A 115,343-nucleotide genomic window follows, 5' to 3' on the forward strand; every position below is an offset into this window, starting at 1 on the left:
GACTTTTATAGAGAAGAGCGACTTTTATAGAGAAGAGCGACTTTTATAGAGAAGAGCGACACGATAGCTAGGTAGCTATCGTGTCGCTCTTCTTTGATTTTTCTAGATGCATCGTTGCTACAGATCAGTTCTTAACATCATTCATCGTTGTATATCGGATTCAAACATAGACTAAAGGTGAGCAGATTACTCTGCCCACCTTCATAGAAATACGATTAGATTATTCCGAACCAAGGAATACGTAACGAGCTACAACGATGATCGCTAGAATCCACATCAGCCAGTGAACTTTCACTTTGTAGCCTGTGAAAGTGTTCGCGAAGAAGCCCAGGATTACGTAGGACAGAATACCTGCGGAGATACCATTGGCAATCCCGTTTGTGAATGGCATGAAGATAATAGTCAGGAATGCCGGGAAGGCTTGCATGAAGTCGTCCCATACGATGTTACGAACCTGACTCATCATCAGTACACCCACAATGACCAGCGCTGGAGCTGTCGCTGCCGAAGGCACCATCAGTGCGAGCGGAGCGATGAACAGTGCGAGCAGGAACAGTACGCCAGTTGTTACCGCAGTCAGACCTGTACGGCCACCTGCTGCAACACCGGATGTGCTTTCTACATAAGAAGTGATCGTACTTGTACCAAGAACGGCACCTGCACTTACACCAACAGCGTCAACGAGCATCGCTTTGCTGACTTTTTTCTCACCTTCTTTACGGTTCTTGAACAGACCTGCACGTTCAGCAGTACCGACCAGTGTACCGAAGGTGTCGAACAGCTCGACAAAGGTAAAGATAAATACAATCTCAAACAAGCCGAGGCCAATAGCGCCTTTGATATCGAGTTGACCGACTGCCAGGTTATCGAACGATGGCAGCCATTGTGCATGAGATAGACTGCTTACATCGGTCAATCCCATTGGAATTCCGATCAGTGTCAATAACACGATCCCGATCAACAGTGCGCCGCGGATACGCATGACCATCAGTACGCCAATCAGGAACAGACCGATCAGAGACAGCAGCGTATCTTTGTTATGAACGAAGTCGCTCAGAGCAAGTTGGAAGTTACCACCACTTACCGTTACCGGGCCAGCCAGCTGACTTACATCCGTTACGCCTGTTACTGTTGCGGATACGGAGATGACGTTACCGAGCTTCAAGCCGATGATGGTGACGAACAGACCGATACCGACGGTGATCGCCATTTTCAGTGAATGAGGAACGGCTACTAGCAGCAGCTGACGAACCTTCGTAATCGTTAAAATAATGAAAATAATACCGGATAGGAATACCGCACCCAGTGCAGCCTGCCAGGTGATCATACCATTGGAGCTAAGTACGACTGTCATAAAGTAAGCATTCAAGCCCATACCTGGTGCAAGTGCAACCGGAATATTTGCAAATAGTCCCATCAAAATCGTAACCAGACCTGCACCTACCGCTGTGGCAAAAAATACGCCCTGTGCAGGAATACCCGCGCCGTCTGGCCCTAAGAACAGATTGTTAACGAACAAAATGTACGCCATCGTGATGAATGTTGTCAGACCTGCGATCATCTCTGTTTTTACATTCGTGCCGTGTTCCCGTAGCTTAAAGAAACGCTCCATAATGAATACATGTCCCCCCGTTTTTTGAATATGGATAAGAAAACGACAAAGACCCCGATGCGTACGATTACTCATCGGGGTCTCTAGGTCAGATTGCACCTGCACTTCTGTTCCCGATCATGTATGTAGTAAACAAACGTTCCACTACTATTAATCTAGCCCAGAAGCAACAGGTTATATATCTGAATTCCGTAGAGAGATCATTCCGGTGATCACGTAGAGACTCCTGTGCCCATTCACAGGATTATACGAAAACATTATAACTGTCGATATTGTGAAGCTTATCCGTGTTCATGTTGTTTTTGCCATATCGTTATGACTTACCTGTTACATTCTAGGATACTGTTTAGTTGTTGTCAATCGAAAAATACGAATGTTTATGTTATCGCTTCCTTTTATTGTTCGGTAATACTTTTGTAATTCCCCCTCATTTTGGATGTGCGTAGGAGTAAGCGCTATCGAATTGCTATTTTACCAGTATATAACGGGAACAAAATAGACAAACTGACTTAATTTCATGGGAGCTATCTTACTTTTTGTCTAATGCATAGGTAGAATGCTGCAAGTATGATGTTAGTCAACAGAACATGATGTATACACATGACGTGAAAATAAAGAACTCCAGATCACAAAATCAAAGCATTTAAGGCGTTATATTCACACCGTAAGAATTTTTATTAACACCGATTATGAAAAAACTATTTACATGTTCAATTATATATCATCAATATTCCCAATCTTTATTGTATGGCTTGGATGTAGTTCGTAATGAGCTTGGGTGTAGGTCGTAATGACAGATTGTATTTTGATGTAGGAGGCGATGATCGATGTCTACAATGCCTGTACCGTCAGTCGGAACGGGAATGCCAGAAATTCAGTTAAGTAATGTAGAGATGCGTTATCGGACGGGCAATACTGAGGTGCTGGCATTGCATCAGGTCAGTATGGATATTGCTAAAGGCGAATTCGTCTCACTGCTTGGGCCATCGGGCTGTGGTAAAACAACCTTACTGCGCTTGATGGCGGATCTGTTGGAACCGACGACAGGCTCGGTGACGGTGGCAGGCGAGAGTGCACGCGAGGCAAGGCTTGCTCGTAAGTATGGCATTGTATTCCAAAGTCCGGTGCTATATGACTGGCGCAAGGTCAGACATAATGTTGCGCTCCCACTTGAAATGATGAAGGTGCCGAAAAAGGAACGCGATGCTCGTGCAATGGAGTTATTGGAGCTAGTCGGACTGCAAAGCTTTGCAGATAAATATCCGTGGCAGCTCAGCGGTGGAATGCAGCAGCGTGCAGCGATTGCGCGCGCACTGGCGATGGAGCCGGAAATTCTGCTGATGGATGAGCCCTTTTCCGCATTGGATGAATTTTCACGGGAGCGATTAAATGAAGAGCTACTGTCGATCTGGAGCAAGGTGCAAAATACGATTGTATTTGTCACGCACAGTATTCCAGAATCGATCTTCATGTCCGATCGGGTATTCGTGCTTTCTCCTCATCCAGGACGTTTATCGGCAGTGGTAGATATTCCTCTACCCCGTCCACGCACACCGGAGATGCGAAATAGCCCGGAGTTTTTCGAGTTAATCGCCAAGATTCGAGATAGCTTTGAAGGGGTGTGAGTGAGGCGATGAGATCAGGAGCGTTGTTCATGCGAAATCGATTCGTGCCTGTGCTGGTATGGATTGTAGCGATTTTGGTGGTATGGGAGGCAGGTTCGTGGGCGTTACTGAATCTCGCTCAAGTCCCATTGGCACAATCCAAGCTTCCTTATGTCCATGCGATTTTGACAACGAGTGTGCAGTATAGTGGCACCTTACTCAAAGAGGGCAGTGCGACCTTTGGCAATGCAGCAATTGGCTTTGTGATCGGAGCGGCGGCTGGTGTACTGCTCGCGATCTTGATGAGTGTGTCGCGTTGGATTGAACGACTGACCTTTCCGTATGCGGTCGCTTCGCAAATGATCCCTATTCTGGGACTGGCACCGATCATCTACGGCATTGTACGGGATGAATACATATCACGGATTATCATTTCCGGGTATATCACCTTTTTCCCGGTTGCACTGAATATGCTGCGTGGTCTGCGCAGTGTCGAGCCCTCTGCACTGGAATTAATGTATTCGTATGCTGCCAAACCGTGGTCGATATACTGGAAACTTCGATTCCCAGCGGCTCTGCCAAGCTTGTTCAGTGGATTAAAAATCGCTGCTCCCCTCGCCGTGACTGGAGCTATTCTGGTGGAGCTGATGGGTGCGCAGCATGGTATCGGCGTGATCATGCTGCGTAATCTGTATTATGGCCCTTCTCATGTGTATATGTTCTGGTCGACTGTCGTTGTAGGTGCACTGCTGGGCATTCTAAGCTACTGGGTGATCAGTCTGATCGAACGCATCATTGCACCTTGGCAGCCGGAATTCCGAACACGAGGAGGTGAACAGTAATGGAAAATGGATACACTCGCACGCCATCTGCTACAGAATCGATTCATCCTTCCCCCTCCGCTCATTCGCCTGCCTCAACTTCACATGCTGCATCTCGATCATCCGATCATTCCACTTCACAGGTAGCTCGCTCGGATCGCCGCTCGTCTCCCTGGCAGATACTTATAAATAGCTCGACCATCTGGTTGCCTTTGCTCGCTGGTGTATTGTTCTTACTATTATGGCAGCTGGAAGTGTTCCACCGCATACTCGATCTGAAAAAGTACCAGCTTCCTCTCCCCTCTGCTATTGCTAATGCGATGATGGAAAATTGGAGCATGCTCCTTTCCTATACTGGATATACGCTGACCGAAGCGGTACTCGGCATGCTATGCGGCTCAGCACTCGGCTTTATTATCGCGCTAATCGCTACAGCATGGCCGCGCTGGGGTGGAACAAGTCTAATCGTGGTTGCAGCGATGAATGCCGTGCCGATCGTCGCACTGGCTCCGGTGATGAATCTATGGTTTGGTGATGGCATCGGCTCCAGAGTGGCGATTGTGACGGTCACTACTATGGCGGCGATGGCGATCAATGCTTATAAAGGAATGACCTCGGTCAATCCGCTCGCACTTGATCTGATGCATTCCTATGCTGCTGGACGAGTAGGGATCTTTCGTTATTTGCGGATTCAAAATAGCTTGCCGCATGTATTCACCGCGCTCAAAATCAATGCTACCGCGAGTATGATCGGTGCAATCGTCGGTGAATTCTTTTTCTCCTCGCAGGGGCTTGGTTATCTACTCTCCAACTCGATCAAGGTTGCCAAAATGCCGCTTGGCTGGTCATGTATCGTACTGGCTGCTATCGCTGGCGTGATCTTCTATCTCATCGTAGAACGACTGGAAAAAGGGCTCATTCGCTGGCATGCATCACAGCGTGTTGAGACGAAATAACGCTCAACATGCTGGTTCACAGGCATCCAGCAATACGCTTATATAGCAAGATGTATAAAGCAACATGGCTCTGTGCCATGAAAGGGTACGCATCTGGAGAATAGGTAGCACATACGATAGACAGAGCAATACCTATTGTAATCGAATATACAGGGGGCATGAATGAATGAAGATGACGGGTTGGAATACACGGGTGAGTATGCTGCTGATGGTTATGTTATCGCTATGTCTGATCGTGGCAGGCTGTGGAGGAAGCAGTGGCAGCAGTAATGAAAGCACAAGTGCCGCTGGACAAACAGGCAGCACCGAAGCGTCGACAGAGCCAGTCACCGTCAAGCTTCAGCTCAAATGGGTTCCGCAGGCGCAATTCGCTGGCTATTATGTCGCACTGGACAAAGGCTACTACAAGGATGAGGGCCTGGATGTACAGATTCTGCCCGGCGGCCCGGATATTGTACCTGAACAACAGGTCGCTGGCGGCTCAGCCGATATCGGTGTCGATTGGGTTGCGAGTCTGCTGACCAGTCAGGAGCAGGAAATGCCGCTCGTGCAGATCGCCCAAATTTTCCAAAAAAGCGGATTGGTGCTGATCTCTAAAAAGTCTGCCAACATCCAATCTCCTGCTGATCTCAAGGGCAAAAAGGTGGGCAACTGGATGGGCGGCAATGAGTTCGAGGTGCTGGCCTTGTTCGATAAATACAAGCTCGATCCGAATAAAGACCTCAGCTTCACAAAGCAGGGCTTTACGATGGATCAATTCCTAAATGGCGAGCTTGATGCCGCTTCCGCCATGACGTATAACGAATACCAGGTCGCCATCGAATCCGGTGTGAAGGCGGATGATATGAATGTGATCGATATGAATAAGGAAGGCGTTGCGATGCTGGAGGACAATTTGTTCGCCAATAGCGAATGGCTGTCAAACAACAAAGAAACTGCCGCCAAGTTCGTACGTGCTTCACTCAAAGGCTGGCAGGATGCTATCAATGATCCAGAGGGTGCGGTCGATATCGTGATGAAGCAGGCTGAATCGGGCAGTACAACGAAGGAGCATCAACTCAAAATGATGCAGGAGGTTGCGAAGCTGATTCTACCGGATGGCTTTGATAAAACAAAAATGGGTTATACGGATGGCACCATGTTCAAGCAGACCGCAGATATCGCGCTCAAATTCGGCGTAATCAAGCAGGCTGCGGATACAGAGAAGGCTTATACCAATGAGATTATGGATATGGCTACACAATCGAAATAATTTCTTTTAGCTATTCTATTAGTTTAGCCATTCTATTGGCGCCATCCATTTCACTACTTATCTCACTACACTACATTTCGGCGGGTAGCTCTGCTCCATAGACGGCTACCCTCGAATGCTCAGGAGGAACACAGGATGATCAAGTCAGCCATTAACAGTGAAGCCGCTCTGCAAAAGGATCGTCAATATCTATGGCACAATATTACGCCCTATAACGAAGCCGCTCCGCCGATGATTGCGGAATCGGGACAGGGTGCCTGGATTACCGATATTCATGGAAAACGCTATATGGATGGTATGTCTGGACTATGGTGTGTGAATGTTGGTTATGGACGCAAGGAGCTTGCCGAAGCCGCATACGAGCAAATGATGCAGCTTCCTTATTTTCCGCTCACCCAAAGTCATATGCCTGCGATTCGACTCGCTGAAAAACTGAATGAATGGCTGGGCGATGAGTATGTTATCTTCTTCTCCAATAGTGGCTCGGAAGCGAATGAGGCTGCTTTTAAAATGGTACGCCAATACCATCAGCAGACCGGGCAGCATTATCGCCATAAATTCATTTCCCGCTATCGGGGTTATCATGGCAGTTCACTTGGCGCCTTATCGGCAACCGGACAGGCACAGCGTAAATACAAATACGAACCGCTCACCTCGGGCTTTCTACATGTAGCCCCACCCGATAGCTACCGCCGTCCAGCCGGGCAATCGGTAGAGGAATTCAATCTGCAATGTGCACAGGTCATTGAGGATACGATTATCTGGGAAGGAGCGGAGACAGTAGGCGCGGTGATTATGGAGCCCGTTATTACCGGGGGTGGCATTATTGTACCGGAGCCGATCTATCTGGAGCGTGTGCAGGAGATTTGTAAACGGCATGGTGTGCTGCTTATTATCGATGAGGTGATCTGCGGGTTCGGACGTTCCGGGCAAAAATTCGGCCATCATAACTTTGGCATCAAGCCGGATATCGTTACGATGGCCAAGGGATTGACGAGTGGGTACTTGCCCTTGTCTGCTACGGCAGTACGCAAGGACATTTATGAAGCGTTTAAAGATCCGGAGGATGAGTATTCGCATTTTCGTCATGTGAATACATTTGGCGGTAATCCAGCGGCATGTGCGCTCGCCCTGCGTAATCTGCAAATTATCGAGGAAGAGCAGCTGATCGATCGTGCGCGTGTACTCGGTCAACGGCTACGCGATGCACTTCAGACGTTAGTTGATCATCCATTGGTCGGCGACATTCGCAGCTTCGGTCTGCTGGCAGGGGTAGAACTGGTAGCGGATAAAGCGACAAAGCAGCCTGCTTCGCTCGATATTGTGAAAAGTATTATCGCAGGCTGTAAGCAGCATGGGCTGATTATTGGTAAAAACGGTGATACGGTGGCAGGCTTCAACAATGTGCTGACATTTGCTCCACCGCTGGTGTGTACGGATGAGGATATGGAGTTTTTGATCACTACATTTTTGAAGGTAATGGGGGAACACTGATCGATGTTGGGAGACACCACTTCGGGAAGGAATAAGGGGATGGACTTCCGTATCGCACAGGAATCTACGAAATGGGAGTGAAATGTAGATTCCTGTGCTCAAAAGTAGTAAGATATTTTGCTTCGCAAAAATCACTTTTCATTGAACCACGTGTTAGGAAATCACTAACACTGTAAGTACGTCCTTCCCCTTATTTCCTTCCCTTCGTTCTGTGCTTATCGCAACATCGATCAGTGCTTGTAGTAGGGAGAGATTGAATTATTGCTACACTACTGCATGGTTATATTACTTATTTAACAGCAATGATCTTTACAATCGGTACGGAGCTTGATTGTATTGCACTTCTTATAGAGAAGACTGCATATGAGGTAGGCTTAGCTTTTCGGGATAGAGCAATTGATAGGCGCGTAGGGCGACCTGGATGGAGATGCGGTTTTCGGGTGACATGAAGTCTTCGCCTAGCAGCTCGGTGATTTTGTCGAGTCGGTAGTATAGGGATTGGCGGACGATGAATAGCTTCTGGGCGGCGATTTGTTTGGAGCCGTCGTGGTCGAGATAGACGCGTAAGGTGAGTAGTAGCTCGCTGCCTTTGGATTCGTCGTGATCGATCAGTGGGCCGAGATAGTTGCGGACAAAGGTTTGCAGGCGTTGCCCATCATTTAAGCTGAGCAATAATTGATATACACCTAGCTCCTCGTAAAAGAGCACTCGACTGCCTGAGCATGAATAGACTGATAGCGCCTGCACCGCTTCCTGATAGCTGGTGGAGGCGTTTTTCAATTGTTTGTTTGCTTTGCTTACGCCTATGATCAGTTGCAGGTCTTTGAGCTTATCGTCGGAGCGAATATGGCGCAGTGCATGGATCGCCTGCTCCAGACGTGGCTTGGCTGGCATGCGTGGCTGCTTGTCGAGAGCAATCACGGCAAGGCGGTTATTTTTGAGTGTGATCAGCGGATGGAATAGATATTGCTCGAAGATGGAACGCAGCACAATCGACAGGTGAAAGGTGATCGATTCCCATTCATATTCCGAGCTACTCCAGCGCACATCCTGCGGATTCTCGATCTCGATCAAGCATACGCGATAAGGCAGATCATTCATCGCACCAAAATCAGGGCCGATCAAGCTTTTCAGTCGATGCTCCTCCTTCAGACGTCCGTTGATCAATTCCTCCACCCATAGATTTTCCGAAAAGAGACGACGCTCCTCCATGTATCGTGTACGCAGTAGCTCCTGAGCAATCGACAGCGCCGCCGAATCCAGCAGCAGACAATCGTATTCCTGCGGACGATGCGGACAGATCATCATGATATAGGCCCATGTCTGATCGAGTGCTCCGACTGGCTTTAATACTAGCGTCTCATTACCGAGCTCGCGAAAATAAGGTGCGGCGTCTGGCTCCATCCCTTCCTTTCCTGCTTCAAATGCAGTAAATTGCTCCAGCCAAGCGCGCTGCTTATCCGGTGCAATCGGTGGGTAAAAGGTCGGCTTGCCGCCCATTTGCACATACATAAGCTGATTGCCTGTGCTACGGTGTAGCAGCTGTAATACTTTACTCGTGCCCTGCGAGCTAAGGGTTAACCGATTAAACTCGCGCGAAATCCCCTCCAAATCCTGTAGCAGTCGATGATGTCGATTAATCAGTAAAGAATGTAGATCCAGCGTAATATCCACAAAGCGGACCGTCTTGGTGAATACGATTAATGGAAATTGATGCTGATCTGCCAGCTCCATCATTTCCTTTGGAATCTGATCAAAGTATTGTCCCAGCTCAATACATAGGCAAGCTGCACGCTTCTGCACCAGATCACGCATAAAGGATAATGCTGACTCCAGATCGGTATGAAAACCCAGACCGGTCGTCAAAATCATCTCTTCTCCATGAATTAGACTCTCGATATTGGCGCTCTCCAGCACATGCACCCACCGGATCGTACGATGTAGTCCAGCGCTTCCTCCAACTACCTGAGCTTCCCCAAACAGCGGACGTGTCAGTGCATCATGGATCGTAAACATACGTTGTCCATTCATTTGTTCTCCCCCCACCTGCTTGAATGGTAATCTACCGTCTTCCTGCCATCGATGCCGTAAAAATTAAACTTTTGAAATTAGACAGTCTGTCTAATGTAATAAAACCTCCAATTTACTATAGTTTGTATAACTAATGTTAGTATATATAACTTATAAATAATGAATTCAGTTCGATAATGAACTATTATATTTCATTTTGTTAACTTTAGTTACACATTTTCTTGATTTGATGTGAATTATTTTATGTAAATGTCTATTTTTAAGGATTGTGGAATAGAATAGCTACGTATAGTTCACATAATATCGAATAAAGCTGTCCTGTATTGTTATCCCATTCCCTGTATGCCCATATTCCTTTCCATATCGGATATTCCAAAAGGAGGCTGACCTATGAAGCATTCTGCAATCACCGCATTTTCGCCGGATATGTTCATGCACAATTTTGCCGAAGCAGAGCCAGGACTAACATCTAAAGGAGCCATCGAGGAATCGAATCGCTGTCTTTACTGTTATGATGCGCCCTGTATCAAGGCATGTCCGACTAGCATCAACATCCCCTCCTTTATCAAACGAATTGCGACCGATAATCTACGCGGTGCGGCAACGACGATTATGGATTCCAATCCAGTCGGTGCTAGCTGTGCCCGTGTCTGTCCGACAGAGGAATTATGTGAAGGTGCCTGCGTGCTAAATGATGCATCGGCTCCGATTCAGATCGGGATGCTTCAGCGCTATGCTACCGATTGGGCGATTGCTAACGATGCCGAGCTGTTCAAGCGTGGCACGGATAATGGATACAAGGTTGCTGTCATTGGTGGTGGGCCTGCTGGTCTATCCGCTGCTCGTGAGCTGGCACGTCAGGGCATGAGTGTGGTGATCTATGAGGCACGTGAGCAAGCAGGAGGTCTGGATACATACGGTATTGTGTCCTTCCGTCTTCCACAATCGATCTCACTCTGGGAAGTGGAGCAGGTGCAGAAGCTCGGAGTAGAGATCAAAACAGGCGTGCGCGTAGGCACCGATATTGCCGCGGCTGAGCTGCTGGAGCAATACGATGCCGTCGTGCTAGCCGCTGGAATGGGCTATGTACCGCCAATCGGTATCGAGGGTGAGCAGCTTACAGGTGTATATGATGCGATTAAGCTGGTCGAGCAAACGAAAACAGGATTGCCATCGGTGAATATGATCGGACAACATGTCGCTGTGATCGGTGCAGGGAATACGGCTATTGATGCCGCTACCTGCTCCGTACGACTTGGTGCTGCCAATGTAAAAATGATCTATCGCCGTACACGAGAGGAAATGACGGCGTACGACTTTGAATACGAGTTTGCCAAGCAGGAAGGTGTAGAGTTCCGCTGGCTCACCTTGCCTAAACGCATCGTGGGCGATGATAGCGGTAGGGTCACTCATCTGGAATGTGTGCAGATGACTCTCACTGGCGAAACAGGCAAGGATGGTCGACTCATTCCTATGCCAGTCGAAGGCTCGGAATTCCTGTTGCCTGTTGATGCTGTCGTACTGGCGATTGGTCAGGAGCGCCAGCTCAGCTTGATTGAGCATTTTGGACTCAGCCACACATGGGGTGTCGTTGAGGTGGACGATCATACGTATCGTACCTCTCATCCTAAGGTGTATGCGGCAGGCGATATTATTTTCGGTGCCGGTCGCGGTGAGGCGATGGTCGTATCTGCGGCTCAGCAGGGTAAGCTGGCCGCTCATGCGATTATTCGTGAGCTACTGCCTCAGACCTCACCAGCGATAAGCTCCGCAGTATAATATTTTTCAATATACAGCCTGTGTAACGTTCGAAGGCACTCTAATCTAGTCCAAATATACTTTAATCTATGGAAGAAAAAGGCGTACTTCTGACTGAACTATCGGTTCATCGCAGTACGCTCTACAATAAGCACAAGCGAGTTCACATATGACTGGAGGTCATCAACTATGGCAGATCTGAGCACTAATCTTGCAGGCATTCGCTCGCCCAACCCGTTCTGGCTGGCTTCCGCGCCACCGACCAACACTGGCTATCAGGTGCAGCGTGCCTTTGAAGCAGGCTGGGGTGGTGCCGTCTGGAAAACGCTGGGCGATCCGATCATTAATACATCGTCCCGTTTTGCAGCGGTTAGCTTTAATGGACAGCGCGTAGCCGGCTTCAACAATATCGAGCTGATTACCGACCGTCCACTGGATGTGAATCTCAAGGAAATCTATGAAACGAAGAAGCGTTTCCCCAACCATGCGATCATCGCTTCACTGATGGTGGAGCCAAAGCAGGAAAAGTGGCATGAGATCGTCAAGCGTGTCGAGGATGTCGGGGTAGATGGATTGGAGCTGAACTTCGGCTGTCCACACGGGATGGCAGAGCGCGGGATGGGTGCAGCCTCCGGGCAGCAGCCTGATCTGGTCGAGGCGCAGACACACTGGGCAAAGGAAGTAGCGACCACTCCTGTTATCGTCAAGCTTACGCCAAATATTACGGACATTACCGTGGTTGCGCGCCATGCCGTGCGTGGCGGTGCGGATGCGATTAGTATGATTAATACGATCAATAGCCTGGCCGGGGTGGATATCCATACATGGAATACGATTCCTCATGTAGGTGGACAGGGCGCACACGGTGGCTATTGCGGCCCAGCGGTCAAGCCCATTGCCCTCAATATGGTCGCAGAGTGTGCACGTCATGCGGATATCGGTGTACCGATCTCAGGAATTGGCGGCATCTCGACCTGGCAGGATGTAGTGGAATTCATGCTGATGGGCGCTACGGGCGTACAGGTATGTACTGCGGTTATGCACCACGGCTTCCGTATCGTTGAGGATATGATCGATGGATTAAGCAATTATTTGGATGAAAAAGGATTGGCTTCGGTGGAGGAGTTAATCGGACGCTCGGTACAAAAGTATTCGAACTGGGGCGATCTGAACCTGAACTATCAGGTGGTAGCGCGTATTAACGAAGATAACTGTATCAACTGCAATAAGTGCCATATCGCCTGTGAGGACGCATCCCATCAATGTATTGATATGCTGACCAATGCAGACGGCAAAAGTGTGCTCCAGGTACGTGAGGAGGATTGCGTAGGCTGTAATCTGTGCTCGATCGTCTGTCCGGTAGATGGCGCGATTGATATGGTTGCGATTGAGAACGACCTGCCACCGATGACATGGAATGAGCGTCAGCGCACGATTGCCTCACTCAATGACGCGTACAATGTGGAGGTGATGTAATGAAGAAAATCATCAAAAACGGTACGATCGTGACCGCATCGGAAACGTATAAAGCGGATATGCTGATCGAAAATGGCATCATTGCGAGCATCGCTGTACAACTCGATGCACCGGATGCCGAGATGATCGATGCTACTGGCTGCTATGTATTCCCAGGTGGTATTGATCCGCATACCCATCTGGACATGCCGTTTGGCGGCACGGTGACACGGGATGACTTTGAATCCGGTACGATGGCCGCGGCATTTGGCGGAACGACGACGATTATTGATTTTTGCCTGACCAATAAAGGCGCTTCTTTACAAAGTGCAGTCGATACCTGGCACGCCAAATCGCATGATAAGGCAGTGATCGATTACAGCTTCCACCTGATGATCTCGGAAATTAACGATGAGGTGCTGGCAGAGCTTCCAGTCATTATGGAAAATGAGGGCATTACCTCGTTCAAGGTATTTATGGCGTACAAAAATACGTTTCAAGCTGATGATGGCACCCTATTCAAAACGCTACAAACCGCACGCCGCGAAGGTGCACTCGTTATGGTGCATGCCGAAAATGGCGATGTGATCGAATACTTAATCGAGCAGGCACTGGCTGCCGGACAGACCGATCCAATCTATCATGCGCTCACTCGCCCACCCGAGCTGGAGGGTGAAGCAACCGGACGCGCGATCTATCTGACCGAGCTAGCAGATTCACAGCTCTATGTGGTGCACGTCACCTGCGCGGATGCTGCTCTGAAAATTGCCGAGGGTCGTAAAAAAGGACTCCGCATCTACGGCGAAACCTGTCCGCAATATCTGGTACTGGATCAAACCGATCTGGAAAAGCCCGACTTTGAAGGTGCGAAATATGTATGGTCACCTCCATTACGTGAAAAATGGAATCAGGAGGTACTGTGGGATGGCCTATGGAGCGGAAGTCTGCAAACAATCGGCTCGGATCAATGCTCGTTTGACTTCAACGGTCAAAAGGAGCTAGGACGTGGCGATTTCTCCAAAATTCCGAATGGTGGCCCGATTATCGAGGATCGGTTCAGCATTTTATATTCGGAAGGTGTGGCAAAGGGGCGAATCTCGCTCAATCAATTTGTATCGATGATCTCGACGACGAGTGCGAAGCTGTTCGGGATGTTTCCGCAGAAGGGTACATTGTCGATCGGTAGTGATGCGGATATCGTGATTTTCGATCCAACTGTGAAGCGCACACTGTCTGCCAGCACGCATCATATGCGGGTCGATTATAGCGCCTTTGAAGGTATGGAGGTGACGGGCGAGCCGATATCGGTGCTGAGTCGCGGTGAATTTGTCATTCGGGATAAGCAGTTTGTCGGTGTGCCGGGTAGCGGACAGTATCTGCACCGTAATCGCTTTGAAGCACCGACTACACTTGATCCCAAGATTAGCGCTGAAAAAGTGTCCAGTGGAGGGATGTCCTGATGTCTGCCTTTGCTGAATTTGAACAAGAAAAGCAACAAATCGATGCTATTCTCGCCCAGGGCTATACAATCGCAGCAATTCAGGAAAATCTGGATGGTGCACTGCTGCATTTTATACAGGCTAGCTCTCATGCGGAGCGCACACAGCTACAGATTCTGACTGCGGATGCGCGCAAATATGTGACCACGCTGCTATTCGCCAGACAGACACAGCTTGCGCCGGGATAATCGATCATCACAGGCAACTCCATGAATGACGTAACAGGTGTATGCTACAGAGCAGATCGATGCTTCCCTGCATCGCACTGTCTCTGCTTTAGCATAGAATTACTCGCTTGGCCCTCATCCTCCCCCATAGGATGCGTTGTACTTTACTCCATATTTTGAAGCGATTCTGCATCAGCAGATGACTTTGAAATATGGAGCTTTTTTATGTTATTTCCTAGTAATTTCATGAAAAGGTGTAACGATTACACGAAACGAGTCGTCTATAGGTATAAGTCGCAAATTGACAATCCCGATAAAAGGAGTGTTCAACATGAAATCGACCTACAAAATCACAACACTCGGTGCAGCTATGGCGGCTGTACTCCTGCTCGGTGCATGCAGTAATGAGACTGCAACAGGTACCACTGGACAGACGAATCCCCCTGCTACCGGGCAATCGACAGCAGAGACAGGGACGGAGACTACGACGACCGATCCGACCGCATCGACTGGAACAACAGATAGCAGTGCGACAACCGAAAACGAGGCTACTGGCAGCACGACTGAAATGGGTACAGACGCAGAATCGACTTCTTCAGCTTCCGCTACACGTCCTGAAAAGGAAACATTCGAGCTCATGACAGAAGGCACGCTTGAAAAGCGTACAGCCAAGCTTCAGCAGGGTGAAGGTTATTCAATGTATGTATTTGATGCATACACGCTGGACAAGCAAAAAAGCCGCTTACAGCTAACCGCCTTCCCTCAGTACCATGTAGAGATTACAAAGCTGGATAGCAAAGCGAATATTGACGAGCTACGCAAGCAAGGTAAAGAGGCATTGAAAAAATACGGTAGTGCGAAGGAATATAGCGGCGATCAGCTATACGAGGACCCGCTGGTTGGAGCCAAGCTCTATTTGCAGGTATCCAGCGACAAAGGCACGTATGATTATGTCGTATGGGAAGCCAAGGATGGGAGTCAGTATACGTTCCTGATGATTATGCCACAGGGAGAAGCCTCGGAAACATTCCGTCTGCCTGCGGTAACCTCCCTGTCCACGATTGCAGCAGATTCCGCTTCTTGATTGGTGCAAGAATATAAGTACGCAAGCAATGCTGGATGATGATAGATGGAAAATAAGAACTTTACGAGTGGTGCTTTCCTTAGGGGAGGCACCACTCACCACTCACCACTCACCACTCACCACTCACCACTCACCACTCACCACTCACCACTCACCACTCACCACTCACCACTCACCACTCACCACTCACCACTCACCACTCACCACTCACGTTTAAGGGTAATGAATCGAGCCCTTCACTGCAACACGCAAACCTTTACGTGTCTCCAATACACGCACTGGAACGCGCATCCCCTCCTGAAAGCGACTGCGATGAATCGAATACACGATCACAGTGGCTGTCGTCTCCACAGGCAAACGAGTTCTCGATTCAATACGCAGCCGTAATTGCAGCTCTGGCTGCCCGGAGTGATAATTCCCCGTCGGGGTCACATCTAAAATATATCCCTGTGCCGCATAGCCCTCCTCCACCGTACGCTCCATATCATACTCACGATTCTCGCGCCGCTGTATACGAGGTAGCACAACAATCGCAAACAGAAATAACACCAGCAAGCCGATGCAGCTCAGGATTAGTGTTAGAGATATCGTATTCATCGCTGTGCCTCCTTCCATGATGCTTTAGACGTGATTCTCTATGATGCTTTATAAAAGTATCCTTTGCTCATCCCTAAGTTGTTTATCCCTATGTCCAAGCTTCACATGAATAGTTAATGGAGCTTATCTAGCCATCACACGGTTCATCATTTTGAATATTACCAATTTTGTTATAGTATTGAATACAAATCATAAAGGGGTGAATAGGATGATATGCAAAGCTTGTGAAGGCAGTTCATTTATTCAAGCAACCGACTACATAAACCTGCGTCCGCTCGATAAAAAGCTGGCGATCGGTTCTGAGAAAATCTACACCGTGTGCGAAGACTGCGGCGAGGTCGCATCGATCAAGATTACGAATCCTGAAAAGTTAAAATAACCTGGTGAACGAACAGATAGAGCAAGAACGAAGACCTCTTGATGAGGTCTTTTTTTATGTAGGATGGGCGTATTGGATATCACGGTCAGATATATAAACGATAGCTAAGCTAGTATGCGTTATATAAACCTATAACCTATACGCCTGTCTATAGTTAGACTCGGTATGAATCATCTTGGAGAGGTAGCAGTTAATTGAAGTTGCTCTCACTTTATATTATATCAGTCTATATCCATCCTGGTGCTGGTTCTTGTAGTCTGGTTAACCGCTTGATGAATAGGTCAATCACTCTGTACATCATAGTATTCGATCTGATTGTATGGCGGTGATATATGGCTGTAACGGACATAGACAATCTGTTCAGGAGCAAACATTGGATGATCCATCCTTGATAAATAATAAATAAGGATAGCATAGTGCTTGGAATCTATAAGATCTTTCTATGAAAACGATTGACATATATATTCCGCTTTTAAAAAATCACTTAGATCATTTAATCAATGATGATTACATTCGATAATATATGATATCTAATATTACCCTGGCTTATATCCCCTTTTCAACTTATCAAATTAATGACGATACAAAAACAAAAATGTGGTAACGATTGACACATTGCGAACCATGTATATAATAACTTATACGAGTAAGCGATTTCAGAATCGTTTTACAGAAACGTTTATGTTGAGGGGAGCATTAACGATGGGTAAAAAGCTAACGTTATTCAACAAGGTGTCGTATGGATTCAGTGATCTCGGTAACAATCTGGTCTTTGTCGCGGTGACGAACTATCTGATGTTCTATTACACCGACGTTGTGGGTATGGGCTTAGGTGCGATTGGGCTGCTGTTTCTGATCATTCGGATTGTGGATGCGGTATCTGGCCCTGTATTTGGTGTGCTGGTGGATAAGACGAATACACGCTTTGGCAAGGTACGTCCGTGGTTTCTGTGGATGTCGATCCCCTATGCGATCTCAACGATACTGCTCTTCTCGATCGGCTCCTTTCATCAAAATCTCCAAATCCCGCTCGCTTATATCACATACGGCATCTTCTCACTCTGTTATGTTGGATTAGGCACCGCGATTAATGCGATCTTACCCAGCCTGAGTGCCGATCTGGGTGATCGTGCACAGGCGAATATGTTCCGCAATATTCTCGGACAAACGGGCGGTTTGCTATCCGGTCTGATCATTTTACCGTTAGTTACGCTGCTTGGTGGTGGAATTAATCAGCCTGGCTTTCTGAAGGCGATGAGCATCTTTGCCATTTTGCTGGCGATCTGCGAGCTGGTGACCTTTTTCGGTGTGCGTGAGCATGTGCAAGCACAGACTGAGACACCGCCTACACTCAAGCAAAGTCTGAGTGCGTTACTGCCGAATCTGCCGTGGTGGACGATTGCACTGACCAATCTGGTCATTTTCCTCGGGGTCGTTGTCAAAATCTCGTCGATGGTGTACTTCTTTAAATATATTTTGAATAATGCAAATGATAGCTCGGTGGCGAATAGTGTGAATGCCGTCTCCATGATCATCGGTGCACTATGTATTCCACTACTCATTCGTCGATTCAAAATGCGGACAATCGTTATTGCAGGGCTCGGGATTGCGATTGCCGGGCAAGCCATTCTGTATATTGCTGCGACGGCTGTATCGATTCCAATCGCGATGATTGGTATTTTCGTAAGCTCCTTTGGACTGGGCAGTGCACAGAGTCTGATGTTCGTAATGACAGCAGAAACGGTCGATTATGGCGAATGGCGCTTTGGCGTACGCGCACAGGGCTTCCTCATTTCCATGTCTACAGTGGGTGTGAATATCGGGGCAGGATTAGCAGGTGCGCTTACTTCGTTCGTGCTAGCTGCATATAGCTTCGTACCGAATGTACAGCAAAGCGCGCAGGGAATCGCGGGCATTAATATGCTATTCGTTGTGATTCCAGCGATTATATTCGCGATCTGTATCGGGTTGATCAGCTTCTATCGCCTGGATGCCGTTTCCAAGCAAATGCATCAGGAGCTTGGAGAAAAGCGGCTGTTGCTCAATAAAAATTCGATATGATCTGAGAATGGAAGTTGGAGGCATAAGTTGAGGATGTAAGCTGCGTTCTAGCAAAACAGCACAGGGAATGGTGTAACGTATGGTTGATAGTTGTGTGACTCTGAAAAGGCGTGCTATTGAATCGCTATGGAATCTAAAGCTAATCAAATGCGCAAGTCGTCTTATTAATATCAACACTACGCCAAGTCATTCATTATTCTGTTGGGAGGAACACCATATTAGATCGCTTATTATGGTATAACGCTACTCTATTACAACTTCTATTTCCTATTTCTAATTCTTATATTTAATCGTAACGTTCCATTCTATACGCACGTTTTATCTATAGGCATTCCAATCCATCCACTCATCACTCATTCAGGAGGTCATAACTCATGATGCAACCGATCACCACAACTATTAACGGTAAAACGCTACGCGGCACCGCTCATATTCCAGATGGGCAGGGACAAAGATTCCCAACGGTGCTCATGTTCCACGGCTTTGGCAGTATGCGTAATGAGTATTTCTATGCCTTCGTGCATATGGCCCGGCAGCTGGAGGAAGCTGGCATCGCCTCCCTCCGCTTCGACTTTTCGGGTCATGGTGAAAGTGACGGGGAATTTTTCGATTTCACCTTTTCAAATGAAGTACAGGAAGGAATCGAGCTGGTGCACTATGCGCGTACGCTTGATTTTGTAGACGAGCAGCATATTTCTCTGCTCGGGATGAGTCTTGGTTCAGTTGCAGCCAGTATGGTGGCTGGCGCGATTCCTGACCAGATCGACTCGTTATGTCTCTGGTCGCCAGCAGCGGTATTCACAGATGAGATTCTAGTGCGCGGTACACTGCAAGGTCGCAGTATCGACATTGTGCAGGAGCAGGGCTACTTCGACTTTAATAGCCTCAAGCTTGGCCCTACCTTCTTCGAGGATGTGAAGCATATTCAGGTATATGAAGCGGTACGTCCGTATAAAGGCAAAGTGAAAATTCTGCACGGCATCGACGACTGGATCGCACCTGTTGAATATGCGCGCCGTTATGTGGGCACATATGAGCAGCCTGTCGAGCTGGTCGAAGTCGAGGGTGTAGATCATAGCTGGGGCGATGTGCCAAGCCGCGCACTGCTATATAAGCAAACGCTTGATTTTTTTACCAGTAAACCGTAATATTCGATTGAACTAAGTGAAAGGAGGGTCACCTATGGCAGCTACATTGGACGAAGTCGCACAGCGAGCCGGTGTATCCAAAACGACCGTTTCCCGTGTGATCAACAATCGGGGGTACATCTCTACCAAAACCCGTAATCGGGTACAGGCCGCAATCGATGAGCTAAACTACCATCCCAACTCGGTGGCACGCTCCTTACTCGGCAAAAGCACCCAGCTCATCGGTATCATTTTCCCGAATACAAGCAATGTATTCTATGCGGAGATGATCGAGCATATCGAGACCCGGCTGTTCAAGCGTGGCTATAAGACGATCCTGTGTAACAGCTTCAACGATCCTCAAAAGGAAGTCGAGTACCTGAAAATGCTTCAGGGCAACCAGGTTGACGGTATTATCACCGGATCATTGAATGAAAATATTGCGGAATACCGTAAGCTGACCCTGCCGATCGTATCGTTCGACCGTTATCTGGGTAATCGGATTCCGACCGTAAGCTCGGATAACTTTGAAGGTGGACAACTTGCGGCGGCCGCGCTGATTCGTGGTAAGGTTAAGCGCGTGCTGCTGATCTCTACCAGTCTGAGCGAGATGTCACCAACGGATGATCGGATTAATGCCTTTGCAGAGAAAATGGAGCAGCAAAAGATTACGTATAAGCAGATTAATATTCCATTTCAAACGTCACCGACGATGAAAAAAATGTTCATTCGAGATGAGATTCGGGAGTTCCAGCCGGATGGGGTCATGGCGACGGATGATGCGACAGCGATGCTCGTACGGTATCAGCTGGAGCTACTGGGCAAACGGGTGCCGCAGGATGTGCAGGTGATCGGATACGATGGAACGCGGTTTATGCAGGAGGCGTTTCCTGAGCTGAGTACGATTGTGCAGCCGATTCCAGATATTGCGGAGCTGCTGATTGAGCTATTGATTGAGCGGATTGAAGATCCGGAGAAGGAATTGGGCAAGCAGTATACGTTGCCGGTGGCGTTGTATGGTGGGGGGACGGCGGGGAGTTAATTGGATGAGGTGCGTGGTTGGATTGTTGGCGTTGGGTGGTGATTGGGCTGAATGTATTGGGGTGGGGGTTAAATGCTCCAATTAAAGGCTGAATGCAAAATAATAGTTCGGTCGGTGCTTTTGCAGCAACCACTCCGGGAAGGAATAAGGGGACGGACTCCGGTATCGCACAGGAATCTACGGAGTAGGAGTGAAATGTAGATTCCCGTGCTCAAAAGTAGTAAGATATTTTGCTTCGCAAAAATCACTTTCCATTGAACCCCGTGTTAGGAAATCACTAACACTATAAGTCGTCCTTTCCCCTTATTTCCTTCCCTTCGTTCTGGTGGGGATGCCTCATATATATCTCTGCGTTTCTGTTTCTATCTCTTTAAAATCCTATTTTAAAAAGAGCTTTAAGTACGTATGAAACGTATTAAGCAGATGGTTAGAACTAAAATACTCGAACTCAATAGAGCATCCTATCCGGTGCGATAAGGTATGTAGAATTAAGCATACCCTTGTATAGGAGGCATACGATTACAACTCTTACTCCTCGGTCTATTGCTATTGCTTTTAAATGTCCCAATTAATTCTATGGTCACTTTGCTTTTCGCAGTTCATTCACTCGCTTCTCCGCTTTATAATCCTTTTTAATATCACGTAGAACGGGATCATTCATCTCGCTCCATGTTTCTAAGATCATACGCGGTTCGGCTTCGATGCGGTTTTTGATGGCTGTGTGATCATCTTGTTGAAAGGCTTTGATGATTGCTTCTAAATCCTTGCGGTCTAGTAGCTTAACGTGATTAATTCCTGCCAATGTTTCGCATGGATCTGTAAATTCGGATGATGTGATAACCATGGACTTTTTCGCTTTATAATATCTCATGGACGAAAAAGCTTGCTGTACAGCATCTACGCCTACTGTACGACCTACAGAATAACGCTTCGCTTGAATAACATTTCGAAAGCCTTCGCGATCTGTGAATACTACATCTGCGCCAAAATCGCGACTCCCCGGTGTTTTGTATACACCTGTATAACCAAGTTCTAACAAAAGCTGATACAGATACATTTCAAATTCAGAACCATCTTCCATCTGATCGATATGGTCAATTGTGATTTTTTTGAGATCATAGTTATCTAAAACAGGTGTCTTAAACTTCTTCCATTTCTTGGCTTTATTAAATAGTAGTAAGATTGCGGTCACTGCTACAATGCCTATTAGCACGAAAATAATTTCCAATCTATTATTCCCTCCACTTTATTCATTTATTCATCAGAAGTACATATGTATATGAACTGCATTAGGATAGCAGTTCCATTGGCTATGGAATGTAAGCAAAGCTATAATTATATCGTGTTATAGTTTCCTTAAAACTACAAAACCTTCAATCCACTTCTTGCTGGATGAACAGTAAAATCATACCATGTTACTTAGCAATTTAGAACATACTGCTCTAATTAAAAATTATCCACAAGTAAGTTGATCAGAACATTAGATACGACTCCTATTATTTCTCTTGTATTGCCTGCTTTGCAGTACACATATTCAGTGTGTAATCTAAGTCTCTTTACATAGCAGTCCACCTTTCAAAAAACCACCAAAAAGGGTATCCTAGACATAGACTGAATTGAATCAGGCTCCATCATCAAGCTGTGCACTATCCGGCAGCAACGATACAAGCCATTGTGCAACAACAGAAAGGTGTGTCAACTGTGCGAATCAATAAATATATTAGCGAGTCGGGAGCGACTTCCCGCCGTGGGGCGGATAAATGGATTAACGAAGGCAAAGTAACGATCAACGGTGTTGTCGCTGAACTGGGCAGTCAGGTGCAACCAGGGGATGACGTGCGTTACAAAGGTCAAAAGATCGGTGCCGAGCAGAAAAAAGAGCATGTGTACATCGCGCTCAACAAGCCGGTCGGCATTACGAGTACGACCGAGCGACATATTAAAGGGAATATCGTCGATTTCGTTAATCATCCACTGCGCATTTTCCATATCGGTCGTCTGGACAAAGATTCGGATGGGCTGATCCTGCTCACCAATGATGGCGATATCGTCAACGAGATTTTGCGTGCGGAAAACAAACACGAAAAGGAATATATCGTTACGGTCGATCGCCCGATCACCCATGCTTTTTTGCAAAAGATGGCATCCGGAGTGGAGATTCTGGATACCGTCACGCTGCCTTGTAAAGTGACGCAGCAGTCTAAATATGTATTTAAGATTATCCTGACGCAAGGATTGAATCGTCAGATTCGCCGGATGTGTTCGGCACTGGGGTATGAAGTGCATGGGCTGCGCCGTACGCGGATTATGAATATTCAGCTCGGTAGTCTGCCGGTTGGCAAATGGCGTGATTTGACGGAGAAGGAACGGGAGCAGTTGTTTCGTGATTTGGATTATACGCCGCGTCCGTTGTGAGTGAGTTTTAGAGTAGTGATGTACGTTGGGTTTGAGGCATGATAGGAGCCGGGTTTAACGGTAGGATATGAATTAGATTTAGCGGAATGAAATGTAGTCGTGTAGATGGTAGAGACATACGAGTGGAATGGCGATATGGAGTTCATCTTAGCGCCGAATGAACTTGGGTTTAATTTTATGCTCACTTCAATTTTACACCTTGAATGACTGTTCCTATGGTGTATGTATATAGTGAATACAGTAAATAAATACAAGAAAAGCTGCTCCCTTCGTATCGGGAAGCAGCTTTTTCTTATGTTTTCAGCGATATGATGTGAATGACAGTTTACTTGTAAAATACTTTGTCCACATTGTAACGCGCATGTAGGCTGTTGATGATATATGTCTCATAAATTTCGCGCTCAGTTGCATCTTCTACAACGCAAACATCGATTCGAGTCACTTCATCACGATGATTTTTGATCGGCGAAACGGTGTCTTCAAAATGCTTTTTGATACGCGGTCTGAGTTTGCGAGCTTTACCGACGAACAGCAGTTCATCTTGCTCGTTGTAAAACATGTAGATGCCGCCTAATTCGCGAGTGATGAGGTGGAAATCGGTAAAACCGTAGATATGGCTGAGTTGTGGGTTGGTTTGTTTTGTAATGGAGACGTCCGGTTCAGGGATCGTGATTTGGATCAAGTGGTGGTCACTTCCTTTTTTGATGTAGGGGGTTATTTTAGCATAGATAAATTGTAAGAGATAGAACTAGACTTTTATTTAGAATAAATAATATTTCAATTCATGACTAACCCATTATATCAATTTAGTATTCCTATAAACATTCGATCAAAAACCAACTCACCAAAATGAAAACAAATCTTTTTTAATACTTTTAATGATATTAAAATCATTTATTCTCTTACTTTTATTATATGCATTCTCGATATATTTCGCAGGCTCATACAAAAATTTTTTTTCGTCTATTAATGATATATAGGAGCCTTCTAAATCATTTATAGTTTTACATTGTGCACATACGAATTTTGGAGTTTTACAATTAAATCTATTTTCATTAATTATATCGTACATCAATTTTGTATCTAGGTATCTAGATCTACACCCATCTGGATTATTAACATATTTACTAATCCAATTAGTATCACCATTTATTTCCTGAATAACTCCTATTATTCCATTGCTTGAAGATGTGCGATCTTCCCTTGTAGTATTTTTGAGGGAATATTCAAGTTCCCAATCCATCCATTTACTTAGTTTGATATTAGGAGATATAACAACAATAGTAACAGAGGTATTAAAAATCATTTCTTTTAAATGATTTTTAATTGTATCAGTCTTCTTGTCTGTCAAATTAGGTGAGGCACTGGTTTCTCCTGTATAAAAACGAGCATCATCTCCAAGTGCATCGATAATTCGATCTCTAGTAATTTTAGCCTCACTATATTTATAAGAAATAAATGTTTTACGAGCCATATATATGTTTCTCCTCTATCTACTATTTTTTCTTTTTTCAAGTTTATTTATAATTTCAATTATAGTTTCAATCAACTTTTCATCTGTCTGATTACTATCACCTAGTAATTGATAACTACCTTTTAATTTAGAATCATGAACGTAATCCTCAAAGTTATCTAGGACTCTATTCCATAATTTCTTAGCCGTAAAACCAGTTGCTCCGATAGGAATCGGTATAACATCTTGAGCTAAACTTATTTCGAATTCTTCATTCATGCCATTTGCTTCTACTATATCACCTGTAGATGAATCAACTTTGTTTCCAAATATAAAAATAGCAATGCCAACATTTTGAATCATATTATTTCTATGTTTTGTCCATAATTCTTTCAAAGGAATTTGACCCGTTGTATCTTGAGGAAAAGGTCTCGAAATCAACCTCTCTTCTACTTTTCGATTTCTTTTAGAATAGATTTTTTCAAGTGCTCCTGAAATAATACAACTACCTATACCAAGACCAAAACCAGTTACAATATTATTATCATTATCAATGATAGCTTTACTAAGATTACTAGCAAATCTTAAACTACGTTCTTCGCCCCAGTCTCCATAATTGGAAGCACTCCCAGAAATGAATACATCTCTTCTTTTGTATTGCTTTTCCAAATCTTTAAGAATTTTAGTGATATCTTCGTATTCGTCTACTAATAAAACCTTTATACTATATCTTTTGAGATCATTAAGTTTTAAATTTTGTTTGATTTGAGCGTACTGAAAATCTTTTAATTTTTTAAAATCTTTTCGTTGAACTTTTCTCATAAAGCAATAATGCGTTCTTTGATTAGTTTCTAATAATATTCTTATTCGACTTAATATATATTCTAGGTTAGGATCATCAAAACTAAATCCGATGAACAACATGGTTTTTGAAACCAGATCGCCTTGTAGAGCTGTTGTGAATAATTGTCTTTTACTATTATAGTTTTCATAGTCATCCTTAGTTAATACAGCTTCATGAACTAAAGAAATATCTCCGTGCATTTTATAAATCTTAGCATCGCTATTTGGCTTTGTTAGAGCTAAATTTTCAGATGTTATTTTAACATCTACTCTTTTTCCTTCTTCTCTCATCGATTCTTCGATTAAATTGTCATAGTTAGTTGTCCAATACGTATCAATAGGGAGTCTAGATAATATCTGATGATTCTCGGTAATCACTGCATCCTTCGTAAACTCATCAATTAATGTTTGATTTATTCTAGCTCTATTCTGGTTCTCATTTAAATGATATTGGGCTACTGCTATAAGATCACTTTCTTTATCAATATCCAAATTTATTTCAGAAGCAATATCTCTAAGCAAATTTTTCCAATCAACAAACCCTGCTGGCTTTGATAGCCCAGCACCCACAAAAATAGCAGCATTTGATTCTTCAATAGAAGTTTTATATATTCTAAGAAACTCACTTATATCCTGATTCATCTTTTTCTCCTTCATTATGAAATTAAGATTCAAACCATTCCCCTAGTTCGGTTCCATTAGATTGTCCATTTTGAAAGACACCCCATCTTCCATCTTCAACCTGCTCAATGTAACTGTATAAACCATAGTATTCTCGCTCATCCCATTTAAAATTACTATGTATAAGTGGAAGAATAGCTATTTTTTGCAATCCTTTTGATCCGTCTGCTATGCCTAACTCCCAAGGTATCCAAATAGATTTAATGCTATTAGGAGTAGCCAATAATACAAATTTTTTAGACTTATTAATTTTTTCTTTTAACTTTTCTGCCGTTTTTGAAGATGTTATCTCAGGCATGTCATGATCAAGCCAGTCAATATAAGTTCTCTGACCAAATTGCGCCAAAAAACCTACTGCCTTTTTAATATTTTCTTTATCATCATGACGATGAGATAAAAAAATCGGATTAGATTTACCAAATTGGTAGTTTTCTTGAAGAGACTTTTCAAGTTTTTCAGACATACTGTTTAGAGTTTCGAATGTTAAGTAAGAAATAATAAATCCCCCTTAATGACAAAAAAATGCAGTCATGTAGTTGTATACTCTTATCTTCAAAGTAATAATATTAATTATAAGGTTATTTTTGTAAAAAAAACAACAAATACTTACTTAATTATCAGTAATATAAACAAAATATAAAAAGCCTTCGAGCTAATAAAATTAGTTCGAAGGCTTAAAGTTAAATCCTACTCCCACTCAATCGTAGCCGGCGGTTTCGAAGTAATATCATAAACAACCCGATTCACATTATCCACTTCATTGACAATACGCACCGAAATCTTCTCCAGCACGTCCCACGGAATACGTGCCCAGTCCGCAGTCATACCATCAATCGAAGTTACCGCACGGATACCTACCGTATACGAATACGTACGTGCATCACCCATAACGCCAACGCTCTTCATGTTCGGCAGGGCTGTGAAGTACTGCCAAATTTCGCTTTCCAGACCTGCCTTGGCGATCTCTTCGCGCAGGATGTAGTCGGAATCACGAACGATGGTCAGCTTGTCTTCTGTCACTTCGCCAAGTACGCGAATCGCCAGACCTGGACCTGGGAACGGCTGACGCCATACGATGGCGCGTGGCAGGCCGCATTCTTCGCCGACTTTACGTACCTCGTCTTTGAACAGTGTTTTCAGTGGCTCTACGAGTTCAAATTCCATATCTTCTGGCAGGCCGCCAACGTTATGGTGGGATTTGATCGTTTGCGCCGTAGCTGTACCACTTTCCACGATATCCGTATACAGGGTACCCTGTGCCAGGAAGGCAAAGTCGCCCAGCTTTTTGGATTCTTCGTCGAATACATAGATAAACTCGTTACCGATGATTTTACGTTTTTGTTCTGGATCGTCTACGCCAGCGAGCTTGGACAGGAAGCGCTCCTGGGCATCGATTTTGACAACCTTCATATCGAACTTACCGACAAACGTCTCCATTACGCTCTCGGCTTCGCCTTTACGCAGTAGACCGTGGTCGATGAACATACAGGTGAGCTGGTCGCCGATAGCTTTGTGCAGCAGGATCGCTACAACGGAAGAATCTACGCCGCCGCTCAATGCGCACAGTACATGCTTGTCACCCACCTGTGCACGAATATCTGCGATCGTGTCGTCGATGAAGGTCTGCATGCTCCACTCACCATGACATTTACACACTTCATACAGGAAGTTGCGGATCATTTCGTTACCAAACACGGAGTGACGTACTTCCGGGTGGAATTGTACTGCGTACAGCTGACGTGCTGCATTGCTCATCGCTGCGATCGGTGCAGACTCTGTGCTTGCATCCACGACAAAGCCTTCTGGCAGACCGACAACATGGTCACCGTGGCTCATCCATACGGTGTGACTTGCTTCCATTCCTTTATTCAGCGCGCAATGCGGCATGAAATCGACATCGGATTTACCATACTCGCGTTTTGCAGAACGTTCTACTTTACCGGACAATTGTTGAGCCATGAGCTGCATACCGTAACAGATCCCGAAGATTGGCACATTCAGGTCATAGATAGCCGGGTCCACATGCGGAGCATCTTCTGCGTACACGCTCGATGGGCCACCGGAGAAAATAATTCCTTTTGGAGCCAGTTCACGAATCTTCTCGACAGGGGTGTTAAAAGGCAAAAGCTCACTGTATACGCCAAGGTCACGGATACGTCTTGCAATTAACTGATTGTATTGTCCACCAAAATCAAGGACAACGATAATTTCATTTGGACTGTTCATTATGTGCCTCCCACTTTTCAATGAGTCTAATTATACCTATCCCTAAAAGAGACCGTCAAGGCTTGTCGTACCTAGATTTCAGCATTTTTCACATGATTTCATTGTTTTTTTCATAACAGGTAAAGGAGAAGTGTAGATATTGCAGTGGCAGCTGGTAGGAAGTGTACATGTATATGGAAGGAAGAGATAGCGTGATGCTGCTTGGATATCGATGCGGAAGCACGAGAGCTTGCACTGTACTGGAGTTCCTGCTTGTCATTTGTTAGACTTTTTATTGTATAGAATACATTTTCAGGATAATGATCTAGCATTCGGTAGGACGAACACATGCGCTGAGTAGAGATGAGTACGACTGAACGCCTTATGTGCTCTATTCTATTTTGCCTTGTTCGTGCCTTGCTAGCAAGGGATTCCATGCATCGGTTTGGATGAGGCAAACGATCTTACCCTTAACATATCTTACTATCCTAAAAACTAAAGGAGCTTATTGTGAAGGTATGCTTGCTTATCCACGGGTTCACCGGGGGAGAATATGAGGTGTCTCCGTTAGCTGAATATTTAGAAGCACAGGGATATACGGTCAAAATGTTTACTTTGCACGGCCATGGCGGCAGTAAGGCGCAGCTTCGTAATGCCAGTCGTCATGATTGGATTCAGAGTGCAGAAGTAGAACTTCAGCAATTGCTGGCAGACTATCCTACGGTTCACCTGATCGGCTTTTCTACAGGGGCATTGATTGCCGCTCATCTGGTCATAAAATACCCGAAGCAGATTGGCTCGTTAACGATGCTATCTGCGCCTGTGTTCCCACTCAATCCGCAGCAGATTATGCGCACGCTATATCAGTGGCCGATGGTTAAGGCTTATATTCGTAATTTCTTCGTCGTGCCATCCAGCGCGACACGCGAATTTTACCGGATCGTTCGTGAATCGTTTGCGATCTATCCTGATATTCAGCTTCCTGTACTGATCATACAGGGCGATCGGGATCATCTGGTGAAGATGAAAAGCGTCTCGTATCTGGCAGAGCATCTAGGTACGCCGCATAAGCGAGTGGTCATTGTACCTGCTAGCGGGCATCTGGTCTGTTATGCAGCGCGTAAAATTGAGGTGTTCGAGGCGGTGCAGAGCTGGATCGATACGCATCATGTGAGGTAGCTGGAGCGAGCTGATGCTGCTGAATATTGGTGGCTATGCCTTCCGTCTGCACCTGCATCTCTGTCTGCACTTATGTCTGTGTCTATATCTATGTCTATGTCTATGTCTATAGGAGCGTACCCTATCATTCTTCTGTATTGCCACCTTGCTGTTCATGTAAAAAGGCATCTAATATACATGTACAAACTTGAATACTAATAAATGCTCTCCTTTGTACGCATAAATGTCTACTATATGGTGTATGGTCAAGGAATCCATCAGCTAAAGAAGTAGCTTGCTTCACACATATAGCGTATCCTATTCATATATGAATGGAAATTTCCGTTATTAATAGAAGAACGCGGTTGCCCCATTTTGTTCAGGCATGGGCACAGAAACGCCACTTCGTTGTAGTATACTAAGAATCATTCTAGCTTGTGGAGGCAATCTCATGGGAATCGTGCAATATTTGGAGTCTTTATTCACGCATCATGGCTACCTGGTGCTCTTTCTCGGCTTGCTGCTGGAGTTTATCGCTTTGCCTTTTCCGGGTGAGACGACGATGGCGTATGCCGGATATTTATCGTATATGCAGCATTTGCATTTTGGATTTGTTTTATTATGTGCATTTGCAGGCACGACAATCGGGATGATGATCACGTATTTTATCGGTAAAAAGGCAGGCTTGCCCTTTATGCGTAAATACGGCAAATGGATTTTACTGCCTGAGCATAAGCTCGATAAAGCGCAGAAGTGGTTTAATAAGTATGGCTACACGCTCGTTTTCGTTGGGTATTTTATTCCGGGGGTGCGCCATTTTACAGGGTACTTTTCGGGGATTATGAATTATAAATTTTGGCGATTTGCGGCGTATGCGTACAGTGGGGCTTTCCTATGGGTGCTGACGTTTACGTTGTTGGGGAAGATTTTCGGGCCGCAATGGAATCAGATCTTTCACTGGATTCACGAGTACTCGGCTGAAGCGATTGCGATTATTGTGGCGCTGATTGTAGCGGCAGTGATCGTGAAGTATCGTCGGCAGATGGGGATTTATCTGGTAGATCGATTTGGTAAGAAGAAGTCGGAGGAATAGGGCGGCTAGTTAGCGGTATAGAAAAAAGAGCAACGTTTATAACTTATAACGTTGCTCTTTTTTTCTGTTTACCTGATATTAAAACTTACACTATTAGACGATATACTCATACTACTGTTACTACTTTTAGCAGATTGTGTAGGTACACGAGAAATACCATCTACAGTGATATTACTGACGGAAGTATTAAGCGAGCCAGAAGCTTTGGTAATCACCGCATGTGTTTGCGGATCTTTTATATCAGCTATAGTAGCTAATATTTTATAATTTGTAATCTCTGCAATTCCACTACCATTTTTCTCCATAATGACTGCTAATTTCGTGGGAGTAGCATTGGAACAAGTCGAATTGGCACACTTCGCCATACCTTGTAACTTCACTCTTGCAGTACTAACATTATCATGAAAATACTTTTTCCAAAAACTAACTTGTACATCTTCGCCTGGAATAAATCCATTATTGTACTGTACAGCATCGTAACCACTTAACATGGTGTCATTACCCCAAGGATAATTCTCACCAACTTTCATATATGGTTTCCAAGCTTGAACACCATTTTGGCTTTTTGGACTATATTGTAAACCAGCATCTGCTTCTGTGTTTCCCGTAAATCCGACATAAGTATAAGTTGTACCCTTATTACTCTCTAATACTCCTACATTACCGTCAGTATGTATTCGAGCTTCTAGAAGATTACCTGTAGATACAAATGCTCTTGCTCCGATTCCACCTGAAATCGTAGAAACTGCTGCCAAATTCTGCATATAAATATTGTTAGAAGTTTGTTTAGAAATAAAATCATTAGCTATTTTAGTATCTAAATTCACAATTTTAGCGATTGGACTTGTACTAGGGGAATCTTCATAAAAATATAAATTTTTATTTTCTCCATCAATATAAAAGTAATCATAAGCTTCTTTATTTGTTACCAAGCTTTGAGAAAAAGTAGATATTTGCGGGCTTTGTTCTTTTTTTTCTTCCATGATCACGTTTTGGGCTTTAAAAATAAAACTATTCACGTCTTGAGATGAAACATTAGCTGAATTTGTTACTTTAACAAACGAAGATAATAGATTATTATCTTGTCCATATGTATTCCCTGTTACTGTAGAACTAATATCGTTCCCTTTAGCCTCTGTAAATTTAAAAGATAATGCTCCGATTAATAAGGAAACGATCATGAATAATATTATAATTTTCTTCAAGCTCTTCACCTCTATTATTATATATTTAATTTTCAAAAATCAATTAACTCCGCCCCTCCTTCAATATGTATTTTTTTTCTTAACATTATTCTTATATCAATTAATTAGAGATATGTAAATATATTTTTTTGTTTATATTTGTATTTGTGTATCTTCCTTTAACAGGATATACTCTTTATGTAATAAAAACCATATTAAATCAGGAGGAACATTTAATGAAAGTAAGTAAGTACATCATACCTTTGTGCATTTGTTTTTGTCTTAGCCTATTCTTACCTGTTCAAACAACATCAGCTCAAAATAGTACAACACATGCACTTCAGTCGATTGTCTACATACAAGCTTCACCAGGTAGTGCTTATGCTATTGATAGTAAAGGAACGACATGGACATGGGGTGGATCGGGAAGATATGCTGGAACAGGGGATACTTCTATTCATCTATCTCCCATTTCTTTTCCAGACTCTACTCCTACATTTACGAGTATTGCTCCTGGATCTGATGTCTATTCAAGCGCACTAACAGATAACGGTCTTGTATATACGTGGGGCGTGGATGATCCCAGCGGCCAAAAAACAACTTCACCTGTGCAAGTTCAAGACTTGAAAAATATGACCTCTATTGCTACAGGTGCAAAACATTTTCTTGCTTTGGACAACACAGGGCAAGTATGGGGATGGGGATCCAATGATACTGGGCAATTAGATAAAGCAAAAATAGCTACAATGCCAGTAGTGAAAACACCTATACGCTTATCCGGACTTGATCAAGTTAAAGCCATTGCATCCTACGATAATTATTCTATTGCATTGAAAAATGATGGTACCCTTTGGGGATGGGGTTCTGTTAATAGTTCGAGTACTTCACCTACTTTGCTTGTAGATGGTAAAAATATTAACTCTATACACATGAGTTATGCCAAAATTGTAGCCACAAACGCAAAAGGTCAAGTAGTGTATTGGAATTTATATAAAGGTAACTCCAAACCTAAGATCTACAGCTTAAAATCGCCTGTTATTTCAACAGATAGCTGGGCATCAAGTTATATTTATGTCATTACAAATGATCATAAAGTATGGCAAATTGATCCAACAACTGATCCCACTTCTATTCAACAAGTACCTGGGTTGAAGGATATTATTCAAGTAACATCTGGAAATAGCTTCACACTTGCATTAGATAAAACAGGATTTGTTCATAGTCTGGGTATGAATAACGCTGGACAGCTTGGAATAGGAAATCCATTTTTAAGGGGGAGTTCTACTCCTGTAATTGTTCAAAAAGCCATCGATGTACAATTGAATGGACAGCAACTTCGTATGTCTAACGTTCCAATCCTCATAAACAGCTCTGTCTATGTACCTGTTCGAGGCTTGTTCGAAAAAATGAATGCAACGGTCACATGGGATCGGAAAAACAGAAACGATGTATTAGTTACAAGCGGCTCTACCACTATTCAACTAACCAAAGGCAAAAATACTGCTATTGTTAACGGCAAGGAAGTGCCTTTATCTGCACCTCCTCAATATGCGAATGAGAGCATCTTTATTCCACTGCGCTTTATTTCAGAAACGATTGGTGCTCATGTCAATTGGAACAGTGCCGACTATACCGTGACAATTAATACGAATAATTCTTCGAAATAATAGTTTTCGCTAAAAAATGAATAATATTTAGTTACAGAATTATCAAATTTAGTCATTGAAGTCCATGATAAGATCAGCTAAATATAACGATCTATCGTATTTAGTAGCAACATATGAAATAAACAAAGCGGAGTATGTTTAACTGACTACTCCTCTTTGTTTATTTAGATGATATTTCTATAATTTATAACACTGCTCTTACACCATCCTTCGTCCATTCGAACGCATACTAAGCAACAACAGCACAACGATCACAATATCCGCTATCGCAATTGCATAAAACAGTGTTGAAGTCATGGGCTGGATCAACAGCGATAATACGATCGTGCTAACTGTCATACCAAAGTTCTCCAAGCGATAACGACCGGGACGACGAAAAACTCGATAAGCAAGGGCAATAATGGTATACAGGATGATGGCGGCAATCACATAATTCATGCTGTACCTCCTTCTTCATGCTACGTTTAATATGTATAAATGAACACTACTATCTCTAATCAGCATACCCCATTTTGCATATATGCGCAAAAAACCACCACCCAGACGCTTACCTGCGGCTCGGGTGGTGGTTTTTTGTATGCCTCTTCAACGATTGCCTATCGTTCATATCGTCGTTAATACTATGCGTCCTACGCCTGGATCGCTTCTAGCACAGCATTCACATGCCCTTTGACCTTTACATTACGCCATTCCTGCTGTAGATTGCCTTCTTCGTCAATCAGGAAGGTGGAGCGCACGATGCCCTCGTATTCCTTGCCATACATCTTTTTGAGCTGCCAGACTCCATAGGCTTCTGCTACAGCATGATCGGGATCGGCAAGCAATGGAAACGGTAGCTCGTGCTTGGCGATAAATTTGTCATGCGACTTGACGCTATCCGGGCTAATACCGAGTACGACAGCACCGTGTTGTTCGTAGCCAGCAGTACTATCGCGGAAGTCACAGGCTTCCTGCGTGCAGCTGGAGGTATTATCCTTCGGGTAGAAATACAATACAACTTTGCGTCCGCGATAGTCGCTCAAGGAGATTTCTTTACCACCGGATGCCTCCAGTGTAAAGTCCGGTGCAGGCTGTCCAATTTGCAATTCACTCATGGTTATAGCTCCTTTTCAATATATGGTTAGGTCTTGCTACGATACTCTCATGTATATAATAGTAGAAAGATACGACTGTGAAAAGAAGCGCCGTATGCATTCTATCTCTGCTCTCCCACGCTGGCTACACTCGAAAGGTATCGATAAGCAAAGGTCGAGTAAGCGTCGAGTAAGCGAGAAGTCTCATTCAGGGTGACTAGGTCGATATCTAGCCTGCCCATTACTCGACCTACCTGTATTTACTTGGATATGATCCATCTGGCAAGAGCTTACCCACTCCCTACAACTCCATTACTTCACGATTAACACCGGACAATGAGCGCGCTTCACCACCTTATGGCTCACACTGCCAAGTACAAATTCCTGCAAGGCATTCAAGCCACGGGTGCCGATCACAATGAGGTCTACATTATTAGCATCTGCATATTTTACGATTGTCGGGCCAGGCTCGCCTTTTACCGTGGTCAGCTTGGGCTGCAACTCTGCTCCAGATAGTACATCCAGCACAGGCTGTAATCTCTCCTGACGGTAAAACTCGATCTCCTCATGGTTCGGTGAATGTAGCACTTCGTCTCGTATTCGATCTGGATCGATGACCAGTAGCACTTCGACGAATGTGTCTGTACTCATATGTGCCAGCTTCACCGCTTCAGTCGCCGCTCTGACCGAGTTATCTGATCCATCAGCAGCAATAAGGATATGCTTGTACATCGTGAACACTCCTTTTTGGGCATGGTAGCCATTCGCGTTATGTCGTATTGCAGCTTACCAAGGCGAGGCGATATAACGCTCTTGATCATATATACCCATTTAGCTACAGGCTGTTACGTGCATTGGGTGAGATGATGCTAATCCGATGCTTCTATGTAAAATTGGGATCGTGTCTGTAGTATGCTAGTATAGAATGGTATCTCCCTACCTACATAGCTTGAGCTGGCTTTACGCTTGTACTCCATATCGTGTCACTCGTCTTATTTCAAAGAAATCGAATTCCAATGGAGTAAATGGGCACAGGATCACCGCTTTACTCAGTGCATCTTTTACCAACACTTCCCCATGCATCCGTTTGCCACACTCTGACAAAGGAGCTTGATCTCATGACCAAACTAGCTACTGTATTACAAAATGACCGCATACAGGTACGTCTGATCCACAGCGAAGACGCAGCGCAGATGTTGACGCTGGAAACGCGTAATCGTGAGTTTTTCCAGCAGTTTACGGGGACGCATGATGAATCATTTTATACATTGGAAGGACAGCAGCAGGTTGCACAGACTCGTATCGAGCGTGCAGAGCAGGATTATGGCTACTGGTTCGTGATTGTTCATCGTGAGACTGAGCAAATTATCGGCTATATTATGCTAACCGAAGTGGTACGGAGTAACCTCCAGAGCTGCTGGATTGGCTATTTTCTTGATGCAGCCTATAACGGACAAGGCATCATGACCGATGCGGTGAAGCTGGTAGTGCAGTATGCGTTTGAGCAGCTACATTTTCACCGACTGGAGGCAGGCGTCATGCCGCACAATATAGGCTCGATTCGTGTGCTGGAGAAGTCCGGCTTCGAACGTGAAGGGCTAGCACGGAAAAATGTGAAGATTAATGGTGTCTGGCAAGATCATGTGACGCTGGGAATCGTGAATCCGAACGATTAAGGCAAAAGGAAAAGCATCTCTTTCATACAACGACGGTGGCTGATAATTCCGCTGGATCGCTGATGAGTAGAGATGCTTTTTATCGATAAACCGAGAATCTTTTTAATATATATATCTATAATCAGGTGGTCGTCGCGTTGCTGGCTGACTTCTCAAGCTTATTGCTCGCATTCAGTGCGCTATTCCAGCCAGAATAACCGGAGTCGACCCACCATTTGTCTGTATTCGGCTGCTGAGTGATCACGTAATCCCAGCTCACATCTGCGTCAGATACCGTACCATCCTCAGCTGTTTTCTCGTATACCTGTGTTGCTGTCAGATGGATACCATCCTGACGAACCTCGATGCAGTCCTGATCGATAATGACCCTGGGCGTAAAATTGAGATACATTTTAAAAAAGCATATGATTTCGATATTTCACCTGTTGTAGTGCTATCAAACAGCCCTAGTGCCTTTTAAATAGCATAGGAATGACTATAACCGTTGTTACTGTAATGAATAGAGTAGGATAATCCAAGCAAAAAAGCCGTGTCAGAATTATTCTGGCACGACTTTTCCAATCGTTTAACTCTTTTTAAGTTTGCGAGTTTTCTCAGATATGCACTGATGTTCTGTTACGAGCCTGCCCCACGATACCGCTTCACCCCAGTATTCCATAGGAGCAGACTGGCGGTAAAGAAGACCAGCCCCATCACCGGTGTCAGCCATGCCATCGTCAGCATCTCCTGACGTTGCAGGAACAGTGCCGCTGGATAGATGCCTACAAATGCAAACGGCAATACCCATGTCAGTACAATCTGGATCACGCGGTTATAGATCGTGATCGGATAACGCCCGTAGGTCTGAATATTCACCATCAGCGGAATGATGCCGGTTGGTGAATCCGAGTAGAACGATACCGACGTTAATATAATGTAGATTCCAGCATAGATGAGCGTCGAGCCAATCACCATCAGGATCATAACAGGGATGAACCACCACTGCATATCCAGCCCCAGCTGCCCACCGCTCCAGATCATAATGATCAGTCCAATCGCCGAGCCGATCAATGAAGGCGGGTCTAGATTTTCCAAAAAAATCTGAAACAGACTATGCGCTGGACGGGTGAGAATGCGATCCATCTCGCCCTTTACAATATACCGATCTCCGAAATTCCACAGATTAATAAAGCAGCTATACAGTCCATATGGCACCATAAAGTAGCCATACACGAACACAACCTCAGCTTCGGTAAAGCCGCCCAGCGTCTCGGTATGAGCAAACACAACGAAGATAAAGATCAGATTGGTTGCCTGAAACAGCAGATCCGAGATCACTTCGACCCAGAAGTCGGCGCGATACGTCAGCCTTGTTTTCATATAATTCGTAAAATACTCCCAGATCAGCCCAACATAATATGCGATTCGCATCGACTCAACCTCCCTGCACGAACAGTCGTACCCGGGCGGCACGCCATACGATAATCATTGGCACAAGCAAAATCACAAACCAGAGCACCTGAATACCCAGCACTTCCAGAATGCCTGTCCCCTGTACACGTCCTGTAAATACCGAGCCCGGCAAGTACGTGATCGCCTGAAACGGCAAAAAGTTCATAATCGATACGAGCCAGCCCGGGAAGAAGCTAATCGGAATGAGCAGCCCGGAGAACAGATCGACCACAACACGCTTCATACGCATCAGCCCATCGTTATTTTCGATAAAAAATGCCATCAATCCAACGAGAATATTAAGCTGTGTATTAATAAGGAAACTAAAAAATAGCATCACGAGAAATCCAATCCACGATACCGGGCTTGTCGGCAACTGCACCGGAAACAGTATAATCGCAATAATCATGCCCGGAATCATAAACATGGTGAACCGGAACAGTCCCTCGCCAAAGCCCTGCATCATTTTCACGAGCAAATAATTGTACGGACGGATAAATTGAATCGCAATCGTACCATCTCGAATCTCGGTCGCAATCTCCCGATCCAGATTGTTAAAGTAAAAGGCACGCGCCATCCATGATACCGCCACATAGGTCGTCATCTGTGCCGCTGTGAAGCCAGCCAGCTGCTCCTTGCCACCATAGATTGCTTGCCAGGTAAAATAGTACACCCCAATATTGAGCGTATACACGAGAATGCCGGAATAATAATTCACCCGATACGCCAGCATCGTCAGAAAGCGAATTCGGATAAAGTCGAGATACAGACTAGACATGAAGGATGCCTCCTGCTCCCGGCTTCTCCGCTGATCCTGAGCTGTAAATCTGGCGTACAATCTCATCCGTACTCGTCTCGGAAATCTGTACATCCGTTACTTCAGCGGCACCGAGCACGCGTGAAAATAAATCCGATACCGCGGTATCTACCGGAATAAGCGCTGTAGCGACCAGTTCACTCTCCTGTGTCCATGTGACCGGCAAGCCCCCCGTCCATGCAGTTAGCTCGGCTGCGGTCACCGCCTTACCAAATTGGAATCGTACCGCACGTCCACTGCCCCAGCGCGACTTGAGTTCATCCAGTCCGCCATCGTAAATGATGCTGCCCGCATCGAGCATAATGACGCGTGAGCAGAGCGCTTCGATATCCTGTAGATCATGCGTGGTCAGCAGAATGGTTGTGCCCTGCGTGCGATTGAGTTCTTTTAGAAATTCACGAATTTCGGATTTGACCACGATATCGAGTCCAATCGTTGGCTCATCAAGGAAGACGATCGATGGATTATGCAGCAGTGCTGCTACCAGCTCACAGCGCATACGCTGTCCCAGACTGAGCTTACGCACCGGACGACTGAGCAGCTCCTGTAGCTCCAGACGCTCCACCAGCTCATCCAGTCGCTTACGAAAATCCGACTCGGATACGCCGTATACCTTGCGTAATAATTGGAAGGATTCGATCACACCGATATCCCACCAGAGCTGACTGCGTTGTCCGAAAACGACACCGATGCCGTTGACGAATTTCTCACGCTCCAGATAAGGAACGTAGCCGTTGACACGAATGTCACCGGAGGTCGGTACGAGAATACCGGTGAGCATTTTGATTGTAGTTGATTTACCGGCACCATTTTCACCGATATAGCCGCAGATCTCTCCCTGCGGAATCGTAAAGCTAATATCATTGACCGCAGCTACCTCGCGATATTCTCTAGCGAACAGGTCTTGCAGCGCGCCCTTGAGCCCACCGCGGCTTTGCTGGATGCGGAAGTTTTTGCGTAATTGATGAACCTCGATTGCCTGCATAGTGCACTCCTTTGTGACGGCGTAATCGTCGCCGTATAATCTATAAAATGGTCTGCCCACTTGAGTAGAGACTGAGCCTGCGGAAGGTCTGTCCATCCTATTCATGACAAAATCGATGTAAAATGCTGCGTACAGCAACAGGATTGTCATTTTTATTCTCTTTTTTTCGTCACCAAACCGCCGTATGATAGGGTACAGAAAAAGAGGGATTGACAGCAGCACATCCGCCTGTTCCACCGCTATGTCAGAATTGATTGTTGCCCGAAAAGAAATTATAATGTACGGGTGTTGTTAACACAATGCAAAGCTATTAACTTTTATCCGCCATGCATATCGCAGATGCATAGGCACGAAGTGTCTCTGTGCAGTTTTTGTTTGTCCGAATATGAGGTACACCCTTATACATCGCGAAACCCCATCCTTGAAAGGAAGAACGTGCATGAAATCAAAAACAAAGCGTACGCTGTTATGGAGCCTGGGCATTATCGCCGTGGCGGTCATCGGCTATGCCATTTATTACTTTACAGCAGTGTATAACCAGATTGGCGCTCTGCAAAAAACAGGCGGCGATTCTCCATTCAAAAATATACCGACCAATACCGCGGTCGCAGCTGCTCCTCCCGTATGGGAAGGAACCGAGCCCGTTAATATTTTGCTCATGGGTGTCGACTCCCGTCAATCGAACGACGGCGAAGTGCCTCGTTCGGACACGATGCTTGTTGCCTCGCTTGATCCGGTGAAAAAGACGATCCATCTGTTCTCGATCTTGCGTGATACGTACGTCGACATTCCGGGACATGATCAGAACCGCATCAACTCGGCGATCACACATGGCCCAACAACCGCCATGCAGACGGTAAGCGATGTGCTCGGTATTCCGGTGCAATATTATGTATACACCGACTTCCAGGGCTTCATTAAACTCGTCGATGCCGTGGGCGGCATTGACTTTAATGTAGAAAAGGATATGCATTACGTCAGCGCAGCAGATAAGCATGAGTACGACATCGATCTGAAAGCCGGCATGCAGCATCTGGACGGTAAAACAGCATTGCAATACGTTCGTTTCCGCCATGATGCCATGTCCGACTTCTCCCGTACCGAACGTCAGCGTGCCTTCCTGACAGCAGTCGGTGATAAATTAAAATCGACCACCTCGATTATGAATCTGCCGGACATTTTAAAACAGGTGAACCCATATATCGATACGAACCTGAGTGTCGACGATCTGTGGAAGCTCGCCAGCGTTGCCTACGATAGCAAAATGAGCGGCAGCGACCAGCTCCCACCGAATAACCTGCTCGTCGAAAAACATGTGGGCGGTGCCCAGGTAATCGGCATCAGCAGCGAAAGTAAGCTGAAACAATTCGTACAGGACGCTCTGAGCAAAACAACGACCGACCCTGTTCCAGTATCATCAGATGGCAAATCAGGTACTTCCACTGATCCCGAAGCAAGCAGCTCCACCGAAGGCTCTAGCTCGTCCAGTACACCATCATCCAGTACGACAGGCAATAGCTCTTCTAGCCCAGAATCAAGCTCGACATCATCCAGTAAATAAAGCATTCATTGCTGATCAACACTCCATTTATTTCCAGTAAATAAACAATCCAAAGGAAGCTTCGTTCACCGAAGCTTCCTTTTTGCTGTCCAATCACATGTCTAACCCGTTTCAATGAGCGATTTGTACCCATTTGTTCATACCATCGTCATTTGCCAATAAGGATGGTCATGTTAAAATAGATACGGTCTTTCAACAACGTAACGCTCGGATTTAGGATTTTAGATTTTAGATTTTAGATTTTAGATTTTAGATTTTGGATGTAAGATTTGGAATGTAGGATTTAGGATCTAAGAATTAAGATTTTGAATTAAAGATTGTACATCCACTACTTGAGAGTTAGAAGCACATCTAAATCTTAATTTCACTTCTTAATTTTCTACTTTGCTTTTCATGCCTCAAAATCCTGGATGTTGGATTTTAAATACAGGTGCGAGATGCAGGGAACGAAGGGAAGGAAATAAGGGGAAAGGACGACTTACAGTGTTAGTGCTTTTCTAACACGTGGTTCAATGAGAGAGTGATTTTTGCAAAGCAAAATATCTTACCCTTTCCGAGGGGCGGGAATCTTCATGTACTCCTCATCCAAAAGATTCCCGCGGCTCCACTGAGTCCGTCCCCTTATTCCTTCCCGGAGTGATCCACCTCAAAACCTCATAAAACCCCAACACCATCCCAATACAAAGGAGATTATACCCATGAACCGAAAACGTTCGGAACAATTATATGAACAGGCACTCCAGCATATCGTGGGCGGTGTGAATAGCCCATCCCGCTCCTTCAAAGCCGTTGGCGGTGGTGCGCCCGTATTCATGTCCTCTGCTCGCGGCGCTCATTTCTTCGATGTAGACGGTAACAAATACATCGATTATCTGGCAGCCTTCGGCCCGATCATCACCGGACATGCGCATCCGCATATTACCGCAGCCATCACACGCGCAGCGGAAAACGGCATTTTGTACGGTACACCAACCGAGCTAGAAATCCATATGGCGCAAATGCTTAAAGAGAGCATTCCATCGCTCGATAAGGTTCGTTTCGTCAACTCCGGTACCGAAGCGGTCATGTCGACTATCCGTGTCGCACGCGCGTATACAGGACGTACAAAAATTATCAAATTCGCTGGCTGCTACCACGGTCACTCCGATCTGGTGCTCGTTGCCGCTGGCTCCGGCCCATCCACACTTGGTACACCGGATAGTGCAGGCGTTCCAGCCAGTATCGCGAATGAAGTGATCACCGTGCCTTTTAACAATCTGGACGGATTAAAAGAAGCGCTGGAGCACTGGGGCGAAGAAGTTGCCGCTGTGATGGTTGAGCCGATCGTCGGTAACTTCGGTATGGTGATGCCGGAGAAGGGCTTCCTGGAAGGGCTATGCCGCATGGCGCATGAGCACGGTGCACTCGTTATTTACGATGAGGTCATCACCGCGTATCGCTTCCATTATGGCTCTGCTCAAACGTATGCTGGACTCGATAACCACGACGAGATCACGCCCGATCTGACGGCACTGGGCAAAATTATCGGTGGCGGTCTGCCGATCGGTGCCTATGGCGGTCGCAAGCATATTATGGATCAGGTCGCTCCGCTTGGCCCTGCCTATCAAGCAGGCACGATGGCAGGCAACCCGGCATCGATCGCATCGGGTATCGCCTGTCTGGAAGTGCTGCAAGGTCAGGGTGTATACGAAGAAATGGAGCGTCTGGCGATTCGCCTGACCGATGGCATCCAGTCTTCGGCAGAGCGCTATGGCGTACCGCTGACCATTAACCGTATTCGCGGCGCGTTCTCCACGCATTTCTGCGATCATCCGGTTACGAATTATGATGAAGCACAGGATACAGATGGCGAGCAATTCGCAGCCTTCTTCCGTCATATGCTGGATCGCGGCATCTGTCTGGCAGCATCCAAGTATGAAGCATGGTTCCTGACGACTGCCCATACCGATGGCGATATTGATCTGACGCTGGAAGCGGCGGATGAAGCGATGAAGCTGGTATCGCAGGGGAAATAAGATTGCTTTTCTTTTAAATAAGAAATAGAAGTTTACAGAATAAGAAATAGAGTTCGCAGAGTAAATAGGCTCACAGTGCTTTACAACAAAACATCCCCACCGTATCGTCGGAATACGGTGGGGATGTTTGTATATTTAGATGTTTATTTATAAGATACTTTTATTTTTTCAGCAGATTAATATGATCCAGATCGGTCGGGCTATTGTAGATGAACTCCAGCTTATAGTCTCCACGGTTGTACGTCAGCTTCGTTTGCTTCTGACCGCCTGTCGTCATTGTCGACGTCGAGCTTGGTGCATACCATGTTTTCTTGAGCACGCTCATCGTAATGCTGCCAATTGTCTGCTTACGCTCAACCTGTGTACCCAGATAGCGAATTTCCTTCAGCACATTCGCGCTGTTATAGGACATGGCATAACCTGGTGTACCCATCTCTGCATGATAAATGTCATAACCGGATGCTGTCGTACGAGAGGTTGTCGGCTTGCCATACGTAGCAACAACCGTACCACGCGTCGTTTTGCCAACGATGAATTTGTCTACTGGATTGCCATTTGCAGAGGGGAGCATGCCCTTCAATGCTGGCTTATAAAATGTGTTCAGCAGCGCGGCTCCTGTCATTTGCTGGCTCGCCGTGCTGCTTGTGCTTGCGGCATAGGCAGACGGTGACGTCAGGCTGGTGCTGACAGCGAATGAACCAGCGGTAGCGACTCCAGTTAGTGCGAGTGCGATTCCTGTTTTGTACATCATACTTGTGAATTTCATCTGGTATTCCTCCTTGATGGGCAAAGCCTAGAGTGTTCCCTTTTGATGTATCGTCTATATGATCTAAAAAGCATTACTGCTTTTTGATACCTTGAAATAGCAGGCGAATCATCTTCGCCGTCGCTTCATCGTCTAGCGGCGGCTGATTAGACAGCATCCGATAGCTGGACGGTGAATGCAGCAGCTCAATCGTCAGCATCGCATCGATCGTATCATCCAGTTCGCCACGCTCCAGCGCACGATTCCAGATGATCATACATTTGTCGTACAGCATCGCGCGCAGCCGTTCCTGAAAAGGTAACAGCATCTCCTGCCGACTCTGACTTTCCGCCATAATCTGTGCCAGTACACGTCCCTCTGGGCTGGAATAGAAGCGATGCAGCTTACAGAACCAATCGATGTAATCATCCACAATATTGCCAGTGTTCATAATCGTGCCCTCGATCTGCACGTGATAGACAAAAGCCTCCATCGACAGCTGTACCTTGTCGCTCCACCAGCGATAGATCGTTGCCTTGCTCACACCAGCATGCTCAGCGACCTTGTCGATTGTCATTTTACGAAGACCGTGCTCCAATAATAGCTCCATTGTAGCCTTAAAAATGGCAGTTCTGGCTTTTTGACTGGGTGGTCTGCCAGGCTTACGCTTTGTTCCCTCCATAGCGAGTCTCCTTCACAATTATGAAACGAATAGTTCCGTAATTAAAATACACGTTTCAGCGATTAATGTCAAATTTGATCATGTTCAATTATACATATGATTCAGAAAGCATTCTATTCATTACCCTGATTTACCGGATCTGCCGCATCACGTAGGCGGTTAGAATCGGGACGATCTGCTGTGCTGTTCATAGGTGACGCAAGTGGCATCGCAATCAGTCGTCTCACCTGTGCCGCAACGATCTGTAAGGTAGGGGCAATACGCCCCTCCTGCACATTGGACACATTGATCCGCAGCCCATTCCAGTGATACGGACTATCTTTCATAAAATAACGATCCAGCGAATCCGCTACAATATTCAGCTCCTGTAATCGGCGCAGCAATGCCGACATCGGGAAATTATCCGGTAATGGTAGCACGGCGTGCACAGCATCGATATGATACACACGCGCAAATAATGGATCGCTCGCCGCTAGCTCGCAGATGGCTGCATGTAGCCGCTTCGTCCGTCTGCGATACGCCTCCACCATCAGTCTGCGGTAACGCGCATACATGCCATTTTTAATATACATCTGTAGCGCAGCCTGGGATAGCACCGAGCTATCGATATCGAGTAGCTTTTTGTAGCGTGAGAAGGTCGCGGTCAGGCAATCCGGCAGCACGGCAACACCAATGCGTAGACCGGGAAAGAGCATTTTGGAATAGCTTTTCAAATAAATCACATGATCAGAGCGATCGTACGCATATAGCGGATCGATGCCTGTATGCTGCTCCAGATCGGCTAGATAATCATCCTCCACTAGATACACATCGTATCGCTCTGCCAGTACGACCAGCTTCTTCTTATCGACCGCTGCTAACGAATGTCCAAGCGGATTATGAAAGCGCGGCATCAGGTAAAAAAACTTGATCTCTCCCGTCTGAAACCACTGCTCGATCTTCTCCATATTCAATCCGCAGGAGGTACGCTCGACCTCCACCACGGGTACGTCTAACGATTCCAGTAGTTCAATGAGTAAATGATAGCCGGGCTGCTCAATCATAATGCGCTGCTGTCCACCGGGAAACGGCATCATCGTCAGAATCGATAGCGCCTGCTGAACGCCAGAGGTGATGTACAGATTCGATGGACGCGCAAAGACCTGCACGCGTTCTAGCTGCTCGCGCACCTCATGCAATAAAGCAGGTAGCCCCTGCGCAGTTCCATACGTGAATAGCTGATCTCTATACAGCTTCATCGCCTGATTCAGACAGCCCTGAAAATCATCGAACGGAAACAGCTCTGCCGCCGGTGCCGCTGAAGCGATATCGATCTGCTCCCCTTCTGCAATCGCAGGCGCAGTCTGATGCTGAGCGGCAACATAGTACCCACTACGATCAACCACATACACAAAATGCTCGCGAATCAGCTGCTCATAGGCGCGAATCACAGTCGCGGCACTGCACGAATGCTGCTCTGCCATTTTCCGAATCGAAGGCAAGCGTGCCCCTGCTGGACGAATACCGGACGCGATCTGGCGCTGCAACAATGCGGCTAGCTGTTCATGTTTACTCATAGTTGGTTCCTCCCTTGAAGTCGGCTTTTGATGAAGTAAGCTTTTTGAAGTTGGATTGCTATTCACTATGTTTGGTTCCATACCGTACAATCTGACATCACATCGAACAAACTAACCAACGCCGAATCGGTTCTATTTACGCTTATTATAATTCTTTTACATGCTCATCTGCTCACTACAGTTCACATTCTGTACCGGTACAGTTTCAAAATAAAGCGGTTGTTGCCTCCTTGTTACAGCGACTATATTGAGAAGGAATCAACACCCGGCAAGCAAACACATTGTGCACATGTGCTATGTTTCCGTTATCCAATTTATGATCTATACAACACGGAGCAGCGTACGAAAACCGATACGCTTCCGTAATAATGGAGGGATATCACATCATGACAACCGAAGCTTCAACCCGGCGCTCCGCACCCAAGCAGACGCTTCATTCATCCGAATCATCAGCCAGCCGTTCTCGCGGATGGGCTTACGCTGCGGCGCTCGCCTATGCGCTCATTATTGGCTTTTCTTTTTTATTCGTTAAAATTACTGTTGCCGTTGCCCTGCCACTCGATGTGCTCGCTCATCGCTTCCTACTATCCGTACTCGTAATGGCAATTCCAGTAAGCCTGGGCTGGATTCGCGTGTCGATTCGGCTTGCTGATCTGAAGCGCATTTTACCGCTGGCCTTATTATCACCTGTACTATTTTTTAGCTTCCAAATCTTCGGCTTACTGCATGCATCATCCGCAGAGGCGGGCATCATTCAAGCGACGGTGCCGATCTTCACGATGCTGCTTGCTGCCTATTTTCTCAAAGAACGTACACGGCTTATGCAAAAGCTCTCGCTGCTTCTCTCCGTGTCTGGCGTCGTGCTTATCTTCGCACTGCAAGGTGGTGCAGGCTGGTCAGCCGATCATCTCGGCGGTATGCTGCTGTTAATGGGCTCAGCATTATCGTTTGCAGGCTATGGCGTGCTGGCACGTCCACTCACACGCATGTACAATCCGCTGGAGCTAACGTGGGTAACGATGATCGTCGCTGCCGTGCTCTTCAATATCGCCGCTGGTGTCATGCATCTGGTGCAGGGTGATATGAGCGGCTACATTAAACCGCTGGCACAACCGGATTACTGGATGTCACTGCTCTATCTGGGCGTATTGTCCTCACTGGGCACGACACTACTGTCCAGCTATGCGCTGTCCATTCTCAAAGCAACACAGATGAGCGTATTTAGCAATTTTGCTACGATCACTTCGATGATTGCTGGAGCGGTCATTCTGCATGAACAGCTTCGGTACTATCATGTAATCGGAGCGCTTCTAATCATCGTTGGTGTGCTCGGCACGAACTGGAATCGTCAGCGCCGTCAGACAAAGCCCACTAGCTAACGATGTATAGACTTCCTTTCTCCCTGCTTCCGAATCGGGTATAGTAGAGATAGAATTATATTGTATACCTAAACAAATCTGCATATTCCCGATTTGGAAAGGAAGAAGATAGATGAAGCCATTTCATGCACGCGTTTCAGCCCAAGCCTTATGGACGCGGCTGCTCATCGTTCCGCTATTACTTTGCAGTGTTCTGCTGCCAGCAGGTAACTACGCTAATGCAGCTACGATAGCTGCTGGAACATCAGATGTAATGGAACACGCTACCGCTTCACATCCGACCGCACAGCAGCTAGATTTGAGTACCGTAACCAATGGATCGTCAAGCCATTCAGCCACACAGGCGACCGATGCGCCGATTATTAATTCCAGACCGATCACAACGGAGCAGCAACAGCTTTCTTTTCCCCAGGACTTCTGGATTGAGCAGGATATCGTAGCGCTGCCTCAGGATCGTGTTCTATTCGTAGATCGCTTAACCGGTGATATCTATCTAAACGATCTGCAAACAGGCAGCAATCTGTGGTCGCATCAATATGAGCATATTTACAGCTATCGAGCGCTGCCTTCAAGCGGCAAGCTGGTGCTAATCATTCAAAATAAGCAGCACTTGCAAAAGCTTGTGCTTGGCTCTAAAGGCGAAACGCTATCCACCTTCAACTATCCGGCTTCGCTGCTAGGCTCCTTATCCGACCATCAGCTCTCGTCGTATCAGATCAGCTGGTCGGCTCCCTTACAGCAAGGGGAAAAGGAACGGATCGCCATCCAGCAACAGGATGAGGTACGCATCTATGAATCTCCCTGGAAAAAGCCACTTCGTACCTACAAGCTCAAAGCGTTGCAAAACCATACCTTGAAGGACATCCATAGCACGCATATGGAATATCAATCCGACCGACTGGTCATTCAATATGCAGCAGGTAGCTTGATGCAGACCGAACAGATTTTTGAAATGCTGAATACGAGCAGTACATCGTACCATGGCAAAGTCGTCGAGATACCGTGGAATCTACAAAGCGACTTTCAACTGGAAAATGGACAGGCTGTCATTTACAGCTACAGCACGAAACATCCACCACTTGGTCCGAATGGAGCGACTTCTTATCCGATTTATCGACGTTATGATGTAGCATCCGGGAAGCTATTGGTCGAGAAAACGTATGTCTTTAAGGCTCAGGAGCCACTCTGGACAACCGAATACAGCAATGGTCAGCTGCTGCTATCAGATCGTGATGAAGACCGTATGTCTTTGTATGACAAGCAGGGCAAGGAGCTGTGGCAGCTACCACAACTATCCGATGACATCAGACTGCGACTGATCAAATATGAGAACAAGCTGCTGTATCTACTGATCGAAACGAAGGATCGTCAATTCAAGCTGGTCAAGCAGCCTTTAATCTAGCATGTACGGTTATCGATAAGCTGATCGTGGATATCCTGTCATCTTCACTTCTCTTCACTGATGGGTCTTCATTCATTAATGGAAGAGTGCAAAAAGAGAAGTCTGAAAACGAACAGAAGAAGCGATACTCACGCTTGATCCGCTTTAATGTACATGCGATTACCTCTTGGATTAGTAGCAATCATTCATCATTGTATGAAGTAGCAGCGAATGGGACGTACCGGTGATACGGTCGCTCATTCGCTGCTTTTGTATGCCATGAAGGCAGAATCGTATCATGTAGCTGATCGGCTTGACGTCTACTCTAGTTACTGTCGCTTGCTATCTGAATGTGCCAGAGCTGCGATTTCTCTAGCATCCAGTGCGCGGCTATAAACACGAAAATCATCCAGCAGCCCATGATACGGCGGATCATCGTAGCGCGTTTTGCCCATATAATTTTTCGTCGTATGTCCAAATGTGGCAGGGTCAACGGTAATCTGTTCATTCCGTCCTACCTCTACCCCATTCACGTATAAAATGGCGGTAGAGCCAGACAGCGTGACGGCGACATGATTCCATACGCCTGTCTGCATCACAGGTGCCTGAATCGTCTGCTCTCCATTGGAACCGTTATTCGTAATGCCAAATTGCATATGCCCCTCTACCTGTGGTGCCAGATACAGATACAGGAACTGATTCGGACCGATATCGAACAGTGAGCTGTAATCCTGTAATGATTCTGCTTTTGTCCATAACGAGAGCGTCAGATCATGACTGCCACCGAGCACATCATCCGGTAGCTGTACATAGGCTCCCTGTCCATTTAGCGATACGGCGTTACCCTGTATGCCCTTTGCCCATGCGGCTCCATTTTGTAAAGAAGCCGGCTTCTTGCTACCATACGTATTCGCTGTCACCGTTCCGCTACCTTCATCAAATGGATAGTACGCAAGTAGCTTCGGTAGTGCGGGCGGAGCGTACACTTGTACTGTTACGGTGTCGCTGCTGCTCAGACTGCCATCGGTTGCAGTTAAGCGGAATGTATACGCACCATAGGTGCTTGTCGTAACCGTAGTACGCGCTGCATCGGCATTATAAAATGTAGCCTTTGCATCCTTCGGTGCAGCTACAACGCTCCAGTGTGCACGCGGTACGCCAGCTGGCAGTCCGTCATCTGTCACGGTTCCTGTTAACGCGATCGGCTCTCTTGCTACCCCACTTTGATCCGCTCCGGCATCGACCTGTGGAGCTACATTACTGCCTGATGTCGTTGCCGCTAGCTCAATCGTATAATTCGCCTGCGCAGGTGCATATACGTTCAAGGTTACGCGATCTGCAAAGGCATTTAGCGTTCCAGCCGCCTGACCGTTCACCTTGATACTATAAGCAGAACGCTGAAGCCCGCTTAACTCGATCGATGTTGGATGAACCTGAGACGGGAATGTATTGGTCATTTGAAGTCGCAGACTGCGCTTGTCCTTACTGATCTCGGCTGCTCGGTATTGATCTCGTACCAGCTCCATATTGAAGCCCAGCGGTAAAATATGCAGCTTCTTATACACTCCGTCCGTTGGAGTGATCTGATATGTTATTCCGGTATCCTTCACCTCTGCGCCATAACCGATGAGACCGAAGATGGGGTCATCTGCCACATCTGCGCTAAGTATACGCAGCGCACCGAACAGTCCCAGATCCGCTTCACCGGTCATGCTGCGCCAGCCGTTCATCAGTGGCACATCGCGTCCACCGCCTGTACCGTTGGTGCCTTGATTCCCCTTTTCCGCTTGATACGTCCACGAGGCAGCGCCAATATTAGCAGCATCTGTACTCATCTGTCCGCTATTGATCGCGCCCACATTGGCAAGCTTGGAGGCATACGCCAGACGCAGCTGCTCAGCGGCAAGTGTCGGCTGATCAGCGACCAGATGCTGACGAATCCAATCATCCATCGTATAGCCTGCCAGTGAGGTGGTGTACTGGAAGTTAAACCAGTTATCGCCCGTATTCGTCACCGGATCAGCGTAATAGTACCAGACTGGCATTTGCCCACGGCTGGCTCTTGTTTTCGAATTGATCTCGCTCATCATATCCAGTGCCTTATCGGTATTCTTACCGGCTTCCCATTGGGAACGAGCGAGTGTGTAGACCTCTTCTTCGCCTGTATTATCATAGGAATATTCAGAGCCATACGGATATTTATTACTGCTAAAATTCGCGAATTTGCGCTCCATCTTATCTCGGATATTATCCGCTTCCTTCACATAACCCTCGCGATCCAGTGCAGCGATTAGCTCTGGCGTGGTCTGCCCACCCATCAAGCCTGTAGCCAGGCTGTAATTCACTGGGCCATCATAAAGGGTCTTCATAATATGATAGGCACGCAGCAAATACGTGTCTGGATCGTGCTTGTACGCGATCAAGCCCGGATAATCACGAGCAATCTGATACATATCAAAGTACGTATTGTACACATGCGGATACGCATAGCCGCGATCGGTCAGTGTCGCTCCCTCGTCAGCCGTCAGGAAGTTGCGCACTAAATAATCGTCATGATGATCCTTCATCAGCTTGTTCCAGACTACAGTCTCCAGATAATCATCCAGCGACTGCACCTGACGCGCGACCGGCTGTAATCGATTTTGCTCGGCAAGGAACAGACCATGCGTCAATCCCCAATCATCGCCCCAACCCCAGCCCCACGGCTCCGGTGTGTCAAACACATTGCCGTTAAAGGCATTACGCTTCTGCTTCGTATGCATCATCCAGTCATCATACACTTTGTCCCGCAGATCGCCCGGTGCATTCCACTGCATATGATCAACCATAAAGCTGGCATGTGCGGATAGCGCCTTATCTACAGGATCAATGCCGTAAAATTGCATCACCGTTCGCTTGCCATTACCGTACTGGATCGTGACATTTTGTGGGCCTAGCTGATCCAAACGCCAGCGGTACAGATGATGATCCCCCGTCTTCGTTCGATCCAATGCAATAGTACGCCCCTTGCCATCCTTCACGCTCCGAATCGGTTGACGGGTACGCAGGTCGAATTGAATCGGCTGATTGGTTGGCACGATCATTCCTGGTACGACGGTCATATCGATCAATCCATGCTCGTACAGCGTCTGCTTCATCTGCTGCTCGTCCTTCACCGCTGCAAATGTAAATCCATATCGACTGCTTGCCTGCGGATTCAGCACCAGACTCGTATTAGGCAAATACCCCCGATTCGTAAAACGAATAACCGCCGAATGCGGGTAAAAAACATTCAGCCCTTTGATCCATTTGCCTTCATTTGCCGGATTCCATGCCCACTTGCTGCCCGGATGCTCCTCAATGCGCCAGCGATCCTGATACTCCAGCCCTGCCCCTGTATCTGCATCCGGCATAAAGAGCAGATATGGCCCTAATCCACTCGGACGACTCGCCGTCAGATACGAGCTATCGTTAGCGATAAAGGCATGGGTGACAACCCGTGTCTCATAAATCTCGTCTCCATAATTCCACTGCTCGTTAAATGGCATCGGTAGCCCATAATCGCCAATCTCCAGCTTCTTACCGCTCGTATTCTCAATGCCAATCGTCCAGCCCAGCGAGCCATCCGACTTAATCGCATACGTCTCCGTCAGGCGAAAATCACGAATGCCCTCAGCATGACGGGAATGCTCATACGTAACCTGTACCTGCTGTCCGCTCTGCTGAATGTGGCGCACATCATCCGATTGATTGGTCGAAGCCTTGCGCCATTCTCCCCCGTCTAGACGATAGGTGAATAACAGTTCACCCATCCACTGATGATCATATGTATCCTGTTCAGAAGTTACCGTTTTATTCATCACATATTCGGTCGGGAATAGATCATTGGTCAGCTTGAGCGACGATATCTCTCCATATTGCCCGATCTTCACCTGCACCTGACTTCCTGATAACGAGATGTCTGTTGAATCTGTTCCTTCATCTGCGGCATAGGTAAAGGTAGGTAGCTGCACGAATAACAGCAGCAGGGCACAGCATAGAGCCCATCCCATCTTCCCAATTGTTCGCCATTGTACATCATCATTCATCATGTTGCGCCTCCTCAGCTCATATCGTTTTTGTCATATGGATGGTCTCTTATCTACGGTACATAGCAGTACAGTTCTAGCATACGAATCGACAAAAACAGCCCCTTGATTACAAAACGTGTCGTATTAAAAATAGCTTGTTAGACGAACAATAGTCTCAGTATCTTTGTTGTTGATACATTCGTTATCTAACGTTTTGCTGCTCTGCATGCTGCGACATGCCCTATCATGACGCGTTATCGACTCGCTGCTGGCCTGATTTCAGACCGCATTTAGCAATCGAATACTTGTCATTAACAAGCAATTTGCTTATTCGCATTGGTTATAGCATCCATATCACAAAATGACAAGTCCTTATTTTAGGAATCAAAAAGAGACTCCTCTCCTGTCTCGTTCTTGCGTTATTGTGAGGCAATGTTGTAAAAGGTGGACTCTGTAGTACACAGCTTCTGCCATTCCGACTGCATGTCTGCTACACATTGGTAGATGACATCATCCAGACCACTGGATACCAGGTAACGGTTACGCTGAGTTCACTCCATGACCAGATGGCACGGTAAAAAGCCGCTTCGTCCATTAGGATTCAAGCGGCTTGCACCATGTACAGCATCTTAACTGATTTGCGTAAAACCTAGTGAGCGGTGAGCAGATTCCACTCTAGTAAGGAGGATGGGAACGGACTCCCCTCTCGCATAGGAATCCATGAAGTAGTAGAACATGCAGGTTCCCGTGCTACTCATAACATACGTATTAACGTAAATTGGTATGCGTTCATATTCTTTTATACTGATCGGTGCAATATAACTTGTGGTGCAGACTACCCATGCGTGCTTAATGCGTTTCGATTCCTGCTTCATCGGGAACATTAGTCGTAGCCAGCTCATCGCGCCCGGACGTATGATCCGAGACGGATTCGATGTGGGATGAAGCTTCGATATCGCCTTTCGTTTTGCTCGTCATTTGTCCGTATATATCCTGTTTGGTACGCAAAAGCTGCGCGAGAAACGCGAGTGTTAGTCCCTGTCCCCAGCCCTGAATACGTTTCTCAGGAACCTGACGGTAGCCATCGATATCGTTCATTACCGCGGTTCCTGCGGATACACCGGTGACTGTGCCATCCTCCTTAATGCGTGCAAGAATGCCGTCGATCGCCTTTTGCGAATACTTGTTATATAGTCGTCCTCTCATAAGCAGTGCCGTCGCAATACCTGCGGAGCCAGACGTTTCCAGATAGGATGTCTCATCATCCAGTACTGTATGCCATAGCCCTTCCGGTGCTTGCAGACGTACGAGCGCACTCAGCTGATCTCGTAACGAGCCATCGATCATCATATAGGATGGATGCTGAACCGGGACATATTGCAGTGCCTTGGACATCGTTAATGCTGCCCAGGAATTGCCACGCGCCCAGTAGATCGAGGACATATGATTCCCCTGCACGTTATCCCAGCCATGATAATACAGATTCGTATCCGCATCCTGTAGCAGCTCCTCATGCCCATGATACTGCCGTAGTCCATCCTCAAAATAACGCTCATTTCCGAGCAGATGCCCGATACGCAGCAGATAATAGCCTGCCATAAACATCGTATCCACCCACGCCTGCTCCGGGAAAATATCTGTCTCCGAGTTGACGGTATGCTGGAACACGCCTTCCGCAAAGCGCTCTGCCTTCGTATCCAGAAACTCTGCCATTTCCTTCGCGATCTGCAAATATTGCTCTTCTCCTGTCGCTTCGTACAGGGTGAGCAGTCCGTGACCAATCGATACACCATTTACCGACAATGGCGGCAAGCCATCTGCAATATTCTCGTCTACCCATTCACGCAGCTTGTCTAAATATTCACGCTTGCCTGTCGCTTCATACGCTTCACATACGCCGTAAAAAGCTACGCCACCGGGCCAATCCCAGTTGAAGTCCATATTAAAGGTGCGTTCTACAACGCGGTCGATGATTTGCTTGATGTGTTGCTCGTCGAAATGCAATGCTGGCATGGTGAAGCCTCCTTGTTTTTAGGGTTTGTGTAAAACGTAGCTGGGGTGAGCAGGGGCCACTCCGGGAAGGAATAAGGGGACGGGCTCTGGTATCGCACAGGAATCTATGGAGTAGGAGTGGATTGTAGATTCCCGTGCTCAAAAGTCGCCCTTTCCCCTTATTTCCTTCCCTCCGTTCCGTGCTGCTCATAACATACGTCTTCACGCAAATTTTCAGTGGCATTTTTGAAAGAATTTTAAGGGCTTTTTGTAGGACTTTTTTAAATATTTAGGTTGTTTTGAAAGTCTTGTTGAAATGGGCTTTATCTACCCATCTTCTGCTATAAATGTACTTATACAGCGTTAAATTGATGTGATGTATTAGGGTATAGATTGATCTTCTAAGTTTTGTAGAGTGCATGAGTAACATTGTATAGGTGCAAGAATCACGGAACGCAGGAAAGGAAATAAGGGGAGTGGACGGACTTATAGTGTTAGCGATCTTCTAACACGTGGTTTAATAAAGAATGATTTTTGCTAAGCAAAATATCTCACCTCTTCCGCGCGGGAATCTACATCTCTTCCTAATCCATAGATTCCTGTGCGAGACGGGGAGTCCGTCCCCTTATTCCTTGCCGGAGTGGTTGATGCCCTACAACAACAGTTTGCTCAATCGCTCATTAATCACCCTTTAATCCCACTACTGCTAATCCCTTCAACGATATGCTTCTGGAACAGGAAGAATACAAGAATAACCGGTAGCAGACTTACCATGGACATGGCGAACATGCCGCCCCAGTTGGATGCGGATTCGCTGTCTAGGAACATTTTGAGGCCCATCGACACGGTGTATTTGTCCGGTGAATTAAGGTACAGTACTGGGCCGAGCAGGTCTTCCCATCTCCAGTAGAAGGAGAAGATCGCTGCGGTAGCAAGTGATGCTTTGATCAGTGGCATGATGATTTGTAGAAATAATCGGAACTTGCCACAGCCGTCGATGGTGGCGGCTTCGTCGAGTTCTTTTGGGATGGTGCGGATGAATTGTACCATCAGGAAAATGAAAAACGGTGCGCCGAAAAATTGCGGTACGACGATTGGCCAAATCGTATTGAGCCAGCCGAGCTTGGTAAAAATGATATATTGCGGCACCAGCACCACATCGTGTGGTAGCATCAGCGTAACCATCATCACGCCGAACCAGAAGGTGCGTCCGACGAATTGAAGGCGAGCGAAGCCAAAGGCGATCAATGCGGATGAAAGGACGACACCGAGCGTGGATAGCACGACGATGACGAGTGAGTTCCAGATATAATGTCCAAATGAATAGCCGCCAATGCCCTTCCAGCCTGTTACATAGTTCGTCCAGATCCATTCTGCCGGTAGCAATGTAGTCGCTGTTGTGAAGATGGTGCGGCTTTCCTTGAATGAACTAAAAAACATCCAGATGATCGGGTACAGCATCAACAGGGCGAGCGCGCCGACAAGGATGTGGTAGAGCGGCCATTTAACACGACGCCACAAGGTGCCGCGCTGCATGCCTGTACCTGCAATCGTGCTATATTGCTGTGCTTTTGGTCCATCCATCGCTTAACGGCCTCCTTCCGACTCGTAAAATACCCAGAGCTTTGAGGTTTTGAACAAAATGAAGGTGATCACACCGATGAAGATCAGCATAATCCATGCCATCGCAGACGCATAACCCATGTTGTTAAACATGAACGCCTGACGGAACAGATAGAGCGAGTACAGCATCGTGCCATCCAGTGGGCCACCCTCGCCTTTGGAAATAATATACGCAGGCACGAACGTCATAAATGCACTGATCGTCTGCATGATCAGATTGAACAAAATGATCGGGCTGAGCAGTGGCAGTGTGATGCTGAAAAATTTGCGAACTGGCTTTGCACCGTCCACACTTGCCGCCTCGTACATTTCCCCGGAAATATTTTTAAGACCTGCGAGGAAGATGAGCATGGACGAGCCGAACTGCCATACCGACAGCGTAATCAGCATACCGAGCGCTGCATTCGGATTGCCAAACCATTGCACAGGTGCAGCACCAAGCGCCATCAGCATGCCGTTCACGATCCCCTGCTCGCTGAAAATATTACGCCACATAATCGATACCGCGACGCTACCGCCGATGATCGATGGCAGGTAGTAGATCGTACGATAGGTACCGATCATGCGTGAGCCTGTATTCAAAATCATCGCGACAAACAGGGCAAAGGTCAGTCGCAGCGGCACGCCGATAAACACGTAATAGAGCGTGACCTTGACCGAATTCCAATACTTCGGATCATTCGTAAACATCTTCTCAAAGTTAGACAATCCGACCCAGCGTGGTGGGCTAAACAGGTTGTAGCTCGTAAAGGATAAATACAGCGATATGAACATCGGAATCAGCGTGAACGCCAGAAATCCGATAATGAACGGACTAATAAACGTATAGCCGGTCAGATTGGCTTTGAGCGAATGGTTTCGCATACGTCCATGCACCTCCCGTAATAGATAGCGTTGGTTTAAAATAACGCAGCCTGCTCCAACATCCGAGACTATGCGGCGGCTGGCATGAAAGGCTGCGTTGATGACGTGTTAAGATGGTTGTTGATACTTGTTGATACTTGTTGATGGTTGAACTGATCGGTTGGAGCAGACCCAACTTTGAGAAACACTAAGCGAACGGACTTGATGCAGTGACGCAAAATCACTTGTATCGCTCCCCGTGTTAGAGTATCCCTAATATTTGAAATCATCCTTTTCCGTTCGCTTTTTCCTTCGCCGGGTTCCTCTGCTCACGATAAGGCTTACCGATCAAACAGCCATCCTGCTCACAGTGATTATGGCTGGTTATTCGCTAGAATCGAGTTCGCATCTGCACGGAATTTGGCAGCAGCATCAGCGGCTGTCATTTGACCGAAATTGATTTGCTCCACATAGTCGGACAGGCTGGCGATTACCTCAGCAGAGCCGACTGGCGGTGGTGGACTCATTGGCGAAGCGATCGGCTCCATTTTGCTAACAAAATCGAATACCTGCTTCTCGGCATCGGTCAGCTCTGGCGTGATTGCTTCTTTGATCTTGGAAGAGATTGGTACACCGCGCTCGCCCTTGATCAGCTTGTTGGCTTCTTCGTTGTTAATCCAGAAGTCGATGAATTTGGCTGCTTCGTCCTTGGATTGTGAATTTTTCGAGATTGCCCAGTACATACTTGGCTGCATGTAAATGCCCTTTTCCATATCCGGTCCGAGCATTGGAGCCAGTGCCATCGGGCGATCTGATACCTTTTGCAGCGCGACAAACTGGTTCGACCACTGCCATGTACCAATCGCTGTCCCTTTGACCACCGCAGATTCCTCCAGAATGCCTTTGTTCTGGCTCAATGTTTCCTGCGAAGGGGTAGCGCCTTCCTTCATCAGCTTGGCTAGACGACCGAAGAAGTCAGCGAACAGTGCATCATCCTCATAGCCAAGCCCAGTGCCCTGCGCATTGTAGAGCGAGGCGCCTTTCGTTCTCAGGTAGTAGTTGAAAAATACATCCGCCGTCATCGACTCGTCAAAGTAGATGCCTTTATCCTTCGCTTGCAGAGCAAGCTTCTCATAATCATCCCATGTCCAATCGGCTGGCAGCTCGTTAATGCCCGCCTTTTTCAGCAGCTCTGGATTGTACTGGTAACCTAACACGTTCACACCTGCCGGAATCCCGTACTGTGTGCCGCCGATCATGCCTGTGCTAATGACGCTCTCGCTCACATCGTCCAGCTTGATGCCGTTACCAATGTATGGCTTCAGATCTTCAAGCTGACCATTTTTCGCATACTGGCTAATGTAGGAGATGTCCATCTGGATAATGTCGGGTAATTGATTCGCTGCGGCTTGCGGAGCAAGCTTTTTCCAGTAATCATCAAAGGAAGCATATTCGACATCAATGTTCACGCCCGGGTTCTGCTTTTTGTACAGATCGATAACCTGCTGCGTATAGCTATGACGCGTGTCCGAACCCCACCAGGCGATCCGAATCGTCTTGCCTCCCTGATCGCCACCGCTTGCGCCTGTACTGCTACCGGAATTACCACACGCTGTAATCATCAGCAAAATGGCTACCAGTACGGCGATCGCTGCTGTCTTTTTCATCTTCATGCTTGTTATCCCCTCTCGTTATGAACCGTCTGATCTAGCGATGAGTCTGACGCAGAAGTCGTTACTATGTGTTTTTGTTAACGCTTACATTATGATCGTGTTTTTATTTTCGCAGATGCGCAGGGTCAAATGAATACACAAATCCGAGGTTTTGGTGTAAAAAACAGAGGCTTGGGGTAGCAGAATATGTACGAGAAATCCCTTAAACCATAATAAATTGTACTTTACTCCCACCTAACTGTTCAGAAAAAAGCACATTTCAATCCTTCATCGTATGTTGACTTTTTCATAATGAGATTGTAATTTGATTCATGTAATTACAATAAAAGGAGGGATATCTGTTTTACTATGCCGTTTAGCTTCAGTAGCCCTTAGACAGCAAAAAAGCTCGAAACTACTCTATAACTACTTAACCTAACAGTTGATTAACAACATGATGGAGGTCAAAAAATGAAGCTTTTCAAACATTTATCTTCTCTTGCGATTGCAGCAACCCTTCTGCTCCCCATTTCCAATATTGCCAGTGCTTCTCGTGACTTTCCTGAGATTTATGTCAATCATGAGAAATTAGATATTTATGCTGCTGTTGCGACAATAGGTGTTACGTATGTCCCTTTTCGTCCGATCTTTGAAAAGCTACAGATGACTGTAAACTGGGACAATGCTAAAAAATCAGTGACTGCTACGAATGGAACGACAACGATTGTACTAACAAACAACTCTTACATAGCCTACGTAAACGATAAAGAAGTGCAATTGCTTAATCCGCCATCTTATAATCCTCAGGACGGCATCTTCTACGTCAATTTACGTTTTGTCGCTGAATCCACAGGGGCTACCGTCAACTGGTCCAAAGATGATCAAACAGACAGCGCCACGATCAATATTACCGACCCCAATCTGTCCAAGCTCCCATCCGATACGAGCAGCCAATAATCCATTGCAGCTACGTTCGATTTTGGTCTCTATCTGTTCATTTTCGAGTCACAGTGTATACTATAAGCGTATAACCATGAGATTGAACAATGGAGGCTACTACATGAAACTCAGTAAATCCATATATATTCTGGCAGTTCTAATACTGTGTATGCTCCTACGTGCCCCTCAGGCACACGCATCCCTGGAACAGCCAGAAGTGTATGTAAATAACGAAAACGTAGACATGCACGCCGTTGTCTCGGCAGCAGGCATCACCTACGTTCCCTTTCGTACCGTATTCGAAAAACTACATATGAACGTCGATTGGGACAACACCAAAAAATCCGTGACCGCCACCAATGACCATACCACCATCACACTAACCGCCTACTCCGACAAAGCCTATGTCAACGGACAAGAATTCGACCTGCTCGAACCCCCAATCTACAACCAGGACGACCAGCTCTTCTACGTCAACCTCCGCTTCGTAGCCGAAGCCTCCGGCGCCCAGGTCACCTGGATCACAAAAGACGATAACGCTCGCATCTATATTAAAATTCCAAATTAAGAACCATCAAACCAATACGATCGTTCCTCACAACAAACGCTTATCTCCAAATGAACTTGATTGGAGATAAGCGTTTTCTACTGCTTCCTCCTCACAGGAGTAAATGCCGACACCACTCCCAATGATCCAGTGATCGCATCAAGCCTATTTTGCTTGTTATAATTTGTGTTTTCAATGCTCTTAAAACTCATACCATTCTAAGTGCCTTTCTTGCTCCCAATGCCCAATGCTTTTACTGCTTTTACTGCTTTTACTGCTTTTACTGCTTTTACTGCTTTTAAAAATGATGCAGGCAGCACGGAACGCAGGCAAGGAAATAAGGGAAAAGGACTCCTTTGGAGGGGCGGGAATCTTCATTCTCACCCCATTCCAAAAGATTCCCGCGGCTCCACCCGAGTCCGTTCCCTTATTCCTTGCCGGAGTGCTTGATGCCCCATCCCAACAAACTCCCTAAACATTCCACGCAATTCAAAAATTTAGAGATTTAAAGATTTAGAGACTCAGAGATTTAAAAATTTAAGAGCTCAAACCACTTCACTCCCCCCAGGCATCTTACTCCCCACACCTACGATATTCCGTCGGCGTCATCCCCGTCACCTTCTTAAACACCTGACTAAAATACTGCGAATTCCCCCCAAACCCAAACAGCTCCGCCAGTTCAAACACCTTCACATCGCCACTGCGCCGAATATGCTCCATCGCCCGCTCGATCCGATACCGATTCACATAATGTGAAAAATTATCTCCAGTCACCTTTTTGAAAATTTTACCGAGATAGTCCGGGTTCATATACAGCATCTGATTGGCTACACCGTTCAGCGATAGCTCGGCATTCACATAATTCTCCTCGATAATCCGTAGCATTTTATTCACAACCGATGACTGGCGGTTCATATTACTGCGGTAGTATCCACCTGTCAGCTCCACAGCAGCCTGGCGGATAAAGTCATGTAGCCCGGTCAGTGTATCCAGTCGGGACAGCTCCGCCAGCCGTGCAGTTGGTGTGCTTCGTTCATCCTCCGGGTACAGACGCAGCATTACCGCATACAGCTGTAGCACATACGAGCGTGTCACCGCGATATCGTGACGTAGCTCCCCCAGTGTAGCAAATAGTCCAGCGATCTCTGCCTCCACCTCCTGCACCTGCCCTGACCGGATCATCATCGTGAATTGCTCTTCATCCAGCTCAAAGCCGCTATGCTCCCGTCCATCGCTTAGCGCCACATCCTGCCGTGTGATTAGACTGCCACCACCCACATAGAAGCGCTGGGTCATATACTGGCGCGCATTACGATACAGCCTCCGCAGCTCCTCCATTCGTCCAGCCTCGCTAACGGCTGCCGTGAGCTCTAATTTATAAAAGCCTGCGAATATATCCTTGACTTGATTTAGCCCCTCCATCAGCCCGGTCACCTCACCGGGATCATCCATAAGCAGCAATAGCTCATCGTGAAGCTGAATCGTCGTTCCCATGAGCACGCCCTCCAGCACATCCTCAGCGATATTTTTGAGGGCAAATAAGTGCTCGTATTCGTCCGAATTCTCCGCACGTAACAGCACCAGCCGCACGCTGCGATTACTGAGCTGCATATGGAATAAGCGCTCATAATAGGCAAGATCGCGACTACCGTACATTTTATTAGAGATAAATTCCTTCAAAAACTGTTCCTTTACCTGAGGTAGCATCCGGCTAAACTGCTCGCGCATCCGACTGACGAATAGCTCGCGCTCCTGCTCAGCCGCACGCTCCGACAGCAACTCCGCAATCGCCGCTTCGATCTGCTGCTCATTGCAAGGCTTGACCAGATAATGCTTTACGCCATATTGCATCGCTCGTCTGGCATAATCAAAGTCCTTATAGCCCGACAGCATAATAAAGCGTACATCTGGAAATTGCTCATACGTCTTCGCCACCAGCCCAATCCCATCCAGACCAGGCATGGAAATATCGCTAATGACGATGTCCGGCCGCTTCTCGGCAATCCGCTCATACGCTTCCAGCCCGTTACGTGCCGTACCGACCAGCTCTGTTCCACTCGCCTGCCAATCGACCACACTGGAGATACCCTCCAGAATCATGCGCTCATCATCCACCAACAGCACTTTGTACATCGTATAGCTCCCCTTTGTTATATGGAATACGAATATGGAACGCCGTGCACACATCAGGCTCACTCTGAATCTGTAGCCCATAGTCCGAGCCAAAGGTCAGGCGAATCCGCTCCATAATATTCGTTAGCCCGATGCCCTTCCCACGCGTCTGTATCTGCCCCTGATGCAGACGCTCCAGAAATTCTGCCGTCATACCTGGCCCATCATCCTCTACCACGATATGCACCTCATCCTGCTCCCTCCATGCCCTGATGCGAATATGGCATGCCTCGATCTTAGGCTCCAGCGCATAATGGATCGCATTCTCAACGAGCGGCTGTAGCGTCAGCTTAGGGATCAGCGTATCCCCCAGCTCCGGTGGCACCTCAATCGTAAAATTCAGCCGTTCCTCAAATCGCATCCGCTGAATCGTGACATAGCTGCGCACGATGTCCAGCTCATCCTCCAGCCGAATGACCTTGTCCGTCATATTGACCGAGCTACGTAGCAGAAAGCCCAGCGCCTCGACCATCCGCGAAATTTCCGGTTGCTTGTTCATTTTCGCCATCCAGTTAATCGACTCCAGCGTGTTATATAGAAAATGAGGATCGATCTGTGCTTGCAGTGCCTTCAGCTCGGTTTCACGGATAACGAGCTGCTTGGCATAATTTTCATCGATCAGCTCCCGAATACGGCGCAGCATTCGATTAAAGGTACGATGCAGCAGCCCTACTTCATTTTGCGCCCTTGTCGTCGCTGGATCAGCAGGTAGCTCGCCCAGCTGATCCAGATTGCCCGTTTCCACGGTACGCATCTTTTGCAGCAGTCGTTCCATCGGATGGGTGATGCTGCGAGATAGCTTCGTACCGAGCAGCAATGCCAGCAGGAAAATACCGATAAATACAAACGTCACTAATTGCTTGATCCAGATCACACGCTGAAACATCGAATCAAATGGCGTCATATGCAGATACGTCCAGCCTGTATATGGGGACTGAATGCGTGCGGAGAAGTAGCTTTCCGAGTTCCCTGCGATCACACCGTACGGCTTGCTGCCACCTAATCCCTCGTCGATTATCGTACGACCGAGCGGAAGCTGCTCAGGATAGAGAATTTTCCCACCATCCGAGATGATTAGCTGACTGCCTGAGCTACTTTCCACCTGCTCCTGTACGATGCGATCGATCCGTACTCGAATCATAATCGTGCCCAGATCATGCAGCGTGAAGGTCGAACCACTGAACTGCTTGAACTGGCGCACAGCGATCAGCTCGCCCTTATCTCCAGCATACCAGGCATTTGAGCCACTATGCTGCTGCGCTAGCCGAATCAGCTCAGGGCGCATGCCTGCTGGTACACCTTCTCGATTGCCAGCAAACATCAGCTCACCTTCACGATCCACTGCTAGCATCGAATATACGAACTTCTCCGAGCCAGCGAAGGCGACCAGTCGATTGGTGATCTTTTTGCGAATGACGTTCTTTTCGTAAATGGACGTCTCCTGCTGAAGCTGGAATAAATAACGCTGGAGCTGCTCATCGGTCACAACGCGAAAGGATAAGTTCTCCATATCCTTGAGCTGATTTTCGATCTCAAATGAAGACATATTGAGCAGCTCCGATGTTTTCTCGTACATCTGATTGTCGTATGTGTTATACACCATATTCAGTACAAGCAAATAGGAGGCAAAGCTGCCCAGCATGAGAGCCGAGATGAGCAGCAGCATCTGACGATGAATGCCCAGATTAATGTAAGCGCTTTTAAAACGAGCCAGCATATGATCGTCCCCCCTAACCGGATTGGGATTGGTGGTGTGTTCACCGGATTACGTGACTGTAGTGATTGGTACATTAGTGATTAGTATGTTAGTGACTGATATATTAGCGATTGGTACGTTAATGATCGATGCGTTTATGAATGCGACTTTCCTGATGACGTATCTATATAACCCTGATGGAGCTGTAATCACAACATATTGCGATGGTGCGGAGAAGGATGAGAGGCATGAATGGATTGTAATTTAATGTATATTATAGCGAGGATTATTGAAAAATACAGCGATTTTAATGGAAAAGGCTGTTGCTCTGTAGCGAAGAAAGCGTGTATCGCAATGCCAAACAGCCGAAATACAGAGCGAACTCTACTGCATCTCGGCTATTTGAATGAGGCACCCATTTATCCATTTTAATTCAGTGATGAAAGCATTAACGAATGTGCAATATAAGCGGTGATAGTACTCCTACTATTGCTCATATTACAGCTCGCACACTGCTATCAGCTCGCTACATTCGCTCCATCTCCACTGATCGAATACACTGACTTACTATGCTTACTATTACTGGCGCAAGATTGCTATTACTGACGTACAAATACCGCTTTCCAGCGCTTCACATATTGCACATCATAACCAAGACCGTCTGCGAGTACAGCCAGCGGCACATAGGTTTTGCCTTTTTGGACAAAGGCAGGGGCATCGGTCGGAACATTTTGTCCATTTACCCGAATCGCGTTACCGTTAAGTGGAATGATGACCTTGCTGCTTCCCGTTACCGTCGCTTGCTTCGTCTGCTCCGACCATGCGACACGCGCGCCCAGTGCAGTAGTTACATCGCGCAAAGCCACATAGGTACGACCGTTACGCACAAGCGGTGGTGTAGAGCTATTCAGTAGTCGTCCATTCGTATACACGATGGTGCGATCGGTCGCATTAACCGAGGTAGGGGGCGTACGGTAGCCATTTTCACCCCAGATTGCACGGCTAAAAGCAACTGCAATCGACTGGTAGCCGCTCGCATTCGGATGAATATCGCCCTCGGCAATATGTGTCATGCTCAGCTCGTTACCTTTGAATGCTTCTGCGATATGGGCTACACGTACATCCTTCCCCTGTGCCTTATAGCTGGATGCCGTCTGACTGACAATCTCACTGAATTGAGCAGCCAGAGCATTCAGATTGCTATACACGCCTGCACCGGATACGGCAGGTACAGGTTGATACTGGTCAGCGATCACAATCGTTGCCGATGGATTCAGCGCGATCAACTGATCAACGATCGCCTTGAGGTTCGTTTCGTAGCCGCTAATAACTGGCTCCAGATTCAGACCGGACAGATCCTGTGGCAATGCGGTCAGTGAGCCAAGTGCATTGAGAAAATCATTACCACCGATCGTAATCGTGATCAGGTTGGCGCTGCGAATCTGCTTCGCTACACTCGCACCATCGAGCGTACGAGCAGCACCCGGCAGACTGCTCTGAATATCGCTGGTACTGACCTTCTTACCTGCGGTGATTGCGTTCAGATAGTTATGCAGGCCACTGCTCGTCAAGCCGAGAATTCCTTCATTATCGACTGTCGCTCGCCCGCGGAATAGCTCCTGCTCCTTCAAACGAACGGTAAAGCCATCATAGCTGGACGCCTTGCGATCTGGCTCGTAGCCTACAGTCAGCGAATCGCCTAAGAAGACGATATTAGGATATGCTTGATTGCCACCTTTAGCGATGGTAGAGCTTGGTATAGACGAAGTGCTGGCAGCAGTGACCGTTGCTGCTCCGTTTATAGCATCTGCTCCATGTGCGATGGAGATTGGAAGGGCGCTACTGCCCACCAGCAATGCAGTCACAGCACCGGAAAGGAGCATGTGACGCCACATCTTTCTTTTATTCTTCATTACTGTTACAGGTGAGATGTGATCGTTTGCGGTTCGTTGCTGACGTGATATTGGCGGTGACTGGATAGCATCGTGACGGTGGGGCTCAAGCTTGATTTTATTCATAAGTCGCTCCTTTTTCGCTGTTCGTCTAGTCTATTGATACGGGTCAACATCTATACAAAAAACTAAAAAAACGGCTGCGGTAGCCAGATTGCGGACTACGGCAGCCGTATGGCTTTGATGTGGATATTACTCGGAATTCAGGATAGACAAACAGATTCAATTTCGCTTCAATTATCCTTCATTTGCTCCTGATCCTTTGGCGTCTTCGTGATTCGTCTGCTCCGGGTGCTGCGCTCGCTTCAAATAATCATCATAACGATCATCCAGCTCACGAGCGATTTTGCGGTATTGCAGCGTCTCTTCGACGATCGGGTCATGCTCCATCTGGATGCGCACCTCATACTTCGGTGGAATCATTCGACGCTCACGACGATCGCGTTCCTCCTCCACCATCTCCCCGTCGGTCAGACGCTCACTCAGTTCACGTTCTAGTTCGTCGGATGATGACATATACGCTCACTCCCCTGCATCGTAAGGTTTGGTAGTCTTTGCTATTAGCGTTCACATGTGTAAACGCCATCTCAGTTATGCCAGCACTGCGTATGATGCTACACCTTCGCATAACGATGTCACGCATGGAGCTGTATCATCGTACGACCATGCAGTGTATCGCCTGCTACTGAATCTTAGATGACTGTTAGATGACTGGCTGACTACTGTTTATTTACCCGTTTGCCCCTGTATAAAATCAGTTCTTACTTCGGCAATGCCGTCAATCCAGACGCGTGCAGCTCTTGCAGCAGCTCTTCATGGATATGTCCATTCGTTGCCGCGATATTGCGTACAGTAATGTCATAATCGGAACCGGAGATATCACCGATACGACCACCGGATTCGGTAACGAGCAATGCACCTGCTGCCAGATCCCATGCGTTCAAGCCCACTTCCCAGTACGCATCAAGGCGACCTGCTGCCACATAAGCAAGATGCAGTGCTGCTGAGCCGCCGTTACGAATACTGCGTACCTTGGGCAGCAGATCGACCAGCGACTTGGTATTGCGCTCTACGCTGTTGTTGGCAGGGAAACCTGTTGCTACCAGGCATTCGGATAGCTTCATATGATCTGCAACCTTCATCAGATTACCGTGTACATAGGCACCTTTACCCTTTTCTGCTACGAATAGCTCATCATGGGTTGGATCGTAAACGACACCGACGATGACCTCACCCTTGTGAGCAACCGCAATCGAGACACAGTAAAATGGGAATCCATGCACAAAGTTCGTCGTCCCATCAATCGGGTCTACAATCCATACATATTCCTCATCCTTCACCGCTTCGACTGCACGAATCGAGGCTTCTGCACCGACACCAGCGCTTTCTTCACCAAGAAAGGCATCGCCCGGGCAATACGTCTGCACCAGCTTGCGAATCATCTGCTCTGCGCCTTTATCCACCTCAGTTACGAGATCCTGTGAAGAGGTCTTCGTATCGAGCTGACGATAGCTGCCTAGCTTACTCTTGATCCATTCGCCTGTTTTGGATGCTGCATTAATCGCTACAGCGACACGACTTTTACTGCTGACAACATAGGGCTGCTTTTGGTTATCTTCCATGTTCAATCCCCCTGGGTATATTAGACCGACAGCTTCTGCTGCGATCTGGTTTTCAAGCTTGCATATGAATACTCATTAAGTATGGACACAGACCGCTGAGCGTATCCATTTGGAACGACTCGCCTTGCCTGCATCAGTTTAGACATATCGTCTGTCTTTAAGGTAACACTTCAATACTGGCTTTGTCGATGATGCGTACCCCATCCCCTTCAAGGGCGCGCAAATCGTTCATTAATTGCAGCAATGCCAGATCCTTATGCTTCGCCTCCAGCATCACATCGAGATGACTGGACGTGCGGGCTGCCTGACGTAAAAAGTCGAGTAACGGCCCAGCCTCCACCCCATCTGCATGACTGCGGCGATCGGTCGCGCTGCGCGGGCTAGACGCATGAATCTTCGGTCGCAAATGACTGCCCTCCGGTACGTCTGTACGCGCCAGCGGTGATTCCCACGTACGCGCAATATCCGGCCAGTACAGCGATGCTAGCTCACCCTCGCAGTTCACCATATGATGGTGAATATCGAGCACCATCGGCAGTCCGGCACGCTGGGCAATATCCAGCGTCTCCGGTGTCGTAAACGTCTTGTCGTCATTTTCAAGCGTAATACGGCAGCGGATATCATCATCCAGTGTGGCAAATTGCTCTACAAATCGATCACCTGAGGTTGGTTTATCGCCATAGGCACCGCCGACATGGATGTTATTTTTCGATCTCGCGTCCAGGCCCATCGCATCCAGCATACGTACATGATGACGTAGATCGCGTACAGCGGCTTCCAGCACCTCAGGCTTGGGCGTGTTAATCACGGTAAAATGATCCGGGTGAAAGGATACCCGCAGATTGTGCTTGCGTACATATTCGCCGATCTCGGCAAACTCCGGTTGCAGCACAGCTACCGGGTCCCAGTCCTGTAGCTCAGCATGGGTAGCCAGCGGAATGAGCTTGGAGCTCATGCGGTACATATGGATATCCTCTGCCACATTATGCTTGAGCACGCGCAGTGTTGTTTGCAAATTAGCGCGCCCGATCGCTTCCAGTCTACGCAGCGCAGCATCCCGATCAGGCAACTTGCGAAAATTGGTCATCGTCATCGTCTTAGAGGGAGAAGCATCCTTGAGCTGTAATGAGATGGCGACGTAACCAAAGCGGACGATCATACGTCCAGCTGCTCCTGCTCACCAAAAAACATTTCGTGTGCCAGCTCGGTTTGCACGCGTGATTCCTCCGGTGTTAGCTTACGAATCAGCTCCATCTCAACTTCGGTCACCTCTTGACCTTGAAAGTTGATCTCAGCGATGCAGCCAGTGATTTTTACGATGGCGATGGCTGTATTTTCTGGAGTGTAGGCGATGACCTTTTGTCCGGTGGGAAATACGCGGAAGCCTTGTTTGACCATTTTGCCTTTGCCATATTCGAGCATGTCCAGTAGCTCTTGCTCGCTTTTGAATTTGCAGACGGAATTGAATTCAGTTTGAAAGCCCATATTGTTGCCTCCTTGATATGTGATTAGAGTGGCATCGTGTTCGTTATTGTGCGTGAGTTGTCTTATTAAACCATAAACCGTTTGGTGGGTGGGTATAACAGGTGGGCTGGTTGGTTTTACTGGTTTGTAGGGTGAGATGATGGGTTGTGGTTGATATGGAGCGTTGTTGAACAGGGAACATTGCGCGTTGTTGAGTAGGGACTACTGCGCATTGTTGAGCAAAGACCACTGCGGGAAGGAATAAGGGGACGGGCTCAGTGGAGCCGCGGGAATCTACGGATTAGGAAGGAATGTAGATTCCCGCCCCTCCAAAATCGCCCTTTCCCCTTATTTCCTTCCCTCCGTTCTGTGCTGGATCAGCATGTGAGTTTTCTAGACTTTAAAGTCTTACATTTAAAAGTTGCACAGTCGCTTGGTCGTGCATTTTTATTTATAAGCTCATCTATCCAGCAGCACCTAACACCTAACACCTAACACCTAACACCTAACACCTAACACCTAACACCTAACACCTAACACCTAACACCTAACACCTAACACCTAACACCTAACACCTAACACCTAAGCAATTGTGATGTGAATCAGTTAGAAGTAGGAAGAAATAATAACTCATTGACCTATTTTGCCTTTATACAGCTATACAGCAATTATAAGGCTTCATTAAATATATTGAATGTCCAAGTTAGCTACAAATAGCTTAACTATGGGAAACAGGAAGCCCATCTGCAATCATCGGAATATTTCAAGTCAATACATCAATTACAATAGATTCACTGCAAGCAGAGTACATCAATGAAGTAAGCATTTGTCACCATATTAGCGCTGATCCTTCACTAGCAATCGCAAATTCAAAAGCGAATTAAATATAGCCCCGATCACATTAGCGTGACGGGGCTATATGGCGAGCGCCGTCTGTCAGACAAGGGCTTAGTCGCGCTTGAATTGCAGGGTGTGACGCTTGTTGTAGCGATCTAGACCGAGCTGGATGAGCTGGTCGAGTAGTTCTGGGTAGGATTTGCCGGTTTCGCGCCACAGGAGTGGGTACATGCTGTATGCGGTGAAGCCTGGCATGGTGTTGACTTCGTTGATCATGATTGCGCGGTCGCTACGGCGGACGAAGAAGTCGGCGCGGCATAGACCGTTACCATCGATCGCTTTGAAGGCACGCAGAGCGAGCTCGCGCAGGTTTTCTGCAAGCTCGCTATCGATCTCGGCTGGGATGATCATGCGGGAATTACCGTCGATGTATTTGGCATCGTAATCGTAGTAGTCGCTGGAGGATACGATCTCGCCAGGTACGGAAGCAAGCGGCAGCTCGTTACCGAGTACGCCGACTTCTACCTCGTGTGCATCTACAGCTTCCTCGACTACGACTTTCAGGTCAAAGCGCAGGGCATATTGGATCGCGCGTTCCAGCTCGGCGCGGTCTTTTGCTTTGCTGATGCCTACACTGGAGCCGAGATTGGCTGGTTTTACGAAGCATGGGAAACCGAGATTGTGCTCAATCGCGCCGAGAATATCGTGCGCATTCGCTTCATATTCCGCAGCGATGAACGTTTCGTATTTACATTGTGGCAAGCCTGCCTGAGCAAATAGACTTTTCATAATCGCTTTGTCCATACCTGCGGAGGATGCGAGTACACCCGCGCCCACGTAAGGCATATCCATCATTTCAAACAAGCCCTGAATTGTACCGTCTTCTCCATATGTACCATGCAGTAATGGGAACAATACGTCGATCAGGCTTTCCTGACCACTCAGCTTGCGCCACAGTACGCTCATCGCCTCAGCTGTAGCGGATTCGCCGCCGTTCAATTGCAAGGCTTCCAGGCTTGCTGGTGCGGCAGTATGCGTCTCTCCCATATTCCAGCGTCCCTGCTTATCGATATATACCGGTACTGCGTTATATTTGCCATAATCGAGTGCATTCATTACCGAAAATGCTGTTTGTAATGATACCTCGTGCTCACCGGATTTGCCGCCGTAGATCAGTCCTACGGTCAATTTTGCTGCTGTCATGTCGGAACCCCCGTTAATTGTTGTTCATATTTGGAATTATCATCTGAAAGTAAGGTCAAAAGGTACAGTCTTCGTTGCTGTCCGCGCTTGATATGCCGTTTACTGACTATAAAAATAGATCGGTGTGGCAAGCGAACAGGCAGGCTGTGTGATGGCCTTTATTCAGTATAAATGTTCAGGGGGACGGCTGCAAAAAAAGTTTGGTTATTTATATAAATCAGTCGCTTCAACGAAACGGTCATGATCTACTCCATCTCTGGCTTCATTTTCGTATCATTTTACTTGTAGGCAGCTTCTTTTATCTACATCAGAGTACTAAATGACTTCTAAGCCAATAAGAAAATAGCGCAAGCACATTAGCACACTTCATATGAATTACATTATTGAACTGCCCAAGCAACGATATTAATCGAGTGTCTTATAAGAAGATTGTTTATACAGTCAATAGCAAAAAGACGATACACTAGGTATCGCCTTTTTCACGTCAACCTATCATTTCAACGCATCATTTCCTAATTTAATCAGCATCTGCTATAGGAATACCAGCGCCGTTTATCTATATGGATGACACGCTGATCCAGTTATTACTGAATCTTCGCTGTGCTCGGCAGCACCATAATGCCATTGACAGCTTCCAGCAAAATGATACCAAACACAGCTGCTGCTGTATTATTGTAGTTCCCATAAAAGTCCACCAGATTATCATTATAGAACTGAATTACCATCGCTTCGAAAATAGGGAACACGACCTGAGAGGATTGAATCGGCATGTATGGGCGCACTTCCACACCTGTGAACAGCGGGTTACCCTTGAACGCTGTCTCAAACAGACTAGCCAGTCCCTGTGCATCCTTCGCCATCGCAGGCTGATACGGCTTGCGACTTCCGTCAACAACCTGAACCTTCACTGTCAGACCACCAAGTGGATATTGTGGAACGAGAATGGCTGCCAGTGCAGCGCCTTTATTTGCATCCTCTACTACAATCTCAACCTCGTATGGGTTTTGTGAAGTGTCCAGCGGCTCGACAGTTACCGAAGGGTCTTGCCCGATTGCACTATGAATCTGATTCCAAACAGCGTACCACGGTGGGGATAAGTGTACCATTGCCATGTCTCATTACCTCCTAATTTGTGGTGAATATGTAAGAACACTTCCGAGTATACGGAGTTAACGGAACATCTACAATCAAGAGAAGTTTAATGTTTGTTAAAGATTAGCTAAAGAAATCATTACAATTCACTCTATCTTTCTACGTTCGCTCCACATGGTCTATTTGACGTACTCCTTGATCTCATAATCGAGTCTTCCAAACTAGAATAATCCGTCAAAAGTCACCTCATCTCGTTTATTCGTACTTTTATTTTCGTCCTTTATTCATTATGATATTACTGTATGATTTAATCATAATTTACTTTTTTTAGAAAATAATAAGGAGCGTGTATGCATGCCCTGTGAGCGTGTCCTGATTGTGGAAGATGACGAAGACATTCGGAATATTTTGTTGTTTTATCTTCAGCGGGAACACTACGAGGTACAAACGGCTCAAAATGGCTACGAAGCTCTCGATATCGCACAGCAGTTCCAGCCCCAGCTTATTTTGCTTGATATTATGCTACCCGGTCTGGATGGTTATGAGGTATGTCGGGAGCTACGCAAGACGTGCACCGTTCCGATCTTATTTGTCAGTGGCAAGGATGAGGAAGCGGACAAAATTGTAGGGCTTAGTATGGGCGCTGACGATTATATCATCAAACCATTCAGCCCTCGCGAGCTGGTTGCACGCGTCAAAGCCCATCTACGGCGCTGCTCCACCTTTTCCATGCCACCTGAAAGCTCGGCTTCTGCCTCAGAGATCCTGCATTATGGCGAGCTGGAGATCAATCTCGCGAGTCATGTGGTGAAGCTTGGCAATCGTATCATTACATTGTCGACCAAGGAATTCAAAATCTTGTGCTGCCTGATGCGTCAGCCTCATCGAATCTATTCAGTGCAGCAGCTTTTTGATCAGGTATGGGGTACAGACAGCCTTGGCGATACACGTACCGTTATGGTACATCTGAGCAATCTACGCAAAAAGCTGGAGCATGATGTGCATAATCCGCAATATATCATTAATGTACGCGGTGCAGGCTACATGTTCGCGCCTGCCGACTGTTAGACGATTGAGACGAATCGATCAGATACACGCCCTCTCAAGCAGCAACATACCTCGTTTCTACATCGTAATCTTGCTCACGGCTGAGCATGCTTACGAACAACTACTTCCGTACAGAGAAGCTATAATCTGTACGGCGTTCTCTCCATACTGCAATCGCAACCACTACATTAATCATTTGAGCTAGTCTCCCATAGACCCCATGCCATTTGATCCCTATCTACTATCTATGTACTCCACTTCCGCCATCTGCCTTTTCTCGCATCTATTTTCATGCACCTGTTATACTTACATACGAGAAGCACTGTAAGTAAGAACTAGTATTGTCTGTTTATGGTATCTATGTCAGGACTCAAGCGCACATCATCGATCCTTCATTACCATCAAAAACCTCTTTACGCGCCCCGATGTAAACGGTATACTAAACATAGTGACTGTTTTTGAAATCAAGTTTCATTCTGTGAAACACTCATTCTGTATATACACGATTGTTTCTGTCAGATTGAATCTTTTTCACCACTTCCATCTTTTGCTGTAATTTGTAAGCCGTATTTCATTCAAGGAGGTTCATCTATGTCCGTTAAAGATTCATTTTCCGTTGGCCGTGAACTGAAAGTGAAAGACAAGAGTTACCGCTATTTCAGCCTTGAAGCGCTGAAAGAAAAAGGCTTTACCAGCATTGACAAGCTGCCATTCTCGATTCGCGTGCTGCTTGAAGCAGCCGTTCGTCAATTCGACGGTCGTGCGATCACTGAGGAGCATGTAAAGCAACTCGCGGGATGGGCTGAAGGCCGCGAAGAGAAAGAAATTCCATTTATCCCTGCACGTATCGTATTGCAGGATTTTACTGGCGTACCGGTCGTAGTAGACCTTGCCGCTATGCGCGATTACGTGAAAAGCCAGGGCGGCGATCCAAAGCAGATCAACCCGCTCGTACCGGTTGACCTCGTTATCGACCACTCTGTTATGGTAGATGCATTCGGTACTCCTGATGCACTTGAATATAATGTGAACGTTGAATTTGAGCGTAATGAAGAGCGTTACCGTTTCCTGCGCTGGGCGCAAACGGCATTCGATAACTTCCGCGCTGTGCCACCTTCGACTGGTATCGTGCACCAGGTTAACTTGGAGTACCTCGCTTCTGTAGCGGCTACCAAAACCGTTGATGGCGAAACACAGGTCTTCCCTGATTCCCTCGTAGGTACAGACTCCCACACTACTATGATCAATGGTCTTGGCGTAGTTGGCTGGGGTGTTGGTGGTATTGAGGCAGAAGCAGGTATGCTGGGACAACCGCTGTACTTCGTTATGCCTGAAGTTATCGGCTTTAAGCTGACAGGTAGCCTGAGCGAAGGCGCAACCGCAACTGACCTTGCACTGACCGTTACCGAAATGCTGCGTAAAAAAGGCGTAGTTGGTAAATTCGTAGAGTTCTATGGTCCGGGCCTTGCGAATATCAGTCTGGCTGACCGTGCAACGGTAGCGAATATGGCTCCTGAGTACGGTGCAACGATTGGTTTCTTCCCAGTTGATGAAGAAACACTGTTCTACATGCGCAACACAGGTCGTTCCGACGAGCAGGTTGAACTCGTTGAAGCGTACTACAAAGCGCAAAACATGTTCCGTACCTCCGAAACACCTGATCCGACCTTCACAGATGTGATCGAGCTAGATCTAGCTTCGGTTGTACCAAGTCTTGCAGGTCCGAAGCGTCCACAGGATCGCATCGAGCTGACAAACATGAAAACAAGCTACAACTCTGCAATCCGTACACCAGTTGAATCCGGTGGCTACGGTCTGTCCGATGCGAAGATCGCTGAGAAGATTCCAGTTCAGCATCCAAACGGCAAAAAGAGCGAAATGAGCGCAGGCGCTGTCGTTATCGCCGCAATCACAAGCTGCACGAACACCTCGAACCCGAGCGTTATGCTGGGTGCAGGTCTGCTCGCGAAAAAAGCCGTTGAGCGCGGACTTACCGTTCCAGGCTATGTGAAAACAAGTCTGACGCCAGGTTCCCTCGTTGTTACTGAGTATCTGCAAAAAGCAGGCGTGGATACCTACCTGGAGCAGCTCGGCTTCTACCTCGCAGGCTACGGCTGCGCAACATGTATCGGTAACTCCGGTCCATTGCCAGACGAAGTGAGTCAGGCGATTGCAGACAACGACATGACCGTTGCTTCTGTACTGTCTGGTAACCGTAACTTTGAAGGTCGCGTACACGCTCAGGTGAAAATGAACTACCTGGCTTCTCCGCCACTCGTTGTTGCCTACGCACTGGCAGGAACGGTAGACATCGATCTGACGAACGACCCAATCGGTCACGACCAGCAGGGCGAGCCCGTTTACCTGAAAGATATCTGGCCAACTGCGAAAGAAATCCGCGATGCGATCGCACTGTCGATCAATCCGGAAATGTTCCGCAGCCGCTATGAAAATGTATTTACAGCAAACAAGCGTTGGAACGAAATCCCTGTACCACAGGGCGAGCTGTACGAGTGGGATGAGAAATCCACATACATTCAGAACCCACCGTTCTTCCAGAACCTGGGCGACAACCTGAATGATATCGAGGATATCCGTCATGCACGCGTACTCGCACTGATGGGCGATTCCGTAACAACTGACCATATCTCGCCAGCAGGTAACATTTCCCCCTCTTCACCAGCGGGTCAATACCTGAAAGAGCGCAATGTTGAGCGCAAAGACTTCAACTCCTACGGCTCCCGTCGTGGTAACCATGAAGTTATGATGCGCGGTACATTTGCCAACATCCGTATCCGTAACCAGGTAGCTCCGGGCACCGAGGGCGGCGTAACGAAATACCTACCAACCGACGAAGTGATGTCCATCTACGATGCATCCATGCGCTACCAGGCAGAAGGCCAGAATCTGGTCGTTATCGCTGGTAAAGAGTACGGTACAGGTAGCTCCCGTGACTGGGCAGCAAAAGGTACGTTCCTGCTCGGCGTGAAAGCCGTTATCGCAGAAAGCTTTGAGCGTATCCACCGTAGTAACCTGGTCGGTATGGGCGTACTGCCACTGCAATTCCAGCAAGGCTATAGCTGGAAACAGCTGGGTCTGAACGGTACAGAAGTATTCGATATCGTAGGTCTGAGCAATGATGTAACACCAGGTCAAACCCTGAACGTTACAGCGAAGCGCGAAGACGGTACAACATTCGAATTCCCTGCAACCGTTCGTCTGGACAGCGCAGTAGACGTAGATTACTACCATAACGGTGGTATCCTGCAAACCGTTCTGCGTCAGATGATTCAGAACACGAACAAGGGTGAAACGGTTTAATTCGTTTTCGCTAATGATGTAATAGCCTTATACGCCTATACAACGCAATCGTATTGCTAGTAGAACGGCATGATGATCGAGAAAACAGCCTGCTGCTCCTGATGGAGTTAGCAGGCTGTTTTTGTTTATATATGGATCGATCGTGTGCCTGACTTATTGAATACACACGAGTTAAATACATATGAGCTTTGCTTATTTCATTTCGCGGTGACGGCGACGATAGCGTGATATCCAGAGCGAAGCCCACATGACCACTACAGCAGATACAAGGATACCCGCATATAATCGGTATCCATTGAACCATATATTACTCCCAGCGGATAATGGAATACTTGCTACCGTACTCAACCGTATAAGCTCCGCTGCACCGTCCGGGCTACTTAGCTTATAATTGCCTGAGCATGCACTGGTTGCAAGTGCGCCGCCCTCGTTATTATAGGCATACACAATATAACTGCTTCCCTTCTCAAATGTATAGCCGCAAGCTGCTGATTCTCCGCTCGTCTCTACTGACATACGTTGATGTACACCTTCCGACCATCCTTGCTGCACATCCAGCGTCACCTGCTTTGCATTCCATTCGGACGATATCATCGCTGGACGAATCGCGATGACTTTACCAGAAAATACAGCTTCTGCACGCTCTAGCTTATCTGAGAAGGAAGACTCCACTGCACAGCTACACGCATATGCTGATTTGGCTGTAAGTCCTGATATCGTGAATAGAAGTCCCGTACACGTTAAGAATACAAGTAGGGTATGAGCGATACGTTTCATAATAACCTCCTTGGATGGTACATCTGTACATTCTGTGAGTTTGTATCGCCTAAGTAGTTCGACTCTCTAGTTATATATGTATGTATATATTGAACACATGTAATAAGGATAATGTTGCTTTAAAACCTTTTTATTCCATTTCCAATTTAGAATCTCAGTTCTCAGTTCTCAGTTCTCAGTTCTCAGTTCTCAGTTCTCAGTTCTCAGTTCTCAGTTCTCAGTTCTCAGTTCTCAGTTCTCAGTTCTCAGTTCTCAGTTCTCAGTTCTCAGTTCTCAAGTATGCGATTGAATCGATCTGTATTTCAAAGAGATATTTTATACTCTAGATTTATTTGCTATACATTCATTCAAGAGACACGTTTACTCTAGTTAGTGATCCTAATAGCGATAATCGATTTACTTACAAATATGCTGCTCCATCTCAAACAGCACAATAAAAAAGCAGCCCCAGCGATACCGGATGTACTATCTCCGTATCACTGGGACTGCTTTTATCATGTGGATCACGTGCTTTATACGATTTTGCTTACGATACGATATGCTTTTCTGTTAGAACGAGACGATTCGCTCATCATCCTGTACACAATCTTGTACAGGAACTGGATTCGCATTCGCACCTTTTGACAGTTGGGCTTCTCATTATGTTTCTAAGTCTAATGCCACATCTACCGCAACTTAATCCCCATATCATGCGCCACCTCAATCAAAATCGGTGCATACTCATGCAGCTTGTCCATCGACAAACGGCTTACAGGCCCAGACAACGATAGCGATGCACGTAGCTGACCTGCACTATCAAAGATTGGCACAGCTACCGCCGCCGCACCCGGCTCGCGTTCCTCATAGCTCGTCGAATATCCACTCTGATGCACCTCATCTAATTGCTGACGGTACATATCTGGATCGACATTGGGCGGCCATTCGGACATACCGAGAATATGCTCGCGCTCCTGCTCGCTGGAGAAGGCGACCAGCACCTTACTAGATGCACCTACCGTTAATGGTAGACGGGCGCCGACTGGAGCAACACGGCGAATCGCCTGATTGCTCTGCACAGCTTGAATACGCAGACGCTCCGCACCATCGCGGATGTACAAACTGATCGTTTCGCCAAGACGGTCGCGCAATTGCTCCATATCTGGCAGTAGCATCGTTGCTGGATCATCACTCTGAGATAGATGGGTGGACAGCTCCCAAATTTTGATACCGAGGCGGTATTTATCGGTTGCGCTATTCCGCACAACGAAGCCCTTTTCCTCTAATGTGGCGAGCAGGCGATGCACGGTGCTTTTGTGCAGTCCAATCTCCGATGCAATCTCGGTGAGTCCCAGATCGCCAGACCGGGTAAAACAAAGTAGTATATCAAGCGCACGCTCAACGGCGCGCACCGTTAACTTGCGATCTTCCATTATCATTCGCCTCCACTGGCTGCTTCTATAGGCACAGCCGTTCTATGCTGCGATTGCTTGTAAATCTAGTTTCACGGAATGAAACCTGGTTACATAAATTATATCGAAGCTATGTGTAAACGTAAAGCAAAATAGACCGATAATGTATGTAAGGTTTGCGCTTGACGCTGGATACCGACTCAGGTCAGTGATACAATGATTTATTATGAAAACGGCTTGTTCCCTTGCTGAATATTGCCGTGTACTCCATGTATTTACCAAATTTTTTCATTTTCAGGAGGGGCCTTATTCCTATGTCTACCACTGCTGAACGTAACAACAGGACCCCGTCTTCTCAGCCGGACGAAACGCCCATTATGCTGACGCGGCAATTGCGCTTCAAGCATATTATTGTAGCTTTTTTATTGTCTATCGTATTTTTCTTTTTATTCTGTTTTGTAGCGTTGCACGCGTATATCGCGTGGGTGCTGTCCTATCCGACAGTCGCTAATGTGTACTCTAATCCAATGCAAGCGAAAAACATGCCGTACGAGGATATTTCCTTTCCCGCTCGGGACGGTAGTCGGATGATGCAGGGCTGGTATATTCCGGCGGAAACGAAGTCGAATAAAACGATTATTTTCAGCCACGGCTATGGTGCCAATCGGGAGGAAACGTGGATTCCGATGTACGATCTGGCTCATTTTGCACACAGACTTAATTTCAACGTGATTATGTTCGATTATGGCTTTGCCTCTAAAACGAATAAAGAAGTCGCTACCGGCGGTAAAAAGGAAGCCCAGCAGCTACTCGGAGCGATCGATCTCGCCAAACAGCGCGGTGCCAAGGAGCTGGTCGTCTGGGGCTTCTCGATGGGTGCAGGTACAGCGTTACAGGCTGGGCTGCTCACCGATCAGGTGGATGCGATGATTCTGGACAGTACATTCTTGCTGGAGCCGGATACGCTATACTACAACATCCGTCAGCAGCTCGATCTGCCACAGCATCCAACGATTGATATTATGGAAATGCTACTTCCGATCGTAAATGGAACGAGCTTGAATCAGATTCCTTATCCACAGGTAAAGAAAAAGGATTATCCGTTCCCGATCTTCTTTATCCATGGTACGCAAGACAGCAAGGCACCTTACCAGATCGCCGAGCTGCTCGCTGCCAACCAGACGAATCCGAATTCAGAGCTATGGGTTATTCCAGGCGCACATCATGAGCTGGAATTCCGCGAGCATCCGCGTGAATATCTGCGTAACGTATCCAACTTCCTTAGCAAGATTAATCTGGCTGCTTCGGAAGATGTGAAAAATGAACCGATGCTTGGTGATACAAACGGGGATACCGATGCAGGCTCGACTACCAACTCCACGCCAATCCCTGCGTCCGAGGCTGGAAAGCAGGACAACGGCGCCAGCATCGATAAGAATGGGGCGAAAAATCCAGATCCTGATCTGGATACGAATAATAGCAGTAGTCAGGGTACGCATAGTAGTACAAGTAGCGATAAAGGTAGTTCTGGTAGTTCTGGTAGTTCTAATGCTTCTAAGACTTCCACTACCTCTACGAATAGCACTGAGCCAAGCAGCACAGATACTTGACAGAAATAACTACATTAACCGACTGGTAAGATCATTTTCCAAGTTAGCTATACTCATGCAATATCATAAGATCGCCCCTTTCCTTGAGCACTTGTTGCTGTAACGGGAAGGGGCGATTTTTTCATTTATAATATATAGCTGTAGCCGATCTACAATTGTTTGACACTGCATCGTTTATTTACACTTTCTAGTCTTTCTCCTGCTTAGATAAGATGAGGGGCGTTGTATGTAATATATTGCTCATATGCAGGCTAAGGCTATATTTGTATGAATACGTTTTGGCTGTATTCATCTGCACGCTTAGCTGTGTTAGCGTTTTGCTTATCCTTTGGCTTTATATGTAGACTCGACCAGCTATAAGATATCCATAGCTGTCCTATCCGCTTTTCATACAGCTTCCGTATGATCTGGTCATTCCTGTTCTCCTCCATTTCCAGTACAAGCAAAAAACGCCTCCTTCCACGATGGAAAGAGACGTTTTTTGCTCGTTAGAAATATTTCGTTTAGGTCGATACCATTTGAACATAGATACGATGCAGCCAAGCCCATCGCTGTAATACAGTCATGTACGACATGACAGATGTACCTACGCGATATCATGTATGTTTTTGTACGATGTACAAGTGCGTTATATTTAGAATGTAATCGAGTTCGAATTTGTTGTAGGTGCGCCTATTCGTCCAATACTGTTCATTCATCCAACGGATCGAAGACTCGTGTCGTTCCCTCGTTAGCTGAATGATAGCCCTTTCAGGAAGAACGCTTCAATTCCATATGCACAGGGCTCATCTGCTCCGGTGCTTCGGCACAATGCTGACAGTGACCATGTAGTACGTACTTCACATGCTCCAATACATTCTCAATCTCATGTCCACACTTGCTGCATACGACAAAATTTTTGCTCTTGTATGTGTTGTTCATGTTGTCCTCACCTTTGTCTACAGAAGTTGTTCTAGACAGATATTCGGGCGGAGTAGCCTGCGCTACCAACCTGTCCCATCTAGTATTAACCCTGCGAACGACAAGCTAATCACGGAAACCTGTACAGAGCATGTAATATTTTGGAGCTACACTAAGGAAGCAAGTCGGCTATCTTGCAACGAATGTTAACGAAGCACCCGATCAATGATACGCTCTAGCAGCCCCCACGGAAGGATGCGTTTTGCCCATACGAGTATGCCTGTCCCTTGCCCTACGGCATAGCGAAGACGAGGACGACGCTTGTTCACCAGTCGCCCGATCAGCTGTGCCACCTGCTGTGGATCAGGCGCATGCTGTGAGCTATGGCGCGAGTAGGCTAGCACGGCTTCCAGATGGTCTTTATACGGCGAATCCTCGGCTGTATGAATCGCGGATAAGCCCTTATTCCAGATCGCTGTTCGATAAGCACCCGGCTCCACCAGTACGATATGCACACCATAGCGCGCCATCTCCTGCCGCAGGCTTTCGCTAAATCCCTCAACGGCGAATTTTGAGGTCGTATAGGGTGCATAGCCTGGAAAGGCAGCGATGCCGCTAATGCTGCTCATATTAATGATCATACCGCTACGCTGCTGGCGCATGATCGGCAGCACCGCACGCGTGACCGCAATCACGCCAAACACATTCGTCTCCAGCTGAGAACGCCATGCTTCCATCGGCACATGCTCAACAAAGCCACCTGCCGCATAGCCTGCATTATTAATCAGCACATCCAGCCGTCCATACTGCTGGACGATGCCAGCAATCGCCTGTGCAATCGAGTGATCCTCGTTCACATCCAAGCGTACATAAGCGATCTGCGCTTGTAACCCTTCCTGTATCGCCTGCTGCTCCAATTGCTCGCGGCGAGATAGATCACGCATCGTTGCGATCACATGCCAGCCCTGTCTGGCGAGCACGAGCGCAATGAGTAGCCCGAATCCGCTGGAGCTACCGGTAATGAGTGCCACGCGCTTATCCGAATGACCCTGCCCAGCAGTAGCTTGCTGTGGTGAGGAAGAATGCAGCGTTCTATTTGCTTTTGCCATGCGAGCGTCTCCTTTCCGTGCTATCTTTACTAATTTCATATGTAGAGGGATATGTGATCTACTATAATACCGCACATATCCTGTAAAAGACGACAATCGATATTAGCAGTATTACAGCTTTAGCTTTTGAATAAGCGGTACACCGATACGGTACAATAGCTGCTCCAGCAGCCACCAGCCGCTGCGAATGGCGAGTGAGCTACTGCGATCATACACAGCAGAGACTTCTAGTACACCGTAGGCACCGCGATTACGCTTGAATTGACCGACACCGGAGCTTTCGTGTAGTAGCTGTCCACGCTTTTCAGACAGATCAATCAGCAAGATCGATAGCATACGATACAGCCCCGTTTCTGCCGGAAGTGTTGTATCATAGCCGAATAGCGGCGTAGTCATCACGGCATCACGTCCAAAAAAGCCAAGCACTGCGTCTAAACGTCCATCTTTGCGCAAGCCGTAGATATGCAGCAGCCGCTCACGGAGCGCCAGGCGGAAGAATGGCTCGGTAAACTGCGGATTGTACGCCGAATATTTATCGATATACAGCATCCGATATAGCTCGGCAATACGAGGAATATCCTGCTCCTTGATCGCACCCGGCTCCACCACTTCATATTGTCTCGAATCGATCAGGCGACGATCGCGCTTAATCACCCAGCGCGTACGTGAGCTCACACCGGTCTGATGATCAAATAAATAAATTTGCCGACTCGGAATGAGCCGACAATGGAGCTGCTTCAGGGTCGATTGTACGATCGGAGTCGTCACCTCGTTCAGCGAACGCCAGATCACCACATGCTTCGGATAACGAAGCTGTACCGCCTGCTGCACTGCCTCTACCTGCTCTGCTGTTAGCTGTGGATACAGATTGGTGGAGACGAGCCAGTTATTGATTTGTACCACCCGGTTAAAATGAATCCGCCGCAAGCACCAGCCGATACCGCGTAACAGCAGGGCTAATGCCTTTTCCAAGCGCGGACGCTGGAGCATCGCCAGCTCTTCCTCCGCATACGATACATAATGGGTGTAAGGTGAGCACACATACGAATTCGTATACTCCGCTTCGTTAACCGTGATCGGCAACGGAATGCCGTCTACAGTAAGCACCAGCAGCTCCGTTTGCACATTGGCTACATAAGTATATACACCCTCCTGTAGCATCGGGAGCAGATATCGTCTGGCATAGCTGCCGTACGCATCCTCCGGCCATACGAGCTGGTGTATATTTTCGGAGCTATACCAGACCACGGTCGCCATCTGGCTTCCATCTCCTTTCTACGCGTCTAAGCTTCACCGGCCCTGGCTCGAACGCATACTCGCCAAATCGAATCGCTGGCAACGCTCCATGAAGCCCCGCACACAGCTGCTTGAGGCGTTCGCGAATCTGCGCTTCCACTGCCGCACGGGATTCCTCTCCGCTCAGGCGATACAGAATTTCTAGCCGATCGCTATCATGCTGGATCACCTGATAATGCTCAATCTCCGGTGAAGCGGAGATTACTGCACGGGTAACCAGATCAGGGAACAACGGCACGAGCGGACGATCCAGCTCCTGCTGTTCATGCTCCTCCTGCCAGTCCTGCTCATCTTCATCCAGCTGACGAATATATAAAATATCGTCGCAGCGCCCTTCAATGCGCTCCACAGCGGTAAACGATGAACCACAAGCACATGGCTGCTCTGCCAGCGTCAAAATATCATTGAGTCGATAGCGTATGATTGGCTGCGCCCGGCGTGAAAAATCCGTAATAATCGGTACAAACCGCCGCTTATCCTCATCGATATATTCCCGATCAATATGCACGATATCCTCATTCAGATGCAGTGTCCCATGCTCACAGGTCGCTCCAAGAAAGCCCTCTGTGCACTGATACACCTGATGCACGCGCTGCTGAAAGGCATCCTCAATACGCTGGCGATCCAGCGGATCGAGCACCTCAGCAACCGAGATGATGCGCCACGGCTTCACCGTTAATTTGCCTGCATGGGCAGCATCCGCAAGTAAGCGTAACAAGGAGGCTGGCGCTACCCAGATATCTGGACACTCCTGCTCCAATACCATAAGATGCTGCTCCATCGGTACCATCAGATCAAAATAACGAAATTCCAGCTTTCCCTTACGCACCGATTCGTACAAATTGCTATTCGCACGCAGAAAAAAGGCAATCCGGTGTGACTCACGCAAGCCGCCTGGTAGCAGCTTCGCCAGTACCGTCCCTGTCCACGCATCCTGCTCCTGCGGACTGACCAGAAATAGTCCACGATTACCCGACGTACCCGAGGACAGCCCAATCGTCACCCCATGTAGCTGTGGCTCAAAGTCCCTCGTCCGTTCCGCCTCTAGCGCAATATCCTGCGCCTGTGTACGAGATAGTCCCACCGTATTCAATTCATCAAATTGCTCCATCATCACGCCTTTATCAATCATCGGAAATTGGCGCCAATCCGCGTCTGCTCGCCCTTCCCACCACTGACGATAAAAGGCAGCGTGACGACGCACCCATTTTACATGGCGTAGCACCTGACGCTCCTGCCAGCGCTCCAATGCTGCTCGATTCGACCAGCGCTGTGCTCGTCCTCGTGTTCGTAAATAGTGATACAAAATGCGCAATGTATTGGTCATCCGTGCCATTCTCCTCCCCATGCGTCCAGTGCCTCCCGGCAATGACTCGGTACAATTCGTAGCTGCGGATGAAGCAGATGCCAGGCGCGTAACCGCTGCATATTGGTCGCATATTGCTGCCTGTTCGACATGATCAGATTCGCTGCTGGATGCGGGTTACGATCCTCCATAAACGCCCGGCTTGACCAGACCGTATCTGCACACAATAAATACTCCTGCTCCCCCGCCACCACCAGTAGCCCAATCATCCCTTCCGCATGCCCTGACAGCTCCAACGCCAGCACACTTCCATCTCCGAACAGATCGTAGCAAGCAGCCTGGTGCTCTTGGTGCTCTTGGTGCTCTTGGTGCTCTTGGTGCTCTTGGTGCTCTTGGTGCTCTTGGTGCTCTTGGTGCTCTTGAAGACCATAACCACGTGAATCATTCATCAGTGCTTGTTTACTTGAAGCATCATGCTCATGCTTCTTCAGGTGCTCTTGATTCTCTTGGCGACTACGATCATCCGAATCACCCACTTGCGCTGACCCACTAGAAGCATCACCATCAGGCTCACGATTCTCCTGCCGCTCCGCCACCGCTCGACTCCAGCTCCCCGGCTCATATCTCACATTCCAATCCTGCCGGGTAAAAGGCAACGACCGCTTTTCAAAATCTTCAGGCAACAGTCCGCGCAAAAAGCCTGCCTTCACCGCACGAATCGATCTCAGCCCTCGCACCGCATCATACGCTTCCTGCAAATAAATAAACTGCGCCTGCGGAAAATCCCGTACAGCCGCAATATGATCTCCATGAAAATGAGACAAAATCACATACCGAATCTCGTCCGCGCGTACTCCAGCTTGTTCGAGCTGCTGCACAGCATGATCCTGCTCGGTATACACCACAGGTGTCGTATAGCGATACAGCGACTCGGGTAGCGAAGCCGTTTCCGCAAAAAAGCGACGACTATACCCTGTATCAAACAAAATCGGTCCAAGCTGCGGATGGCGAATACAGGCAAAGCCCGCCGGAAATGCGACCGGTCGCAAGTTCCCACCCCGAATCGTCAAAAATTCAGGATGTGTACAATATCCTGCTGCGCCGATCCATAGCGATACCGGCATACGACTTTGCATCCTATTCTCCCCCTATCGATTATGTATGTCATCGTTCGTCTATCTGTTGTTTTGTTCTGCTTTCCACCACTCGGCAAACTGGCGCAACCCTTGCTTCACCGTGACCGTTGGCGTATAGCCCAGCTCATGCTGTGCTTTGCTAATATCCAGCGTGTGAGGAACCGCGATCGAGCTAACTGTATAACGGGTTAGCGTAGGCTCCCCTTGTAGCGGTAATAAGCGGTAAGCAGCCTCCAGCATCGCTGCCACCCCATAAGCAGCGCGATAAGGAATCTGTCTAGTTCGCAGCGGTAGATCCAATAGCTCGAACAACTCACGCACCAGTTCGCGAAACGGTAATGCCTCTCCATTGGAAATGTTATACGTTTGCCCCAGCGTAGATGCAGGAGAATCGCAGCATAACAGCATCGCCTGTAGCAGATTGTCCACACAGGTCAGATCAATCTCCGCCTCACCGCCGTTTAACAGTGGTACACCGGATTGTTCACTCGCGCGTAGCAATCGCGGCAATAGCGCCTGCTCCTCTGGCCCAAAGATCGCACGCGGACGTAGCATAATGACAGGTAATTGCGCCTCCTGCCAGCGCTGTTCCAGCCATTGCTCTGCGATCCGTTTGGTTGCCGCATAGTGATTAGCAGCACGCGCAGGCAATGGATCGCTTTCCTTGATCCGATAACGCGGCTTATAGTCAAAATAAACGCTTGGAGTCGATACATGGACAAGGCGCTCTACATCCTCACGCTTACAGCCCTCCGCTACATACTTCGTGCCCTCTACATTGCTATCGTAGAAGTCACGATACCGTCCCCAGGGTGAAGACAATGCACCACAATGAAATACAAACTCCTGACCACAGCAAGCACCCAGTATAAGCTCCCGATCACGCAGATCAGCCGCGACAAATCGTATCCCGTCTGCCATCAGTTGTCGTCCAGCCTGTTCATTTCGTCCGGTTGCGGTGACGTCCCAGCCCAGACGATGCAGATGCCGTGCCAGATGCCCACCAAGAAAGCCTGTCGCTCCAGTCACAAGTGCCTTTTTCATATCTAACTCCTTTCCGATCCTGCATCGATCCCATTCCATTCGATATCGTGCGTTAACGCCTCGACGATCGATATCCGTTCACGGCGACTGATTCGCCATGCCGCCCACAGTAGGCGTAGCTGTCCATACGCAGGCATACGATCATGATGGCGATATATCGCATCCTCTGCACTACGAAGTGCCTCTCGCCATTGCCTCCACTGCTGTCTGCTCCAGCGTCTGCCCAGTCCGCTCACCAGCATGGGCAGTGTGAGCATAACGCGTCTACCCGGCTGCGGTTGAATGATCGTACCGTTTGCCACCAGTTCAGCAGGATATAAAAGTGCCTGCTCCAATCCATCCTCCGGACGGAATAAATGTACACCGCTGGTCGCGCGCGGATTGCATTCTAGCGGATAGAGCTCGCCTGTGTGCTGCTGTTCGATCAGATCAAAGCTAAGCTGTCCGCTAAAACGATGGAGTCGCCGTGACGCATCAGAACTACGCATATCAGCTTCATCCTCCTGCTGCGCATTGTCCAGCTCATTCCAATGGCTCATTAGCGTCTGCACCCATTCCAGCGTATCTGGACGCTCCAACGCTTCAAAATGCACACTCGCTCCAGCACGACTATTGCGATACCGACATCGATATGTCGCATGTGCCACCACAGTACCCTCATGCACAATGCTGTACGTGCATAGCTGCTCACCTGCGATAAACTGCTGAGCAATCCACGGTTGCTGCCTGGACAGCGTAGCAGGTGGAGGGGCATGATAAGAGTTCCATCTGCCTGAATTCGATGCATTCAAGCTGGGCGAAGCAGTAGAAGAAGTATGGATTCGCTTTACTTCTGGGTTTATTTTTGGGTTTATTTTTGGGTTTATTTTTGGGTTTATTTCTCGCTTTGTTCCTGATTTTCTCCCTGCTTCTACTTCTACTTCTGTTCCCGTTTCAGTCTCTGTTTCCGAGCCTGGCTCTGTTTTCAATCCAAATCTGTGTTGTGCTTCTGATTCTAATTCCAGTTCGGACGAACTCCCCATTTCACACTCTCGCTGAGCGTCTTTTGTAAGCTCTGCTTTCCCCGTCCCTCCAGTATATCCTTCCGGTGGTAACCACACCTGCGAGGCAAATCGCGAATACGCCGGTTTCAACACAATCGGTCTTCCGTCCTGCCAGGCTTGCAGCTGCGTCTGCCGCCATTGCTGTTCATTCTCCAGCAATACCGTATCCGGCACTAGCAGTCCGGCTGCACGTACCCGCTCAATAAAGGCTCCTTTGTGGTGCAGACGATGTAGCTGAGCCAGCGTTGGCGAGATGACCCGTACATGCTTCGATAAGCTCTCCAGCCCACCAGCAATATGAAAAATCTCCTCACAGGTCGGTAGCAGTAGATCAATCTGCTCGTGAGACACAATTCGCTCCAATTCTGTTAGAAAAGCACCCGGCTGCTGCCTTGGCGCAGGCACGCTATAGCAGCGTCGCACCGTATTGGAATACCGACAGAGCGGCTGCGGGAAGCTCTCCGCCACATACACCTTATGCCCGGCAGCATGCAGCAGTCGGCACCATTCCAGCGCTACAGGTGCACGACCGCCGGTGATCAGAATACGCAGCGCTCGCTGATCAGTAATCAAGCACCATGCCTCCCAGTGTCAGCCCTGCCGCTGTACCGATCAGTAGTAGCCGATCGCCACGCTGAATCCGTTTTTGCACAATCGCTTCATGTAAGCCCATCGGGATCGATGCTGCAATCGTATTGCCATGATTAGGCGTAATATTCATAAACTGCTGTTCGCCAATACCTAGCTTTCTCCGCAATACACGCATCGCCATCGCGCTCCCCTGATGCGGAATAACGAGCTGGAAATCCTTCATCGACGTATTCGCTCCGCTTAATAGCTCATCCATAAAATCAGGTAGCAACCGCGATGCCATTTTGAAAATACCTGTACCATCCATCTGGAACGTAAACGAACGCTCCGAGGGCTGTGATCGTTCTGGTGGGAAGCGTGTTCCGCCACCTGGAATTTCGGAATATCTGGCTCCACGACTGTATGTGTGAAGGGAAGTATGTATAATAGCTGATGCTTCATCCGGTTCAGCAGGCCCAATCACAACAGCCGCTGCTCCATCTCCAAATAAGATTGCACTCTCTTTGTGACTCCAATCCAGTCCAGCAGAAGCAACTTCTGTAGCGACCAGCAAAATATACCGATAGCGTCCAGCCGTGATCATATACGACATCGTGTCCAGTCCCACTAAAAAGCTCAGACAGGTCGCATCCATATCAAATACAGGCACGCCCGAATCCTGTGCACCAAGCGCCTGCTGAATAAAGGAAGCGGTGCTTGGTAGTGGCTGCTCCTTCGTTCCGCTTGTACATACAAGGCAGTCGATATCGGTAAATTCAAGCCCTGCCGCTTCTAATGCCATACGTGCCGCCGCAGCGCCCATCGACGATGCCGTCTCGCCTTCGCTCACATAATAACGCGTACCTACGCCACCTGCTTTGGCAGCCCAGCCCGGCTTTACACCCAGACGACGATCAACCTCTTCATCGGTTACCGCCATCGACGGCATGTATTTGCCCGTTCCTAAAATTTTCACCTTACGATATTGCATAGCTATCCCTCTAATCTGTAATGTACTGGTGTTCGATTCCGTGCTGGCGCCCCCTTTTGCATCCTATGCTCCAGCACGGCAGTGCTTTATTTTCCGAATACATTCTGCTCTACAGGTCGATTAATCATCATAACGACTACGTAATTCCTGCATCGTTTGCTGGATATCCTGCTCATCGATCACGCCATGGATCGAATGAAGCGGTGCAGGCTTGCCGCCATTCAGCAGCTTTTGCAGCTCCAGCATATAATCAGCCACCGATGGCACGCCAACCAGCTCATTTAGACCGCCCATCGTACCTGGACGCACAATCGGATAATTTTTATCCGCATCCTGTGGCCCGGTTGCCAGATCATAAAATCGCTTAATCTGTGCCGCCAGCTCTTCTCCATTGCCTTCAACAATCACAAACGCGGTGATCATATACGCCTTCGCCTGACGGCGCTGCGCAATCCCACAAAATTTACGACCATCGATACTAATATCATAATCGCCCGGACAAAAGGCTCCATCCACCTCACCTGTATGCACCTGCACACTCCACGGATGCACCGCCCGGCTGATCCATTCCGCCATAAAACGAAAATCGTCATGGATATTAATCCGTTGCTTCGGATTCGGTAGCATGATCGATAGATTTAAAACCCCCGGCTTTAGCGGTACAGCCGCTCCACCGGATGCACGCACTGCCACCGAGGTTCCCTCCTGACGAAACTGCTCCATCGCCTCGACCGCGCCGCTCAAACGTCGATCCCGCAATCCGATCGTCATCGCATCCTCATGTGTCCACATATGAATCACAGGCCGATGACCCTGCCCAACACGGCGGCACATCAGCTCTTCCCATGCCATCGGCTCCAAAATCGATACATCCCGACCGAACGTTGGTGTAAAATACCAGACCGCTTCCTCCAAAACCTCGGGAATAAACGACATGCCTTCCGCTTGTGGATACCCTTGATCTGCTTGCTCCATCGTCATCTTACCGCCTCCTGCCTTTTGCTCCTGCTTCGTCTGTATGGTGTTATTTACCACATGCATATTCATCCTGTATCATGCTGATGCTTACATTTCATTTACGTATCTGCATAAAAGAGAGGTATATCAAAATGATCATTTCTCAAATCATGTTATTATCCTTATTCAGTCTGTTTATTATACCAGTTTTTATGCGAATTTTTTGACAGGATATGCGGATGTCACTAGATCCAGCATACAGGAACTCTATAGCCAATATGAATTCAGCTAACATGGCGTGAACAGCCGATGAGCGTACATATTTTCGCATATACTTTTATGTAGTGATCTGGTACATTTTATATCATGAATATAGCATTATGAGCTTTACACCTAGTGAAACCGAATATAATGAATGGTTTTCTAACATGTTTAACAATAAAAAATACGCCTAATTAGATTGATCTTAGATTTCCTTAGTTTAATGTAAAATATACTTCCAATTAAGCTCCCATCAAATCATCGTACATTAATGTAATGGATACTACTCCGTCTAATTCCTCATATAGCATAAACAAACTGCTAGCATCATAAGCCATCTAGCACTACGCACCATTTAGCAAGATTAACTATCGAAATAGCAATACATTATGGGTCGATCCTTGCTTTCATGAATAGCCAAATCGTATATACCTTATAGATGCACTTTCAGGTACATGCAATCTCAAGCCTTGCAGTTTAAGCATTGTCTATCCATCGTTATGAACCGTCAAAGGAGTCGTTCTTGTATGAAGTCATTTCCTGTTGCCAATGAACAGATCGATTATCCAGCAGTCACCGAAGCGGCGCTCCAGCATGAAGCACAGGAGCAGCTCTGGCAGCCTCTGCGTCAGGCGATTCATGAACGAATCCTTCCCGGTGCAGTCGCTGTGATCAGCTATCGCGGACAGCTCTATCGTTATGCTGGTGGCTGGGCAACCGATACGCCAGCGCTTCGTCTTCCAGCTACGTTCGATACGATCTACGACTGCGCCTCATTAACCAAGGTCACGGTAACCTTACCACTCATTCTTATTCTTGCTCAGCAGGGTAGACTTTCCCTTGATGATCCAGCTTCCAACTATGTACCCGAGCTCCAGCATGGAGTACATGCGACGATCACGATTCGTCAGTTACTTGCCCATACCTCTGGCTTGCCTGCGATCGTCGATTGCTACAGTCATAGCTGGACAATGGAGGAAGCGATACAGCATATTGGCCAGCTGGAGCTACAGTCTGTGCCCGGCTCAGCGCGTGCTTATAGCGACACCGGCTTTATCCTGCTCGGCTGGCTATTTCAGCAGATTAGCGGAATGAGCCTGGATGAAGGCGTACAGAAGCTACTCTGGCAACCGCTGCATATGAATAACAGTATGTTCTGTCCACCTTCCTCACTTGTAGCGAATATAGCATCCACCGAGTACGATGCTGCACATGCCGATTGGCTACGCGGGATCGTGCATGATGAAAATGCACGTCAATTAGGTGGAATCGTTGGACATGCTGGTTTATTTGCCACAGCGAATGATCTGTTGCGCTATGGTCAAAGCTGGCTGACAGGCGTGAATGGCGATGACTGTGCATGGCTTGCTCCAGTACAACAGAGTATCAGGCTGCTCCGCTCTGCTATTCAGCGCCAAACGCCTGCATTGCCTCAGACTCACCGCGGTTTAGGCTGGGTGCTGGAGGGAGATGAAGCGGATGTATCCGGTGGCTTGTTATCCTCGACTGCCTTCGGTCATACCGGCTTTACGGGTACAAGTCTATACATTGATCCCGAGCTAGAGCTGGTGATGGTGCTGTTAACGAATCGCGTGCACTATGGCAGACAGCATTCAATTCAGCAGGTACGACGAGACTTTCATCGTACGATTGCCGCTTCTATTCGAGCGCATATGAAGTAGAGCCTGAATCACCGATCACCTGATCATTAGAGCCTGTACATTCAATTGCAGGTATTTCATCATAAAGGAGCCATGACTATGAACGGCGGATTGGTCCGTTTACGGGAAATTATTCAGACGATTACGCCGTCTGAGCGCAAGGTAGCCAGCTATATTTTGGAGCAGCCCCAGCGACTTGTCGGTATGTCGGTGGCACAGCTTGCCGAGCAAAGCGGTGGCAGTCAGGCAGCCGTCATTCGACTGTGCAAATCCGCTGGCTTCAAGGGCTATCAGGAGCTAATGCTCAAGGTGGCAGGTGATCTACAGGAGGAGCGCCAGCCTCAGGGAGGCTATCAGGAAATTCGACCGAATGATTCGATTGATCAGCTCATCGATAATATTTCAGCCAACAATATCCAATCGATCCGAGATACGATCAAGATTCTGGACTCCGAACAAGTGAAGCAGGCGATTGATGCCCTGATGGAGGCAAAACGTATTTTCTTCTTCGGCATCGGTGTCTCTAATCTGATCGCTACCGATGCGCAGCATAAGTTTTTGCGAATTAATCGTCCCTGCTTCGCCTTTACCGATGCAGACCTACAGCTTATCTCCTCCGTGATGCTCACACCGCAGGATGTTGTCGTGGGCATTTCGTATTCGGGACAGACCCCGGTTACGGCTGAATGTATGCGTCTGGCACGCGAAGCTGGAGCGTGTACAATCTCACTTACTCGGTATGGTAACACTCCGATCAGCATGCTAGCCGATATCGCGCTGCACACCTCATCGACGGAAAGTAACCTGCGCAGTGGTGCTACTTCCTCACGAATCGCACAGCTCAATGTGATTGATATCCTGTATCTGGGTATAGCGAGTCAGGATTATGAGCGTTCCCTGCAAGCACTGGATCGAACGCATAATGTGATCCGCCGTAGCAGAAGATAGCATCCCGTCGTTACCAGTTCTCCAGATAGCTCTCTTGCTGTGTATAAACCAAACAGAGCATACAAGCCGTCCGTATCCCATGCAGACCGCCTGTATGCTCTGTTTTATTTTATCTACTAGCTATGGGAGCGATGCTGATGCCCACGATACCCCTTATTCATACACGCCAAAGCGCTGAATAATCTCCTTAATCTTCGCCCGCACGATCAGATCGGAATTGTTGCGATTGTGCATAATCAGGCAAACCTGTCTAATAAAGTCTGTTTTCTGTTCTTCTGTCATCTTCTCCAGACTTTGATCGAGTAGTTCGCGAAATTCCATTGGCTTCCCCTCCGTATTTAAAGTTTTGTCTTCATCTCTGTCTACATTTGAAAACAAAATCAGCTTGATGATATCCAGCATGTTCAGCTTATTTAAAAATGCTGCTTGGTGAACAGTCTAATACAAGAAGGTGTATAGAAGCAACCGTATTCATCACATCAAGCTAGATTGTTTAAGCGATCGGGCTTATCTGTACGGGCACTATACAGGCAGGCACTATCCCTACTACTAACGAATTGTAATCGGCAAAAAGACGGCATCTCATATGAGATGCCGTCTTTTATCACGTTAATGATACCGTTCCGATTGTATCACTTCTGTTGCTAACTAATCATCTCGATTCCACACACAAAAACGACATAATTATGATGCTAACGCTGCCCAACCTGATGTTATGTATATAGGCTACAGGCAGTCATCCCTTCCGTTCATCCTTATCGTGCTCCAGTATATTATGATGGAGTCATTATAATATACTGTTATAACCAGCAACAGGAAACAGTATCAATTATTAAAATCAGGATAGACGCCGTTCCAGCAAATAATATGAATGATACCTACAAAAGGCTGCATATTGTTATGCGCATTTCCGCCACCTGCCGCACTTATAGCTAATGGACTAAACTGCACATTAGGCGTTGGAGTATACGCAGAAACGGAAACGGTTCTCGGACTGTTCGCCCACATTTTGGCATTAGGGTCCGCTCCATCCGCCACGTTTAACGATTGCGGGATATGTTGATGTGCAGGTATTTGAGACGTAGTCAGTGTCTCTGTTGCGGTACCGCCTGTACTTGCAAAATTATGGGCTGTCAGCCCTGCACCCTGTCCTCTATGAAGAGGTGCCTTGCCCGTCAGATCAGGCAACTTAAATGTTGATGGAGCTGTGCCTCCAAATTCGTTACCGATAACAGCATACAGTGCTTGATACTCGTTAACATTAAGCAACTGACCATTACACAATAACCAATCTTGCGGGGCGTACGTACCTGCAAATAAACGAATCTCACCAATATAAGGATCCATCGCTCCTACCTTCCTTTCATCCTGTAAAATATGTTCAAACGGTCACGGTCTTGAAGGATAGATCCCCGTAGTGGCAATACAATAACTGACTGTAAGATAAGGCTGCATATTGTTGTGCGCTGCACTGGCCCCTGTATTGCTAATGGCTGTCGTAGCCATCACCGCATTAGGAGGTGCAGTCGAATACGAATTGATCGCTCCTGTTGTTGCCATCACATTATTGGTAGCAATTTTCGCCGTTCCGGCAGCACTACTCGCACTTAATGTATGATTGTGCGCTGGCATTTCATTGGTGGTCAGCACATGAACGGCTTCTCCAGCCGATTGTCCCATATTGATTCCTCCGCCTGGCTGAACCGGAACACGTCCACGCAAATCGGGGACAGCAAAAGTAGTCCTTCCATCGCCACCGTACATATTTGTGATTAAAGAAAACAAAGCTTGATTCTCTCGAATTTGAAGAATTTGTCCATTACAAGCAATCCAACCTCTGGGAATGACACCAAAAGCAAATATCCGAATTTCACCTACAAATGGTTCTGCCATACAAGTCAACTCCGATCTAATAAATTATGAAGGCGAAGGATATATACCTTGCAATGCAATCATGTAAGTAATTGTCAAATACGGCATCATATTATTATGCGTACCGTTTCCGCCATTTGAAGATATACTTTGACTATTCATGCTTGCCGTTGTCGTCGTACTAGAGGCAGTTCCATACATATTGATCGTTGATGTTGCAGGTAATGTCGCATTCGTTGGAGTCGGTGTTGTCGCTGAGGTTTGACCACTCACTATACTTACATTGTGAGTATGAACTGGCAATTGGGCAGTTGTTAATTGGACATTCTCGCTTCCTCCGGTACTAGCAAGACCAAAGTTCGGGCCCGACGGTGTTAACGTACCATTATGAATCGCTAGTCTCCCTCGCAAATCCGGTAAAGCAAACGTATTGACGCCGTCTCCACCATATTGATTACCAATGAGTGCATATAAAACTTCATTCTGCGAAATCTGCAATACTGTCCCATCACAAAAAGCCCAGCCTTGAGGAACTTTCGTCCCTGCCACGCCTGTAAACATACGAATCTCACCAACGTATTGATCGCTCATCGTACAAACTCCCCTCTGTTCAGCTTATTCCACTTCAACTATGTGTAGCCCATCCGTTGCCTAACTGAATATATGAGCTTGGATACGCGCTTTATCGATGTTCGCAGCAACGTATTCAGCCTGCCTCTCCCCCTTTCCAGGCATCTGCTTATGGTCTTTGCCACTGCATCGTCACATAAGGTGGTGACGCTACCTGCTCGGTAAAACCTAGCTTGTGATACAGCTGTCTTGCCGGATTTTGCTCCGCCACCTGTAACGTAATCCGTAAGGCGTTCTGCTGTAATTGTTCCAATATAGACGTGCCATTCCCCTGATTTCGGAAGTGCGGTAATAACGCAATAAAAATAAGTCGAATGTGTTCTCCTTGGTGATCGGTAATGATGTATCCTGCCTGCCTGTCATTAATCTCAACAATCTGATGACGGGCCGTGGGGTATTGACTTTGATATGACATTTGCTGCGCGCGAAACTGCATATGGATTAGCATATTCAGCTGTTCTTCTGGCATACCCATCGGAATAAACTCTTCCATCCGTGTACTCTTGAACACCTCAAACAAAAAAACGTGATCCTGCTCTGTTACTTCTGTGAATACGAGCATAGGGTACCCCATTTCCCGTGATCCGATTTATGTATAGTACATGTATCGTTCCGTCTGTTCGAAATGGGATGCCATCTTCTACTTGGGACAGCACCCCACTTGTTGGCATAACCGCCAACACTCATTCAAACAGACTTACGGAACGTATACATGACCCTATCGATCATTAGTTACTCATCCATTTCTCCAACCCATCAGACGATACTTGATATTTATGAGAAAGGGAGGCTTCTTCAATATCGCCAAATGCCCAGTGTGCAGCAGCTACATCTTTCCATGTTGGTGTCGTTACACCTGTGAGTGGTCCGCGTTTGAGCAGACGATTCATCATCGTCACAAGCTCTGCACGAGTAACCCCTTCATTTGGACGGAATGTGCCATCAGCGTAGCCTTTCACGACACCCGTCTGTACGAGAATCGCAATATTCGATGCTGCCCAGTGACCTTTAACATCGCTAAAAGATGTAGTGGTCGAACCCGTTGAAGTCAGCTTCTGCCAGCGTACTGCCAGTGTGGCAAACTCCGCACGAGTCAATGGACGATTCGGTGCAAAACGATCTCCCGACACACCAAGCATAATTTGCTGTGCTTGCAGCTGGCGAATCGCATCAGCTGCCCAGTGTGTAGCTGGCACATCACTATAACGTGCCGCTATGGAAGTGACGGCTGTACTGCCGTTTGCTTGCATGACACGCCACAGCATCGCAGCCAGCTCTGCACGAGTTGTCGTTTGCGCAGGACGGAAAGTGTGATCTGGATATCCGTTAATGTAAGCGGTATGCTCACCTGTTGCTCCTGGCTGTACCGGTGTGGATGGCTGTGTCGGTGTCGACGGATTGCCTGGTGTTGGCGTTGGAGTCGGCGTTGGTGTTGTACTGCCACCGCCACCTCCGCCTCCACCACCACTGGAAGAACGTTTCGGTTCGATATGCAAAATAGTAAATGTACTGAACTTGCTAATGTCGATCGTAACACCTTCCACCTGACCGTTTGCTGTCATCTGTACGGTACCGTGTTGGAAGGCGATCTCCCCGTCACTATGCTGAATGTACACATACAATCCAGCCGCATAAGCTGCCTGCTGGGCTGGTGTTCCTGCTGGCAGATTCAGCTTCGATGCCGGGAATAGCAGCGTTGTATTATAGGAGTTATAGTTCGTTTCAATCGTCATCGGTGTGCCAACCTGCGTGACAGTGCCTGTAGATACCGCCTGCTTCACCATCGGATCATTTAGCGCCTGATTGGTCACCTGCGATAATTCACCTGCATCGCGAATCGGTACAAAGCGGAAGAACAGACTTTGTCCAGCCGCTTGTAGCTGGGACAATGTGTTTTTACTCAAAATGACCTGTGCAAATTCAGTATCCAGATTCAGATCAACTTTATTCGCAAGCGCATCATAGGAAGCGGCTGGTACATCAACCGTTACTTCGCTTGCCGGATCATTCGGCACATCGGTAACGACAACGCGCACTTTGTCTTCGTTGTTCGTCATCGCTGCTTGCAGTGCCGAATCCAATTGGGAAGCGCCAGCTACGACCTTATCGATCTTGTTTCCATCCGATAGCACTTTGCGCGTAATTGGCGTTTGCTCTACATCTGTACCGTTATCGCCGATACGAATCGGTACATTACGTGTGACTTCGGAGCTAACGATACTTATGCCCTGCGGCTTCACAATAACGAGGAACGTACGACTGAGCTGCGCGCCATTATGCTGGATCGTAGCCATCAAAATCACTGTAGCTTCTTCACTCGCAGGACGTATGACCGTACCGTTGCTACCAACGACCTGCGACTGATTGGAACTCCATGTAACAGCCAGTCCATCTTGCGTAGTCGGCAGGATCAGATCACGAGTCACAAATTCCCAAGAATCATTACCTGTGTAGCCGATTGCGAGATTGTTGAGTGCGTTCTTCACCTCAGCAAGCGCATCAGCACGGATCACGTTGACCGTATAGCTAGCAGAGGTCTGTCCATCCTGCGCGGTTACTTTCAGAGTGATCGTGTTTGTACCTACCTGTAGATTTGTGTTGTACATATTGGTGCTGCTATCGTAAGTTGCTCCTGTTACAGTTAATGTCGATAACGAATTGTACACATTGGCCTGTACAGAATATTGCTCCACATTGTTAGCAACGTTGACCGTATATTGTGTAATTGCCGGATTAAAAGTAGGTGTTACAGCGATTGGCGTACCTATTAATGATTGGAGACGTGCATCTTTATTAGGCTCACGCATCACCTGAATCGTATACGTTTTACGTGTTTGCCCATCGGCTGCCAGCACTTCGATAGTGATCGTATTGGTGCCGGTTTGCAGTTCGATCGATGCAGAAGCCTGTCCACTTTGAACGGTATTACCATTAATGCGAATCGTCGCATTGCTATCTTCCGCAGTCGGTGTGAACGTAATGCGATACACATCATTTTGTACAGAAGCCATGTAACTTGTCTGTGCTGGAGTAAAGATCGGGATCAATACGCCTTCCGACAATTGTACAGATGACAGATTAGCATTACTGGATAAGAAGTTCACATTAACAGTCTGGCTTAGCGTAATGTTCTCATTCAACACATTCGCTGTGTAGATCACATTTTCAGTCTTCGTATTCGTCACGACAAAGCTGGCTGCTCCATCCACATTCGTTGTCGTTTGTGCAGGCGTGATCAGCGAGCTGCCACTTCCTTGCTGTAGCTTCACATCATGACCTGCAATCACATTACCATTGGTGTCTTTGACGATGACGGTAATCGTTGCTGAATCTGAACCATTCGCCGCTACGCTAGCTTTAGATGCGCTGATCTGAGATGTTGCTGCGCTCGCAGCGCCCGGTGTAAATGTAACCGGCACCGGATGTAGCGTTAAGGTAACCGTACCTGCGATAGCGGTATACGTTACGTTTTCTGCCTTTGTACTCTTCACCGTAAAGGTAGCTACACCGCTGGCATCACTTGTTCCCTGTGTAGCTGTGATCGTCGAGCTGCCACTTCCTTGAGACAAAGTTACAGCTTTACCGCTAACGGCGTTGTTCTGACTATCGCGTAGCATTACCGTTACAGTGGCCGTGTCGGTATTATCTGCGGCTACCGTAGTCTTCGATACCGTTACATTCGATAGCGCTCCGTTTACTGCGCCTGGAGTAAAAGTGACTGTTTTCGTTGTATTGAGTGTTACATTATCCGTGGCATCTTTTGCCGTATACGTGACCGTCTCGGCTTTCATATTTGTTACGATAAATACAGCCTGACCGTCAGCATTCGTCGTCACATCGGTAGATGGTGAGATCGTCGAGCTGCCGCTTCCTTGCGAGAGGGTTACACTTTTACCACTGATCGGATTATTATTAGCATCCATCAGCGTGACTGTGACGGTACTGGCATCTGTTCCATCTGCTGATACGCTCGCTTTGGATACTTGAACGGTGGAAGCAAGCGCGCTAATTGCTCCAGCCTGGAACGTTATACTAGCTGTGTTGGCGATCGTCACGCCGCCTGCTGTCGCCGTATAGGTGACCGTCTCTGCTTTAGAACTTTTCACAGTAAATGTAGCCACACCACTGGCATTCGTTAAAGCTTGTATGGACGTGATTGTCGAGCTTCCTGACTGACTGATCGTCGCGAGTGTGCCACTAATCGGATTACCGTTCGCATCTTTCAATGTCACTGTAATCGTAGCATTGTCTGAATTGTCGGCATTCACATTCACTCTGGATACAGCGATCGACGATGCTGCTGCATTTACAGCACCCGCAGTAAACGTAACGGCGCCCGTCTGCGTAACGGTAATGCTGTCATCGGTGTCGGTCGCTGTATAGGTGACCGTCTCGGTCTTCGTATTACTGACAGTAAACACAGCCTGTCCGCTTGCATTGGTCGTGACTGCACCAGCTGGAGTAATCGTTGAACTGCCGCTTCCTTGCGATAAGGTTACATTTTTACCGCTGATCGGATTGTTATTACTATCTTTCAGCGTTACGGTTACACTGCTGCTATCGGTTCCGTCTGCTACGACGCTGTTTTTGGATACACTAACCGTCGATTGAGCAGCGGTGACGGCTCCCGGTTGGAACGTTACACTCGCCGTTGGGGTGATTGTCACATTATCTGCGGTTACAGATGCTGTGTACGTGACACTTTCCGCCTTCGTGCTTTTTACAGTAAATGTAGCCACACCACTTGGATTAGTAGTACCTTGAGCTGGAGTGATGGTCGAGCTGCCACTTCCCTGTGACAACGTCACGGTTTTATTACTCACCGCATTGTTATTGATATCTTTCAAAGTAACCGTAATGGTGGCACTATCCGTGTTGTTAGCGATAACATTCGCTTTGGATGCAGTGATCGTTGACGAATTTGCATTGGTCGTTCCAGCCTGAAAATTAACGTTTGCTGTCGCCGTTATAGTCACACCACTTGCAGTTGCTGTATAGGTAACAGCCTCTGCTTTGGTGCTCTTGACCGCAAAGGTAGCAACACCGCTAGCATCTGTCGTGCCTTGTGTTGCCGTAATTGTGGAGCCGCCGCTTCCTTGATTGAGCGTTACAGCCTGTGCACTGATCGGATTATTATTGGCATCTCTAAGGGTCACGCTGATCGTAGCACTATCCGTATTGTCAGCAACTACATTTGCTTTCGAAGCTGTTACTGTCGATGTGGAAGCACTGATGGCGCCCGGCTGGAAAGTTACATTTGCCGTTGCGCTAATCGTGACGCTATCAGCCGCTACAGAGGCGGTATAGGTTACTTGCTCTGCTTTAGTATTGGTTACTGTAAACGTGGCTACGCCACTTGCATCAGTTGTTTGCGAAGATGGGGAGATGGTCGAATTGCTTGCTCCTTTTCCAAGTGTGACAACTTTTCCATCCAGAACATTATTGTTTGCATCTTTGACTGTTACCGTGATTGTAGAGCTGGATGTTCCGTCAGCCGTTACAGTCGCTGGAGATGCTGTCACCGTTGATTTGAAAGCATCAGCAGGTGCACTGCTAACAACCTCTGTCAAAAATGGAGCCTGTGAATTTATTTCAAAGCGGTTATCGGCTCCAGGCTGACTTGAACTTTCCGGGCCTGTTATAAGAAACTGTACAACATTACCTGCTTTTGATTTCACTGCTGCATCTACATCAAATGTCAAATTTTCCCTCTTTGAGAGTGCATTTGAGATCTCAGTTGCATTTTTCGTATCCAACAACTTAAAATTCGAATCGCTGCGTAGTGCATTCATGGATGTTGGCCACAAAGGACTATTTATTTCGCCAGCAACTGGATTGAAGTTCGTAGAGCCTGTATACTGCCACACTTGTAAAATCGGTGGATACGTTGCATCGGCGGTATCACTGCTGCTCGCCAGTTTCAATGACAATACCGCTTTTTGTCCACTAGCTGGAAAGCCACTCGTCGGAATGCTATATTTGGCGAAGGCGTGCATCAAGCCTGTATTAGCGTTACTTCCACCTATTAATAGCAAACCACTCGTTATATCGTTGCCATCCGAGTAATCAGCATAGCCAGATTCAAAGTCATGCGTTCCTAATTTCCCACTCAGTCCATTAAACGATTGCGTATACTGGATATTTTGCGCTGCCGCATGCGAGGTATGCGCTAACGTTGGAAAAGTATTGATAATGAGCAATACACATAGCACCCTCATTAATGATACTTTCAACCACTTTTTCATCTTTTTCTACCCCTTTTAACTTCATATTATTTGATTTTAATACAAAAAATGGATGATAAAGGCACGAAATCATACACTTTATCATGTTGAGCAATCATACATAACAATTCTTTATGGAAAAAATATCGAGCAGGAGGGAAATCGTATACGTACAAGAGAAGAGTCATACCCACATTGCAGAAGAGAAGCTTCTGTGTATGTATGATGTATAGTGTAAGGAATTAGAATACTCTAAGCAGATGACTGAGTATCAACTGTGAAAGATAAGTGGAGATGAATACCATGATAAGATCTGCAAGAAACAACAAGCAACCATGTGATTATCTAGTTCCTTGTTCGTGCAACTCTACAGGAATATATTACTACTTCATTACGTATATTTACAATAAAAATTGTAATAATCACTGAACTATTTTAGCAAATAAGTAAAATATCAAAAAACAAACCTATTTCTTCTATCTGTGCTTTATTTTAATACGATTTGATCCACGGTCTTACAATGGATAACATGAGCTACATACTATACAAACTATGAGAGTGGCTCTAAATCCAGCTCACACAATGCCATTTGTTTTATATTGCTCTATAGTAAAAAAACAGACGACTGCCATAGCGGCAATCGCCTGTTTCTGGAATTTATAACCAAATCATGAAGCGATACCTTATTCCAGCATCGCTTAGTGACGTCCCCTTATACGGATATCTGCTTGCAACGGCATTCAGTGTATCCCTGCTTGGAACTAGTGATTCCGAATCAGTGACATAAATTCTGCACGAAGTGGAGCATCATGACGGAAACCGCCACGAACAGCAGACGTGATCGTTTTGCTACCTGGCTTTTTCACACCGCGTGCACACATGCACAGGTGCTCGCCTTCGACAACAACCATCACACCAGTTGGCTTGAGCACTTCATCCAGAATATCAGCGATCTCGGTCGTGATTCGCTCCTGCACCTGCAAACGACGTGTGATCGCTTCAACGAGACGTGCGAACTTGCTCAGACCGGCAATCTTCCCGCTCGGCACATATCCGATATGCACCTTACCGAAAAATGGAGCCATATGATGCTCACACTGACTGTAATAAACGATATCCTTGACGATCACCATCTCCTGATGATTCTCGTCAAAGGTAACGCCCAGCGCCTCACGCGGGTCCACGCTGTATCCGGCAAAAATCTCCTCGTACATACGTGTTACCCGTGCAGGTGTTTCTAGCAATCCTTCGCGCTCGGTATTTTCACCGATCAGCTTCAGGATTTCTTTCACATGGTATTCAATCTGGTCGCGATTTTCTCCGACCTTCACATTTGTATAATCCTTAATGCCAGCCATGCTGACCTCCTTCTACACTCAAGGCCTTCATGTACTGACGCCTGTCATGTGATTATCTTCTGCGCTTGCCACCGCGTCCCATTGGAGGCATTTGTGGCTTGGCGCTACCCTGTTGTCCAGGCTTGCCGCCACCATTTTTCATCATCTGCTGCGCCTGTTGCATTTGCTTGGCGTTCAGATTATATCCCATCTGTTTGGCCATCTTTTGCAGCATTTGCGGATCATTTTGCATTTTCTCCAACTGTTTGCGCAAATAGTAGGCACCGATAAAGAATCCCCCGACCAGACCGACGATCAGAGTTACAATCGGTATGACCCAATTCCACCACATCATAAAGCCACCCCTGTATATTCATTGTCATTCGTTCACGAAAAAGCGCATTCACGTACCATGCGATCATTAGCGTGAACAGGAATTATCATACCATTTTCAGACATGCACAAGCAAACATTTTCCTATGAAGTAGCGCGTAAGCTTTAGTTCATCACCGCTTCAATAAATACGGTCGTTGCGCTGGCAAGATCGATCTCCTTGATCTCGATCGCATCTCCACTCCCGTTAACGATTCGCACAACCGGACGCCCTGGCAAACCACGATGCTGACGCACCACAACACCGGATTCGCGTGTGGACAGACGAACTCCTGTACCATTCGGATAAATGGACACGATGCGATTAAACTCCACCAATAGCTCCCGATCCAGTGTCGTCTCGGACAGTGCCATCATCTCCTCACATGCTTCATGAGGCAATAACCCCTTACCGCCATGCTCCCTCGTTGTGATGAGATTATCATACGTGTTGGCAATCGCCACGATCCGCGCATAGCGATGAATCTCATCACCCGGCAAACCGCGCGGTTGCCCGCTTCCATCCAGACGCTCATGATGCTGTAGCGCAATATGAGCGATCATCAGATTGAACTCACGCCGCGATTTGAGCAGCTCGAAGCCACGCCACGTATGGTGCATCCTCGAACCAGGAATCTGATCCAGCATATCCGCGCCGCCCAGCTTCCCAATATCATGCAGCAGTGCGCCCACGCCAAGCTCCCATAGCTGATCACGATTCAGTCCGATATTCATGCCAATAATAGAACTGAGCAAGCATACATTCATCGCATGCACATAGGCTGCATTGTCCGCTGTCTTGATCTCAGTTAGCTGTACCTGTACCTCGCGTGAGCCAAGCACATCCTCCAGTAGCTGATCCACACTTTTCGAAATGCGCGAAGGGCTCCATTCCTTGCCCGAACGCAGCGCATCCAGTGTATCGCTCATTTCACTAATAATCTGCTGCTTGGTCGTCTCACTTAAAATCTCGACCAGCTCCACATCGTCATATTGCTCATCCTGCACATATAACATCGTGACGCCGATCCGATTCAGCGTGTTGACCATAAATACCGTAAGCTGCACCCCAGCAGACAGCAAAATCGTCCCATTCCCCGAATAAATTGATTTCCCTAGATATTGTCCTGTTTCCACATTGTCTATGCTTACGTACCTCATCTGCATCCCCCTTTGTACGCAATGACAAGATATGTGCAGTCTGCCTGCTATTTATTCATAGTATTACGTTACTCTCACAGAATTTCAACAAAAAGTAAAAAATAACAGGAACGGAGGAGCAAAGTCATGCTGCCACCATCACGTATACATCGAAGCTTCTATATGCACTGACCGACGACTTCATTTTGCTACTGGTAGATTTAGCAGATGCAGGTGTAATAATAGATGAACCTATCTCGGAAACTGGAAAGGATATGTGATCATGGCAGCACCGAATAAGAAAACGATCCGCTTTGACTGGCCGTACCATTTTGTCGCTCTGCCGCTATTGTTAATCACGCTGGTGCTCACGATTACGTATTGGATCAACGCGCTACGCAGTGGAGAGAATACACTGCTCGCCTGGCTGTTGCTCGTGCTGCTGCTATGCCTGTGCTTTGCGATTCCGCGTATTCGAGTGTATGCGACCAAGACGCAGGATCGGATTGTACGGATGGAGGAGCAGTTTCGATATTATCGTTTAACAGGAAAAGAAATGGATTCACGTGTGACACGAGAGCAGATTATCGCGCTGCGTAATGCGAGTGATGCGGAGCTGCCAGCATTGTGCGAGCGTGCAGTGAACGAGCAATTGTCAGGGAAAGATATTCATGCGGCGATCACGAACTGGCGGACGGATGATATGCGGATTTGAGTGGTATGGATAGATGGAATAGAAAAAAGGCAACCTCTGTTGGTGGGAGGTTGCCTTTTTTGGGTTTGGGGAAGATGAGTGTGGCATGGAGAGTGACTGGAATATCAGCGTTTAGATCGTGCTGGGATTTGATTTCAATCCACACTCTCGCACGGAGAGTGACTCACGAGAAATTACAGGTCGTGCGATTGGTTCCTATTTCAATCCACACTCTCGCACGGAGAGTGACCAAGTGCACTGGTGACAGGCAACTCAGTAGTTTGCATTTCAATCCACACTCTCGCACGGAGAGTGACGCGAATGCCACTGACAACTATGTGCTGGCATATACCATTTCAATCCACACTCTCGCACGGAGAGTGACATTCCGCAAGTCTTTCCTCTCTACTTTTCCTCACAATTTCAATCCACACTCTCGCACGGAGAGTGACGATTTACTAATGGAAGATGCGCGAATCAAAGTATCATTTCAATCCACACTCTCGCACGGAGAGTGACAACTACTACTAACACAATGACACTGACTCAACTGCTATTTCAATCCACACTCTCGCACGGAGAGTGACAGGCGGTCAGACAGGCGTTTGATCGTGCCTGCTTGATTTCAATCCACACTCTCGCACGGAGAGTGACCATACTTGTCACGGCTGATGGCACTGCCAGAGGTAGAGAGATTTCAATCCACACTCTCGCACGAAGAGTGACTGTACACCCTCTCAGCCCTTATCCCACAAGGAAAAAAACGACCAAAAGTGCGAACCTCATTTTTAGCCTACTCGAAAACATGCCAAAATACAACAAAAAACCCCGCAGCCCTTACAGGGCAAGAGGTGCGAACCTCCCAGGGTTTTCATGTGAGCTTGGGGTTCGCACTTATGTACCGCCTACATTCCCAAGCTCATTGCTCCACTTCACCATTCATCAAAACAACACCGGCTCCGTTTCCAGCCCACGCCAGCCTTCCAATCCAAGCAAATACTGCTTATTATCCAAGCCACCGCCGTACCCGACTAGCTGTCCATTCATCCCGATCACCCGATGACATGGCACAATGATCGATACCGGATTGCGGTTATTCGCTCCACCGACTGCACGTACCGCCGCCGGACTGCCGATCTTCTCAGCAATATGCTTATACGATACAGCTTCACCATACGGCACGCTACATAACGCTTCCCATACGCGCAGCTGAAATTCAGTTCCACGCATATCCAGCGGCAGATCGAACTCCTGCCGTTCACCTGCAAAATATTGCTTCAGCTGCATCGTTACGTCCGCTAGACGCTCAGAGGAATGCTCCAGCACATGCACACCATACCAGCGATTCGCCCATTCCGTTAGCCGCTCTGCTGCTTCCTCATAGCTTCTGAACTTAATATGACATAGTCCGCGCTCTGACTGTACCAGCGTTAACGTTCCGAGCGGAGTATTCAGCTCGTCGTAGTAGAGCTGTTCAGGCTTCGGCGACGATGTCAGTGTGAGTGCATTCTGATGTGACTCTATAGGAGCTGCATCAGAATGCACCTGAACTACATCCTCATGCTGCTCCACGAGCATAGCTGTATCTATATGCTCCCCCTGCTCCACTCCAGTCGATGCACCGCTACGCTCCACATCGCTCACATCAGCCACCTCCATCTCACGATTCACCCTACTCGCATCCACACTATCACTGAACCTCGACTTCCTGCTCATTGCGCTGTTCCTCCTCCAGGATATGCTGTGCTGTTAGTAGTCGCTCAATCACTTCATGCTCCTGCTCGCGTGCCAGCCCTGCCTGAACAGCTTCCAGCGCTTCGGCCCCACCAATTCGGCTCAGCGCCCATGCAATCGTGCCGCGAATGACGGGACGTACATCCTTGATCAGCATCTCGCGTAGCTTAGGTACTGCACTTTTATCCTTAAAGTTCCCCAATGCGATAATCGCATTGCGCTGAATCGGGTTTTTACCGCGCCATGCAGCGGATGTACTGCCGAACTCCTGCTTGAACTCCTTATTACTCAACTCTAGAATCGGCAGCAGTAGCGGCTTTGCCTTTTCTGGATCAGGCTTGAGCTCCTCCTGATGATTCCAGCTTTTGCCCTTGTTTTTTGGGCAAACAATCTGGCATGTATCACAGCCGTATAAGCGGTTACCGATTTTTCGCATATGCTCATCCGACAGCATCCCCTTGGTCTGTGTTAGAAAAGAAACGCATATCTGTGCATTAAGCTGCCCCGGATTCACAAGTGCTCCGGTTGGACAGGCATCGATACATTTCGTACATGTGCCACAATCCTCGGTCACTGGCGTATCCGGTGCAAAAGGAATATCTGTGATCATATCCCCCAGGAATATCCACGAGCCGAGCTTAGGCGAGATGATCGCACAGTTATGCCCGTAAAAGCCAATCCCTGCACGATGCGCCACTGCACGGTCGGACAACGCCCCCGTATCGACCATACTTTCGATGCGCGCTTCGGGCACACGCTCACGAATAAAGTCCTCCAGACGCTGCATCCGATCACGCAGCACGGTATGATAATCCAGCCCCCATGCCGAGCGTGCCATAATGCCGCGATACTCGCCGGGTGCAGACTTCGGCGGATTTTCCATTTTGGAATGATACGTGACCGCGATAGCAATGATCGAGCGCGCCCCACCTAATGTGAGTGAAGGATCGATCCGTTTATCCAGATCCGGCTCCTCAAAGCCCGATTCATAGCCCTTACGCCGATTCTCCTCCAGTACCTCACGCAAATATAAAAAAGGATCGGCTGTCGTAAATCCGATATCGTCAATACCGAGCGCTGGCCCTGCCTCTTTGATCTCCTGCTTCAACCAATCCCAGCGCTGCTGCTCCGCTGTAGCGGCTGATTCTCCTTGCCGTGTCACCTTACGCCCCCCTTACTTTGTTTCGATAATAATGTGTAGCTATTTAATGATCTGTAGCTCATTCGTACTCAGTTCGCACCTACGTATCTATAGATAAGCTCGTATCGTATAACGCTATACTCGCTATATTTCCATCATGAATAATTGTCTTTCTACTATAGTATACCGTTAAAATAGAAAAACACATCCGTTTCCCCGAATACTACCGGAAAACAAAATGTGTCCCATCAACAACGTATACGCTTGGATCGTAGCGACTCCGACCATGCAGCACATCCAGAAGTTATCTGAATCAAGCTACCTGATGCCACAATGTCCGGCAGCACCGTTATCCATTACGGATAGCGGGCCGCTCGTGCAAGCGTGTATATTTAAACGATTAAAACAAGTATGGTCTCTAATCTGTTATGGTGCATTTTCTCTCTATACCTAAGCCTTCATCACCCTGTACAGATATTAGCTACCAACGATGCTCAGCTTTTCGTAAGTGCGAAGCACTTTGCTCTCATCATAACCAAGTGCTGCATAGAGCGGCATAACCGCTTCATTGTGCTCATCACCTGCGACCATGATGCCACTTACATTACGCTGTTGGAAGCGTTTCTCCATTGAAGTGATCAATGCTTTGCCGATGCCACGGCCTCTCAGATCCGGATGAACAGCAATACGGTAGTAACAACCGAAATTGCGATCAATCGTACCAATTAACAAGCCAATAATCTCTTCTCCCTGCTCCGCAACAATAATTAACTCGGAATCCCAGGACAATTGTCTGGCAAAAGGGCCCATCGTGTGTTCGTAACACTCTTCGGACAAAGCTACTTTCAGCAGCTCCTTGACAAGGTGCAAATCACTCAGCTTAAAGGAACGAATATTCATCAGCCAAACTCCCTTTTCATCAGCTTAATCAAACCATGTTTCTACCACTCATACCCCTACTACATACCGCATGAGACAAGCACAAAAAAAGAAGGACATCTGCGTATACAAGCCATAAGCCCTACATCAACAATTGTGTAAACTGCCGTCCCGCATTGCCCCATCAAAAAAGCAATAGAACAATCACATATCGCGCAATATAATCTCAGTGTTAATTAAACCATAAGTTTCTGAACATTACATCCATTTTCTGATGAAAGCGCTTTATAAATGGATGTTTCATCCAATTTTCATTAAAGTGCTTCTCAAACTTTCATATCCACGATAAAACAAACACTTTCACCTATGAATATAAAGTTAAAATTATAATTATTCCTCTAAAAATCATTATCTTAATATGAAATAATATTGGCGACAAAGACGATTATATCACTACTCCGAGCATGTCACTATACTTTTTATCATAATGAACTCAGGATTTATTTTTACATAAAATGCCATGAGTAGTCTGTTTTTAAAAGGGGATTACGATCCGTTTACAATATTAGGGACTTCATTTTACCCATTCTAACAACGTTCGTAAGTTGTTGTGCAACTATTCACACCTTGTTCACATTACGAACATACGATCCACATTACACTGGTCAATTGATGAATAAAAACTCACTCTACTCAAAAAAATTTTTACGCTCAGCCCTCATGGGATGGACTTTCTAAACACAAATGTTGATTTAGTCCAAAATATGCGGTTTAATAGATAGGGTAAGATGTTTATCTACATATGGAGTGGACACCATCAACGTTCGCTTCAAATCCAAATCTCAGGAGGTATTTTACGATGGCATTCGAATTACCAGCATTACCGTACCCTAACAACGCTCTGGAACCACACATCGACGAACAAACGATGATGATTCACCACGATCGTCACCATAACACATACGTAACCAATTTGAATAACGCTCTGGAAAGCGCTCCTGAACTGCAAGGCAAAAGCCTGGAAGAGCTGATCTCCGACCTGAACAGCGTACCTGAAAGCATCCGTACAGCTGTACGCAACAATGGTGGTGGTCACCACAACCACAGTCTGTTCTGGGAAGTTATCGGCCCTGACGCTGGTGGCGCTCCAACTGGCGAACTGGCTGCTGCAATCGACAGCGAGCTGGGCGGCTTCGACAAATTCAAAGAAGACTTCGCAAAAGCAGCAACAACACGCTTTGGTAGCGGTTGGGCATGGCTTGTTGTGGACAAAGACGGTAAACTGGCTGTAACTAGCACACCTAACCAGGACAGCCCGATCATGGACGGTCAAACTCCACTGCTCGGTCTGGACGTATGGGAGCATGCTTACTACCTGAAATATCAAAACAAACGCCCTGATTACATCGGTGCTTTCTGGAACGTTGTAAACTGGGATGCTGTAAACGCTCGTTACACTGCTGCGAAGTAAGATCGCTGATTCCCTTCTTGCTTACCGCATGCGGTAATATAGAAAACACCAGTACCTTGTAGGTACTGGTGTTTTTTGTTGATACTAGGTTTTTTGTCGCTAATGTATCGTGGATGAGCCACATGAAGCATTGAATATCAGTCCATGTTACCTGCATCACCAACAATATCGAGAGTTGATATCATGTCATCCCTCTATTTATCCTAGCGGGGCAATAGGGTGACATCCTCCGGCAGCTCCACCATGTACAGATTACCGTATCCACTACGATCACTGCTGAAAAATAGCCTGCGTCCATCGTCACTCAGACGTGGATGCGCATGAAGCTTTTGCGAATGGAAGCTACACCGTAGTTCACAGATGGTGAAAGGTCCCTCATAGTCCTTCTCATACCCATGCTGCTCCTGCTCGGAAGAACCGGATACAGTCGAATGCGCCTTTACCGTAGAACCTTCAGATGCAGCAACCGAATGACGTTCATCGGATGGAGCTACTCCATGCTCGTCCTCAGAATGAGAAGAAGGCAGATCAGATAACCCTTCACCAGCCAGCTTCCGCTGCCATACAGTCAGTACGTCCACATCTCCTTGCCCATCTGCAACGACGAGCTGTTCATTTTGATATAGATGCCATGTTGCAAACGGCATCTCCTGTTCCTCCATACCCGTATTATCATATCGAATCCGTCCGAAAAAATGACTTCCATCCTCGCGCAGCCCATGATACCCGATATACTCCCCATCCGGTAAAAAGCACTCATGCCCTACAGCTTCTCCTGCTGTTAACCGCTCCCGAATCGCCCAGACGCGCCCATCTCGCAGATCGATCCCCCATATACGCTGATCCACCAGATGCCACGGGCCTTCATGGCAAAAGGTCGCCAGCCACGGCAAACGCGGCGAAGCATTGATATGGGTAATAAAATGCTGCTCACGATACAACTCGCGTGCGTTTCCGGTTTTCAGGTCAATTTGCATGATGCAGCTGAGCGGCTTCGCCTCCATCCATTCCTGATGCCCGACATAGCCATTGCCCAGATCGGTATCGATACGATTGGACAGATCCTCACACACGCAGACCAGAATACTTTGCCCATCTGCTGTACAGGTTACATTGCTCAGCACCTGCCCCTTCGGACAGCGAAACTTGATCCGTTCGCGAAAATTCGTCAGGTGTAGCGCGCGAATCACACTGCCATCGGATACGATCGCATATTGCTCATCCGGTGTGAGCGCCACATCCAGATCATCATTGCCTGTGTAGGTCGTCAGCTGTGTCATCTCGCCCGTCTCCAGCTGAATCGAGAACAGATTCGCGCTATTATCTCGATCGGAAATGAACAACAGACGCTTGCCCCCATCATACAGGCTATTCTCTGTAAAATAAGGCAGACGACTATGCCCGCGATAATCGGTCAATTGATGAACGGTCAAACCGGTATAGCGATCCGCATACGTTTTCCATTCTGCTGCCCATATCGTTCCTTTTACCATTGCAATCGTTCTGGACATGGCTGCTTCCTCCCGAGATCAAATGAATCGGTATCGCTGCTTATGACGCTATTAGACAATTACTAGACATCTACTATGAAGCTGTACACCTGTTCCCGTTTAAGATTGCCGTGAAGACATACGATTCAAAAATGGCAGTTGGAGACTCGTCATTAGAGATTGAGCGTGTACTCATCATGATGGCAATAGCTATCGTTGAACGCGCCAATATTAACGTTTAATTCCGAAATACTGCTGTAAAATTTTCAAAAATAGATTCGGAAATGCGTACTTCTCCATATCCTCGGCATTGATCCAGCGATAATCATAAGCAAAAGCTTCACCCAGCAAAGTACCCGGCACAGCCGCATACGTCTCTGGCTGCTCAGCAACCTGCTCCAGCGGCTCCAATGTATCTGCAACCGCACTGGAGGCGAGTTGCTGACGAATACGTGTCATCGCTTCCGGTGTCGCTCCGCTCAGATGCAGATCGAGTGTGCCCTGTACAGTCGCCTCCTGCTCGTTCTCAGAGGCAACTTGAGAAGCATCCACTTTAGAGTTCGTTCTATCACCAGCTATACGCTCATCTGGCTTGCCAGCGGTAGAAATGAAAGCCGCTGATCCCGTATTGGCGAGACTCGATGGATCGCTACCGCTGCTTGCTAACGCTTCAGCCACTGCCGCCTGCTGATCCTGTCCAGCTTCCGTGCAGCGGAATACACGCATATACCACTGGATATGGCTAAACGTATGCTCGGCACTCATCCATTCTAGCTGTGGACGGACATCTACGCCTTCATTTTCCAGCACCTGACGTAGACGATCCATCGCTGCGGTCTCAGACAGATCTGCACCAGCGCCTGCTTTTTTCGCATCCGATGCCAGCACATGCGGCAGCTCCCACATCCTTGCAAGCAGTCCAGTGGCTGGACGCTGACGAATAAGCACCTTGCCTGCATGCTCTCCCTGACCCTCGATGACCGCCATCAGGCGATGCTCTGGACGAGGAGGCTTGGCTTTTGTTTTGATCGGAAGCTGCTCCTCCATGCCGCTCATACGTCCTTCGCAATGCTTCATCACCGGACAGGTGAGGCAATGCGGTGACTTTGGTGTGCAGACCAGCGCACCAAGCTCCATCAGCGCCTGATTAAAATCCGATGCGCGTCCAGTCGGAATCAGCTCACCTGCCAGCTTTTCCATTTTGACGCGGGTAGAATTTTTGGCGATATCATCGCTCAGGCAAAAGTAGCGTGACAGCACGCGCATGACGTTACCGTCTACTGCTGGAACCGGAACGTTGTAGGCGATGCTGAGTACAGCACCTGCGGTGTAGGGGCCAATACCTTTGAGTGCAGAAATTTCATCTGGTGTATCCGGTACGATGCCGTCGTGACGCTCTACAACCTGCTTGGCGGCTGCCTGAATATTGCGGGCGCGTGAGTAGTAGCCCAGCCCTTCCCAGTGCTTCAGTACGTCTTCCTCTGGCGCTTCGGCAAGCGATTCAACGGTTGGAAAGCGCTCGGTAAAGCGTAAAAAGTAAGGAATGACGGTATCGACTCTCGTTTGCTGTAGCATAATCTCAGAGATCCAGATGTGATATGGATTGCGGCTGCGTCTCCACGGCAGATCGCGCTTATGCTCGTCGTACCATGCCAGCAGCTCGCGGCTGAAATAGCGTTTGGCTTCTTGCTCGTTGGTCATGTTGTTGGACATTATACAGCTCCTTCTTCATGCACCCCATCTGTGCATGTCGTTCTTTTATGATTGGTTTGGTGTGCAATAGAGTGGCACCACTCCGGCAAGGAATAAGGGAACCGACTCGGGTGGAGCCGCGGGAATCTTTTGGATTAGGAAGGAATGAAGATTCCCGCCCCTCGGAAAGGGTAAGATATTTTGCTTTCGCAAAAATCACTCTTCATTGAACCTCGTGTTAGAAAAGCACTAACACGGTAAGCCGTCCTTTTCCCTTATTTCCTTGCCTCCGTTCCGTACGTATTGCAGCATGATTTAAAAGCAATAGAACACATCAGCAAATCGGTACATATACGCCTAAATACGGTATGAAGCAAGCAATAGGATTGCAGTGTTTAGCCTTATGTTCCGACTTGCTAATCGGGTCTTTCCGTTGTGGCAGTTAGCTGCTTTGTGTTGGTGTTGTTTTTAACTTGTATCTACTTTTCATTTGTGAGTATGCCTATCGGCGTCTTATCTGTATTTTCTTCCTACAATTTTAATGCCTACTTTCCCTTCCAACTCACAGCAGATCGCCCTTATCCAGTCGTTCGACTATGGCGAAGGCGGATGCCATGTGGGGCTGGTGGGAGATGCTGAGGTGGATGCGGTAGGCGCTGTGATCGTCTTCCAAGCCCAGG

89 protein-coding genes, 2 pseudogenes, 1 CRISPR repeat array and 1 riboswitch (1 of these 93 running past the window's edge) are annotated in these 115,343 nt (G+C 47.4%); of the genes and pseudogenes, 32 read left to right on the forward strand and 59 right to left on the reverse strand.

The window, feature by feature from the left end; all coding sequences use genetic code 11:
* Positions 1-220 precede the first annotated feature (220 nt).
* A complete protein-coding gene (locus IEX62_RS11300) occupies positions 221-1,612 on the reverse strand; it encodes an NCS2 family permease (protein ID WP_188775643.1) in 1,392 nt (463 codons plus the stop codon).
* Between the two features lie 172 nt (positions 1,613-1,784).
* Positions 1,785-1,884, reverse strand: a riboswitch (purine riboswitch).
* A gap of 564 nt (positions 1,885-2,448) precedes the next feature.
* Here IEX62_RS11300 and IEX62_RS11305 point away from each other — a divergent pair.
* The 5 genes from IEX62_RS11305 (at position 2,449) to IEX62_RS11325 (ending at position 7,739) form a co-directional block, all read left to right on the forward strand.
* On the forward strand, positions 2,449-3,237 hold the full coding sequence (locus tag IEX62_RS11305) for an ABC transporter ATP-binding protein (RefSeq protein WP_373289131.1): 789 nt from the start codon (positions 2,449-2,451) through the stop codon (positions 3,235-3,237).
* Between the two features lie 29 nt (positions 3,238-3,266).
* Positions 3,267-4,058: an ABC transporter permease gene (locus IEX62_RS11310; RefSeq protein ID WP_229685737.1), complete on the forward strand. Its 792-nt coding sequence runs from the start codon at positions 3,267-3,269 to the stop codon at positions 4,056-4,058.
* Entirely contained in the window at positions 4,058-4,993 is a 936-nt protein-coding gene (locus IEX62_RS11315; protein ID WP_188775646.1) for an ABC transporter permease, read from the forward strand. The genes IEX62_RS11310 and IEX62_RS11315 overlap by 1 nt, the downstream gene beginning before the upstream one ends.
* A gap of 166 nt (positions 4,994-5,159) precedes the next feature.
* Positions 5,160-6,245 carry an ABC transporter substrate-binding protein gene (locus tag IEX62_RS11320; protein WP_229685738.1) on the forward strand — a complete coding sequence of 362 codons (1,086 nt, stop codon included), beginning with the start codon at positions 5,160-5,162 and terminating at the stop codon, positions 6,243-6,245.
* Positions 6,246-6,380: 135 nt separating this feature from the next.
* Positions 6,381-7,739, forward strand: a complete 1,359-nt coding sequence (locus IEX62_RS11325; protein WP_188775647.1) for an aspartate aminotransferase family protein — start codon at positions 6,381-6,383, stop codon at positions 7,737-7,739.
* Positions 7,740-8,084: 345 nt separating this feature from the next.
* On the opposite strand, the gene IEX62_RS11330 is transcribed toward IEX62_RS11325, so the two are convergent.
* Positions 8,085-9,770: a PucR family transcriptional regulator gene (locus tag IEX62_RS11330; RefSeq protein ID WP_188775648.1), complete on the reverse strand. Its 1,686-nt coding sequence runs from the start codon at positions 9,768-9,770 to the stop codon at positions 8,085-8,087.
* A 390-nt stretch (positions 9,771-10,160) separates the two neighbouring features.
* Here IEX62_RS11330 and IEX62_RS11335 point away from each other — a divergent pair, with 390 nt between their 5' ends.
* From IEX62_RS11335 to IEX62_RS11355, 5 genes are all read left to right on the forward strand, one after another.
* Positions 10,161-11,549, forward strand: a complete 1,389-nt coding sequence (locus IEX62_RS11335; RefSeq protein WP_188775649.1) for an NAD(P)-dependent oxidoreductase — start codon at positions 10,161-10,163, stop codon at positions 11,547-11,549.
* Between the two features lie 168 nt (positions 11,550-11,717).
* Complete coding sequence (preA, locus tag IEX62_RS11340; protein ID WP_188775650.1) at positions 11,718-13,004, forward strand: NAD-dependent dihydropyrimidine dehydrogenase subunit PreA; 1,287 nt, start codon at positions 11,718-11,720, stop codon at positions 13,002-13,004.
* On the forward strand, positions 13,004-14,443 hold the full coding sequence (gene hydA / locus IEX62_RS11345; protein ID WP_188775651.1) for a dihydropyrimidinase: 1,440 nt from the start codon (positions 13,004-13,006) through the stop codon (positions 14,441-14,443). Before preA ends, hydA begins: the two co-directional genes overlap by 1 nt.
* Entirely contained in the window at positions 14,443-14,670 is a 228-nt protein-coding gene (locus tag IEX62_RS11350) for a hypothetical protein (RefSeq protein ID WP_188775652.1), read from the forward strand. Before hydA ends, IEX62_RS11350 begins: the two co-directional genes overlap by 1 nt.
* A 310-nt stretch (positions 14,671-14,980) precedes the next feature.
* Positions 14,981-15,733, forward strand: coding sequence for a DUF8580 domain-containing lipoprotein (locus IEX62_RS11355; protein WP_188775653.1), 753 nt, complete (start codon positions 14,981-14,983; stop codon positions 15,731-15,733).
* A 213-nt stretch (positions 15,734-15,946) separates the two neighbouring features.
* Here IEX62_RS11355 and IEX62_RS11360 read toward each other — a convergent pair whose 3' ends face one another.
* Positions 15,947-16,330 (reverse strand): hypothetical protein, encoded by a 384-nt coding sequence (locus IEX62_RS11360; RefSeq protein WP_188775654.1) that lies wholly within the window; start codon positions 16,328-16,330, stop codon positions 15,947-15,949.
* Between the two features lie 208 nt (positions 16,331-16,538).
* On the opposite strand from IEX62_RS11360, the gene IEX62_RS11365 reads away from it, so the two are divergent.
* The 4 genes from IEX62_RS11365 to IEX62_RS11380 all read left to right on the forward strand — a co-directional run bounded on the left by IEX62_RS11365 (position 16,539) and on the right by IEX62_RS11380 (position 20,939).
* A complete protein-coding gene (locus tag IEX62_RS11365; RefSeq protein ID WP_188775655.1) occupies positions 16,539-16,709 on the forward strand; it encodes a hypothetical protein in 171 nt (56 codons plus the stop codon).
* A 702-nt stretch (positions 16,710-17,411) separates the two neighbouring features.
* Entirely contained in the window at positions 17,412-18,770 is a 1,359-nt protein-coding gene (locus IEX62_RS11370; RefSeq protein WP_188775656.1) for a glycoside-pentoside-hexuronide (GPH):cation symporter, read from the forward strand.
* A 374-nt stretch (positions 18,771-19,144) separates the two neighbouring features.
* A complete protein-coding gene (locus tag IEX62_RS11375; RefSeq protein WP_188775657.1) occupies positions 19,145-19,918 on the forward strand; it encodes an alpha/beta hydrolase family protein in 774 nt (257 codons plus the stop codon).
* A gap of 34 nt (positions 19,919-19,952) precedes the next feature.
* Positions 19,953-20,939: a LacI family DNA-binding transcriptional regulator gene (locus IEX62_RS11380; protein ID WP_188775658.1), complete on the forward strand. Its 987-nt coding sequence runs from the start codon at positions 19,953-19,955 to the stop codon at positions 20,937-20,939.
* Between the two features lie 580 nt (positions 20,940-21,519).
* On the opposite strand, the gene IEX62_RS11385 is transcribed toward IEX62_RS11380, so the two are convergent.
* Positions 21,520-22,167 carry a restriction endonuclease gene (locus IEX62_RS11385; protein ID WP_188775659.1) on the reverse strand — a complete coding sequence of 216 codons (648 nt, stop codon included), beginning with the start codon at positions 22,165-22,167 and terminating at the stop codon, positions 21,520-21,522.
* Between the two features lie 473 nt (positions 22,168-22,640).
* Between IEX62_RS11385 and rluF the strand changes: the two genes are divergently transcribed.
* Positions 22,641-23,354, forward strand: a complete 714-nt coding sequence (rluF, locus tag IEX62_RS11390) for a 23S rRNA pseudouridine(2604) synthase RluF (RefSeq protein ID WP_188775660.1) — start codon at positions 22,641-22,643, stop codon at positions 23,352-23,354.
* A 325-nt stretch (positions 23,355-23,679) separates the two neighbouring features.
* On the opposite strand, the gene IEX62_RS11395 is transcribed toward rluF, so the two are convergent.
* The 5 genes from IEX62_RS11395 to guaA form a co-directional block, all read right to left on the reverse strand.
* The gene (locus tag IEX62_RS11395) at positions 23,680-24,036 is read right to left on the reverse strand and encodes a nucleotide excision repair endonuclease (protein WP_188775661.1); all 357 of its coding nucleotides are present in this window, start codon (positions 24,034-24,036) and stop codon (positions 23,680-23,682) included.
* A gap of 159 nt (positions 24,037-24,195) precedes the next feature.
* On the reverse strand, positions 24,196-24,828 hold the full coding sequence (locus tag IEX62_RS11400) for a TIR domain-containing protein (protein WP_188775662.1): 633 nt from the start codon (positions 24,826-24,828) through the stop codon (positions 24,196-24,198).
* A gap of 15 nt (positions 24,829-24,843) precedes the next feature.
* Complete coding sequence (locus tag IEX62_RS11405) at positions 24,844-26,292, reverse strand: SIR2 family protein (RefSeq protein ID WP_188775663.1); 1,449 nt, start codon at positions 26,290-26,292, stop codon at positions 24,844-24,846.
* A gap of 22 nt (positions 26,293-26,314) precedes the next feature.
* Positions 26,315-26,794: a toll/interleukin-1 receptor domain-containing protein gene (locus tag IEX62_RS11410; protein WP_188775664.1), complete on the reverse strand. Its 480-nt coding sequence runs from the start codon at positions 26,792-26,794 to the stop codon at positions 26,315-26,317.
* A 224-nt stretch (positions 26,795-27,018) separates the two neighbouring features.
* The gene (gene guaA / locus IEX62_RS11415; RefSeq protein ID WP_188775665.1) at positions 27,019-28,557 is read right to left on the reverse strand and encodes a glutamine-hydrolyzing GMP synthase; all 1,539 of its coding nucleotides are present in this window, start codon (positions 28,555-28,557) and stop codon (positions 27,019-27,021) included.
* A gap of 489 nt (positions 28,558-29,046) precedes the next feature.
* Here guaA and IEX62_RS11420 point away from each other — a divergent pair, with 489 nt between their 5' ends.
* Together IEX62_RS11420 and IEX62_RS11425 are read left to right on the forward strand one after the other, a co-directional pair.
* Entirely contained in the window at positions 29,047-29,715 is a 669-nt protein-coding gene (locus IEX62_RS11420; RefSeq protein WP_268239809.1) for an alpha/beta hydrolase, read from the forward strand.
* A gap of 430 nt (positions 29,716-30,145) precedes the next feature.
* Positions 30,146-30,787, forward strand: a complete 642-nt coding sequence (locus IEX62_RS11425; protein ID WP_188775667.1) for a DedA family protein — start codon at positions 30,146-30,148, stop codon at positions 30,785-30,787.
* Positions 30,788-30,855: 68 nt separating this feature from the next.
* On the opposite strand, the gene IEX62_RS11430 is transcribed toward IEX62_RS11425, so the two are convergent.
* Entirely contained in the window at positions 30,856-32,028 is a 1,173-nt protein-coding gene (locus IEX62_RS11430) for a YrpD family protein (RefSeq protein ID WP_188775668.1), read from the reverse strand.
* Positions 32,029-32,207: 179 nt separating this feature from the next.
* Between IEX62_RS11430 and IEX62_RS11435 the strand changes: the two genes are divergently transcribed.
* Positions 32,208-33,638: a stalk domain-containing protein gene (locus IEX62_RS11435; RefSeq protein ID WP_188775669.1), complete on the forward strand. Its 1,431-nt coding sequence runs from the start codon at positions 32,208-32,210 to the stop codon at positions 33,636-33,638.
* 198 nt (positions 33,639-33,836) lie between these two features.
* On the opposite strand, the gene IEX62_RS11440 is transcribed toward IEX62_RS11435, so the two are convergent.
* The 3 genes from IEX62_RS11440 to IEX62_RS11450 all read right to left on the reverse strand — a co-directional run bounded on the left by IEX62_RS11440 (position 33,837) and on the right by IEX62_RS11450 (position 35,443).
* Positions 33,837-34,076 (reverse strand): hypothetical protein, encoded by a 240-nt coding sequence (locus IEX62_RS11440; protein WP_188775670.1) that lies wholly within the window; start codon positions 34,074-34,076, stop codon positions 33,837-33,839.
* A gap of 191 nt (positions 34,077-34,267) precedes the next feature.
* A complete protein-coding gene (bcp, locus tag IEX62_RS11445; RefSeq protein ID WP_188775671.1) occupies positions 34,268-34,732 on the reverse strand; it encodes a thioredoxin-dependent thiol peroxidase in 465 nt (154 codons plus the stop codon).
* Positions 34,733-35,023: 291 nt separating this feature from the next.
* Positions 35,024-35,443, reverse strand: a complete 420-nt coding sequence (locus tag IEX62_RS11450; protein ID WP_188775672.1) for a universal stress protein — start codon at positions 35,441-35,443, stop codon at positions 35,024-35,026.
* Between the two features lie 386 nt (positions 35,444-35,829).
* Between IEX62_RS11450 and IEX62_RS11455 the strand changes: the two genes are divergently transcribed.
* Positions 35,830-36,387, forward strand: a complete 558-nt coding sequence (locus IEX62_RS11455) for a GNAT family N-acetyltransferase (RefSeq protein WP_188775673.1) — start codon at positions 35,830-35,832, stop codon at positions 36,385-36,387.
* A gap of 121 nt (positions 36,388-36,508) precedes the next feature.
* Here IEX62_RS11455 and IEX62_RS11460 read toward each other — a convergent pair whose 3' ends face one another.
* The 4 genes from IEX62_RS11460 to IEX62_RS11475 all read right to left on the reverse strand — a co-directional run bounded on the left by IEX62_RS11460 (position 36,509) and on the right by IEX62_RS11475 (position 39,620).
* On the reverse strand, positions 36,509-36,778 hold the full coding sequence (locus IEX62_RS11460) for a hypothetical protein (RefSeq protein WP_188775674.1): 270 nt from the start codon (positions 36,776-36,778) through the stop codon (positions 36,509-36,511).
* Between the two features lie 224 nt (positions 36,779-37,002).
* A complete protein-coding gene (locus tag IEX62_RS11465; RefSeq protein WP_188776048.1) occupies positions 37,003-37,791 on the reverse strand; it encodes an ABC transporter permease in 789 nt (262 codons plus the stop codon).
* Between the two features lie 10 nt (positions 37,792-37,801).
* Complete coding sequence (locus IEX62_RS11470) at positions 37,802-38,596, reverse strand: ABC transporter permease (RefSeq protein WP_188775675.1); 795 nt, start codon at positions 38,594-38,596, stop codon at positions 37,802-37,804.
* Complete coding sequence (locus tag IEX62_RS11475) at positions 38,589-39,620, reverse strand: ABC transporter ATP-binding protein (protein WP_188775676.1); 1,032 nt, start codon at positions 39,618-39,620, stop codon at positions 38,589-38,591. The genes IEX62_RS11470 and IEX62_RS11475 overlap by 8 nt, the downstream gene beginning before the upstream one ends.
* Before the next feature lie 439 nt (positions 39,621-40,059).
* Here IEX62_RS11475 and IEX62_RS11480 point away from each other — a divergent pair, with 439 nt between their 5' ends.
* Positions 40,060-41,181 carry an LCP family protein gene (locus IEX62_RS11480; protein WP_188775677.1) on the forward strand — a complete coding sequence of 374 codons (1,122 nt, stop codon included), beginning with the start codon at positions 40,060-40,062 and terminating at the stop codon, positions 41,179-41,181.
* Positions 41,182-41,879: 698 nt separating this feature from the next.
* Positions 41,880-43,196, forward strand: coding sequence for a glutamate-1-semialdehyde 2,1-aminomutase (locus tag IEX62_RS11485; RefSeq protein WP_188775678.1), 1,317 nt, complete (start codon positions 41,880-41,882; stop codon positions 43,194-43,196).
* Between the two features lie 160 nt (positions 43,197-43,356).
* On the opposite strand, the gene IEX62_RS11490 is transcribed toward IEX62_RS11485, so the two are convergent.
* The 3 genes from IEX62_RS11490 to IEX62_RS11500 form a co-directional block, all read right to left on the reverse strand.
* Complete coding sequence (locus IEX62_RS11490) at positions 43,357-43,962, reverse strand: YjgB family protein (protein ID WP_188775679.1); 606 nt, start codon at positions 43,960-43,962, stop codon at positions 43,357-43,359.
* A 73-nt stretch (positions 43,963-44,035) separates the two neighbouring features.
* Entirely contained in the window at positions 44,036-44,623 is a 588-nt protein-coding gene (locus IEX62_RS11495) for a TetR/AcrR family transcriptional regulator (protein ID WP_188775680.1), read from the reverse strand.
* Positions 44,624-44,736: 113 nt separating this feature from the next.
* Positions 44,737-46,179 (reverse strand): aminotransferase-like domain-containing protein, encoded by a 1,443-nt coding sequence (locus IEX62_RS11500; RefSeq protein ID WP_188775681.1) that lies wholly within the window; start codon positions 46,177-46,179, stop codon positions 44,737-44,739.
* 386 nt (positions 46,180-46,565) lie between these two features.
* Between IEX62_RS11500 and IEX62_RS11505 the strand changes: the two genes are divergently transcribed.
* Both IEX62_RS11505 and IEX62_RS11510 read left to right on the forward strand, forming a co-directional pair.
* Positions 46,566-47,558 carry a DMT family transporter gene (locus IEX62_RS11505; RefSeq protein WP_188775682.1) on the forward strand — a complete coding sequence of 331 codons (993 nt, stop codon included), beginning with the start codon at positions 46,566-46,568 and terminating at the stop codon, positions 47,556-47,558.
* A gap of 112 nt (positions 47,559-47,670) precedes the next feature.
* Positions 47,671-48,960 (forward strand): hypothetical protein, encoded by a 1,290-nt coding sequence (locus IEX62_RS11510; RefSeq protein ID WP_188775683.1) that lies wholly within the window; start codon positions 47,671-47,673, stop codon positions 48,958-48,960.
* Positions 48,961-49,268: 308 nt separating this feature from the next.
* On the opposite strand, the gene IEX62_RS11515 is transcribed toward IEX62_RS11510, so the two are convergent.
* The 5 genes from IEX62_RS11515 to IEX62_RS11535 all read right to left on the reverse strand — a co-directional run bounded on the left by IEX62_RS11515 (position 49,269) and on the right by IEX62_RS11535 (position 59,119).
* Positions 49,269-53,009 (reverse strand): DUF5695 domain-containing protein, encoded by a 3,741-nt coding sequence (locus IEX62_RS11515; protein ID WP_229685739.1) that lies wholly within the window; start codon positions 53,007-53,009, stop codon positions 49,269-49,271.
* A gap of 828 nt (positions 53,010-53,837) precedes the next feature.
* Positions 53,838-55,001, reverse strand: coding sequence for a glycoside hydrolase family 88/105 protein (locus tag IEX62_RS11520; protein WP_188775684.1), 1,164 nt, complete (start codon positions 54,999-55,001; stop codon positions 53,838-53,840).
* A gap of 663 nt (positions 55,002-55,664) precedes the next feature.
* Positions 55,665-56,516, reverse strand: coding sequence for a carbohydrate ABC transporter permease (locus tag IEX62_RS11525; RefSeq protein ID WP_188776050.1), 852 nt, complete (start codon positions 56,514-56,516; stop codon positions 55,665-55,667).
* Positions 56,517-56,567: 51 nt separating this feature from the next.
* Positions 56,568-57,467: a carbohydrate ABC transporter permease gene (locus IEX62_RS11530; protein ID WP_188775685.1), complete on the reverse strand. Its 900-nt coding sequence runs from the start codon at positions 57,465-57,467 to the stop codon at positions 56,568-56,570.
* Positions 57,468-57,820: 353 nt separating this feature from the next.
* Positions 57,821-59,119 (reverse strand): ABC transporter substrate-binding protein, encoded by a 1,299-nt coding sequence (locus IEX62_RS11535; RefSeq protein ID WP_373289123.1) that lies wholly within the window; start codon positions 59,117-59,119, stop codon positions 57,821-57,823.
* A 450-nt stretch (positions 59,120-59,569) separates the two neighbouring features.
* On the opposite strand from IEX62_RS11535, the gene IEX62_RS11540 reads away from it, so the two are divergent.
* On the forward strand, positions 59,570-60,055 hold the full coding sequence (locus tag IEX62_RS11540; protein WP_188775686.1) for a copper amine oxidase N-terminal domain-containing protein: 486 nt from the start codon (positions 59,570-59,572) through the stop codon (positions 60,053-60,055).
* A 103-nt stretch (positions 60,056-60,158) separates the two neighbouring features.
* The gene (locus IEX62_RS11545; protein WP_188775687.1) at positions 60,159-60,605 is read left to right on the forward strand and encodes a copper amine oxidase N-terminal domain-containing protein; all 447 of its coding nucleotides are present in this window, start codon (positions 60,159-60,161) and stop codon (positions 60,603-60,605) included.
* Positions 60,606-61,157: 552 nt separating this feature from the next.
* Here the strand turns inward: IEX62_RS11545 and IEX62_RS11550 are convergent.
* The 9 genes from IEX62_RS11550 to IEX62_RS11590 form a co-directional block, all read right to left on the reverse strand.
* On the reverse strand, positions 61,158-62,717 hold the full coding sequence (locus tag IEX62_RS11550) for a response regulator transcription factor (protein ID WP_188775688.1): 1,560 nt from the start codon (positions 62,715-62,717) through the stop codon (positions 61,158-61,160).
* Positions 62,692-64,473 (reverse strand): cache domain-containing sensor histidine kinase, encoded by a 1,782-nt coding sequence (locus IEX62_RS11555; RefSeq protein WP_188775689.1) that lies wholly within the window; start codon positions 64,471-64,473, stop codon positions 62,692-62,694. The genes IEX62_RS11550 and IEX62_RS11555 overlap by 26 nt, the downstream gene beginning before the upstream one ends.
* Before the next feature lie 578 nt (positions 64,474-65,051).
* Positions 65,052-66,470 (reverse strand): SGNH/GDSL hydrolase family protein, encoded by a 1,419-nt coding sequence (locus IEX62_RS11560; RefSeq protein ID WP_188775690.1) that lies wholly within the window; start codon positions 66,468-66,470, stop codon positions 65,052-65,054.
* 171 nt (positions 66,471-66,641) lie between these two features.
* A complete protein-coding gene (locus IEX62_RS11565) occupies positions 66,642-66,920 on the reverse strand; it encodes a hypothetical protein (RefSeq protein WP_188775691.1) in 279 nt (92 codons plus the stop codon).
* A gap of 245 nt (positions 66,921-67,165) precedes the next feature.
* The gene (locus tag IEX62_RS11570) at positions 67,166-68,026 is read right to left on the reverse strand and encodes an inositol monophosphatase family protein (RefSeq protein ID WP_188775692.1); all 861 of its coding nucleotides are present in this window, start codon (positions 68,024-68,026) and stop codon (positions 67,166-67,168) included.
* Between the two features lie 157 nt (positions 68,027-68,183).
* Positions 68,184-69,185, reverse strand: coding sequence for a UV DNA damage repair endonuclease UvsE (gene uvsE, locus IEX62_RS11575; protein ID WP_188775693.1), 1,002 nt, complete (start codon positions 69,183-69,185; stop codon positions 68,184-68,186).
* Positions 69,182-69,511: a hypothetical protein gene (locus tag IEX62_RS11580; RefSeq protein ID WP_188775694.1), complete on the reverse strand. Its 330-nt coding sequence runs from the start codon at positions 69,509-69,511 to the stop codon at positions 69,182-69,184. The genes uvsE and IEX62_RS11580 overlap by 4 nt, the downstream gene beginning before the upstream one ends.
* A 927-nt stretch (positions 69,512-70,438) precedes the next feature.
* Positions 70,439-71,530 carry a D-alanine--D-alanine ligase gene (locus IEX62_RS11585; RefSeq protein ID WP_188775695.1) on the reverse strand — a complete coding sequence of 364 codons (1,092 nt, stop codon included), beginning with the start codon at positions 71,528-71,530 and terminating at the stop codon, positions 70,439-70,441.
* 584 nt (positions 71,531-72,114) lie between these two features.
* Positions 72,115-72,642 (reverse strand): hypothetical protein, encoded by a 528-nt coding sequence (locus IEX62_RS11590; RefSeq protein WP_188775696.1) that lies wholly within the window; start codon positions 72,640-72,642, stop codon positions 72,115-72,117.
* 334 nt (positions 72,643-72,976) lie between these two features.
* On the opposite strand from IEX62_RS11590, the gene IEX62_RS11595 reads away from it, so the two are divergent.
* Entirely contained in the window at positions 72,977-73,690 is a 714-nt protein-coding gene (locus IEX62_RS11595; RefSeq protein ID WP_188775697.1) for a response regulator transcription factor, read from the forward strand.
* A gap of 570 nt (positions 73,691-74,260) precedes the next feature.
* On the forward strand, positions 74,261-76,990 hold the full coding sequence (gene acnA / locus IEX62_RS11600; protein WP_188775698.1) for an aconitate hydratase AcnA: 2,730 nt from the start codon (positions 74,261-74,263) through the stop codon (positions 76,988-76,990).
* Between the two features lie 192 nt (positions 76,991-77,182).
* On the opposite strand, the gene IEX62_RS11605 is transcribed toward acnA, so the two are convergent.
* Both IEX62_RS11605 and IEX62_RS11610 read right to left on the reverse strand, forming a co-directional pair.
* Entirely contained in the window at positions 77,183-77,767 is a 585-nt protein-coding gene (locus tag IEX62_RS11605; RefSeq protein ID WP_188775699.1) for a hypothetical protein, read from the reverse strand.
* 665 nt (positions 77,768-78,432) lie between these two features.
* Positions 78,433-79,176, reverse strand: a complete 744-nt coding sequence (locus tag IEX62_RS11610) for an IclR family transcriptional regulator (RefSeq protein WP_188775700.1) — start codon at positions 79,174-79,176, stop codon at positions 78,433-78,435.
* Positions 79,177-79,469: 293 nt separating this feature from the next.
* On the opposite strand from IEX62_RS11610, the pseudogene IEX62_RS11615 reads away from it, so the two are divergent.
* A pseudogene (locus IEX62_RS11615) lies at positions 79,470-80,447 on the forward strand (alpha/beta hydrolase); the annotation flags it as partial.
* A 1,068-nt stretch (positions 80,448-81,515) separates the two neighbouring features.
* On the opposite strand, the gene IEX62_RS11620 reads toward IEX62_RS11615, so the two are convergent.
* The 9 genes from IEX62_RS11620 to IEX62_RS11660 all read right to left on the reverse strand — a co-directional run bounded on the left by IEX62_RS11620 (position 81,516) and on the right by IEX62_RS11660 (position 91,195).
* Positions 81,516-81,686, reverse strand: a complete 171-nt coding sequence (locus IEX62_RS11620) for a hypothetical protein (protein WP_188775701.1) — start codon at positions 81,684-81,686, stop codon at positions 81,516-81,518.
* A gap of 185 nt (positions 81,687-81,871) precedes the next feature.
* Complete coding sequence (locus tag IEX62_RS11625; protein WP_188775702.1) at positions 81,872-82,774, reverse strand: SDR family oxidoreductase; 903 nt, start codon at positions 82,772-82,774, stop codon at positions 81,872-81,874.
* A 111-nt stretch (positions 82,775-82,885) separates the two neighbouring features.
* Positions 82,886-84,031, reverse strand: coding sequence for a GNAT family N-acetyltransferase (locus IEX62_RS11630; protein WP_188775703.1), 1,146 nt, complete (start codon positions 84,029-84,031; stop codon positions 82,886-82,888).
* Entirely contained in the window at positions 84,009-85,397 is a 1,389-nt protein-coding gene (locus IEX62_RS11635) for a F390 synthetase-related protein (protein WP_188775704.1), read from the reverse strand. The genes IEX62_RS11630 and IEX62_RS11635 overlap by 23 nt, the downstream gene beginning before the upstream one ends.
* Entirely contained in the window at positions 85,394-86,512 is a 1,119-nt protein-coding gene (locus IEX62_RS23765) for an MBL fold metallo-hydrolase (protein ID WP_229685740.1), read from the reverse strand. The genes IEX62_RS11635 and IEX62_RS23765 overlap by 4 nt, the downstream gene beginning before the upstream one ends.
* 39 nt (positions 86,513-86,551) lie before the next feature.
* Positions 86,552-87,556 (reverse strand): NAD-dependent epimerase/dehydratase family protein, encoded by a 1,005-nt coding sequence (locus IEX62_RS11645; protein ID WP_188775705.1) that lies wholly within the window; start codon positions 87,554-87,556, stop codon positions 86,552-86,554.
* 2 nt (positions 87,557-87,558) lie between these two features.
* Positions 87,559-89,172, reverse strand: a complete 1,614-nt coding sequence (locus tag IEX62_RS11650) for an ATP-grasp domain-containing protein (protein WP_188775706.1) — start codon at positions 89,170-89,172, stop codon at positions 87,559-87,561.
* Complete coding sequence (locus IEX62_RS11655; RefSeq protein WP_188775707.1) at positions 89,162-90,160, reverse strand: beta-ketoacyl-ACP synthase III; 999 nt, start codon at positions 90,158-90,160, stop codon at positions 89,162-89,164. The genes IEX62_RS11650 and IEX62_RS11655 overlap by 11 nt, the downstream gene beginning before the upstream one ends.
* A gap of 120 nt (positions 90,161-90,280) precedes the next feature.
* The gene (locus IEX62_RS11660; protein WP_229685741.1) at positions 90,281-91,195 is read right to left on the reverse strand and encodes a lipoate--protein ligase family protein; all 915 of its coding nucleotides are present in this window, start codon (positions 91,193-91,195) and stop codon (positions 90,281-90,283) included.
* 710 nt (positions 91,196-91,905) lie between these two features.
* Here IEX62_RS11660 and IEX62_RS11665 point away from each other — a divergent pair.
* Both IEX62_RS11665 and IEX62_RS11670 read left to right on the forward strand, forming a co-directional pair.
* Positions 91,906-93,060, forward strand: coding sequence for a serine hydrolase domain-containing protein (locus tag IEX62_RS11665; protein WP_188775708.1), 1,155 nt, complete (start codon positions 91,906-91,908; stop codon positions 93,058-93,060).
* A 78-nt stretch (positions 93,061-93,138) separates the two neighbouring features.
* Positions 93,139-93,987, forward strand: a complete 849-nt coding sequence (locus tag IEX62_RS11670) for a MurR/RpiR family transcriptional regulator (RefSeq protein WP_188775709.1) — start codon at positions 93,139-93,141, stop codon at positions 93,985-93,987.
* A gap of 153 nt (positions 93,988-94,140) precedes the next feature.
* Here IEX62_RS11670 and IEX62_RS11675 read toward each other — a convergent pair whose 3' ends face one another.
* The 9 genes from IEX62_RS11675 to IEX62_RS11715 form a co-directional block, all read right to left on the reverse strand.
* Positions 94,141-94,308, reverse strand: a complete 168-nt coding sequence (locus IEX62_RS11675; protein ID WP_188775710.1) for a hypothetical protein — start codon at positions 94,306-94,308, stop codon at positions 94,141-94,143.
* Positions 94,309-94,812: 504 nt separating this feature from the next.
* The gene (locus IEX62_RS11680) at positions 94,813-95,334 is read right to left on the reverse strand and encodes a phage tail protein (protein ID WP_188775711.1); all 522 of its coding nucleotides are present in this window, start codon (positions 95,332-95,334) and stop codon (positions 94,813-94,815) included.
* Positions 95,335-95,376: 42 nt separating this feature from the next.
* Positions 95,377-95,880 carry a phage tail protein gene (locus tag IEX62_RS11685; RefSeq protein ID WP_188775712.1) on the reverse strand — a complete coding sequence of 168 codons (504 nt, stop codon included), beginning with the start codon at positions 95,878-95,880 and terminating at the stop codon, positions 95,377-95,379.
* A gap of 24 nt (positions 95,881-95,904) precedes the next feature.
* Positions 95,905-96,450, reverse strand: coding sequence for a phage tail protein (locus IEX62_RS11690; protein ID WP_188775713.1), 546 nt, complete (start codon positions 96,448-96,450; stop codon positions 95,905-95,907).
* A gap of 148 nt (positions 96,451-96,598) precedes the next feature.
* Entirely contained in the window at positions 96,599-97,051 is a 453-nt protein-coding gene (locus tag IEX62_RS11695) for a GNAT family N-acetyltransferase (RefSeq protein WP_188775714.1), read from the reverse strand.
* A 166-nt stretch (positions 97,052-97,217) separates the two neighbouring features.
* The gene (locus IEX62_RS11700) at positions 97,218-102,734 is read right to left on the reverse strand and encodes an Ig-like domain-containing protein (RefSeq protein ID WP_188775715.1); all 5,517 of its coding nucleotides are present in this window, start codon (positions 102,732-102,734) and stop codon (positions 97,218-97,220) included.
* Between the two features lie 740 nt (positions 102,735-103,474).
* Positions 103,475-104,071, reverse strand: a complete 597-nt coding sequence (gene folE / locus IEX62_RS11705; protein ID WP_188775716.1) for a GTP cyclohydrolase I FolE — start codon at positions 104,069-104,071, stop codon at positions 103,475-103,477.
* A gap of 52 nt (positions 104,072-104,123) precedes the next feature.
* Positions 104,124-104,402, reverse strand: a complete 279-nt coding sequence (locus IEX62_RS11710) for a YneF family protein (protein ID WP_229685766.1) — start codon at positions 104,400-104,402, stop codon at positions 104,124-104,126.
* A gap of 146 nt (positions 104,403-104,548) precedes the next feature.
* A complete protein-coding gene (locus IEX62_RS11715; protein ID WP_188775717.1) occupies positions 104,549-105,583 on the reverse strand; it encodes an HD-GYP domain-containing protein in 1,035 nt (344 codons plus the stop codon).
* A 262-nt stretch (positions 105,584-105,845) separates the two neighbouring features.
* On the opposite strand from IEX62_RS11715, the gene IEX62_RS11720 reads away from it, so the two are divergent.
* Positions 105,846-106,277, forward strand: coding sequence for a DUF6526 family protein (locus IEX62_RS11720; RefSeq protein ID WP_188775718.1), 432 nt, complete (start codon positions 105,846-105,848; stop codon positions 106,275-106,277).
* A gap of 131 nt (positions 106,278-106,408) precedes the next feature.
* Positions 106,409-106,982: a CRISPR direct-repeat array (repeat unit 32 nt; unit sequence ATTTCAATCCACACTCTCGCACGGAGAGTGAC).
* Positions 106,983-107,198: 216 nt separating this feature from the next.
* On the opposite strand, the pseudogene queG reads toward IEX62_RS11720, so the two are convergent.
* Positions 107,199-109,152: pseudogene (gene queG / locus IEX62_RS24105) on the reverse strand (tRNA epoxyqueuosine(34) reductase QueG).
* Between the two features lie 456 nt (positions 109,153-109,608).
* Positions 109,609-110,031 (reverse strand): GNAT family N-acetyltransferase, encoded by a 423-nt coding sequence (locus IEX62_RS11735; RefSeq protein ID WP_188775720.1) that lies wholly within the window; start codon positions 110,029-110,031, stop codon positions 109,609-109,611.
* 838 nt (positions 110,032-110,869) lie between these two features.
* Here IEX62_RS11735 and IEX62_RS11740 point away from each other — a divergent pair.
* Entirely contained in the window at positions 110,870-111,481 is a 612-nt protein-coding gene (locus IEX62_RS11740) for a superoxide dismutase (protein WP_188775721.1), read from the forward strand.
* A 203-nt stretch (positions 111,482-111,684) separates the two neighbouring features.
* Here the strand turns inward: IEX62_RS11740 and IEX62_RS23770 are convergent, their stop codons facing one another.
* The 3 genes from IEX62_RS23770 to acpS form a co-directional block, all read right to left on the reverse strand.
* The gene (locus tag IEX62_RS23770) at positions 111,685-112,992 is read right to left on the reverse strand and encodes an oligogalacturonate lyase family protein (RefSeq protein WP_229685742.1); all 1,308 of its coding nucleotides are present in this window, start codon (positions 112,990-112,992) and stop codon (positions 111,685-111,687) included.
* Positions 112,993-113,202: 210 nt separating this feature from the next.
* Positions 113,203-114,672 (reverse strand): A/G-specific adenine glycosylase, encoded by a 1,470-nt coding sequence (mutY, locus tag IEX62_RS11750; protein WP_188776055.1) that lies wholly within the window; start codon positions 114,670-114,672, stop codon positions 113,203-113,205.
* A 553-nt stretch (positions 114,673-115,225) separates the two neighbouring features.
* A protein-coding gene (acpS, locus tag IEX62_RS11755; RefSeq protein WP_188775722.1) for a holo-ACP synthase crosses the window boundary here: on the reverse strand, positions 115,226-115,343 show its end. The gene runs 296 nt beyond the window's last position; 118 of the gene's 414 nt are visible here — the last part of the coding sequence; the start codon falls outside the window, past its right edge; its stop codon occupies positions 115,226-115,228.

Source organism: Paenibacillus hunanensis, assembly GCF_014645615.1.
In the GTDB taxonomy this organism is placed as follows: domain Bacteria; phylum Bacillota; class Bacilli; order Paenibacillales; family Paenibacillaceae; genus Saccharibacillus; species Saccharibacillus hunanensis.

What these genes read in the sequence shown, in the direction of transcription:
- IEX62_RS11735 (WP_188775720.1), bottom strand. Translation starts at nt 110,031, where the DNA reads ATGAATATTCGTTCCTTTAAGCTGAGTGATTTGCACCTTGTCAAGGAG.
- IEX62_RS11625 (WP_188775702.1), bottom strand. Translation starts at nt 82,774, where the DNA reads ATGGCAAAAGCAAATAGAACGCTGCATTCTTCCTCACCACAGCAAGCT.
- IEX62_RS11485 (WP_188775678.1), top strand. Translation starts at nt 41,880, where the DNA reads ATGAACCGAAAACGTTCGGAACAATTATATGAACAGGCACTCCAGCAT.
- IEX62_RS11570 (WP_188775692.1), bottom strand. Translation starts at nt 68,026, where the DNA reads ATGGAAGATAACCAAAAGCAGCCCTATGTTGTCAGCAGTAAAAGTCGT.
- IEX62_RS11555 (WP_188775689.1), bottom strand. Translation starts at nt 64,473, where the DNA reads ATGCTGGCTCGTTTTAAAAGCGCTTACATTAATCTGGGCATTCATCGT.
- IEX62_RS11520 (WP_188775684.1), bottom strand. Translation starts at nt 55,001, where the DNA reads ATGCCAGCATTGCATTTCGACGAGCAACACATCAAGCAAATCATCGAC.
- IEX62_RS11595 (WP_188775697.1), top strand. Translation starts at nt 72,977, where the DNA reads ATGCCCTGTGAGCGTGTCCTGATTGTGGAAGATGACGAAGACATTCGG.
- mutY (WP_188776055.1), bottom strand. Translation starts at nt 114,672, where the DNA reads ATGACCAACGAGCAAGAAGCCAAACGCTATTTCAGCCGCGAGCTGCTG.
- IEX62_RS11580 (WP_188775694.1), bottom strand. Translation starts at nt 69,511, where the DNA reads ATGGGCTTTCAAACTGAATTCAATTCCGTCTGCAAATTCAAAAGCGAG.
- IEX62_RS11510 (WP_188775683.1), top strand. Translation starts at nt 47,671, where the DNA reads ATGAAGCCATTTCATGCACGCGTTTCAGCCCAAGCCTTATGGACGCGG.
- IEX62_RS11440 (WP_188775670.1), bottom strand. Translation starts at nt 34,076, where the DNA reads ATGAATTATGTGATTGCCGCCATCATCCTGTATACCATTATTGCCCTT.
- acnA (WP_188775698.1), top strand. Translation starts at nt 74,261, where the DNA reads ATGTCCGTTAAAGATTCATTTTCCGTTGGCCGTGAACTGAAAGTGAAA.
- IEX62_RS11620 (WP_188775701.1), bottom strand. Translation starts at nt 81,686, where the DNA reads ATGAACAACACATACAAGAGCAAAAATTTTGTCGTATGCAGCAAGTGT.
- IEX62_RS11680 (WP_188775711.1), bottom strand. Translation starts at nt 95,334, where the DNA reads ATGGATCCTTATATTGGTGAGATTCGTTTATTTGCAGGTACGTACGCC.
- IEX62_RS11405 (WP_188775663.1), bottom strand. Translation starts at nt 26,292, where the DNA reads ATGAATCAGGATATAAGTGAGTTTCTTAGAATATATAAAACTTCTATT.
- IEX62_RS11495 (WP_188775680.1), bottom strand. Translation starts at nt 44,623, where the DNA reads ATGGAGGGAACAAAGCGTAAGCCTGGCAGACCACCCAGTCAAAAAGCC.
- IEX62_RS11540 (WP_188775686.1), top strand. Translation starts at nt 59,570, where the DNA reads ATGAAGCTTTTCAAACATTTATCTTCTCTTGCGATTGCAGCAACCCTT.
- IEX62_RS11645 (WP_188775705.1), bottom strand. Translation starts at nt 87,556, where the DNA reads ATGAAAAAGGCACTTGTGACTGGAGCGACAGGCTTTCTTGGTGGGCAT.
- IEX62_RS11515 (WP_229685739.1), bottom strand. Translation starts at nt 53,009, where the DNA reads ATGATGAATGATGATGTACAATGGCGAACAATTGGGAAGATGGGATGG.
- IEX62_RS11435 (WP_188775669.1), top strand. Translation starts at nt 32,208, where the DNA reads ATGAAAGTAAGTAAGTACATCATACCTTTGTGCATTTGTTTTTGTCTT.
- IEX62_RS11320 (WP_229685738.1), top strand. Translation starts at nt 5,160, where the DNA reads ATGAAGATGACGGGTTGGAATACACGGGTGAGTATGCTGCTGATGGTT.
- IEX62_RS11665 (WP_188775708.1), top strand. Translation starts at nt 91,906, where the DNA reads ATGAAGTCATTTCCTGTTGCCAATGAACAGATCGATTATCCAGCAGTC.
- IEX62_RS11605 (WP_188775699.1), bottom strand. Translation starts at nt 77,767, where the DNA reads ATGAAACGTATCGCTCATACCCTACTTGTATTCTTAACGTGTACGGGA.
- IEX62_RS11450 (WP_188775672.1), bottom strand. Translation starts at nt 35,443, where the DNA reads ATGTACAAGCATATCCTTATTGCTGCTGATGGATCAGATAACTCGGTC.
- IEX62_RS11720 (WP_188775718.1), top strand. Translation starts at nt 105,846, where the DNA reads ATGGCAGCACCGAATAAGAAAACGATCCGCTTTGACTGGCCGTACCAT.
- IEX62_RS11475 (WP_188775676.1), bottom strand. Translation starts at nt 39,620, where the DNA reads ATGCAGGCAATCGAGGTTCATCAATTACGCAAAAACTTCCGCATCCAG.
- IEX62_RS11690 (WP_188775713.1), bottom strand. Translation starts at nt 96,450, where the DNA reads ATGAGCGATCAATACGTTGGTGAGATTCGTATGTTTACAGGCGTGGCA.
- IEX62_RS11700 (WP_188775715.1), bottom strand. Translation starts at nt 102,734, where the DNA reads ATGAAAAAGTGGTTGAAAGTATCATTAATGAGGGTGCTATGTGTATTG.
- IEX62_RS11310 (WP_229685737.1), top strand. Translation starts at nt 3,267, where the DNA reads ATGCGAAATCGATTCGTGCCTGTGCTGGTATGGATTGTAGCGATTTTG.
- IEX62_RS11500 (WP_188775681.1), bottom strand. Translation starts at nt 46,179, where the DNA reads ATGAGTAAACATGAACAGCTAGCCGCATTGTTGCAGCGCCAGATCGCG.
- IEX62_RS11325 (WP_188775647.1), top strand. Translation starts at nt 6,381, where the DNA reads ATGATCAAGTCAGCCATTAACAGTGAAGCCGCTCTGCAAAAGGATCGT.
- IEX62_RS11460 (WP_188775674.1), bottom strand. Translation starts at nt 36,778, where the DNA reads ATGTATCTCAATTTTACGCCCAGGGTCATTATCGATCAGGACTGCATC.
- bcp (WP_188775671.1), bottom strand. Translation starts at nt 34,732, where the DNA reads ATGAGTGAATTGCAAATTGGACAGCCTGCACCGGACTTTACACTGGAG.
- IEX62_RS11305 (WP_373289131.1), top strand. Translation starts at nt 2,449, where the DNA reads ATGCCTGTACCGTCAGTCGGAACGGGAATGCCAGAAATTCAGTTAAGT.
- IEX62_RS11400 (WP_188775662.1), bottom strand. Translation starts at nt 24,828, where the DNA reads ATGGCTCGTAAAACATTTATTTCTTATAAATATAGTGAGGCTAAAATT.
- IEX62_RS23765 (WP_229685740.1), bottom strand. Translation starts at nt 86,512, where the DNA reads ATGCAAAGTCGTATGCCGGTATCGCTATGGATCGGCGCAGCAGGATAT.
- IEX62_RS11455 (WP_188775673.1), top strand. Translation starts at nt 35,830, where the DNA reads ATGACCAAACTAGCTACTGTATTACAAAATGACCGCATACAGGTACGT.
- IEX62_RS11670 (WP_188775709.1), top strand. Translation starts at nt 93,139, where the DNA reads ATGAACGGCGGATTGGTCCGTTTACGGGAAATTATTCAGACGATTACG.
- IEX62_RS11380 (WP_188775658.1), top strand. Translation starts at nt 19,953, where the DNA reads ATGGCAGCTACATTGGACGAAGTCGCACAGCGAGCCGGTGTATCCAAA.
- IEX62_RS11565 (WP_188775691.1), bottom strand. Translation starts at nt 66,920, where the DNA reads ATGTCATCATCCGACGAACTAGAACGTGAACTGAGTGAGCGTCTGACC.
- IEX62_RS11710 (WP_229685766.1), bottom strand. Translation starts at nt 104,402, where the DNA reads ATGTGGTGGAATTGGGTCATACCGATTGTAACTCTGATCGTCGGTCTG.
- IEX62_RS11365 (WP_188775655.1), top strand. Translation starts at nt 16,539, where the DNA reads ATGATATGCAAAGCTTGTGAAGGCAGTTCATTTATTCAAGCAACCGAC.
- IEX62_RS11695 (WP_188775714.1), bottom strand. Translation starts at nt 97,051, where the DNA reads ATGCTCGTATTCACAGAAGTAACAGAGCAGGATCACGTTTTTTTGTTT.
- IEX62_RS11655 (WP_188775707.1), bottom strand. Translation starts at nt 90,160, where the DNA reads ATGCAATATCGTAAGGTGAAAATTTTAGGAACGGGCAAATACATGCCG.
- IEX62_RS11740 (WP_188775721.1), top strand. Translation starts at nt 110,870, where the DNA reads ATGGCATTCGAATTACCAGCATTACCGTACCCTAACAACGCTCTGGAA.
- IEX62_RS11470 (WP_188775675.1), bottom strand. Translation starts at nt 38,596, where the DNA reads ATGTCTAGTCTGTATCTCGACTTTATCCGAATTCGCTTTCTGACGATG.
- IEX62_RS11335 (WP_188775649.1), top strand. Translation starts at nt 10,161, where the DNA reads ATGAAGCATTCTGCAATCACCGCATTTTCGCCGGATATGTTCATGCAC.
- IEX62_RS11360 (WP_188775654.1), bottom strand. Translation starts at nt 16,330, where the DNA reads ATGAATACGATATCTCTAACACTAATCCTGAGCTGCATCGGCTTGCTG.
- IEX62_RS11330 (WP_188775648.1), bottom strand. Translation starts at nt 9,770, where the DNA reads ATGAATGGACAACGTATGTTTACGATCCATGATGCACTGACACGTCCG.
- IEX62_RS11590 (WP_188775696.1), bottom strand. Translation starts at nt 72,642, where the DNA reads ATGGCAATGGTACACTTATCCCCACCGTGGTACGCTGTTTGGAATCAG.
- IEX62_RS11535 (WP_373289123.1), bottom strand. Translation starts at nt 59,119, where the DNA reads ATGAAGATGAAAAAGACAGCAGCGATCGCCGTACTGGTAGCCATTTTG.
- IEX62_RS11375 (WP_188775657.1), top strand. Translation starts at nt 19,145, where the DNA reads ATGATGCAACCGATCACCACAACTATTAACGGTAAAACGCTACGCGGC.
- IEX62_RS11675 (WP_188775710.1), bottom strand. Translation starts at nt 94,308, where the DNA reads ATGGAATTTCGCGAACTACTCGATCAAAGTCTGGAGAAGATGACAGAA.
- IEX62_RS11370 (WP_188775656.1), top strand. Translation starts at nt 17,412, where the DNA reads ATGGGTAAAAAGCTAACGTTATTCAACAAGGTGTCGTATGGATTCAGT.
- IEX62_RS11635 (WP_188775704.1), bottom strand. Translation starts at nt 85,397, where the DNA reads ATGACCAATACATTGCGCATTTTGTATCACTATTTACGAACACGAGGA.
- IEX62_RS11585 (WP_188775695.1), bottom strand. Translation starts at nt 71,530, where the DNA reads ATGACAGCAGCAAAATTGACCGTAGGACTGATCTACGGCGGCAAATCC.
- IEX62_RS11685 (WP_188775712.1), bottom strand. Translation starts at nt 95,880, where the DNA reads ATGGCAGAACCATTTGTAGGTGAAATTCGGATATTTGCTTTTGGTGTC.
- IEX62_RS11355 (WP_188775653.1), top strand. Translation starts at nt 14,981, where the DNA reads ATGAAATCGACCTACAAAATCACAACACTCGGTGCAGCTATGGCGGCT.
- IEX62_RS23770 (WP_229685742.1), bottom strand. Translation starts at nt 112,992, where the DNA reads ATGTCCAGAACGATTGCAATGGTAAAAGGAACGATATGGGCAGCAGAA.
- IEX62_RS11480 (WP_188775677.1), top strand. Translation starts at nt 40,060, where the DNA reads ATGAAATCAAAAACAAAGCGTACGCTGTTATGGAGCCTGGGCATTATC.
- IEX62_RS11315 (WP_188775646.1), top strand. Translation starts at nt 4,058, where the DNA reads ATGGAAAATGGATACACTCGCACGCCATCTGCTACAGAATCGATTCAT.
- uvsE (WP_188775693.1), bottom strand. Translation starts at nt 69,185, where the DNA reads ATGATCGTCCGCTTTGGTTACGTCGCCATCTCATTACAGCTCAAGGAT.
- IEX62_RS11530 (WP_188775685.1), bottom strand. Translation starts at nt 57,467, where the DNA reads ATGCGAAACCATTCGCTCAAAGCCAATCTGACCGGCTATACGTTTATT.
- IEX62_RS11715 (WP_188775717.1), bottom strand. Translation starts at nt 105,583, where the DNA reads ATGAGGTACGTAAGCATAGACAATGTGGAAACAGGACAATATCTAGGG.
- IEX62_RS11300 (WP_188775643.1), bottom strand. Translation starts at nt 1,612, where the DNA reads ATGGAGCGTTTCTTTAAGCTACGGGAACACGGCACGAATGTAAAAACA.
- IEX62_RS11410 (WP_188775664.1), bottom strand. Translation starts at nt 26,794, where the DNA reads ATGTCTGAAAAACTTGAAAAGTCTCTTCAAGAAAACTACCAATTTGGT.
- IEX62_RS11560 (WP_188775690.1), bottom strand. Translation starts at nt 66,470, where the DNA reads ATGAATAAAATCAAGCTTGAGCCCCACCGTCACGATGCTATCCAGTCA.
- hydA (WP_188775651.1), top strand. Translation starts at nt 13,004, where the DNA reads ATGAAGAAAATCATCAAAAACGGTACGATCGTGACCGCATCGGAAACG.
- IEX62_RS11425 (WP_188775667.1), top strand. Translation starts at nt 30,146, where the DNA reads ATGGGAATCGTGCAATATTTGGAGTCTTTATTCACGCATCATGGCTAC.
- IEX62_RS11550 (WP_188775688.1), bottom strand. Translation starts at nt 62,717, where the DNA reads ATGTACAAAGTGCTGTTGGTGGATGATGAGCGCATGATTCTGGAGGGT.
- IEX62_RS11545 (WP_188775687.1), top strand. Translation starts at nt 60,159, where the DNA reads ATGAAACTCAGTAAATCCATATATATTCTGGCAGTTCTAATACTGTGT.
- IEX62_RS11525 (WP_188776050.1), bottom strand. Translation starts at nt 56,516, where the DNA reads ATGCAGCGCGGCACCTTGTGGCGTCGTGTTAAATGGCCGCTCTACCAC.
- IEX62_RS11350 (WP_188775652.1), top strand. Translation starts at nt 14,443, where the DNA reads ATGTCTGCCTTTGCTGAATTTGAACAAGAAAAGCAACAAATCGATGCT.
- IEX62_RS11630 (WP_188775703.1), bottom strand. Translation starts at nt 84,031, where the DNA reads ATGGCGACCGTGGTCTGGTATAGCTCCGAAAATATACACCAGCTCGTA.
- IEX62_RS11505 (WP_188775682.1), top strand. Translation starts at nt 46,566, where the DNA reads ATGACAACCGAAGCTTCAACCCGGCGCTCCGCACCCAAGCAGACGCTT.
- preA (WP_188775650.1), top strand. Translation starts at nt 11,718, where the DNA reads ATGGCAGATCTGAGCACTAATCTTGCAGGCATTCGCTCGCCCAACCCG.
- IEX62_RS11610 (WP_188775700.1), bottom strand. Translation starts at nt 79,176, where the DNA reads ATGGAAGATCGCAAGTTAACGGTGCGCGCCGTTGAGCGTGCGCTTGAT.
- folE (WP_188775716.1), bottom strand. Translation starts at nt 104,071, where the DNA reads ATGGCTGGCATTAAGGATTATACAAATGTGAAGGTCGGAGAAAATCGC.
- guaA (WP_188775665.1), bottom strand. Translation starts at nt 28,557, where the DNA reads ATGAACAGTCCAAATGAAATTATCGTTGTCCTTGATTTTGGTGGACAA.
- IEX62_RS11490 (WP_188775679.1), bottom strand. Translation starts at nt 43,962, where the DNA reads ATGAAATTCACAAGTATGATGTACAAAACAGGAATCGCACTCGCACTA.